This is a genomic window from Methylomonas montana (genome assembly GCF_030490285.1).
In the GTDB taxonomy this organism is placed as follows: domain Bacteria; phylum Pseudomonadota; class Gammaproteobacteria; order Methylococcales; family Methylomonadaceae; genus Methylomonas; species Methylomonas montana.
This window is the reverse complement of the sequence record NZ_CP129884.1, coordinates 4,425,663-4,541,005: the sequence shown is the minus strand read 5'-3', so window position 1 is coordinate 4,541,005 and position 115,343 is coordinate 4,425,663. Positions and strand designations below refer to the sequence as shown.

Below are 115,343 nucleotides of genomic sequence, written 5' to 3'. Positions count from 1 at the left end.
CCAGCGAATCGGCCAGATCTGCAGCGTAAATCGCCGCGCCGGCATTCAACGCGACAATGTCGCGGGCCGGGCCGGGTTGGTTGTTCAATACCTCGCGGACGATCGCCAAGCTATCCGCCGCACAGGTAATCGACAGTGTTTCCAGACCGGCGCGCGGCAAGCCGAATTGCTCCGGCGTGACGGAATAAGTGGTGACTTCGCCGTTTTTCAGTTCGGCCACGTCGGTCGGCGCGGCGATGCTGATCTCGTCCAGACCATCCTGGGCATGCACCACCAGCACATGGCGGCTACCAAGTTTTTTCAACACTTCGGCGACCGGTATCAGCCATTGCTTATCGAACACGCCGATCAACTGATGCGGCGCATTCGCTGGATTGGACAGGGGGCCGATCAAATTGAACAACGTGCGCACACCCATTTCCTTGCGCGGACCGACAGTGTGGCGTACCGCGCTGTGGTGCTTGGCGGCGAATAAAAAGCCGACGCCGATCTCGTCGACGCATTGCGCCACCTGATCGGCCGGCAAATCCAGGTTGATGCCCGCCGCTTCCAATACATCGGCGCTGCCGCAACTGCTGGAGACCGAGCGATTGCCGTGTTTGGCGACCTTGCCGCCTGCCGCCGCGACCACAAAGGCAGCCGTGGTGGAAATATTGAAGGTATTGGCGCCGTCGCCGCCGGTGCCGCAGGTATCGATCACATGCTCACCTTGCACCGGCACATGCCGCACCAACTCGCGCAACACGCCAACCGCCGCGGCGATTTCCTCGATGGTTTCGCCCTTGCAACGCAGTGCAATCAAAAAGCCGGCGATTTGCGCATCGCTGAGCTCGCCGTTCATCATCGCGCGCATCACATCGCGCATCTCCTCGGCTGCGAGGTCTTGTTTATCCAGAAGTTTTTGCAGTGTGGCTTGGATTTGCATGGAGTTGATGGTGTTGTGTGGCATCAACATAGGCCGAGTTGCGCTTTAGAGTATCCCCTGACTGCAAATCATCACGGCCGGGTTTACGCGATCGCTTCCACCCGGTCTAGGTTTGGGTAAAAATCGAAAAGGTTTTTTGGCCGACATGATAACAAACCGCAGCCAAAACTCGCGCATCTCATCGATTTTTCAGCCAATCCAGTGCGCCCAGTCCCGCGCACAGCCCGGTGGCAAAGCAAGCGGTAAGCAGGTATCCACCCGTTGGGGCTTGCCAATCCAACATCTCGCCCGCGACAAAAGTACCCGGCAGCGCGGTAAGCATGAGGTTCCGGTCGAGATTCTCAAAGCACACTCCGCCGGCGGTGCTGATGGCTTCGGCAATGGGGCGAGTCGTTTGCACGGTGATCGGCAAGGACTTGATCGTCGCTGCCAGCATGGCTGGATCGGCAAATTGTTCTTTGCCGAGCACTTCGTACAGTAACGCTACTTTGATGGCGTTAAGGCCCACGCGGCTTTGCAAATGACTGGATATTGATCGCGAGCCGCGCGGCCGACTGACCTCAGCCAACACCCGCTTCATATCGCGACCCGGCGCCAGATCCAGGCTGAATGTAGCACTGCCATGAGCATTCAGATGCTGGCGTAGCCGGCCCGAAAACGCATAAACCAAACTACCCTCCACGCCATGCCCGCTAATCACCATTTCGCCTTGCCGCTGTTCGGTGCGCCCTTGGCTGTCGGTAAACGTCAGCGCCACTGCCTTGAGCGGCGTACCGGCAAACTTATCGCGTAAATGGGCGCTCCAGGCCACCTCGAAGCCGCAATTAGTGCTTTGCAAGGGCGTGATCTCAATGCCCTGAGCCTGTAGCCAAGGCACCCAGGCGCCGTCTGATCCCAGCTGTGGCCAGCTGGCACCGCCCAGCGCCAACACGGTCGCCTGCGGCTTGATCGAAATTTCGCCGTCCGGATTGATCAGTCTCAATGCCCCTTCTGTATCCCAGCCCAGCCAGCGATGACGAACATGTAGGCGCACACCGGCATTGCGGAGGCGATGCAGCCAAGCTCGAAGTAGTGGTGCGGCTTTCATTTGCGAGGGGAAAACTCGACCCGAACTGCCCACAAACGTCTCGACCCCTAATTCGTGCACCCAAGCGCGTAGTGCGTTAGGTGGAAGCTTGTCGAGCACTGCTTGCAATTGCGGCCGGCTATCGCCGTAACGTTCGCAAAAGGCTTCGTAAGTCTCGCTATGGGTAATATTTAACCCGCCCACCCCGGCTTGCAGAAATTTGCGGCCAATTGACGGCATCGCGTCATAAACATCAACCTGTATGCCGGCGTGACTAAGCGTTTCTGCAGCCATCAACCCAGCAGGTCCTCCACCGATGACTGCGACATGAGGAAAGGGGGAACTGGACATGGTCGTGGGCGAGCGAAGTGAAGACAGAGCTGCATTTTAACGTATATGCCAAGATTAAAAATCGAATAGAAATCCTTAAACCCAATGAAATCAACGCAATTGGCACGTCCAGGCTCCCAGCCTTCCGCATGCGAAAGCAAGTCGTACAGCGCCATGCTACCTCTTGCTATGAGAACAATTAATGTTTCGAGACAAGGCTAGCGACTTAAAACCGAATTTGGCAAATGGCATATCCGAGTCTTTCGCCCAAGTTTTGTGTTAATTTGCGTCTATCCGGCAACCACATTAGGGTCGCCAACCGAGACCATTATCGATAGGACCGCGCTTTATCATGAGTGAGAACGACATCTCTCCAGTCAAAAATTATTTGCTGAATTTACAAGATCGAATTTGCGCCGCTTTAGAAACGGAAGAACCCACGGCGCGCTTCGTCGAAGACGCTTGGGACCGCGCCGAAGGCGGCGGCGGGCGTTCTCGGGTATCGGCTAACGGCGAGGTGTTCGAGCAAGCTGGCGTCAATTTCTCGCATGTATTCGGCAGCCACTTACCGCCGTCGGCGACCGCCAAGCGCCCCGAACTCGCTACCCGCCAATTCGAAGCCATGGGAGTGTCCTTGGTGATTCATCCCCGCAACCCTTATGTACCGACCTCGCATGCCAATGTCCGGTTTTTTATCGCCAAAAAAGAGGGCGAACCGTCGATCTGGTGGTTTGGCGGCGGCTTCGATCTGACGCCGTTTTATCCTTTCCGGGAAGACGTATTGCATTGGCATCAAACCGCACGACTAGCCTGCCAACCTTTTGGCGACGACGTCTATGCCCGCTATAAAAAATGGTGCGACGAATATTTCTTTCTGAAACACCGCAACGAAACCCGAGGCGCCGGCGGCTTGTTTTTCGACGATTTGAACGAGCCGGATTTTGCCCAAGCCTTCGCCTTCATGCAAAGTGTCGGCGACCACTATATTCCGGCTTATTTACCCATCGTGCAGAAACGTAAAAACACAACTTACGGGGAACGGGAACGCAACTTTCAGTTGTATCGGCGCGGCCGTTATGTGGAGTTTAATCTGGTATACGATCGCGGCACCTTGTTCGGCCTGCAATCGGGCGGTAGAACCGAATCCATTTTAATGTCCATGCCTCCGGTCGCCCACTGGCAATACAATTGGCAACCCGAAGCCGACAGCCCGGAAGCCGAGTTATACGAAACCTATTTGAAACCGCAGAATTGGCTGGAGATTTAGAATTGTCGAAAGTTTTCTCGATACTGCTGGAATTGACCGAATTTTTCAGTTAATCAGTAGGTGATAACGCCCCATTGTTACCCTGAGACTGGCATGTCTTGACTAAATGGTATGCGCCAAATTCGACAAAAGTACAGAGCACTAACGACATTTGCTAATTGTTTACGCGTTAGCGACGTCGGAACAAGGTAAAATCAGCGCATTATCAGGTGGCTTAGCTTGGCAATCGACCACAGTTGGGCAGGCATCACCTTAAATTAGGAACCCATATTCGTGAAACCATGCTAACAAAACCGCACACCCTTAAAGATTCAAGCCATAGGTATGCCTGGTTTGCATTGGTGGCTTGTGTTGCTTATGCCGACACTGAGCGCGCATTCAGCGCCGAGTTACCAGCTCCCGCACTGGAAACCAGCGCCCCCTTAATCGATAGCTTTCCTGGCCCCGCCAATTTTATTCCGGCCGACCAGCCGATCGGCGCCATCTTACTCAGCAAACAACATCCCTTGCTGTTACGCGCCGACTTTAGCCGCGTCAGCGATTTTGTTAGCCAGATTTATCAAAATGCGAATTTTCAGCCAATCTGGTTTACCGCCAATCGTTCCGAAAAAAATCTGCACGACTTGATCGGCATGTTGAACAATGCGCCGAGCGATGCGCTAAATCAGGTCAATTACGATGTCGACCGCCTCAAGACATTTATTGATGGCCAAAGCCTGGACAACAACACGGCCGCTAGTTACGACGTGGCGTTGACGGTATCCCTGGTGCGTTATCTGCATGATTTGCGGCAGGGCCAAGTCGAGCCGCGCGACGTGCAATACCCGGTGCATATCGCTCCCAAACCGCCTCTAGACCTGGCCGGCTTGTTGAAACAACATCTGGCGTCGCAAACCTTGCCGGAACTGGTCGGACTATTTGAACCGAAAGCCAAGCAATATCGGCAACTCAAACAAATTTTGACCCGTTTGCGGGAACTCGGCAATCAAACCGGGCCGGACGATTTTAACCCCGGCAAACGGTTGCGGCCGGGCGATAAGCACCCGCAAATCGCATACTTGCGCCAGCGTCTGCGCGCCATGGGCTTGATCGAGGATAAAGCCAACGCCGACGCTAAAACTTACGACGGCGACTTGGTAGCCGCGGTGAAAAAAGTGCAGCAACAGCAAGGCTTAAAAGCCGACGGCGTGATAGGCCCGGCGACCGCCGCCTTATTCAACCCATCTTCCGACGAGAAAATCGCTCAGCTGGAACTGGCCATGGAACGGGCGCGCTGGATTCCCGATCCCATCGACGGCCCGATGATCGTGGTCAATATCCCGGCCTTCGAGCTGTGGGCGTTCAATTCGGTGGACGATACTAACCCGCTAAACATGAAAGTCATCGTCGGTAAGGCGCCGGATAAACAAACGCCGGTGTTATGGGAAGAAATGAAATATTTGGAATTCATGCCGTACTGGAATATTCCAACCACTATCTTTAAAAAGGAAATCTTGCCGAAAGCCGCCAACAATGAAGGCTATCTGGCCAGTCAAAACATCGAACTGGTTAAGCATCAAAACAGCGAAGAACAGGGCGGCGGCAGTTATTTGCGCGCTCGGCAACGACCGGGAAAGAAGAATCCATTGGGTCGGGTGAAATTCGTGTTTCCGAATACCGCCGACGTGTATTTACACGACACCCCTGGCCACGCCGCGTTTAATCGCCAGCGCCGCGATTTGAGCCATGGCTGCGTTCGGGTTTCGCAACCGGAACAACTCGCCCAATTCGTGCTGGGCGATCAGCAAGGTTGGGATAAAGAAACTATCAAACAGGCAATGTCCGCGCCTAAAACCCGCCATGTCACGCTAAAACGCGCGGTGCCGGTGCTGTTTTATTACGCAACCACGTTTGTTGATCACGGAAATCAGTTGCGTTTCTATCCCGATATCTACGGGCAGGACGAACAACTGAAAAAGGCTTTGAACAAACTACATGTATCGACGGTGGTAAGTTCAGCTGCGGATAACCAGTTAGTGGCGAGCAAATCCACGCCAATGACTGCCAATCCCTAACGCGAGAAAAGTATATCGACATAAAAAAGCGCCTGAAAAGGCGCTTTTTTATGGTGGAGAGTTTTACAAAGACCAGGTCCGAAAGGTGCCGGTATCCAGATGGATGAAATTGGATTCGGGATAATAACCCACCCCGCCACGGTGCATCGCTACCGCGGCACCGTGGATACGGCGCAGATCGAAACGTTCGATGCGAATATCCACCGCCCGGCCATACATGTGAAAGCTGTTATTGGCGACACCGGTATGTTCGGCATGGAGCTTGGCATTGGTCAAAGGCGAACGATAACCGCAGATCACATCAAACGGTTGGTTTAAACCCAACATTTGCTTCAAATCGTGTAATTGATCCAATAGCTCCGGATCGATCGGATGCACGTCGTCCGTGCGGTGATCGCGTAGCAAAAAGCTAATCTCATTCAATGCATCGCTCAGATAGCGGCCTTTCTCAAAATAGGTCAGATTCAACTTGTCGCCGGTGTGCGGATTTTGAAACGCCAAAGCCCGGTGACCGACCAAACGGCCGCGATCCGCTAAAAACATCGGCTCTTGAGCGGAGGTTAAAATCGGCTCTCTTTGATCGGGCTGAATGATCGAATGCACTCTGCCAACCTGGTGATCGCGGCTGGTATCGTTGGATGCGGTATAGACGCCCCGTTTTCTGCCGCTGTAAACATCCCGCACGCGGCTGTTGTGTTGCGCATGAGGGTCCGCATGGGCGGTGTGCAAACGCTCATGTTCGAAAGACGCATTTTTAGCCGCCAGCACTTTTTGCTGCTTACCCCCGGCACGATGGCTGACCGCGACCTTGCTGGTTTGCCGAGTAGCTTTGCTCATCTGGCTGGCGCTGTGTTTAGGCAAGCGCACGGCGCTTTTGGCCGACTGCGCCAACCGATGGTTTTTATCGGCTTTTACAGCCGCGCTCTTTGCAGCATGAACTACGCCGGGCATTGCTATAGACAACACAGCGCCAATAGCAAAACGGCTAAAAAAGCTGCGTCGAGACAGCTCTACCGCGTCATGCTCATTGCTTTGATTTTCTACATTATGTCTCAGCATCCATAATCTCCCAATTCAACATCATTCCGATAATTATTGATTCCTAAGGCTAAGCCCCCTAAAGGGCATTGTCTGATTATAGCACTCCATCATATAGAGGGGACTCCAAAGCTTTAAACGGCATTAAGTAAAAGTGCTGCCGATCGTCACATTAAAACATCGAGAAGCGGCAAGCCACCGGTTCGAATTGTTCATAGGCGCGAGAAAAAGACGCCACCTGAACTGGCAAACGCCGGAGTGGGGTAGGGAGTTTTTAGCGATAAATTCAATTCAGCTTGAGTGTCGCCGCTTGTGAATGCAGCCGAGTTTCGGTTAGGGAAGAGCGCTGATTAAAACGATTTTCTCGTTCCTGCGCAGATGGGCAGCCAAGAAAATCCAAAACTGGCATCCCCGTGTAGACGGGGATGCCGATTTGCTCAACGCTTCAAAAAATTCCTCAACATGTCATGTCCATGTTCGGTCAGAATCGATTCGGGGTGAAATTGCACGCCTTCGATATCCAGGGTTTTATGCCTTACGCCCATGATTTCGTCGATGTTGCCCGCCTCATCCTGGGTCCAGGCAGTAACTTCCAGGCAATCCGGCAAAGTCGCTTGCTCGATAACCAGAGAATGATAGCGTGTAGCCGTGAACGGGTTGTTCAGCCCCTTGAACACGCCGACGTCGCGGTGATAAACCAATGATGTCTTGCCGTGCATGATTTGCTTGGCGTGGATGATGTTACCGCCAAAAGCATAGCCTATGCTTTGGTGGCCCAGGCAAACGCCCAAGATCGGGTATTTACCGGCGTAGCGGTGGATGGTTTCCACGGAAATGCCGGCTTCCTTGGGTGTGCAGGGGCCGGGAGAAATGACGATTTTATCCGGACTCAAGGCTTCGATATCGTCGACCGTGACTTCATCGTTACGCACCACCAGCACCTCGGCGCCAAGTTCACCGAAATATTGCACCAGGTTGTAGGTAAACGAATCGTAGTTGTCGACCATCACCAGTCTGACGGCGCTCATGCTTTGCCTCCGAGGCCGGCTTCGGCCATGCTAACGGCGCGGAACACCGCCCGGCCTTTGTTCATTGTTTCATCCCATTCGTTGCGCGGCACCGAGTCGTAGACGATGCCGGCACCGGCCTGAATGTGCAAAGTTTGATCCTTGATTACGGCGGTGCGGATCGCGATAGCCGTATCCAGATTGCCGGACCAGGAGATATAGCCCACCGCCCCCGCATAAATGCCGCGTTTGACCGGCTCCAGTTCGTCGATGATTTCCATTGCCCGAATCTTCGGCGCGCCGCTGACGGTGCCGGCCGGGAAAGTCGCCGCCAGCACATCGAACGCATCTTTGCCGTCCTGCAACTCGCCGGTCACGTTGGAGACGATGTGCATCACATGCGAATAGCGCTCGACTATCATTTTGTCGGTGAGTTTGACGCTGCCGATTTTAGCCACTCGGCCGGTGTCGTTGCGGCCCAGATCGATCAACATTAAATGTTCGGCAATTTCCTTGGGGTCGGCCAGCAGTTCCTGTTCCAGTGCCAAGTCCTGTTCGTGAGTAGCGCCGCGCGGCCGGGTGCCGGCGATCGGTCTGACGGTGATTTCATTATCTTCCAGCCGCACCAGGATTTCCGGTGAGGAGCCGACGATGTGAAAATCCGCCAGATTCAAATAAAACATGTACGGCGACGGATTCAGGCAACGCAAGGCTCGATACAGATCCAGCGGCGAGGCGGCATAAGGTATCGACATGCGTTGCGATAACACCACTTGCATGCAGTCGCCGTCGGTGATGTATTGCTTGGCCTTGCGTACCGCATCTTCGTAGCCTTGCTGAGTGAAGCCGGAGACGAAATCGGTTTCGTGAACCTGCTTACTAGTCGGATGCACTTGTGGATTGGCTTGCATTTCCCGCAATTTCACTGCCAGCTCATTCAAACGGGCTGTCGCATTTTCATAAGCGCCAGGCTGAGCCGGATCGGCATGAGTCAGCAACAGCATCTTGCCGGACAGGTTATCGAACACCAGCAAGTCTTGCGACACCATCAACAGAATATCCGGAGCACCGATTGGGTCTGGTTTAACAGAGGCTTGCAGGCGCGGCTCGATGTAGCCAATGGTTTCGTAGCCAAAATAACCGACCAGACCGCCGTTGAAGCGCGGCAAGCCAGGGACGTTTGGCACATTGTATTGTTGACGAAATTCTTCGATCCACTCCAGCGGATGACCATGCTCAAACTGCTCGGTCTCGGCACCGTCTTTTTCAACCGTGATCGTATAGCCGCTGATTTTGACGCGGGTCTGACACGGCAAACCAATAATCGAATAACGTCCCCATTGCTCGCCGCCATGTACCGATTCGAACAAATAAGAATAGGGGCCGTCGGCCAGCTTTAAGTAGGTGCTGAGCGGCGTATCCAGGTCGGCCAGCACTTCGCGGCAGATCGGGATGCGGTTGTAGCCTTGTTGGGCGTATTCGAAAAATTCGGCGGGTGTCATCTTGTTATTTTGGGTTGCTGTCCAGGGAGCAGGCAAAACGCCGTTTTGCTTTAGGTTACGCGCTATAGCATCTGCTAAAAACGGCTGTGGATTATATCTTTTTTCGCCCGTTTCAGCTTCGTTATAAAATCTCGGTTTTTTGGGCAACAGGCGGACTCTGCATGAAATTGGTGACATTCATACACGAAGGACAAACTCAAATCGGCGCGGTGGTGGGCGATAGCGTGGCGGTTGCCACGCTTAACATCGCGCATGCCGACAGTATGCTGGATTTTTTGGCGAGCGGCCAAGCCGGATTAGAGGCGATGCAAAACCTGATCGCATCGGGAGCGCATCGGCTTGCGCTAAACGGTGTGAAATTACTGGCGCCGATTCCGCGGCCCGGCAAATTACTGGGCGTGGGGCTCAATTATGCTGATCACATCAGCGAAACCGGCCGGGAAAAACCCGAATATCCGACCTTTTTTACCAAGCAAAGCACCTGTGTGATTGCCGATGGCCAGGCGATTCAGGTGCCATCTATCTCCGAAAAAGTGGATTACGAAGGCGAGCTGGCGCTGGTCATCGGCAATCGTTGCAAAAATGTACCCGTTGAAAAAGCCCATGATGTAATCGCCGGTTACACGATTTGCAACGATGTGACGGTGCGCGACTGGCAACAGCGCACGCCGACTTGGACTTTGGGAAAATCCTTCGACACCCATGGTCCACTTGGGCCCTGGCTGGTCACGGCGGACGAAATTGTCGATCCGCATAATCTTGGTTTGAAAACCTGGGTAGACGAGGAGTTGCGGCAAAACGCCAATACTGGCGAGATGATTTTCAATTGTTATGACTTAATCGCCTATCTGTCTCAAGTGATGACCTTGGAGCCTGGCGATGTAATCAGCACCGGCACGCCGGCCGGCGTGGGCGTGAAAATGAAGCCGCGCGGCTATCTGAAAGCGGGGCAAACGGTGCGGATCGAGATCGAAGGTATTGGCACTTTGACTAATCCGGTGATAGCCGAGCCGGAAAATTTCGTGGTGGAGCCGAGCCGTTAAGGATGGATTAAGTCTCTCGGCGGTAAACTAAGCCCGACTCTAATTGAAGAGGGCAAACCGCCAAGAGGCAGCCATGAAAACCTTACAAGTCGCCATTATTTCTTTTGTTGCTTTAGCCCTGTCGGGGTGCGCGACAGGTTATTATCAGCGTGGCTACGCGGGTTACGGCAGCAGTTATTCCTCTCCGAGTAACTACCAAAGCTACGGTAGCAGTTATTACAGCCCCGGCACCAGCATCAGCTACGGGCGTTACTATGTGCAACCTAGCTATCGCTCCGAACATCATCATGACAGCCATCAAGATTGGCGCGCCCCTACTCCGCATTTCGATCGCCATGATGGCGGACGCAGTAGCTGGCAAAACCGGGATATGGGCCGCCGAGAATTTAGGCATGATAGTCATGCCGAACATGCGCCACGCCACGAATGGTCGCCATCGGAACAGCGGGAGCACGGTTTTGGTAGACATGGCGGCGACGGTGACCACCAACAACGCGGTGGCTGGAGCGGACGGCATAACAGACACGGCGAGTAGGTGTCGGTTGCCGGTCAGCTTTAAACGCTTACAGCTCGATCCGGATCCCCAATTCGATAACACGCTCGACGGGGATTTTAAAATACTCGATGGCGCTGCTGGAATTGTGGGTTAAAAAGCTAAACAAGGAGCGGCGCCATTTCGGCATTGGACTCTTGCGGCGGAAGGATAGTCTTTCGCTACCGATGAAAAACGATACGGTTTTTTGATCAATTTCCAGGCCTTCGTGACAGCAAAGTTGCAAGGCGCGGCGTACATCCTGTTCTTCCTGGAAACCAAAATACAGCTTCACCCGATAAAAATTGCCACTGTCGCCAAAGGAACGAATTTTAACGCGATGGGCCTCATCAACATAAGGTTCTTCTCGAGTAACGATGGTCAGCACGATGATTTTTTCATGCATTACATGATTGTGTTCCAGATTATGCAATAGAACTTGCGGCACACCATGGACGCTGCGTGCCATGTAAATCGCGGTACCTGGCACCGTCGCCAGTGGCTGGTTTTTCAGGCGTTCCTCCATTTCCTCGAACAACACCCGTTTTTCGTCCAAATACCGCGCCAACAACTCCTTGCCTTTGATCCAGGTAGTCATGATCAAAAACAGCACGGTACCCACCACTAGCGGCAACCAGCCGCCGTGAGGGATTTTCAGACTGTTGGAAGATAAAAATAGCAAATCGATAATCAGAAACGTCGACAGAAAGGTGATGCTGGTAGGCTTGTTCCATTGCCACAGCGCCTGGATCACGATAAAGGCCAGAATCGTATCGACGATCATGGTGCCGGTCACGGCAATACCATATGCGGAAGCCAAGGCCGATGACGACCTAAAGCTCAACACCAGAATAAATACCGACACCATCAGCAACCAGTTAACGGCCGGAACGTAGACCTGGCCCATTTCGTCGCCGGAGGTATGGCGAATATTCATTCTGGGACAATAGCCGAGCTGGATAGCTTGCCTAGTCACTGAAAATGCCCCGGAAATCACGGCTTGCGAGGCGATAACCGTGGCCAATGTCGACAAGATTAGCATCGGATACAAGGCCCAGTGTGGCGCCAGCAGATAGAATGGATTTTCGATCGCGCGGGGATTTCCTATCAGCAAAGCACCCTGGCCGAAATAATTCAGCAGCAAGGCCGGAAATACAAAGCCAAACCACGCCAGCCGGATCGGCTTTAACCCGAAATGCCCCATATCGGCATACAGCGCCTCCGCCCCGGTAATCGCCAGAACCACCGCCCCCATAATCAAAAAACCTTTCCAACCCAATTCGATCAATAAACTAACCGCGTAATAAGGGTTGACGGCCATCAACACGTCCGGATGATGGAAGATATTAACTAACCCCAGAATGCCCAGCGTGGCAAACCAAAAACACATGATGGGCGCGAACATTCTGCCGACTTTGCCGGTACCTTTGGTCTGGATAATGAATAATAAGCTGAGTACGGCAATGGTGATCGGCAAGACGTAATGGTCCAAGCGGGGCGCGACGATGCGTAAGCCCTCCACCGCACTCAATACCGAAATGGCCGGCGTAATCATGCTGTCGCCATAAAACAACGAGGCCCCAAGCAGACCGATAGTGATAATAAACAGTTTTCTTTGCGGATTATCCTTCGAGCCTTGCAAGGCTAATGCCATCAAAGCCATGATGCCGCCTTCGCCTTTGTTATCGGCGCGCATGATGAAAATGGCGTATTTGGTGGTGACTACCAAGGTGATGGCCCAAAAGATCAGCGATAGTACGCCCAACACATGGAGTGCATCGGTAGGCAGGCCGCCATGAAATACCTCTTTCACCGCATACAACGGGCTGGTGCCGATATCGCCGAATACCACGCCTATCGCACCTAGCGTTAATGATGTGCCTTGATCCTTGGTCTGGGACGATTGTTTTAAAGACATATGGGAAACGAAATCGGGAAGGAGGCGGAAGGGTGTGGAAATTATGCCACAGATTATGATTTCCCCCACAATGCTTATCGAGTGGGGTTTTTGATTTTTAAAACGTCTTAGTTAAGAACTCCCGACGATTTTGCAATGTCAGGATGGCTGACGCTGAGCAGTCTTATAATTTACAATGTCGGATTAAAATCGAACCGCGCATATTTTGGTATTCAACAGTTTCTATGTATTTATTCAAAACCCACGAAGATGCTTTGCCGAACAATAAGTTAGCGTCATTCATCGGTTCGGGGGGGGTGACCAAATCGGGTCGGCGCTCGCTTTGGCAGACGCTGTTGGGGGAAGAACAGCCCGCCAGCATGCTGAGACTGTTAACCGTCTTGGTATTTCTGCTGCATGTTTTGGGTTTGCAACAGTTGTTGAAACCCGAGGAAAAATTGACAGCGGCCCAACCATTGATAATGGAAGTGTCGATGATCGCTCTGTCGGCTCCCAAACCGGCTGCCGCTCCGCCACCGCCCGCGCCGCCTCCACCCGAGAAAAAACCGCCACCCAAGAAGCCGCAGCCTAAACCGGTGCCGAAGAAAGCGCCGCCCATCGTGCAGAAAGCGCCGGAATATGCGCCAATCGAGCCGGTCTCGGAGCAGCAACCGGCGCCGGTCACCAGCACGACGACCAGTACGCCGGTGACTACCACGACCACCAGTACCACGGCCACCAGCGCCGAGCAATTTACGGAAGCCAATTTTCGGGCCAATTATGCTCATAATCCCAAGCCGGAGTACCCGATGATTGCCAAAAGCCGCGGCTGGCAAGGTAAAGTGATGCTACGGGTACAGGTATCGGCGGAAGGGTTGAGCGATTCGGTGGCGGTGGAAACCAGTAGCGGCCACGAAATGCTGGACGAGTCGGCAGTTGAGGCCGTCAAAAAATGGAAATTCATTCCGGCCAAACGCGGCGAAACGCCAGTGGCCAGTTCGGTGATTGTGCCTATTATTTTTACTTTGCGTGAATAAAAATCGGAGAGATTAATGCCTTACCATATAGCCCCGGAAGCGGTTATCGACGCTACCCTTTACACACTGTTAGTTTTTTCGTTGATAACGTGGACTTTGATCTTCTTCAAAATATGGCAATTTGCTAAGAATAATTATTACAACAAGCAATACAATGCGGCCTTTTGGGATGCCACCGATCTGAAAGCCGCTGCACAACTGCCCGCCGAAACCGCGCGCGGCCCGAAAGCACGTATTGCCAACTGCGGATTTGCCTGGCTGGCGGAAATGTCTCATCCGGAAACCTGCGGTAGTCTTAAATTTCGCGGTTCTGTCCAAGATTTGCTGGAACAGGCCCTGCGCAAACAGACTCAAGAAGAACTGAACCGTATGGACAGCGGTTTGACGATGCTGGCCAGTATCGGCAGTACCGCGCCTTTCGTCGGTCTATTCGGTACCGTGCTAGGCATCATGCACGCGATGCACGACATCAGCGCCAGCGGCTCTGCCAGTTTGGACGTGGTTGCCGGCCCGATTGGCGATGCCTTGATTGCTACAGCCATCGGTATCGCCGTAGCAGTGCCGGCAGTACTGGCCTATAATTTTTTCCAGCGTCGCGCCAAGCACCATCGCGCCTCACTGGAGCATTTCGTTGACGGTTTTCTGCATATCGCCTTTGGCGATGCGTATGCCAATAGTGGCAAAAACAAGGAGTAATTGATGGGATTTAAAACAAACTCAGACGACGACGGGCCGGTTAGCGAGATTAACGTCACGCCGCTGGTGGATGTCATGTTGGTGCTGGTGATCATCTTGTTGGTTACCGCACCGCTGTTGACGCAGTCGGTCAACGTGGCCCTGCCAAAAACGGCCTCCACCACGCCGGATACCGAGAAACAGCCTATGCAGCTGGGTATCGATGCGCAAGGCGGCGTGACGCTAAATAAAAATGCGATTGCCGATTTAACGGCACTGGATTCCACGCTGAAGACCGAATTGGCAGCCAATCCAGAACTGATCATTCACATCTACGCCGACCAAGGCGTCAATTACGGCAAAGTTGCGGAAATAATGGCTACCGTGCAGCATGCCGGCATTTCCAAACTGGCTTTTGTGACACTGGAAAAATAGGCTTTTTCCGGCAGGACCTGGGCGCCCCAGCCTGGGTCCCGTTTAAGATATGCCGCCTTGATGCGGGGCTTGATTACCCCGACTTATTTTTCCCGACGTTTTTCTCGATATATTCGATCATCAGCCCGGCAATATCCTTACCGCTGGTTTTTTCGATACCTTCCAGGCCCGGCGAGGAATTGACTTCCATCACCAGCGGCCCGCGTTTCGAACGCAGCAAATCGACGCCGCAAACATTCAGCCCCATCACTTTCGCCGCACCTACCGCCGTCGCCCGCTCCTGAGGGGTGGGCCTGACCAGCGTGGCGCTGCCGCCGCGATGCAGATTGGATCGAAACTCGCCCTCGCGGCCTTGGCGCTTCATCGCCGCCACCACCTTGTCGCCGACCACGAAACAGCGGACATCGCTGCCATTGGCCTCCTGGATGAACTCCTGCACCATGATGTTGGCGTTCAACCCCATAAAAGCCTGAATCACGCTATGCGCGGCGTTATGGGTTTCCGCGAGTACCACGCCTATGCCCTGCGAGCCTTCCACCAATTTGATCACCAGCGGCGCACCGCCGACTTCGGCGATCAGATCTTCGATGTTATCGGGATTGTGGGCGAAAGCGGTAATCGGTAGATCGATGCCTTTGCGAGCCAATAATTGGCTGGACGCCAGCTTGTCGCGGGAACGGCTGATCGCCGCCGAGTTATTCAGCGTGAAGGTGTTCATCACCTCGAACTGCCGCAATACAGCGGTGCCATAAAAGGTGATCGATGCGCCGATGCGGGGAATGACCGCGTCGTAACCCAGCAGATTTTCGCCCATATAATGGATCGACGGCTTCATCGACGTGATATTCATGTAGCAGTGGGTCGGATCCAATACCCTGGCTTCATGCCCACGCGCGCTGGCGGCTTCCAGCAGACGTACGCTGGAATACAACGTGGCGTCGCGGGACAAGATCGCGATTTTCATCGGCGGGACGAACCGGTATTACAGATGGATGCCGTCAAAATCGTTGACCTGGACATGTTCGGCACCACTGTCTGGCGCTTGCTCGCGCACCAGCCAGCAGGTTGCGAAGCCGGCTTGACGGGCGGCGTCCAACTCTTCCTTTATGTCCGACAAGAACAGGATTTGTTCGGCCGGTAAGCCGAGTTCGGCGGCAATGCGTTGGTAAGATTCGCTTTCTCGTTTACCGCCTACGTGAGTATCGAAATAACCTGAAAATAGCGGGGTCAGATCGCCGAAATCGCTGTAGCCAAACAACAGCTTTTGCGCTTGCACCGACCCTGAGGAATAGACATACAACTTAAAGCCTTGGCTATGCCAGTTTTTCAAATTGCGTACCGCATCTTCATATACATGGCCGGTGAAATCGCCATTGCGATAGCCTTCCAGCCAGATCAGACCTTGCAGGGATTTGAGCGGTGTAATTTTCTGATCGGTATCGATCCAATGGATGAACTGAGCGATGACGGCATCGTCATCCAGTTCGCCACCCGCCACTTGACAGGCGTCCGCCAACAATTGCCGGATCTCGGCTTGCGCCTGCCGGCTTCTGACGAAATCCGGCAAGTGCGCACGGGCATACGGAAACAGCACATCCTTCACAAACGACAGCGACGAAGTGGTACCTTCGATATCGGTGACGATGGCTTTGATCATAAGGCCGCTCCCGGCGTCCCGTCTCCCGCGACATTACCACTTCCCTGTGGGTCAGCCGCCAGGTATTGGTCCAGCGTCGGAAAACTTTCGGCAATCGGATTGCCGGTAAACTCGGCCACCCAACCATCTTCTGTGGTGAACAGACGGATGCACTTAAACGCCGGGTTTTCACCCATGTCGAACCAATGCGTGGTATTGGCAGGCACGCTGATCAGATCGCCTTGCTCGCACAGCACCGCATAAACTTGATCGCCGACATGCAGGTAAAACAGGCCGCGGCCTTCCACGAAAAAGCGCACTTCGAAGTCGCTGTGGGTATGCTCGGATAAAAACTTCTGCCGCAAGGCATCTTTATTGGGATGGTCGGCGTTCAAGCTGATCACGTCTACCGACTGAAAACCGTATTGCTGTTTGAGCTTGTCTATCGAGCTTTGATAGGCTTTTAGTACAGCATCGGCATCGTCGCTCGCGGAGAACTCGCAATCGGCCTGCCAGCGTTCGAACTGTACGCCGATGTTTTGTAACTGGCCGGCGATGCTTTCGAAATCCCGGAATGTGTTGCCGTTTTGTGGTTGCTGGGCGGGGTAGAGGGTTAGTGCGCTCATAGTCGTGTTATTCCATGTAGGCGAATTTCAATATCGAATAAAAATTCCAGGGCTTCCAGATGCCGCAAGGCGTCGTCGACCGACGCGCCCCAAGTATAAAAACCATGGCCGGCGATAATATAGCCGTAAACGTGGCCATGCCGGTTCAGATAATTTTCCACTTTGTCCGCCAATCGAGGAATATCCTGATCGTTACCGAAAATAGGTATTGAGATCTGAGTTTCGTGGGTATCGATGCCGGGCAGGGCTTTCAGCAGTTCGTAATCGCGCAGCACGATCTCGTGTTTGAACAAACGTGCGGTCAACGTGGCATTGACCGAATGCGGATGCAGCACCGCCTGCACGTCCGGGAAACGTTGGTAAATCGAGGTATGCAGCAAGGTTTCCGCCGATGGCTGCTTACCGTCCAACGACCGGCCCTTGCTGTCGATCAGCATGATGTCGTCGGTTTGCAGCCGGCCTTTATGCCGGCCGGAGACAGTAATGGCAATATTGCCGTCGCTGAGTTTGGCGGAGAAATTGCCGCTGGTAGCGGGCACCCAGCCTTTGCTGTCGATGAAGCGGCCGGCGGCGATCAACTGATCTGCCTTGCGGAAAAATTCGTCGGTTTTCACAGTCATGGGATGCTTTGCGGATTGCAAAAAAAAGAAGAGAAAGAGTTGGCCTGTAAGCCGGGTTCTGTCGAGAACAGCCATTCATCTAGGCGATTAGTCACCCAATCGCTCAAGCAATCTACCCAGGCACCGCGCGGGCCACGCGTATGTGCCTCTATTTGATCTTGCTCCGGGTGGGGTTTACCCTGCCACACCTGTTACCAGTTGCGCGGTGCGCTCTTACCGCACCATTTCACCCTTACCGGCTTCGATACGAAGCAGGCGGTATATTTTCTGCGGCACTTTCCGTAGGCTCACGCCTCCCAGGCATTACCTGGCACCCTGCCCTATGGAGCCCGGACTTTCCTCCCTTTTATTTGCATAAAACGGCGACTGTTCGGCCAACTCTGCGGAGGATTATACAGGCAACGCCGGAAAATAGGTTTTTTTGCGCGCCGAGGTTACCGGGGTACAACAAAACAAGCAATCGCAACGTTACGGGGAGTAGATGCCTGGCATACCGATGCAGTGGTCGGCCAAATTGGTGGTTCGGTATTTCGGGGCTTGTGGCCTGGGCATTCCGGCTCTAGGTCAGAGTATGTCCGCAACGGGGGTTGGTGGATTAAGGAAAATAAATTATGGCCAAACCTAGTTTCAAAATGATGTGGCAAGCATTCCCTGACCACACGAGTTACCCAACCCTGCGTGATCTGCATACATTTATCGGTGGCAGTCTGGTTAAGAACATTGACGTGCCTGGTTTTGGGGTAAACGGCAATACATGTGCCGCCCGTATGTCCCGAGCCCTCAATTACGGTAATATGCCGATTTCGGCAAAACTGACTAAGTCCCTTAAAATTGAGACCATGATTGGTGCGGACGGAATGCCTTACATATTCCGCGTACGCGATATGAAAACTTACTTAGCCTCGGCATTAGGTGTAACCCCGATCAAAGTCTCAAAGGATTTCGACAAGGCATTTGCTGCTCAAAATGGTATCGTGTCATTCGATGTTACTGGCTGGAGTGATGCCAGCGGTCACGTCGCGCTTTGGGATGGTAGCGCCTTCAGAGAACCCCATGATGATTATCGAAACTTAAGGGATAACCCGTCAACGCCACAGATTGAAGCCACCACGATAGGATGACGCTATGGGCGCTTTAAAACATCGCACTGTCACGTCCCAAGTGTTTCTCTTGGTTGCGAAATGCCGTAAATCGATTGTTCGCTTCATATTATTTCAAACGGCAGCAATGGTGTTTTTATCAACTACGGCAATTTCCGCCGAAAAACCGACTTCCAGTGAAATTGCACAAGCTCGCAATTATGTGCTTGCGGCCTGCATTATGGATAGATATACAGGAACGCCGATTGCGACCGAAGCAGATGCCTGGGCCGCAGGGTTAGTGGAAAACGGCAGCTTGTCGGCCGAGGCTTATCCAGCATTGGCACTGCTCGCCAAATCTGCCCCCGCGCCAGGCATCACTCAAAATGGCATGCCAATGCGATTGCAGAGCTGTGTTGAATTTATCAACTCAAAGGAATTTGCCATTCGACTGAAAAGCAGTCTCCGCCGTTGATTAAATTAATTGGAGTCACTTTGGGTAAATTTCTATTAATTGCTTCGATTGTTTTTTCTGAAAACGCACTAAGCCAAAGTTTTGAACAGGACATCGTTTTAGCAGCAATCGATCAGACCCATCATAACGTTCGCTATGATGGGTCTTATTTTTCAATAGCCTATCCAAACGGTGATGTGCCCGCGAACGTTGGGGTTTGTAGCGATGTCGTTATTCGGTCATATCGTAAACTAGGCGTAGATCTTCAGGTTTTAGTCCACGAGGATATGGTCAAAAACTTTCGCGGGTATCCTTCAAAGAAGCTTTGGGGGCTAAGCTCGACTGATAGAAACATTGATCATCGTCGGGTTCCGAATCTACAGGTATTTTTCTCTCGGCACGGAAAAGCATTACCCGTGACCGATCAAGGCCAAGATTATGCTCCAGGGGATATCGTTACCTGGATGTTGCCGGGAAATTTGCCTCATATCGGGATTGTCACGGATAAAACCGCCCTCGGCACAGGACGTCCGCTTATCGTTCACAATATTGGTGCAGGTCCAAAACTGGAGGACATGATTTTTGCTTACAAAATAACGGGGCATTATCGCTACCAGCCCAAGAAATATCGCAATAAGCGTTAGGGCCGTCGGGCGGATAAGCGAAGCGTCATCCGCCGATAAAAGCCTTCAATTCTCCCTTTCGCCCACTTCGATCGAAGAGATTCCGTACGACGAAATACGAAAAAAGCATGAATGCTAGGTTGTTTAAAAAAGAATGGGCAGCCATTGCCGAGCCTTGCAAACAGCCCTAGCACCGTTTGATTGGGTAACCGTTGGCGACACTGGGCGAGAACCTGTTCGCCCAAATCGTCAAGGCCAACTCGAAACGGTATTCAGCGCTAATGTCACCTTGCTCCAGGAAATGCCAGACGATCCCAAAAATACTCTTCCGGTTGGCTCTTCGTGGTAAATTTCGATCTGTTTCTTAATCCTTGGAACCCGCCATGACTACCATCCGCCAAGACGATTTCATCCAAAGCATCGCCGATGCCTTGCAATACATTTCCTATTACCACCCGCAAGATTTCATTCAGGCCTTGCATGCGGCTTATCTCAAGGAGCAAAGCCCGGCCGCCAAGGATGCAATGGCGCAAATTCTGATCAACTCGCGGATGTGCGCCGAAGGCCGGCGACCGATTTGTCAGGATACCGGTATCGTCGTGGTGTTTTTAAAGATAGGCATGGACGTACGCTGGGACGCCAAGCTTGGCGTCAGCGAGATGGTCAACGAAGGCGTGCGCCGGGCCTATCTGCATCCTGACAACGTGCTTAGGGCATCCATCTTGTCCGACCCGGCAGGCAAGCGTATCAATACCAAGGACAACACCCCGGCGGTGGTGCATATGGAACTGGTGCCGGGCGACAAAGTGGACGTGGAAGTCGCCGCGAAAGGAGGCGGTTCGGAAGCCAAGTCCAAATTCGTCATGCTAAATCCCGCCGACAGCATCGTCGATTGGGTGATGAAAACCGTGCCGACCATGGGCGCCGGCTGGTGCCCACCCGGTATTTTGGGTATCGGCATCGGCGGTACCGCCGAGAAAGCCATGATCCTGGCTAAGCAGGCTTGCATGGGCTCTATCGACATTCAGGACTTGATCGCGCGCGGCCCCAGCAATGCGCTGGAAGAATTGCGGTTGGAGTTGTACGACAAGGTCAACGCCCTAGGCATCGGTGCGCAAGGCCTGGGCGGCTTGACCACGGTGCTGGATGTGAAAATCCTCGATTATCCGACTCACGCCGCCAACAAACCGGTGGCGATGATCCCCAACTGCGCCGCCACCCGTCATGCCCATTTTGTGTTGGACGGTTCCGGCCCAGCCATTTTGACGCCGCCCAAACTGTCCGACTGGCCGGAAATCACTCAATCCGCCAGCACAGCGCGACGGGTCAATATCGACGGCCTGACCAAGCAAGACGTTGTCGACTGGAAACCCGGCGAAACCTTGCTGCTCAGCGGCACGCTGCTGACCGGCCGCGACGCTGCTCACAAGCGTATCGTCGATCTATTGAACAAAGGCGAACCGTTGCCGAACGGTGTGGATTTAAAAGATAAATTTATCTACTACGTCGGCCCGGTCGATGCGGTGCGCGACGAAGTCGTCGGCCCGGCCGGCCCCACCACCGCCACCCGGATGGACAGTTTCACCGACACCGTGCTGGAAAAAACCGGCCTGTTGGGCATGATCGGTAAATCCGAACGCGGCCCAACAGCGATAGAAGCCATTGCCAAGCATAAAGCGGTGTATTTGATCGCAGTCGGCGGCGCGGCCTATTTAGTCTCCAAAGCCATTAAACAGGCCCGTATCGTCGCTTTTCCCGAACTGGGTATGGAAGCGATTCATGAATTCATCGTCGAGGATATGCCGGTGACGGTGGCTGTGGATAGCCGGGGCGAGTCGATACACAACACCGCACCAAAGTTATGGCAGGGGAAGATTGGGAAGATTCCGGTGGTGGTGGAATAAGTTACGCGTTTTGGATGCAATCCTTAGGTTGATGGCTAATTTGTATGGGCAGGATGCTCGGCAGGCTTGTTTTTTGATGTGTCATCATAGCAATACATCCTTCCGAATTGCCAACTAGACTCAAGCCATCATTATTTAACTCAGTTCCTGCATGCCTTTCGTCCCCGAGCTATTCATCGGTTTCTCATTCGGCGCGGCGGCGCTGCTGATCGCAGGAAATATCTTGCAAGGCGCGCCGCTTCGCAACCCTTCAAAATTGGCCGGTTTTTTGTTGATTATCGGTTTGGCGGGGATTCAAGTCCTGCATCTGGGCTGGTTGTTGAACCGTTTCGATCAGATGCATTCGGCAGTTTATCTGTTATTGCTGTACGGCATTGCCCCCAGCTTTTATTTCTATAGCCGGCAGTTGTTGATTGCCGAGGTGGGTTACCGCTGGACCGATGCGCTGCACGCCGCGCCCATGCTGTTGGGTCTGATTTTGCCTTACCAGCTGGCTTTACCGGGTGCGTTTTTGGTGGGCAGCGGCTATCTGGCGTGGCTGGCTAAGATCGTCTATGGCTTGCGCGAACAGCGGCAGCGCTTTCATCTGGAACTGCTGGCCTTGGGAACCTTGTTTGCGATTGCCGTCGGGGTATTGCTGCTGGGCTTTATCTGGCCGTTATTGAACGAAACAGACTTCATCGGCAGCTACAGCATGCTGATCGGGCTGGCATTTTTTGCGGTGACATTAACCTTGTTGCGATTCCCGAACATTACCGCCGACGTTTCGGAAGCCGTGCAGGCGGCCTATGCCGAATCGACACTGAAGAATATCGACAAAGCAGCGGTGCTCGCCAGGCTCGACGCCTTGATGCAAAAGGATAAGCTCTATACCTTGGAGACCCTGAATCTCGCGCTGTTGGCCGAACAGCTGTCATTGACTCAGCATCAGTTGTCCGAACTGATCAACACCGAATTTCAACAAGGTTTTTCCCGCTATATTCGTCAACAGCGTATCGAAGAAGCCAAAAAACTGCTATTGGCCGATCCTGACACCTCGGTGTTGGCTATCGGCTTATCGGTAGGTTTCAGCACCCAGTCCAATTTCTATGCGGCTTTTCGGGACATCGTCGGCGTGGCGCCTGGGCAATATCGAAAAATGCATAGTTCATCGCCGCTCTGATCGAATCCGGCTTCCACTTTTATCATTTTGTAATTTCTCAATAGCTTGAAATTTATGGCTTTTCATCGGTCACCATAAATTTCTATTCCTGTCCTATCAATTCGGAAGCCCATTGGTTTTACGCTGGTTAATCTGCTCCCGCCTCTCAACTTAAAGGAGCAAAACCATGAGTATCAGATTGAAAGACTCGCATCGGCTAGCCGCAATCTTGCCGGCAATCGCCAGCAAATATCCTCTTCCAGTAAGCCTTACTCAATGCGTGGGGAGGATGGTATGAATATCTTATTGACCGGTGCCACCGGTTTTATCGGTAGCGCGGTGTTGCGAGCCTTGCTGCGGCAAGGCCACCAAGTAAGCGCCTGTTGCCGGCATCCGGGACGTCTGATAGCCAGTCCCAACATCAAATACTTGCCTGTCGATTTCATGTCAACCAACAGCGTAGAACACTGGCTGCCGCATCTGCATGGCATCGACGCGATCGTCAATTGCGTGGGGATTATTGCGGAAAGCAAGGGGCAAAGCTTTGCCCAATTGCATAGTCAGGCGCCTATCGCCTTGTTCCAGGCCGGCGCGGAAATTGGCGTTAAAAAGATCGTGCAAATCTCGGCCTTGGGCGCGGACGAACAGGCCACTTCGGCCTACCACATCAGCAAAAAAGCTGCCGACGACGTGTTACGAAATTTGCCACTGGACTGGTTCGTGTTGCAGCCGTCGATAGTCTACGGCGACGGTGCGCAAAGCAGCGGCCTGTTTCATGCGTTGGCGGCGTTGCCGCTGCATCTGCTGCCGGATGGCGGCAGGCAATCGTTGCAACCCATCCATGTCGACGATGTCTCCTCGGCCGTTTGCCGCTGTCTTGAGCCGGCTGTCGGTGGGCAAAAAACCGTGGCCTTGGTCGGCCCGGAACCGATTGCCTACGCCGATTGGCTGCGAGGCCTTAGGTGTAGATTGGGCAAGCCGCCGGCAAAGGCATTATCCGTGCCTTACCGTTACAGCTTGATGGCGTCAGGCCTGGGCAAATGGCTGGGCGAGCCTATCTTGAACAAAGACAACATCGCCATGCTGAACCGGGGCAATAGCGCCGATTCAGGCCCGGTCACCGAATTATTGGGCCGGCAGCCGTTGAGCATTTCGTCGCAACTATTCGAAAAACCGGCCAGCCAGGCCGAGCGCTGGCATGCGGCTTTGTACTTTCTTAAGCCTTTGCTGTGGCTAAGCATCGCCCTGGTGTGGCTGTGGAGCGGCATCACCTCGCTGATTTTTTACCCGCATGAACTCAGCTATCAATTGCTGGCCGACACCGGCATCACCGGTCTTGGCGCGCCGCTGACACTGTATGGACTGGCGGCAATGGACATCATTCTGGGGCTGGCGACCTTGGCGCGATTTCGTCCAAGCCGTCTGATGCTTTGGCAGTTCTGGATCGTGCTGGCTTACAGCGTGGTGGTTGCCTTGCGCTTGCCAGAATTCGTGTTCCATCCATTCGGACCGCTGCTGAAAAATATCCCGTTTTTGATGTGTCTGCTGATTTACAGACAGCTGGAAGGAGAAAAGCCATGATGTATTTAACCCTGAAATTGATCCATATCCTCAGTGCCATCGTCCTGTTCGGACTGGGTTCCGGCACGGTGTTTTACAAAGTCATGGCCGATAAAAGCGGTAACCATGCGGCGATTGCAGTCACCAGCAAGCATGTGGTGCTGGCCGACTGGTGGTTTACCACGCCGACTGTCATCATCCAGCCGCTGACCGGTATCCTGTTGGCCGATCAATTATCAGCCTCGTTCGGCGACGGCTGGTTGTGGTGGACGCTGGTGCTGTATCTGGTCACCGGCTTATGCTGGTTGCCGGTAGTGATCTTGCAAATCCGCATGCGCGACATCGCCGCCGAGTCACTGGCCCAAGGCCAACCCTTGCCTTATCTTTACCGCTATTATTCCAGGATCTGGTTATGGCTGGGCGTGCCGGCTTTTTTCGGCATGATAGGCATCACCACGCTAATGGTATTTCACAACTCACTCTGGAGCTAAGCCATGTCTATTTCACTAATGGAACGAGTATTGGGCGATGACTGGCATAAGCTGCCCAGCGTCATTCAACGGCATTATCAAATCAGCAGTGGGCAACAAAGCCACCTGCAAGGCACGATGGAGATTGCTTATCCCAGCTATCTATTGCCGATGATCTGGCTGATCCATCTGTTCGGCGGCCTGGTGCTCTGGCGCGGCCAAGCGGTGCCTGTTCAGGTGGACAAATGGGCTGCGCCTGGCGAAGTATTGCACTGGCAACGCACCATGACTTACCCGGACGGCAAGATCGATTACTTCCGCTCGCAAATGCATTATTCGGCAGCACATAAATTGATCGAAACGATAGGCTTCGGCTTTGGCCTGCGGTTGAGGGTGGATGTCTTGAACGGTGATTTGCTATACCGCAGCAACGGACATTTTTTGCGGTGCGGAACCTTCCAATTAAACATTCCCGACTGGCTTTTGTTGGGTTCGGCAAGTATCAGCGAGCATGCCGTGTCGGCGGACGAATTTTATCTGGATTTCACGATCGAGCATCCGCTATTAGGCGTCACATATTATTACCGGGGAAACTTTCGTTACTGTTGAGGGATAGGCGATCCCCCGGTTTTTGGCTTGCTGCTATCCGTGGCAGGCGAGCCGTGCGGTCTAATTTTCGAGAGACTGAATTTCCACTTCGGTCAAACCGCGCACGCCGATTTGTTTCGCAGCGCCGCGGGACAGATCGATCAATCGGTCGTCGTAAAACGGGCCTCTATCGTTGACTAGCACATCGATAGAGCGTCCGTTGCGCAGATTGGTGACACGGACTTTTGAGGGTATCGGCAAGGTCTTATGCGCCGCCGAAAAACCTTTCGGATTGAACCGGCTGCCGCTGGCGGTACGATTTCCGGACTCGGCGCCGTACCAGGAAGCCAGGCCGATTTCACGGTAGCCGCCGGCCGAAGCCAAGGGATAATAGGTTTTGCCTTTCACTTTATACGGTTTGTTGTACGCTGCCTTACCCTCATAAGAGGGTAATTCGGCCTGTTCGTCGCTGGGCGGCAGTGGCGGTTCCGAGGCGCAGCCGCTGAGCAGGCTAATAAAGATAATCAGAAGGCCAAGAGCCGAACGCAGGTTTGCCGGGTTTTTTCGATACATACGATATTCCTGTGGTGATGCGGTTTTAAGCGGGGTTCGGTCCGGTTTTTGCCGAACTCGCTGGCAATAGTCCGACGCCAAGCTTAACGATTCATTAAAAAATCACTGTAGCAGTTTACCTCTATTCGTCATCTCGCCAAACGATTCGCGCTTACCCCTGGCGCGGCCGCATTCATCCCGTCAAAATCGGCTAGCCCGAGCACGATTGGTTATAATGCCGACACATTAGGAATATATAAAAAGGCAGGGATAGCGATTTCTTTGTTTAGCGTAAGCAAACAGCACTTGAGGGGAAGACGAATGGCGGAACAACATAAAATCCTGATTGTCGGCGGTGGCGCCGCCGGTCTGGAATTGGCGACAGAATTGGGGCATAAGCTCGGTAAAAGCGGCCAAGCGGAAATCACGCTGCTGGATGCCACCTCCACCCATATCTGGAAGCCGCTGCTGCACGAAGTGGCATCCGGCACCTTGGCCGAGGCCGAGGAAATCGAATATTTGGCCCAGGCTCATAGTAATCACTTCCGTTTCTTGTTCGGCAAAATGGAAGGTTTGAATCGGGCAAACCAGGAAGTCATCGTCAGCTCGATTACCAACAAGAAGGGCGAAGAGATCATTCCGCAACGCCGCTTTAAGTACGATACCTTGGTGATGGCGGTCGGCAGCGTCAGCAACACCTTCGGCATCAAGGGCGTTGATAAATATTGCCGCTTTATCGATACCACCAAGGAAGCCTTCCGTTTTCAAAAACAGCTGGTGGAGACTTATTACATTCAGTCCTACGCCAACCAAAGCCGCCAGCGCGACAAGCCGCTGTCTATCGTGATCATCGGCGCCGGCGCCACCGGCGTGGAATTGTCCGCCGAGCTGCACGAAGTGACCAAGCTGCTGGCAACCTACGGTTTGGAAGGCTCGATCGACGTTAATATCACCATCATCGAAGCCGCCACCCAATTGTTGCCGGCCCTGCCGCCACGGCTGTCGCAAGCCACCCAAGACCAATTGATCAAACTCGGCATCCAATTAAAACTGGGTCGCAAGGTCACCGAAGTCACCGAAACCGAGGTGCATACCTACGACGGCGAAGTGTTCGACGCCGATCTGAAAGTCTGGGCGGCCGGCATCAAGGCACCGGACTGGATGAAAAATCTGGACGGTCTGGAATCCAACCATATCAACCAATTGGTGGTCGATCAGACCTTGCAAACCAGCGATCCGAACATATTTGCCATCGGCGACTGCGCCGCCTGCGAATGGGTCGGCCACGGCGGCAACGTGCCGCCGCGCGCCCAGTCCGCACACCAAATGGCCTCCACCGTTGCCAAAACCATCGTCAACCGCCTGAAAGGCAAGCCGGCTGTAGCGTTCGTGTATCGAGACTACGGTTCGCTGGTGTCGCTGGGTAAATTCAGCACCGTCGGTTCGTTAATGGGTAGCTTGATGGGCACCGTCAGCGTCGGCGGTTTTATCGCCTATGCCGTGTACTTGTCCTTGTACAAAATGCACCAGGTCGCCATTCACGGCTATTTCCGCACCGCGATGCTGACCTTATCCAATCTTTTCCGGCGCAGTACCCACGCCAAAATGAAAATGCACTAACCCACAACTCCACCGAGCGATACACATGTTAGAAATCGAATACGAATTCCGCGAAGAAGACCTGGTCCACTTTAATGAGGAAAGGCTGAAAAAAGATCCGGAAATGCAAAAAAAAATCCGCCAAAACCGCATCTTCGCGCCGGGCGTGATGATGGCCATCGGCCTGTTTTATTACGTGTATTACGCGGATATGACTACCACCGCCTATATCACCATCTTGGCGCTGGCCTGGTCGCTTGCCTCGCCGTTCATCATGAAGATGGATTTGCGCCGGCAGTTTTTTGATAAGTACACCGAAGCGGAAAAAAAGGCTTTATTCGGCATTCATTGGCTGAGCATCGAGCCGGAATTCCTGCAAGAACGCGCCCCCGGCGGCAAAAGCAAAACCCCCTGGAAAGACATGTTGCGGGTGGAAAAGCACAAAGAATACGTTTATATCTATGTGGATATCGATGCCGCAATCGTAATTCCGCGTGCGACGATTAAGAAGGGCGATTTGAAAGCGTTTGCTAAGCAGGCTGAGGGGATGATTGAGAGGGCGAGTTGAGTTTTACAGGCGGAAATTGGTGGCATGTCGTTCAACTCGCATATTTTGATGATATACAGAAACTTTTTAATTGCTTGTTGGGCATAATAGGGTTTGATCTTGGACGTTCGCTACTTTCTCGGTCTACGGCTATCTTTTATTGAGCAGCTTTACCTCACAAGTGCTGCGCCATTCATCGAGAAAATGCGAAAAATTGAAGCTGAGGAAGAACCTTTTATTTCTCCTTACAGCGAAGATACTGAGCCAGCATTTCTGTCAGAATGGCTAGAAGCTGAAGAGTCACTGCAAGTGATTGGTCTTACATGTATTTCAATGCTTTCAACCTCCTTCCATTTGTACTTGAAAACTTGGGAGCGCAGGCTTGGGATTCCTGTTAATGACTCATATAAATCAGCTTTTAAGAAGGGTTGGTTTAATGGTTACAAGGAGTATTTCAAGATGCAGTTCAATGTGATTTTTGAAAAGAGTCCATGTAATTTAAAACTGTTAGAAGAGCTAGTTCTAGCGCGTAATCGCATGCAACACCCAGAATCAATAACAATTCAAAGCTCATTTTACTCACCAGATGATCTAAATAAACTACCGAGTCCATTTTTCATGGATGATCGTGATCGCGAACTCCTTTCTGAAATGGAAGAAGGGGAGCGGAGTTGGCTATTGCTTGCGTCAATTCATGTTACTGAAGAGAAGCTCAGGGCAGCTATTTGTGAGGTCTCGCACTTTGCGGAATGGCTTGAGCAAACAGATCACCGATTCGTTTATTAGGCCAGCTAAACAAATTCCCAACGATGTGCTTATTACCTTATCTGTTAAAAAATTAAAAGAGGAATTGAAAACGATGAGTTTTATTTCGCAATTTAACAAAATACAGAAAATTGGATTTTTCCTGACCATATCGTCAATTCTTTCAATTATTTTGCTTCATTTCCCATTCGGTGGGTATGCAGATAATACTTATTACGAAGAAAATAAGTTCAGATATAAATGTCCAAGAATTGAAGATGTAGAGAATGAGCAGAAGTTATCTGGAAAAAAATTTACGAATGAGGAAATGTTAAAAAAATTAGAATATTGTTATGAAGGCCGATATAAAACGTTACCTTTCTCTAAGTGGCGTAGCAATGAACCGATATTTGAATGGTTTGGCTCTACTATTCATACATTGTCCGCTTTAATTTTTGCTTTATTTATTGGTTCTTTATCCATTGTAGTTTTTAAGGACAAAGCAAATACAAATAACGGTAACTTATAGCTCGTAGTCATGTAGGGTGGGCACGGTTTTTGTGCCCACGCGGTCCAAAGGCTTTTGTGTTTGGTGTCGCTAACGCGACGACTGATTTTAATGTCGGGTCTCGGCCCGACAGCCGAGATACTTTCTTTTGCGTCGCCAAAAGAAAGTATCCAAAGAAAAGGCGACCCGGATGCTGCTTAAATCACTCGGCACATCCATGTGCCTCGCCCTTCGGGTGCAAAGCATGCAAATCGGCTATCCTGCCGATTTGTCCATTCAAAAGCTCCGGTGCTCGGGCGCAGCATACGGGAACAAAACCACCCCGATTACACTTCGCTAATCGGGGCTACGAAAATGGCTCGTCAATAGCCCGTAGGTCCGATTAGCGAAGCGTAATCGGACGCATGTATAAACTCATAGTCCCGAAATTGTAAAAATCCATGCCCAATTACCGACGCGCATTTATTCCTGGTGGCACATGGTTTTTTACGGTGAATTTACTGGAACGTAAAAATAACGACTTGCTGATTCGGGAAGTGGATTTATTACGCCAAACCGTAAGCTCGGTAAGGGAACGGTATCCGTTTAAGCCCGTAGGTGCCCCTCAGGCATGTTTTCGAGATTTCATTATCTCCTGAAAAACACGGTTGGATAATACAAGGTCCGATTAGCGAAGCGTAATCGGATGCATGTATAAATTCATAATCCCGAAATTGTAAAAATCCATGCCAAATTACCGACGCGCATTTATTCCCGGTGGCACATGGTTTTTTACGGTGAATTTGCTGGAACGTAAAAATAACGATTTGCTGATTCGAGAAATCAATTTATTACGCGAAACCGTACGCGCGGTAAGGGAACGGTATCCGTTCAAGATCGACGCTTGGGTGGTGCTGCCGGAACACTTGCATGCGGTTTGGACATTGCCGCCGGGCGATGCGGATTTCAGCAAACGCTGGCGGTTGATTAAAAGCGGATTTTCGCGGGTGTTACCCAAAACAGAGTATCGGTCGGATGCACGAAAAGCTGCGAATGAACGCGGAATATGGCAACGACATTTTTGGGAGCATTCGATAAGGGATGAAACAGACTTTGAACGTCATGTGGATTATGTGCATGTTAATCCGGTTAAACATGGCTTGGTCTCCCGAGTTATAGACTGGCCTTATTCCAGTTTTCATCGGTATGTTGAAAAGGGAGTTTATCCGGAAAATTGGGCTGGGGATTTGGATTTGACGGTGGTTGGAGATGATTGACAGTCGCTGACATGCGTCCGATTACGCTACGCTAATCGGACCTACCGACCTACCAATCTATATAAGTTGTAATTCCGGGACGGTTTTCTCCCCTCCGGCGCGCAGGGAAAATGCGGCATCGGGGTGGCCTTTTCTTTGGGTACTTTCTTTTGGCCAAACACAAATTCGCCTGGAGCGAACTTGAACAGCCAATAGGCTGGCCCGCAGGGCGAAAACCATGGATGGTTTTCGTAGCGAAAGTATCTCGGCTGTCGGGCCGAGACCCGATGCTAAAATAACTGTCGCGACAGCGACACAAAACTAAACAGTAAAACAAATCAGACCATGACCAATACCCCCGACATCCTAAAAACCATCCTCGCCAAAAAAGCCGAAGAAGTGGCGCGCCGGAAAAACAATGCACCGATCTCGATGCTGGAAGAGCTGGCCGGTACCGCGCAAGGGCCGCGCGGCTTTTATTCAGCGTTGCGCAGCAAGGCCGATCAGAAAAAGCCGGCCATCATCGCCGAAATCAAGAAAGCCTCGCCTAGTCAGGGCGTGATTCGCGAGAACTTTAAACCGGTGGAAATCGCCGTCGATTACGCCTTCAACGGCGCGACTTGCTTGTCGGTACTAACCGACAAGGATTTTTTCCAGGGTTCGGAAGCCAATCTGCAAATGGTGCGGCAAAATTGCCCGTTGCCGGCGATTCGCAAGGATTTCATGATCGATCCCTATCAAATCCACGAGTCGCGGGCCTTGGGTGCCGATTGCGTGTTATTGATCGTCGCGGCGTTGGACGATGCGATGTTGAAAGAACTGGCCGATACCGCCACCGGCTTGGGCATGGACGTGCTGGTCGAAGTGCACGATGCCGCCGAACTGGAGCGGGCCTTGCAGCTGAACACCAACATGATCGGCATCAACAACCGCAACCTGCGCACGTTTGATGTGTCGCTGCAAACCACGCTGGATCTGAAAAACACCATTCCGGCCGACAAATTGATCGTCACCGAAAGCGGCATTCACACCCCGGCCGATGTCAAATTGATGCAGGATAACGGCATCTATACTTTCCTGGTTGGCGAGGCCTTTATGCGCGCCGAATCGCCGGGACAAAAAATGCGCGAATTGTTTTTTTAAGCGGATCGAGCCGGACGTGAGCGGCGGCTCGATCCGTCGCGCTACGATGCGGGAAAGGTTTATTTACGCAGCGCTATCACGCCGGTCGCCAGCGCGATTTCTCTTAGGAAACACAGCAAACCGCCGATCAAGGCCAGCATGGCCGCGATAAACAATAGCGATACCGTGTCCGACAGATCGATCGTAAATTCGACGCCGACGAACATCGCGACGATGGATACGCAGATCAGCAATGCACAAGTGGTGCACATGCTGATCGCCCAGTGGGTCCAATGCGCGCGCCGCGCCAGTGTCTGCATCTCCGGGTAATGCGCGTCGGCATCGGCGCCGCTGAGTTTGCTCAGTAAACGGAACCGGTCCACGGTGCGTCCCAGGCGATTGGTTAATACTCCCAAAATTCCGGCCACGCCAGTCAGTAAAAATACCGGCGCGACCGCTTGTTGAATCACATGAGCAACGGTGGGTATATTGGCTATCGTATCCATCATGGCAGTCCGCATCAGTGAAAAGGCAAATGATAACCGGGGAAACGGCCGGGAGTGAAATTGGTAAACGGCGAATTTGCCGTAAGTCGAAGAATTGGAAAATGCGGTTTGTATTTTGCCCGCATCGGGTTAAATTGAAGCATCCGGCAAATCCGGTTGACACTTTCACGGAGCATCGTGTGTTTTTCGCACAACAGATTAAATCATCTACGATAGTGCTAATTCTGGCCTGCCTGCTTGATCAAGCGGCGCTGGCGGCGCCGATTTCGCCGTTATACCGGCCGGCGCCGGCACTGACTGGCCACGATTTGGCAGTGATCGTCAACGACGCCGATCCGTTGAGCAGGCAGATTACGGAGTATTACAGCCAACAGCGGCGGATCCCGGCCGAACAAATTATTCATCTGCGCTTTTCGCCGAACCAGGCCGTTTTATCGAAACGGGAGTTCGAGCAGCTGAAACAGCAGGTTGACCAGCAAACCCCGGCGCATGTGCAAGCGTTTGCGTTGACTTGGTTGCAACCGTTTCGAGTGGATTGCATGTCGATTACCACCGCTTTTGCCGCAGGTTTCGATCCGGCCTTCTGCTCCAAAGGCTGCCAGACTACCCGTAACAGTCCGTATTTTGCTTCGGAAACCGACAAACCGTTTAAAGCCCACGGCTGGCGACCGACTATGGCGTTGGCCGGCAAAACCTTCGAGGAAGCCAAAAAACTGATCGATACCGGCGTGGCTGCCGACTATTCGCATCCGCAAGGCGCCGCCTATCTATTAAAAACATCCGACCAGGCTCGCAGTTCCAGAGCGGCGTTGTTCCCGAAAGTAGCCGAAGCGCTGAAAAACTTCTGGCCGGTCAACTATCTGGAACAAGACTATATTGCCGGCCGCCAGGACGTGATGTTTTATTTCACCGGCTTGACCAAGGTGCCGCACCTTACGGAAAACCGCTATTTGCCGGGCGCGATTGCCGATCATCTCACCTCGGCTGGCGGCGTGATGTCGGGTAGCGACCAGATGAATATCACGGAATGGTTGAATGCCGGCGCCACCGCCAGCTACGGCGCGGTGGTGGAGCCTTGTAATTACCCTGCCAAATTTCCGAATCCGGGCGTGTTAATGTATTTCTATCTGCGCGGCAGCAGCCTGATAGAGGCGTATTGGAAAAGCGTCGCCCAACCCGGCCAGGGTATTTTCGTCGGCGAGCCATTGGCCAAGCCGTTTGCTTATCAGCCACGCCAAACGCCTTAGGCTGGCGGCGCATAGGATGTTTTAGCGTTCTTCATTAGCGCCGCTTTGCCATATTGGTTGGGAAACGGGGAGCCGCGAATTTTAGCAGCGTGCTTATTTAAACGCCTCGCCCCATTGCCCCAGATAAAAGCGTTGTTCCAAAGCAGCCCGGCTGCGTTCGGCCTGTTCTGCGGCTTGAAAATCATCGGCCAGAATCGCCGCTTCTGCCTGATAACCGACCGCCATCATCGCCATTGGTGTGCAGTCTTCGGGGAGCTTGAATGTTTGCCTAGCCAAGTCGGCATCGAAACCGCCCATTTGATGCACGATTAAACCCAAGGCCGTTGCTTGCAAACACAGGCTCACGGATGCGGCGCCGGTATCGTACATGGCCCAACGATTGGCTTTGCCGTTGTGATTGAAGTTGCCCATCGCCACTGCCAGCAGCAAAACCGGCGCGTTTTTCGCCCATAGCCGGTTTTTTTCGGCAATGACCGCCAAACCGTTTTGCCAGGCGGCCGCGTCGCTGGCTTTATCGCAGACGATGTAGCGCCAGGGTTGATCGTTGAAACAGGACGGCGCCCAACGCGCGGCTTCCAGCAAGGCTGTCAGGTTGTCGCGGCTGACGGTTTTATCGGCATCGAAAGCCCGAGGACTCCAACGGCTGGCGATGAGCTCGTGAATTTTCACCGAAGTTTTAGCGGATTTTTGATGCATTAAGGCCACCGTGCGGGAAGAGTAAAAAATAGTATTCAAAAGCAGAATTAGCCGCTAATATGGTATCGAATCAAAACTATAATAATAAGCGGGAATCTTATCATGCCAAAAAAAATTCAATTGTGGTCGCTGATCTGCATCGGCTTGATAACGACTGCCGCGCAATCCGCCAAAATCCCCGCCGCTAATCAACTTTTTCAGGAAAGCATGGTAAGCAAAACGCTCAACGAGTATGACAATCCTGGGACGGCGCTGATCGTTAGTATCTTGATCGGTGCGGTTTACGGGTGGTACTGGTTGCGTAATCGGGCGTGATTCGCCGGTCCCGTTAGCGGCGCGACGCTTCTCTGTCCGTTTCGATAATCTTTGTAGGCCTTGGTCAGTCTGTGCTTTATAGCGCTTGGCAGTTGGTGCTAAAATCGCGCGTTTAATATCATCATTAGAATCATACGGCTAATCGGCGCAACCGTTGTTTTCAGCGGCCTAAGTCGGCACCCCGGCCGCTGGAATGAAACGCAGACAACAATGACCATGGATTATAAACAAACCCTGAACCTCCCCAAGACCGAGTTTGCAATGAAAGCCAATCTGGCGCAACGCGAACCGGAGATGCTGAAAAAATGGAACGAAAACCAGCTCTATCAAAAAATTCGCGAGGTTTGCGCCGGTCGCCCTAAATTTGTTTTGCACGACGGTCCTCCCTACGCCAATGGCGCGATTCATATCGGCCATGCGGTCAACAAGGTGTTGAAGGACATCATCGTCAAATCCAAAACCCTTAGCGGTTTCGATGCGCCTTACGTGCCGGGTTGGGATTGCCACGGTTTGCCTATCGAGCTGATGGTGGAAAAATCGGTCGGCAAAGCCGGCGTCAAAGTCACGCCCGCCGAGTTTCGCAAGGAATGCCGGGCTTACGCCAAAAAACAAGTCAACATTCAGAAAGAAGAATTTATCCGCTTGGGCGTTTTGGGCGATTGGGACAATCCGTACTTGACCATGGATTTTGCCTTTGAAGCCGACATCGTCCGCGCCTTGGGCAAAATCGCCGCCAAGGGCCATCTTAGCAAAGGTGCCAAACCGGTGCATTGGTGTACCGATTGCGGCTCGGCGCTCGCCGAGGCGGAAGTGGAATATGAAGACAAGCATTCGCCGGCTATCGACGTACGCTTTCAGGTGGTGGACGAACATGCGTTCATGGAAAAGTGCCATCATGCCGGCGACCGCGAAGGCAAAGGCCCGCTGTCGGTGGTGATCTGGACCACCACACCGTGGACGTTGCCGGCCAACCAGGCCGTAGCGCTGAACCCGGATCTGGAATACGCGGTCGTGCAATGCGAAATCGATGGCCAAACCGAACGCTTGGTGTTGGCGGAAGCGCTGTTGAAAGACGCCGTTTTACGTTACGGCATCGGTGAGCACCACATCGTCGGTTACTGCAAAGGCGCGGCGCTGGAAAACCAATGGCTGCAACATCCGTTTTACGACCGGCAAGTGCCTATCATCCTCGGCGACCACGTCACCACCGATGCCGGTACTGGTGCGGTTCATACCGCCCCCGGCCACGGTCAGGAAGACTATGTGGTGGGTATGAAATACGGTTTGCCGGTAGACAACCCGGTCGGCAACAACGGCGTATTCTTACCGAACACCGAACTGTTCGCCGGCCTGCATGTGTTTACCGCCAACGATAAGGTGCTGGACGTATTGCGCGAGCGCGGCAAATTGCTGCATCACCACGCGCTGCTGCACAGTTACCCGCATTGCTGGCGCCACAAAACCCCGATCATCTTCCGCGCCACCCCGCAATGGTTTATTGCGATGGAGAAAAACAAACTGCGCGAAACCGCCTTGAACGAAGTCAAACGTGTCGATTGGATTCCGGATTGGGGCCAAGCCCGTATCGAAGCGATGATCGAAAACCGCCCGGACTGGTGTATCTCAAGACAACGCACCTGGGGCGTACCGATCGCATTTTTCGTCCACAAGGAAAGCGGCGAACTGCATCCGCGTACCGGCGAATTGATAGAGCAGGTTGCCAAGCGCATCGAACAACAAGGCATAGACGCCTGGTTTGAATTGGATGCGGCGGAACTGATCGGTGCCGATGCCGAACACTACGAAAAAATGAGCGATACGCTGGACGTTTGGTTCGATTCCGGCGTCACTCATGCCGCCGTACTGGAGCGCCGCGAGCAATTGCGTTTCCCGGCCGATCTGTATCTGGAAGGTTCCGACCAACATCGCGGCTGGTTCCAGTCCTCGTTGCTGGCTTCGGTGGCGATGAACGATGTCGCCCCGTATAAAGAAGTGCTGACCCACGGCTTCACCGTCGATGCCGAGGGCAAGAAAATGTCCAAATCCAAAGGCAACGTGGTACTGCCGCAAACGGTGATGAAATCGCTGGGCGCGGACGTGTTGCGTTTGTGGGTGGCCGGCACTGATTATCGCGGCGAAATGTCGGTGTCCGACGAAATTCTGAAGCGCACGTCCGACGGCTACCGTCGCTTGCGGAATACCGCCCGCTTCCTGCTGTCCAATCTGGACGGCTTCGATCCGGCGCAACATCTGGTTGCCAAGGGCGATTTGCTGGCCTTGGATCGTTGGGCGGTCGATAAAGCCTGGCAGTTGCAGGAAGAAATCAAAACCGCTTACGGTGCTTATCAGTTCCAGAGCATTTACCAAAAGGTGCTGAATTTCTGCAGCATCGATCTGGGCGGCTTTTACCTGGACATCATCAAGGACCGTCAATACACCGCCAAGGAAGATTGCCTGGCGCGGCGTTCCGCACAAACCGCGATGTACCATGTCATCGAAGCGCTGACCCGCTGGCTGGCGCCTATCACCAGCTACACCGCCGATGAATTATGGCAATTCATTCCCGGTAAGCGTGGCGAGTCGATTTTTCTGGAAACCTGGTACGAAGGCTTGTTCCCACTAGATGCCGACGCGACGATCAACCGCGAAACCTGGGACAAAGTGATGGCGGTACGCACGGCAGTCTCCAAGGAATTGGAAACCTTGCGTAAAGACGGCGCAATCGGCGCATCCTTGAATGCGGAAGTGGAATTGTATTGCGACGAAGCTTACGGCGCGGAGCTGAACAAGCTGGCCAGCGAGCTGCATTTTGTGTTCATCACTTCCAACGCCGGCGTTGCCGATATGCAATTTTGCCCGGACGATGCGGTGGCTACCGAACTGGACGGCGTGAAACTGAAAGTGACTGTATCAGAGCATCCAAAATGCGTGCGCTGCTGGCATCAACGCTACGACATTGGCGAGCACCCGGAGCATCCGGAATTGTGCGGCCGTTGCGTGGAAAACGTCGCCGGCAATGGCGAGACCCGTCATTATGCTTAAGTGGTTGTGGATTTCCGCTGTGACGCTGGTGCTGGATCAGGCCAGCAAGCTGGCAGTGGACGGCTCTATGCAGCTATTTGAGTCGATTCCGCTGATCCCTTATTTCAACCTGACCTATGTGCATAACACCGGCGCGGCCTTTAGCTTTCTGGCCCAGGCCGGCGGCTGGCAGCGCTGGCTGTTCGCCGGCTTGGCGGTGGTGATGAGCGGTATCATCGCGGTCTGGCTGCATCGCTTACAAAAACACGAGACCTTGATGGCAGTGGCTTTGGCTTTAGTTTTAGGCGGCGCCATTGGCAATCTGATTGATCGCGTCGCTTACGGTTACGTGATCGACTTTCTGGATGTCTATTACCAAGACTGGCACTGGCCGGCGTTCAACATCGCCGATTCGGCGATTTGCATCGGCGTGGGATTAATGTTGCTGGAAAGTTTTGGGTTTGGGCGGAAAGCGGTAGATGTTTTGGAATAGGTTTCTGCGTTATTGCTTTAAAACTAAATCCCTGCTAAAGCCAAGATATTCCCCCTCTTTGAAAAAGACGACTGCATGGATGCAGGAGGTAGGGAAGCGTGTCCGTAGCGCATGCAAATCGGCAATCCTGCCCTCCTTCGGGCTATTCCCGCCGAAAGCTGGTGCTCGGCGTGGCATAGGGAATGGAGGAATCCATTCAGGTATTTGAAGAAATTAGCCTTGGTGCTGTAGCTGAAAGTTACTGATGTGCGGCTCTGTAGAATCAGGATGTTCTACTACGAATTGAGCAAACTCTGCGAACACGCCCGTAGTTGTTTCATCATCTGTTTCCCTAAAACGGGATTGCCGAACTTTATCGAACGGGCGGTCATTCTTTCACCAGGGCGCCTGTTGAAGATTCCGCCATTGGCGCCGGCCGCTCTCTGACGGGCCCAGCGCCAAAGCCAGCCAGTTGCGAATGCTAGAAGCGGTGGAGAGGGGACATATCCAGCGCCAACGGTGCTGCGGCGATACTGGGCATGAATCCAAATACCTTGCGCCCCAGGATGTTGCCGTTGGGAATTGCCAGAGTGAGCTGACGCGGCAAGAAACCGGCTAATCGACAGTATTGAGTGACTCTGTGAAAATCGGATGCCAGCATTAACATTTAATAAGGCGGGTCGACTAAATCTTCCAAAATCGGCAAATTTTCGGAATTGCGAAAACCACAGGGACAAAAATGAACTGGATTTTCAAGGTAAGCCATTAATTAGAGTCTGCTCAGAAAATATAACCCATTGATTAAGCGTAGTTATTGAGGAATTTTGGTATAATTGCTGCACGAAAAACATGCCATTAGCCTCAAAAACCGTGCAGCCATGATTCGAACCACGAGCTCAAAACAACTGACGATAGCTGAATTCGACTGGCCGTTCGAGACAGCCCTGGATAAACACAATCGCTGGGTAAAACTGAGTGAGTGCATCCCGTGGGACGAACTGGCGGAATGCTATTACCAAGGGATGAGGGCGGACCGGGGCCGGCCGTTGAAAGACGCGCGGCGCGTAATCGGCGCGGTGATCATCAAGCACAAACTGTGTTTGTCAGACGTGGAAACCGTCCAGCAAATCCAGGAAAACCCGTACCTGCAATACTTCGTCGGCTTGCCCGGCTACCAAGCGGCGGCGCCGTTTGCGCCGTCGTTATTGGTCGAAGTGCGCAAGCGCATGGGCGAAGCCGTGTTCGAAGGCTTTCACCGCGCCATCATCGAGGCGCACGAGGGGCAAAAGCCGACCCCGACCAAACTGGAAACGCCGCCGGCCGCGGCAACGCCCGCTGCGTCTGAGCCGAAGGCCGCGGCTAGCGTGACCGCGCCTGAAGCTGAGGTTCAGCCCGAGGCGGCCGAAGCGGCCTTGGATTTTGCCGATAAAGACGGTGTCCCATCGGCACCGGAGCCGGAAGCACCGGCCGCCCCGCGCGGCCAATTGATTCTGGATGCCACCGTGGTCGAACAAGCCATCCGCTTTCCCACCGATTTGAGCCTGTTGAACGAAGCGCGGGAATTAACGGAACGGATCATCGACACCCTGTGCAAGCGCCTGAAGGTCACGGACAAACCCAGGACTTATCGCCACAAAGCCCGCAGTGCGTATCTGGCCGTCGCCAAACAAAAGCGCCCCGGCCGGAAAGTGCTACGCCGAGGCATCAAGCAACAGTGGCAATATCTGCGCCGCAACCTGAGCCACATCGAACAACTCTTGGCGCCCATCCCTCAGGGTTCGCCGCTGCCGTTGCCGGGTTGGCTGCTGCATCGCTACTGGGTGATTCAGCATCTGTACCAGCAACAATGGGACATGTATCGAAACCAGACCCGCCGCTGCGACCGCCGCATCGTCAGTATCAGTCAACCCTATGTGCGGCCGATGGTGCGCGGCAAGTTGGACAAGCCGGTCGAATTCGGCGCCAAACTCAGCGTCAGCCTGAGCGGCGAAGGCCTAGCTCATGTCGATCACCTGCGATGGGATGCCTTTCACGAAGGACTGGATCTGGTCTCGCAAGTCGAAGCGTACTTGGCGCGCTACGGCCACTATCCGGAACGGGTGCTCGCCGATCCGATCTACGGCACGCGCGCCAACCGCGACTACCTGAAGCAACACGGTATCCGCTTTGCCGGCAAACCGCTCGGCCGCCCCAAACGCGAAACCGAGGCCAACCGGGAGCAACTCAAACACGACAAAGAACAGCGCCGGCAGGAATACCTGCAGCGCATCCCCATCGAAGGCAAATTCGACCAAGGTAAAAACGGCTATCGTCTCAACGACATCCGCGCCAAGCGCGCCAACACCTCGTTCGCCTGGTTCAACACCATCTTCTTGGTGATGAACCTGCTGGTCCTGCAAGGGATCTTTTTTGCCCTCGGTCAATGCCGCCTGGTCGGGTTACTGCAAATGATCGTGCGCGCCTGGAAACAAAAGATTTCGAATCTGCGCACCCATTCTAACTTGGCCGACCCGATTTGCTCGTCATTGCCACAGCTGATTTACTGAGCAGACTCTACCTAAATTTAAGTGCTCTTTTTGGATGGTCCAATCAACTAACTTGCAGTTTAAAATTTGAACCACTCGTCCAGCATCTGGTGAATATCATCAATCCCGGTTTTATTCAAAGCCGAAAACAGCTGCAACGTCACAACGATGCTGGAGCGGCTTAAATCCCTTTGCACTTGCAGTAGCGTGTTTTTCGCAGCGCCGAACTTCAATTTATCGGCCTTGGTCAGCAGAATATGCAAGGGCAGTTGGCGATGTTCGCACCACTCGACCATTTGCCAGTCAAAGTCGGTGAGCGGGTGGCGGATGTCCATGACCTGGACGATGCCGCACAGGGCTTGGCGGTCATGCAAGTAACTCTCCATCATTTGCCGCCAGTCTTTTTTGATCGCTTCCGGGACTTTGGCGTAACCGTAACCGGGTAAATCGACCAGTTTGCGCTGAGCGTCGATTTCAAAAAAGTTCAGTAATTGGGTGCGGCCGGGCGTTTTACTGACGCGAGCTAGGGCGTTTTGTTGCACCAGAGTATTGATCGCGCTGGATTTGCCGGCATTGGAGCGGCCGGCGAAGGCGATCTCCATACCTTGATCGGGCGGTGCGTCCTTGAGTTTGGGGGCGCTGTTGATGAACTTGGCCTGGTGGTAGATGGGATTCATCACAGTCTCGCTTAGTGTTTATAAATCGGTTAGAATCCGGCCATTATAGCGTCTGGCGGCTGACATCAGCTTGCTTTATGTCGATCAACCTTCCTGAACAGGGGCCCCATAATGATAAAAAAATTGCTGACTGTTTCCATCTCTTTGTTGTTGGCAACCGCCGCCGGTCAAGTAAATGCGCAGGGCAATGCCAGCGCCGGAAAAACCAAAGCCGCCAGTTGCGCGGGCTGCCACGGCGAAGACGGTAACAGCACCATGCCGGGCTTCCCCAAGCTGGCCGGGCAGCATCAAACCTATCTGATCAAGCAATTACAGGCGTTTAAAAGCGGTGCGCGATTGGCGCCGATGATGGCGCCGTTAGCGGCAGGTCTTGACGATCAAACCATTCAGGAAATTGCCAGTTATTATGCCGGCAATAAGATTTCCACCAATCCAGCGCCGAAGTTGCCGGCGAGCGATGACGATGATGCGCCCGCCAAAACCGCGGAACAGGAAAAAGCGGAATTGGACGCCTTAATCACGCAAGGCAGCGATTTATACCGTAACGGCAATCTGAGCCGCGAAGTATCGGCTTGCGTGGCTTGTCATGGCCCTTATGCGGAAGGCAACAAACCGGCCTCGTTCCCGTCCTTACATTCGCAGCATGCCGATTACTTGATCAAGAGTCTCACCGATTTCAAAACCGGTGCACGCAGCAATAACCGCGAAAACATGATGCACATGATCGCCACCAAAATGACCGACGAGGACATTAAGGCGGTTTCTTACTATATCTCGACCATGAAATAATCTGTGTCCGTCCGGCAGAGCCTCGGTTCTGCCGGAAGCCGACCTAGTCCTGGTTTCTCGCCAGGACTAATCTTCCCTCTTTGTTCGTGTCGCAGTGACCGGTAAGCTGACCCGGCTGAATTTGCTCTCCTTAAGTTCGGAATGTTCTAGTTTGTGGTTTTCAATGGACTGGATCTGTTCGATGTTTATTTCTCCGCCTAGTTTTTGACCATTATTGGTTTTCTGATGCTGTCCGCCAGTGATTACCTGTATCACAACATGCGACACCGCCAATCTGCTGGAGGTGTCGGTCGTGTGCCGTTTTCGCGCGCGGCGATGATAGGCGTGATATTTGTGTTGAAATACCGCGCCTAGACCATCAATTCCCGGTGTTTTATTCAGACCAGATTGCCGAAGCTGTCCTTGCTGGACGATTTGATGTACAAAGCCGTTGTGTTGGGCTTTGCCTTTTTCACGTTGGCGACTATATTGGTGACGCTTTGGGCAGCCGGGGGCTGGGGTGGTTATAGTCCTCCTACCTTTAAGGAATCCAAGGTATGCTTGTCTGGTTAAATGACGCGGTCGGCCGCATATGAGGCTGACTAAAGATTTGAGCGGCAAGCCGATGACTTGGCGGGAGCAGTGGCCAGCTTTTTTGTCATCTTGTTTACGTTTTGGGACGTGAACAGGTTTTTATCAGGATTACATTCTTACGGAGAACTTTGATGTTGAAACGAATCGCATTTTTAGGGTTGTTGTGCTTTTCCGCGCTGGTCAATGCGGAAGGCGGTTATGACGCAGTAACACCGGCGCAGCCGGTGCAAAATCCGGACAAGATCGAAGTGATCGAGTTTTTCTGGTACGGCTGCCCCCATTGCTACAGTCTGGAACCGGCCATGGTGGAATGGCTGAAAACCAAACCGGCGAATGTCGAATTCATCCGTCAGCCGGCAGTATTCAGCGATTTATGGGGCAAACATGCCAAGGCTTATTTTACCGCCGAAGCGCTGGGGGTTTTGGACAAGGTGCATGCCGATCTGTTCGACGCGATTCAAAACAAGAAACAGAAACTGGTCAGCGAAGACGAACTGGCCAAATTTTTTGCCGATCATGGCGTCAAGGATGAGGATTTCCGCAACGCTTATAACTCGTTTGGAGTCGACGCCAAACTGCGCCAAGCCGAGTCGACCGGACCGCGTTACGGCATCAGCGGCGTGCCCGCGCTGATCGTTAACGGCAAATACAAGGTCACCGGGCAATCAGCCAAATCCCAGGCCAATATGCTGACCGTAGTCAACCAGTTGATCGTTCAGGAAAGTCAAAAAAAATAGAAGCTTATCAGTCCGGACTGTTTCACAAGGAAGTGGGCGGTCAGCGCTTGATTATCGGCTCTATGTCACAAATTCAACGATAGTCTATAATCAAGCGGTTAAATATTTCTGAATCAGGACATGTTTCATGGTTTTTTTTAAAAACAAGGATGACGGTCCGGAGAGGTGGAAGGAAAAATACCTCAAGCTGTTGGATGACCAAGAACAATCGGAAAAGCAATATCACGCTAACGAAGAGTTGTTATGCAAGACCATTGTGCGTATTGCATTAGCTGTTCAAGGTTTAAACCGGCAACTCGATCCCTACCTCAACAGCATCCGCAATTTGTTGAAAGGCGGATTGCAAAACCAGCAGTTGCAAAAAGAGCTGACGGCATTTTCTAATGCGTTGATGGTGTTGGAAGAGTCTGCTTTAGCCGGACAGCTTGACGCTTCATTGTTGTTCGAATTCCTCGGCAGGCAATACCCGCACCTGCAAGCTCAGTTCGATGAGGTTAAGGGGAGATACGAAAACCGCCAATTCAATAGCAATCAAGGCTTGTTTGTTGCGCTGTTGGAACTGATAGATGGTATCAATCCGACAACAGCGACCTCTTTTGGGCTGGAGCTTGCCGATATTGACATCAAAGCGATTAATATCCAATTGATTCGCTTGCTGGACAACGCTGAGATTCCGCGAGTTTTTTCCGCGGAAGCTGAACAAATCAAAGGCCGCTTGCAAACCGGACAACCGTTAGGCGCTATTTTTGACGATACGATAGCCCTGCTGTTGGCGGTAAAAAAACATCTGGAATTGGAACAGCAGGAGATGGCGGCCTTTTTGTCGAAATTGACCGAGCAATTGACCGAATTGGGCATAAAGGCTACCGGCGTCAATACCGCTAACGAAAATACCCTAAAAAAGCGCAATTTGCTGGATCGCTCGGTTTCCGAGCAAATCCTGGAGTTGCAGGAAAAGTCCGAGAATGCCACTCAACTTGCGCCGTTGAAGCAAATCGTCAGCAGCCGTTTGACAACCATCACGCAGCAAATTCAAACCCATAATCTCCAAGAACAAGAAGAAAGGGACAAAGTACAGCGCGAAATGCAAGCCTTGACCGAAAAGCTGAAGAAGATGGAATCGGAGTCGACCGAGTTGCGTTCAAGGCTGGATCTGGCTCAACATCGCGCGACCCGCGACCCGCTGACCGGCTTGCCCAATCGGCTGGCGTTCGAGGAACGCTTGAACGTTGAAATGGCGCGTTGCAAACGCAACAAGACAGCATTGACGATGATGGTCTGGGATGTGGATCTTTTTAAGAAAATTAACGACACCTACGGACATAAATCGGGCGACAAGGCTCTGGTAATTATCGCCAAATTATTATCTACGTATTGTCGGGTAACCGATTTCGTGGCCCGGATTGGCGGCGAGGAATTTGTGATGTTGCTGCCCGATACCGAAGCCAAGGCTGCGCTGCTGGTGGCCGAAAAATTACGGAAAACCTTGGAAAAAAGCAGTTTCAACGCCAATGGCAATAACGTTTTTATCACTTTATCATGCGGAATCAGCCAGTTTGTGGATGGCGATAGTAATGAATCGCTCTTTGAGAGAGCAGACACCGGTCTGTATAAGGCCAAACAATCCGGCCGCAATCGTTGCTTCGTTGTTAATGGACGGTTAGCGTAAATGGTTTCTAGCTCTCCCTACTCTTCGCTGATCGATAACGAAAAGTTTTTATACAAACTGGTTATCCAGCTATTAATTTTTAGTCAGGGCAGTCACAAATTGCTGGAGCCGCATCTGCTGTCTATCGGCACAAAATTGCGCAATGGCGCCAACTTGCAGGATTTAAGTCACGAGCTGCAAGCCGTGTCGAAAACGCTTTTGCACATTTCCAAGCAAACCAAGCAGGATGTGGACGAAGCTGAAAGCGACACGACTGCGTTGCAAGACGACTATGTGATGGGACGTCTCGACGAGTTGCTGGCAGAAGTCGAGGTGCCGCTACGTTTTCATCAGCAAACTTCGATGTTGAAGCAGAAGCTTAGGGCTAATCACAGCGAGAAAGCGTATAAAAAAGTCATCGATTCGGCGATTACCCTATTGCTGAATATCAAAGATTACGGCGTATCTGAAAAAAAAGGCATTGATGTATTTTTGGAAGACTTGACCGAACAGTTGGACGAGATCGGACAGCAGGCGGAAATGGCCGGTCAAGCCAATCAACTTTCCATCGACAATCGCGATACGCTCAATACCGAAATTCATCGGCAAGTCGGTAATCTCAAAAGCTCGACACAGTCTGCGCAAGAGCTGAGTATCTTAAAGACTCACACCAGCGAACATCTCGACCGCTTGCTGGCGCAGTTGCTTGAGCATAAGCAGATGGAAGACGATCGGCAGCAAGAAGTCCAACGAAAAATAGATCTCATGACGCAAAAGCTGCAGGATCTGGAAACCGAAACCGAAAGTCTACGAACCAGGCTTAAGATTGAACACGACAAGGCCTTATGCGATCCGTTGACCGGTCTACCGAATCGTCTGGCCTATAACAGCCGGGCAGAAATGGAGCTGAGTCGCTGGAAGCGTTACCGGGCGCCATTGAGCTTAGTGATTTGGGACATTGATTATTTCAAACGCATCAACGATGACTACGGACATAAGGCCGGGGATAAGACATTGGCCTTGATCGGGCAATTGTTGCTGAATAATTGTCGGGAGACCGATTTCGCGGCGCGTTACGGCGGCGAAGAGTTTGTGATGCTGATGCCGAATACCCAAGAACATCAGGCCTTGGAAATGGCTGAAAACATCCGAAAAATGATCCAGAACTGCGGATTCAATTCTAACGGCGAAGATATCAATCTAACCTTAAGTTGCGGTATTAGTGAATTCAAGGAAGACGACCAGCTTGACGATGTTTTCGTGCGGGCCGACCAAGCGCTGTATCAATCCAAACAGCATGGACGCAATCAATGCACAATATATGTCGAGTAAGTTAAACGCCGGATTCGCTACGCCCGCATAAGTTCGGGCAGGGCAACCCTCTAACGTGGCAAGTTAGCCGGCAATGCTTGGTCGATACTAACCGAAAAGAAAAGGATACTGGTTCGATCTAAACGGTGCGTTGGCTGCCAGGCAACGGTCAAATATGCTGATGGCTTCATCGCAAGAGATAATTTCCTGCTGGCTATCCAAGATATAGTGCGCCAAATTCAAGATGCATTTCCAATGTCGACGATTGTCGATAAATTTAAAAGCCTGAAGGAGCAGTTCCTGGATTTTCTCATCGCGTTGCACCTCCGAAGCGATGAAATGTTCTAGGTAATTGAGTGCCTTTTCCAGATCGCTATAGCCGCCATAGTTGTGCAAGGCATTAAAATTAATCAGATTAATATTAAAAACTTCGTCATCTCGAATCGAAACGTATTTTGCTTCGGCCAAGGGCCCAACCAATAAATTGACCACATCGGCTTCGTAGGCTCGTTGGCAAGCATGCTGCTGGGTATCGGCAAGGTCGGTAAAACTTTCTACAACCGCAATAGGCAAATTTTGAATTAGATTGCCGTCCACGACTTTCGCAAAGAAGTCAGCATAACCGTTTAGCGGCCTCTTGACATGAATTTCGAAAAATACCGGAGGTAGTTGCTTTTGTTGGTTGCCCAGATGAATGGCCGCCGCATGGCCTGCTTCGTGAAAAGCCGTGCGCCAATCCAGTTCGCTTGAAGGCACGAATGTTGACGTTGCTGAGTAATAGTTTCGTTCCATAGAGACAACCTCATCCAAAAAAAGATGCGGCGCGAAGCCGCATTGAGGAAGGATATTAAAACTCTTTACCCTTTAGGAGAGGGAGCGCATATACAAGAGTTGCATATAGTTTACTGGGCAACACTGCATTTGAAAATGTGACAAATTGACGCGCCGCAAACTGTCGCTCAATATCGAAGGCATATTTTTCGCCGAAAAAACCGGGTGTTGCGGCGCAACACCCGTTAACGGAATGACTAAGCGTGCTGTTTCTGATCGCCGTTAGTCCAGAAAGGTAACGACAATATCAGTAAACCGGCCAGCCAACTCAAGAGTTGTTGATTATGTAGCGTGTAACTAAGTGCAAACGGCAGCCCGTCCGAAAAACCGGGATGCGCTTGAATGAAATCCCGGCCGTCCATAAAGGCCTTGGTTTCACCCAAGATCAGCGCAACAATGCTCAGGCTCAGACCATAAGCTATAACCTTATCTAAGCGGCCATGCAGCTTCCAACCGACCAATTGGTCAAACGCCAAAAGTCTGCCGTTCAATTTGTGTTGACTCAAATATTGGCAAGCTATCAAGCCGATTACCCCGAACGCCGGAATGGCGAATTGCTCAACCGGGAAACTCAAATAACGGCCATTCATGGTTAGGCCGTAAGTCTTATACAGCGCCAATAGAATAAACAGCAGGTAAGCGGTTCTTAAACCGGTGGCCAGGCCTCGACTTCCCGGTTGCTCGGCCAGCATTTGGTAGTTGCGGCGAATTAATAAGGTAGCTAAGCCGGCATTTGCCACAACCAACAGAGCGGTATAAAGCCTTTGCCACGAACTATAACTGGTGTACCAGAGGAAGTCCGCCAATGTCACCAGGCAAACGCTGAACACTTGGGCTAATGTCAAAAACGTCAACACCCGGACCAGTGACATAGGTGCAAGCTTTTTATAATAAGTAGCACTTATCAGCAGCCAGATTAGCGTTGCTATGGCGAAATGAATAGTCCAGTTAGGGTTTTCTGTAACCGGACCCGTTAATGGAAATACCGGTTGACGATCCGCCGAGAGCAAGCCCCAATTGGCGCCAACTACGCCTTCCAGTTTGCTTTTCCAAGGCTGGTTAAAAGCTTCGACGATGTTGTAATCGAAACCGTGGCGGTTAGCGACCTGGATCATGCCGCGGATGAACTTAGCTTCGTTGACCACGCCGGGCGTCGCCATACCGCGTTGCCGCCCGGCGCTTGGCCAGCCCGATTCGCCTATCAATATTGGTTTGCCAGGCGCGATGCCGCGAGCTTCGTCTTCTACCTGCTTGACGATTTTTTCCAGATGCTGCGAGGCGTTATCCACTGAAATCGGCTCGTCTTCCCAATACGGCAGAATGTGGATAGTGATGAAGTCTACTTCATTGAACAGCTTGGGATTTTTCATGTACATCGACCAGACGTCGGCATAAGAGACCGGTTGCTTCACCGCGCGTTTCACCTCGCGGATATAACCGATCAAGCGATCCACATCCATTTCCCCACGCAACAGCACTTCGTTGCCGACGATCACACGCTTCACCACGTCGGGATGGGCATTGGCCGATTTAATCAATGCATCGACTTCCTTGCGATTATCTTTAAGGCCATAACCCAGCCAGGCGCCTTGTATCATTTGCAAACCGTATTTGCGCGCCAAATCCGGGGTAGGCTCCAAGCCGCCTAAGCTGGAGTAAGTGCGTATGCTTTCGGTTTTGTCGGCTAGCAATTTCAGGTCTTCGTCGATATGTTCGGGTAACGGAAATATTTCTTCCAGGGGACTGAAGCCTTCCCGAAACGGCGCGAAAGACAGGCTCTTCAATTTTCCGGACGGTACATCGACGCCGGCTTCTTGTGGCTGGTTGATGAACCAGTCAAAACTGCCGTGGGCGATAAAAATCAAAATTAAACAAAGCAATAATCTGATGCTGGGCATAAGTGGGCTTGATGGTATGTTGCAAAAATGATGCGGATTGATTGGCAATAATCGCTCGTCATGGAATTATAAGGCATTACCCGGTTTGCAGAATCAGATCGTTCGTCGGCGGCGTAAACCCGGCCAAAATGGTCGATGCGTTTATTAAATAATTTCTGTACTTTACCCATGGGTTCTGGTTACAGTATCTGGCTTTTCTGATATTCGGAAGCCTTGTTGGGGCGTCCGTCAACTCGTCTGTTTTATGAGGTTTTGTATGCATAAAAAGGTTATCCCCATTCTGTGTGGCGCCATCTTGCTTCCGGCGTCGCAATGGGCTTTGGCGGCGGTAGACAAGCTACCGGCGACCAGCAGCGTCAAAATGGGTGCGGCAGAGGAAGTTTGTTCCGAATTTACCGATGCCAAGTGGCGTGATGCGCAAGTGATCGATGGAGTGGAAATACAAGAATCACGGATGTGTAACCCCGATAATCCTGCCGACATCGCCGCTTTCGTTAAGGGCACCAATAACATTTCCATGTCTACCTTAATGGAGACACAACTGGCTGCCGACGCCATCACCATGAGTAACGACATGGACGGCGACGGTGACCCCGACCACTATATTATTAAGCTGGAAATTGCCGAGCTGAACGGCCATTCGCCAGACATGAAGGATCCGACTACTACTTTCGATATCGCCCCCGGCATTCAACCGACATTTTGGGTGTATGCGCCGAAAACCCGCGATATGTCGACCTTGAGTTTATACGAGCCGGTCGCCAATCCTTTATTGCGCGCACCATCGCCGGTTATCCGGGTCGAACAAGGCGACATTATCTGGATCGTGTTGGAAAACAGCCATTACTTCCCGCATTCTATCCATTTGCACGGTATCGACCATCCTTATATGGATCATAGCGGCGAAGGTAACGACGGCGTCGGCCAGACCGGCCAGATGGACGTCTTGCCCGGCCAGAGTAAAACCTATGTGATCAAACCGCGCCAGCCCGGCACCATGTACTATCACTGCCACGTACAGCCGCACACTCACATACCGATGGGTTTGCAGGGCATTTTCGTGGTCGAGGAAAATCGTCCCAATAACTGGGTGCAAACCTTCAACGTCGGCGCCGGCCATGTGCGTCACCCATCGGTGGCCGTGAAGGAAAAATACGCGGCCGAGTACGATCTACACTATCAATCCGCGGACAAAGAGCTGCATGAAATGGCGCGTTCGGCCAACGACCCGCGCATCATCGCCCGGCGGATGAATCAGGAATACGACATCACCGATGCCGATCCGGATTATTTCATGCTCAACGGCCGCTCATTTCCTTATACCTTAAGGGAATCGCTGATCCTGATGGAAGAAAATAAAAAGGTCAAATTGCGGGTGTTGAACGGCCACGAAGAAGCATTTGCGCTGCATGTGCACGGCCATAAACCGATGGTTACTCATTACGACGGCGTCGATAACGGCCCATCCTCTTATATCAAGCGCGATGTGCACGGCATGGTGCCGGCGCAGCGTATTGATTTGGAACTGAGCGGGGTTGACGACGGTTTGAACAGCTTCGGCCAAGGCGTCTGGATGTTTCACGATCATGTCGAGAAATCCTTCACCACTAACGGTATCGGCGAAGGCGGCGACATCAGCTTGGTGGTTTACAAAGGCTTTGCCGACGAAAAAGGCATCCCAAAAGTGCACGGCATGAGCTTGGCGCCTTACTTCACCAAGGAATTCTGGCAAGGCAAATTTCCGGCCTGGCAGGATTACGACGCATGGAAAAGCCTAGGTCTGCCTGAAATCAGCAATAAAAAACAAGTGGCTTTCGTGCCGCCGCCCCCAGCGCCCAAAGCGGATGCGGCAGCACAAACTGCCGCCGAAAATCAGTCGTCATTTATCGGGCAATTGCTGCAAGGCCTGATCTTGGGTGGGTTGATCTACGCCGGCTTTGCCAATCGCCAGCGCATTCTGGCTTTATTTAAAAAGTAAGCGAACGCTATTTAGCGTTTAGCGACGCCGCTGTTGAGCAAGTCTCGACAGCGGCGTTTTACTGTCAGCCTATATAAAACTGCCGCATCATGCCCAAGTCTTCATGCTCGAGATTGTGGCAGTGATATAAAAACAGTCCTTTATAGTCCTGGAACGGCTTGACGATCTCGACTGTTTCGCCGGGCATCACCAATACCGTATCTTTCCAGCCGGAGTCGATAAAGCCGTCTTTCACGGTGCCGTAATCGGCGGGTTTAACCTGGTCGGTGTTTCTGGACAGAATCTGATATTGCTGGCCGTGCAGGTGGATGGGATGGGCCATTTCCATCATACCTCCGCCCATCCCCATGCCCCCCATTTGCTGGCCGCCGCTATCCGAACCGTGCTCACTATCACCGTGTCGCATGCCGCGCATCCCCATTCCAGCCATGTTATGTTCACCGGATTCGGAATTGTTTTTGCCGCCATGTTGCATGCCGCCCATCATGCCCATGCCCCCGCCGTGCTGGCCTTCCGAGCCATGGTCGTGAAAAATTTTGATTTTCTTGATCGAACCCAGCGCCACTTTCTCGAAATCCATCACCCGGTCCATCGCGAACGATTTGCCGTTCAGCAATGGCTTCATGTGTTGCATAGAAATTGCTATGGGTAGCGGATTGGCAGCATTATCGACATCGCGTTCCGTCAAGCGTTGGAACGGCACCAGTTTTTCCGGCAGTTTCGGCGATTCGCCGACTTTTTCGCTGACTTTAAATACCGCAATCGGAAATTTACCGCCTTGCGGCAGACGATTATGCATCATGCCCATGCCTTTGCCATCCTTGTGCATTTTGTCGTGCATGCCGGGCATCACGCCGGAATAGGGCAGACTGTATAACGTTAGTTGCGAGCCTACCGCACGACCGCTGAAATCCAGCCACAGATCGACCCGCTCGCCGGGTGCCAGCATGATATAAGGCCGGGTTTCCGGTTTGGCCAACAGGCCGGCGTCGGTGCCGATTGCAGTCAGCGGCGTGCCGTCCTCCCAGCCCAGTTTGTAAATCCTGGAATTAGAACCGTTTGCGGCCCGGAAACGATAAGCTCGCGACTTCACCGAGAATTCGGCATTGGGTTTACCGTTGACCAGGATGGTATCGCCCAGGAAACCCATGATCCGTTCCGGCATCATATGCAAATATTGCAACTGGTTTTGGTTGTCGAAACTGCGATCCTGTATCACCAAGGGTAAATCGTATTCGCCGCTCGGCAATTCCAATTTAGCTTCGTCGTTATCGCTGACGACGATCAACCCCGCCAGACCGCGATAAACTTGTTCGGCGGTCAAATTGTGCGAATGCGAATGGTAAAAGCTAGTGCCCGCCCGGTTCAGTACTTCGAATTCGTAGACAAACTGTTCTCCGGTATCGATCGAATACATCGGGTGGCCGTCGCTATGTTGCGGCACGTGCAGGCCATGCCAATGAATAATGGAGGGTTCGTTCAGTTTGTTATTGAAAAACACTCTAACTTTCTGCCCCTGCTGGAAATTCAGTACCGGCCCCAGGTAATTGCCGGGCAATTGCGTCAGCGTATTCGCCGGCCCCCTGCGCAGCGTGGCAAAGAATTTTTGCACTTGCGTGGCCGGCCCGCTGCTTAAAATGCCGACCTGAGCGGGCTGAGCAGTAAATTCGATTTCCACGTCCGGATTGAAACCCGGCGTCGCGCTACTCTTGATCTTGCCGGCGTCCGCCAGCAGCAAACTCGGAAATGCCGCGACTGCAGCGCCCAGCATGGAATGCTGCAAAAATTGACGTCTACTGCGATTGATATTATTGGACATGCGTTCCCCCTTCCTCTGATTGGCTTGGTCAATAAGCGCTTTATTATCGGCTCGACCATACTCCAATTGCCGGCGCCAAACAACTCTGCATCGCGGGCAACCATCCTACAATATGCCGGACAATCAGATTCGCTATTTGGGTGTTAGAATGCTCAGCCATTGAGGTTGAAAGGGCGTTGCCGGCCGTTAGGACGACATGTCCACACACAGTAGGCGATCAAAAATCTAAGTAAAGAGGAAATTATGCGTAACTGGAAACTGTTACCGGCGTTCATAGCAGCAACCCTGGTGGCGGCCATCGTTTTATACGTGGCGTTCTACTTCGTTTTTCTCGATTTTTTCGTGGATTTATGGTGGTTCCGCTCGCTGGAATTCGAAACTTATTTCTGGCTGAAGCTGTTATACCGATTTATTTTTTCCGGCGTGGTCACCGCATTTTTCTTTGCGGTTTTTCTGTTCCATTTCTGGATTGCCTCCCGCTATCTCGGCCTGAATCCGCCCGATGAAATTTTAATGGACGATAGCAAACGGCGGCGCTTTCACCGCTTTGCCGATGTGTTCATGACCGGCTCGGCCAGGGTCTACATTCCAATTTCCCTATTGCTGGCAATCATAATCGCCATTCCGTTTTATCTGCAATGGGACCAGGCGTTGCTGTTTTTCTTCGGCAGCGCTTCCGGTATCGTCGATCCGATTTACGGCAACGATGTCAGCTTTTACATGTTTTCGTATCCGATTTACATGCTGATACAGAAAGAGTTGCTGACCGCCGCCGCCGTGGTATTGCTGGCAACCGGCGTTCTGTATTGGCTGGAACATGTGTTTGTGCCCAATCAAAGCAAGGAATTTCCGCTGGGCGCGAAAATCCACTTGGCAGTGCTGTTTGTGTTTGTGATGCTGTTCGTGATCTGGGGTTTTTTACTGGACCGTTTTTCACTTCTGTACACGGGCAGCAACGAACCGGTATTTTTCGGCCCGGGCTTCGTCGAATTGCGTTACCACTTACCGCTAATCTGGTTGGCAGTATTTTTTTTCTCGGCCATTGCGCTGTCGGTAATTTTTTACGCGTTTTCGGAACGGCATCGCAGCATGATGCCAATTATCGTCGCGTCGTTAGGGTTTCTGGCGGTGTGGGGTTTAAAAAGCTCGCATACGCTTCCGGAACTGGTGGAAAAGTTTATCGTCAAGCCCAACTTTACTCGCACAGAGGGCGAATCGATACGGCATAACATCGACGCGACCATGGCGGCGTTCGATTTAAACAATATCAAAATCGTCGACTTTCCAGTCAATTTGGATGCCACCAAGGACATCGAAGCCTGGTCCACTAAAAAACATTTCGAAAATATTCCGGTATGGGACCGCGAGTTTTTGATCGACAGCTATATGCAATTGCAGGGCATCCGCCCCTATTACGGTTTTCCGACGGTCGACGAAGACCGTTATTTTATTAACGGACACCATCAACAGGTCAATCTGGCCGCGCGCGAAGTCAATATCGACAAACTGCCCAAGGAAGCGCAAAACTGGGAAAACACCCATTTACGTTATACCCACGGTTACGGTGCGGTCGTCTCCCCCGCCGCCCAGGATGCCGGGATACCGATCGTCTGGTATCTGCGCGATTTGAACATGACGTCCGATGTCGGTTTTTCGGTGAAATACCCGGACATTTATTACGGCCTGGAAAAATATCGTTATGCGATCGTACCCAATAATCTAGCCGTCAAGGATATTTCCAGTTCGACGCCTGGTGACTCGCTGGATTATCAGGGCAATTCCGGTATACCGATTCCGTCGCTGTTCAGAAAGATGCTGTTCGCGTTTTATCTGAAAGACGAAAAAATCTTCTTCTCGCCGAATATTTCCACGCAAAGCAAGGTCTTGCTGCGCCGCAATATCGACGAAAGGATTACCGCGCTGACGCCGTTCCTGCACTTGGATAAAGATCCGTATCTGGTCATTGATAAGGAGCGCTTCTATTGGGTGCAAGACGCATATACTTTGTCGAATTTTTATCCGGTCTCCAAACCGGCCGCTGACGATTATCTGGACGGCAAGCATAAGTTCAATTACATCCGCAACTCGGTGAAAATCGTAGTCGATGCCTATGACGGCAGCGTCGATTACTATATTTCCGATCCGAAAGACCCTATTATCAATGCCTATAACCGGGCGTATCCGGGCGTGTTCAAAACGCTGCGGGAGATGCCGGACGAACTGCTGCAACATCTGCGTTATCCGCGCGATTTGTACTATATGCAGATGAAAATTTACGCAAAATATCATCAAAACAGTCCGGAATTGTTTTATGAACAAGCGGAAACCTGGCAATTTGCCACGGTGGACGGACAACCGGTATCGCCATATTTCATTACCATGGATTTCGATCGCTGCAACGATCTGGAAGAGTTCGTGATGATCAACCCGATGACGCCGGTGCACAGGGACAATCTGAGCATGGTCGGGATAGCCGGTACTTTGGATGAAAATAGCTGCGACCACAGCTATAAGCCGGGTATCACCATTTTCAAATTTCCCAAAGCCGTGCAGGTTAACGGGCCATCGCAGGTTAATGCGCTGATCGACCAAAACCCGGAAATCGCCGCGCAATTCACGCTATGGAATCAGCAAGGATCGGAAGTCAAGAAAGGCCGGATGGTGATATTGACCATGGGCAATTCGATTTTGTATGTCCAGCCGATTTATATGCTGGCGACCAAAACCAAGATGCCGGAACTGGCGCGAGTGATTGTCTCGATAGGCAACCAAGTGGTAATGGAAAAAACCTTGCAAGCTGCTTTTACCCGCCTGAAGGATACGTTTATTACCGGCGCGAGCGGGCCGACATCCGGTATTTCAGCGGGCGAAAGCAAATAGCGCCCGCCGGGTTAAATTTAGCAGTTCAATGCAACAGCATGGAACACAAGTGGTCTTCCAGTTCCATGCGTTCCGCCAAGCGCTCTCCCAGCGCCGATAAATCCTGGGCCAGATTATCGGTTTTAAAATTGCGCCTGCCGTCGTCGTATGCATCGCTGAAGGACACAGCCGACGCAGTGATGCTGGAGAATGCCGGATAGATCCGTTCGGCGTAAGACAATACCGAGATCTGGTGCTGCTTCTCGACCAGCAAGTGTTCGTAGATGCCAAAGTGACCGAGCGAAATATAATCGATCAATAACTGGGAAAACTCAGACAACATCGGCCGGATATGGGCAGTGCTGGCGAACGGCTTCAGTTTGGCGATCTGGCAATACAGAGACCAAACTGCTGAACGTTCTTCTTGCAGCGCTTCCACGAGATGGTGTTTGTTTGACGTTTTGTCGGTAAATGTGGAATTCAATTCGGTCACGACGCGCTCCCCTTTGAAAATTGACGAGCCTTAAATTTATGTGAATTATTAAGAATATTCAACAATATATTAAAAAATAACGAATTTTTCGTGAAAAACGTGACCAGCATTACACCGTCAAACTTTATTTTCGTCGCCTTGGCCTGCGAGGCCAAACCGCTAATCCAGGCATGGCGACTAAAAAAACTGCCTAAAAAACAAGTTTTTACGATTTATCGCAACGCGGAAACGGTTGTCGTCGTCACAGGAATCGGCAAAATCGCGATGGCCGCGGCGGTGGCTTACACGATGGCACAATTTGCCGATGTGATGCAGCCCATCATGTTGAATCTCGGCATTGCCGGGCATCCCCACCAAGCCGTCGGCAGTTGTTTCCTGGCCGATAAAATCATCGATGCCGAAACGCAGCGACGCTTCTACCCGCAATTGCCTTTCGAACTTCCTTGCCGGACCTTACCGTTAAAAACCCTATCCAAGGCCGATATTGCTTACACCGGCGATAATTTATCCGATATGGAAGCCTCGGCTTTTTACGAAATAGCCGCCAAATTCAGTACCGGCGAATTGATTCAAAGCTTGAAAGTGGTATCGGACAACAAACAATCGTCGCTGGCAGACATCAACCAGGACCTGGTGGCGGGATGGATAACAGCGGAATTGACGACGATAGAAAAACTAGTGTCGGCGCTGACCAAATTGAGAGGAATACTGCCAGCGCCTAATACTGACCTGTATCAAACACTGCTGAATCGGATTCATTTCACTGCCAGCAATGCCGTCAAACTGCAAACTTTATTGAGCCGTTGGCATTTGTTAAAGCCGGATGCGGCAATTGATCTTGAATCGATTGGCGAGAAGAACGGAAAAGCGCTAATCGCCTGGCTGGAAGAACAACTGGAAACAGTGGAGTTCTATTTATGAGCCAATCTAGGCGGGAAAGCGGGACTTTGACGGGGACTAGCACTAGAAAAATTCGGGGTGCCCACGGCGGGCACCCCGACGCGGAAATTACAGCAGTTTTTTCAGGCCTTCAACGCCGGCTTTAGCTTTTGCCAAATGTTCTTTGGATTCTTGCAGGTTCGCTGCTTTAGCTGAAGCGATAGCGGCTTTCAGGTGCGATCTGACTTTTGAATTTTCTCTGGCAACTTTGTCGTTGGCATTGATTTCTTCGGAAATATCAGCCGCTTTTTTGATCAGGCTAGCAACTTCCGCGTCTTCCGCGCCGTTGTTAATCGCAGTCTCGGCAGTAGCAATACGCTCCAGAACCATATTGATTGCATCAAGAGGTTTGTAGGTAGTTCTGCCTGCTTCAGCAACTGCAGCAGTTGAGAAAGAACCCATGGCAGCAGCTAAAGAGAACGCGATAACAGCACTTTTTAAAATTTTCATGTATTGAACCTCACAGTTATTTTTATAAGAACATATAGCTGCTAACCCAACCGCTTTAACCACTACATGTTGGGCCGGGATAATAGCACAGTTCATCTGGTTTGATAGTTTGTTTATAGCGGTTTTTATGGTTTTTCGACCCCGGAAAAATAGCGTTGCGGCCTTATTCGACGCTGACTAGCAGCTTGTCCAGCCAGGCGGTGGGCAGCAGTCGTTTTAGCCAGGCAAACAAATGCGTGGGTACCGTCACCCGGTACCTGATCTTCGGCCGATTCGACTCCAATGCATGAGCCACTTTTTCGGCGACGGCGGTGGCGGGCAAGGTAAACGGTGCCGCCGGCCCTGGTTTTTGCAAACGGGCTTCCATGGCAAGGTAAGTATCCTTATGAAAGCTATGCTCGGCATCGATGTATTTTTGATACAAGGCGAAAGCGTTTTGCCGAAAGCGGCTTTCGATCGGCCCCGGCTCGATCAACACGATATGAATGCCGCTGCCACGCAGTTCCAGCCGCAAGGTATCGGCCAGACCTTCCAAGGCAAACTTGCTGGCGTTATAGGCGCCGCGAAACTTCATCGCCACGAAACCCAGCACCGAGCTGTTATAAATGATCCGGCCATGGCCTTGTTTACGCATCAGCGGCAGCAACAAATTGGTCAGTTCGTGGGTGCCGAACAAATTGGTTTCGAATTGATGGCGCAACACTTCGCGGCTCAGATCTTCCACCGCGCCAGGCTGGCCAAAAGCGCCGTTATTGAACAAGGCATCGATCTTGCCGTCGGTCAACGCGATCAGCTCGGCGACCGCTTGCTGAATACTATACGAATCAGCCAAATCCAGCCGCAGACATTCAAAGCCTTCGCCGCGCAGGCGTTCGACATCTTCTGCCTTGCGGGCCGAGCAAATCACCCGATGGCCGCGATCTTTTAAAAACCGCGCGGTGCTATAGCCGATGCCGGAAGAGCAACCGGTGACAAACACAGTTTTGCCGGCAATCATGGTTGGCTAAGTTCGGTTTCGTTTAACAAAAAAGTTTTGCCGCTGCTGCAATTGATCAGAAACGTCAATTGATCGGGTTTGCTTTTTGCTATCAGTTCGTCGGCCTCGACGCGCTGACATTCACCACTGGCCAAGGCTTTTTGCGCGGCCAGCCGCCGGAATTTTTCGACATCCGGCAAACGAGCCTCGAATGGTTTGACTTGTGCCGGCAATTTTTCCGGATCGTAAGGTGGGATGGCAAACGCGGAAAACTGCATGGGGTTTTGCTTGATCAGATTTTGGGTCAATTCGCTTTGCGCTTTGGCTTCTTGTTTAACTTTGGCGATCGCGTCAAGCTTGGCCTGTTGTTCTGCTTGCTCTTGCAAGCCATGTTGTTTTTTTGACTCGGCTTCCGCGGCTTTCTGGTTTTCCACCGCGTTCAGATCGACGCTGCCGCCGGTTTTGGTATTCATCTGCACGGCCTTATGGTCATCGGTGCAAGGGGAAGATTGGTAGTCGGTATGTCCGGACGCGTCGGTACATTTATAAACCCCGGCCCAGCTGTCAACGGACAGACATAGGGCAAAAACAAAGAATAGATTTTTCATTGTGTTCCTGTTGGTTAAACGCTACTGTAAAACTATTACCCAGCTAGCCCTTACTGTAAATAAGTTTTTTCCATTAGCCGATGTTCGTACTGCACAGCTCCAATAAAACCGAAAATCTGCTGGAGCATCTAGCGGCGGTCATCAGCTCATCGCCATTATCCTCGCCGTTCGCCGCGGAAATTTTCCTGATTCAGAGCCAAGGCATGGAGCGCTGGCTGTCCCAGCAACTGGCCAGCCGTTTTCAGGTCTGGGGACATTTCAGCTACTTGTTTCCGGCCAAATTTTTCGGCGAACTAGCCCAGAAACTGCATGCCGATCTGCACGACCCCAGCTTCGACCGGCATGTCATGCTTTGGCGTTTCGAAGCCTTGCTGCGCGATCTCGACGGCGAAGTGTATCAGGCTTTACGGCAATATCTAGCCGGCGAAAATGCCGACCTTAAACGTTATCAACTGGCCTTACAGCTGGCGCGAATTTTCGACCAATACCAAATGCTGCGCCCCGACTTGCTGACAGCCTGGCGGGAAAACCGTCTCGTTCATCATAGCGAAGCGGAACGCTGGCAAGCGGCGTTGTGGCGGCAAATCGCCGCCACTAGCGATAGCGGGCATCGCGGCGAACATTGGTTGCAAGTGATCGACAAACTACGCAACGCCCCGCCGGGCCAGTTTCAAGCGGACTTGCCGGAACGGGTGTCGGTTTTCGGCGTCAACAGCCTGCCGCCCTTGCTGCTGAGTTATCTACAAGCCTTGGCGCTGCATTGCGACGTGCATTTATATCTGCTCAATCCGGTGCAAGGCTATTGGGCTGACTTGCCCGGCAAACGTTTGCTGGCGCAACTGCAAGAATTCGACGGCCATCCCTTGCTGGTCAGGTTAGGGCAACAAGGCCGCGAGTTTCAGCAGATGTTGCTGGAACAAGTAGAATTTGCCTTCGAACCCAGCAGTTTCGAGGCCAGCGACAGCGACAGCAATCTCCAGCAATTGCAAAACGATATTCTAGCCAACCAGACGCCGCAACTGGCCTTGCAAGCGGATGGCTCCATCGGCATCCACGCCTGCCATTCCCGGCTCCGCGAAGTGCAGGTGTTGAAAAATCAATTGCTGGAGGCCTTGGAAAACCACGTCGACCTGGAATTGCGCGACATCGTGGTAATGGCACCGGACATCCAGCTCTACGCGCCGTTCATCAGCGCGGTATTCGACGATATCCAGCATGCGATCGCCGACCGCAGCCTGAAAGTCAGCAACGCGGCGTTAGACGCTTTCATCCGGTTTTTACAACTGTCGCAAAGCCGCTTCGGCTGGCAGACGGTGTTGGATTTGCTGGAACAACCGTTGGTCCATGCCGGTTTCGGCTTGGACGAAAACAATCTGGAATTGATTCGTTACTGGCTGCAAGACACCCATGTGCGCTGGGGCAAATCCGCCGCCGACAAGCAAGCCCAAGGCTTGCCGCCCTTGCAGCAAAACACCTGGCAGGCCAGTTTGCAGCGCCTGTTTATGGGGTACGCGGTGGCCGGCGACGAGGTTTTCGTGGACGGCGTACTGCCGTATCCGGACATAGAAGGCTCTGCCGCTCAGGCTTTGGGAGGCCTAAATAGCTTTCTGCAACTGTGTTTTCGGGCAGGGGATGAATTGAAATCGGCAAAAACCCTGGCCGATTGGCAGCCGTGTTTACGAGCGTATGCGGATACCCTATTGGCCGGCGCCGACCCGGTCGAACGCCAGCCGCTCAACGAATTGCTCGCCGAGTTGGCCGATTTTGCAGACATTCATCATCAGCCCTTGAGTCTGGCGGTGATCATCGCCTGGCTGGAAGGCCGGATGGACGAAACCAAATCCGGCAACGGTTTCTTGCGCGGCCAATTGACGTTTTGCTCGATGTTGCCGATGCGTTCCATCCCTTGCCAGGTGATCGCCTTGCTGGGCATGAACGACGGTGAGTTTCCGAAAATAGAGCGGCATCCCACCTTTGATCTGCTGGCCCAACACCCGCGTTTGGGCGACCGCTCGCGCCGCGCCGACGACCGCTACCAGTTTCTGGAAATCCTGTTGTCGGCGCGCCGGCAGTTGATCGTCACATACATCGGCCAGTCCTTGCGCGACAACAGCGAGATTCCGCCCTCGCCCATCGTCAGCGAATTGTTGGATGTGTTGCGCGACAGTTACGGCCTGGACAAGCTGACGATTCATCATCCGCTGCACCCCTTCAGCCCGCGCTATTTTCGCGGCGACGACCCGGGCTTGTTCAGCTACGCCCGGCACGATCTGGAAACCGCCCAACGTATTCGCGCCGAAAAGCAGCCGCCCGCTCCCTGGTGGCAAGGCGAACTGGATGCCGAGCCCGAGGAATTGATCGAAATCGGCGAGTTGCTGAGTTTTTACCACCATCCGCAGCGCTTTTTTCTACGCCAGCAATTGGGCGTGCAACTGCCCAGGCTGGAAGTCGATGCCGAGGAACGCGAGCCGTTTGCATTGAACTCGCTGGACGATTATCAAATAGCTCAGCAATGGCTGGACGCGAAACTACATGGCCGGCCGTTTACGCTAGAGAAGCTGCAAGCCCAAGGCCGCTGGCCGGCCGCCGCGCCGGGCGAAATCGCCTGGCGGCAGCACGAACCGGCGATAGCCCAATTCGCCGAGCTAATAAGCGATAAGAATCTCGGCGAAGCGCTGCCGGCCGTGGCCATCGACTTCAATCTGGGCGGCTATCGACTGGTCGGCAAGCTGAGTAATCAATATCAAAACGGTAGCTTGATCTACCGATTTAGCACGTTAAAGGGACGCGATTTTGTTGGCGCCTGGCTGCAACACTTGATCGTTAATCAAATCCGCCCGCAAGCGACTTATTTGCTTAGCGCCGATGCTGACTTATTGTTTTCGCCCGGCCCGCAGCCGGAACAATTGCGGCTGTTATTGGAGATTTTCATGCAAGGAAGGCGCCGGCCGGATGCTTTTTTCAGCGAAGCCGCCTTTTGCTATCTACAGCAGAAAAATCCCGACTATGCATTGTCTGCGGTCATTAAGCAAACGCTGGACAGCATCGAGAAAGGCTACGAACCGGAAATTGCGCATCTATTCGCTTATCGCGATTTAACCGAGATTTTTAACGAAGACTTTGCCGCGCAATGCCGGCAATTGCTGCAACCGGTTTGGAGGGCGGCGCATGGCGAGTAAAGCCTTCGATGCGATAACCAGCGAACTGGAAACCGGCATCAATCTGATCGAGGCCAGCGCCGGCACCGGCAAGACTTACACCATCGCGATGCTGGTGTTGCGCTTCGTCGTCGAGCAGCAGCTGGACATCAAACAATTACTGGTGGTGACTTTCACCAAAGCCGCCAGCGAGGAATTGAAGGAAAGGATACGCGACCGGCTGGCCGAGGCCCGCCAAGTACTACTAAAAAACCAACCCAAAGCCGATCCGGCCATCCACAATTGGCTGGCCGGTCTGGAACTGGATAGCGACAGCATCCGCCAACGCCTGGATCTGGCGCTGTTGGACATCGATCAAGCGGCGATCTTCACGATCCATGGTTTCTGTCAGCGGGTGCTGGCCGAGCATGCCCTGGAAAGCGGGCAATTGTTCGATTGCAAGTTGAGCGGCGACATCGCCGATCTGAAACTGCATTGCGCCGACGACTTCTGGCGCCGGCAAATCTATAGTCGGCCGGCCTGGCAGGTTACCTTGCTGACCCGAGCCTATCCGACGCCGGACGCGTTGCTCGCCAGTATCAACGGCGTGGCCCTGCAACAAAACACTTATCCGGACGACGACGATGTCGATGCCGGCCTGGCGCGATTGCCGGGGCTGATTGCCGCCGCCGAGAGCAGCCTGCCTGCGGTGTTGATTACCCTCGAAACGGCTTTTGCCGATGGTCTGTTCACCGCCAGTTTCGTCCGGGACTTTCCGGCGCTGGCCGATGCATTACGAACCTGGCTGGCCGATCAGAGTGCCGATCTGCCGGAGATGGACTGGCTGAGCGAGACCGGTTTATTGGCCGGCTTGAACGGCGTCAAATTCAGGACCAGCAAGACCAAGCCCTTGCCCAGCGCGGAACAGAAGCAGATTTATCTCGACAGTCTGGCGATAGATTGCGGCCCGTTCGAAACCTTGGCCACCGCGCTAAGTCATTTACAGGTAACGTTTCGCAACGCCTTGCTAAGCAGTTTGCGCACCGAGCTGGATAAACGTCTGCAACAAAACAACGTGCTGTCCTTCGACGACCTGATCACTCGCTTGGCCGCGGCCCTGCGCGGCGATAACGGTCCGCTGTTGATCAGCGAATTGCGGCAGCGCTTCCGGGCAGCGTTGATCGACGAGTTTCAGGACACCGACGTCAACCAATGGCGAATTTTCTCCGGCATCTTCGCCGATGCCAGCCAGTATCTGTATCTGATCGGCGATCCGAAACAAGCCATCTACAAATTTCGCGGCGCCGACATTTTTTCCTACTTCGCCGCGCAGAGCCAGGCCCAACAACATTACACCTTGCTGCATAACTGGCGTTCGCATCCGCAATTGGTGGCCGGCGTCAATCGGTTGTTCCAGCGCGCCCAACCGTTTTTGTTCGACCGGCTGGATTTCACGCCGGTGCAAGCCGGGCGTAGCATCGCCGACGGCCGCATCGGCGATGCTGCACCGCTGGTGTTGTGGCAGCTGGATAAAAATTCGGGCAATCAGGAATATTGGACCGCACGCCAAGGCAGCTCCAAAGAAGTCGGCGACCTGATCCGCAGTGCCGTGATCAGCGAGATTTTGCAATTGCTCAGCAGTGGCAAAATCACCGAAAAAGGGCAGGCCGAGCGGACTTTACAGCCCAGGGATATTGCGATACTGGTTAGAAGCAATAGCGCCGCCGCCGATTATCAGAAAGCTTTGCTGGAAGCGGGCATTCCGGCGGTGTTGAACAGCAAGCAATCGGTATTCGCCTCGCCGCAGGCGTTTGAACTGTATTGCGTGTTGCAGGCGGTAGCGCAACCCGGCCAGATCGGCGCATTGAAACAGGCGCTAACCGTAGGCTGGTTTGATCTGGACGGCCAGCAATTGTACCGGCTCGGCCAGGACGAAGCGGCGCTGGACGGCTGGTTGAACCGGTTTCAGGATTATCTGCAATGCTGGCAGCGCCAGGGCCTGTTGGCGATGATGCAGCAACTATTGCGCAGGGAACGAGTGGAAGTGCATTTGTCCGTGCTGCCGCAAGCCGAACGCGCCTTGACCAACATCCATCATCTTATCGAGCGCTTGCAACAGGCGGCAATAGACGAACATCTGGCGATCAATAAATCGCTGGACTGGCTGCGGCGGGCGATTCAGCAGTCCGGCCAAGTCAGTGGCGACGAACAACAATTGCGGCTGGAAAGCGACGAGGACGCGGTGAAAATCGTCACGTTGCATAGCGCCAAAGGCTTGGAATATCCGCTAGTGTTCTGCCCGGACCTGTGGCGGCGCAGCGACCGCTTGAAAAACGAGCGACGTTTGGTGCAATGCCACGAGAGCGGCGAAATGATCGCCGACCTGGGTTCCGAGAAGTTTATCGAACACCGCGAACAAGCCTTGCACGAAGAACTGGCCGAGGATTTACGCTTGTTTTACGTGGCGGTCACCCGCGCCAAATACCGCTGCTATCTGAACTGGGCCGACGTGCGCACCAAGGACAAGGCCAACAACTCGGCGTTTGCTTACTTGTTTGAGTTCGCCGACGATGATTTCGCTAGCCAACAGCTCAAACTAAAAGCCTTGGCGACCGAAGCTCCGCAGAGATTCGAATATCGGCTGTTACCGGCAGAAACAGAAGCCGGCGGCCGCTATCAAGCCGCTAGTGACGATAGACCGCTGGCCTGCCGGTCGCGTCGCCGCAGCCTGCATAGCGTCTGGCAAATGAGCAGCTACACCGCGCTGGCGGCATTGACCTTGGAAGACGCGCCGGAGCTGCCGGCCGACAAAGCCGAGGAAGCCGCCGATACGGCTCTCATCGACGATGGCTTACCGCGCGGCGCGCATACCGGCAACGTCATCCACAGCTTGCTGGAGACTGTCGATTTCAAAATGCTGGCCGTCGGCGCCGACATCAGTCGGCAACGCGATCAAGCCTGCTTACGTTATGGCTTGCGCTTGGAGCAGCCGCAACGATTGAATCGATTATTGCTCGATACGGTTTCGACGCCGCTGGCTGCCGATCCGGATTTTTGCCTGAAAAACCTGCCCGCCGCCGGTATCGTCAAGGAAATGCCGTTTTATCTGGCCATGCCCGATGTGGTGGACACCCTGCAAATTAACCGCATGCTGGCCGCCAGCCCCGCCTACCAGCCATTGACCGCCAAACAAATGAGCGGTTATCTGACCGGCTTCATCGATCTGGTCTGCGAATATCAGGGCAAATTTTATGTGATGGACTACAAAACCAACGCGCTGGCCGACTATAGCCATCCCAGCCTGCTGCAAGCGATGCGCGAACATAATTACGGCTTGCAGTATTGGCTGTACAGCGTGGTGCTGGACGCTTATCTGCAACAGCGCTTGGCAGGGTATCGCTATGCCGAGCATTTTGGCGGGGTGAAGTATTTGTTTGTCCGGGGAATGCGGGGAGATGTTTCAGGTAGCGGGGTGTATACGGATTTGCCGGATGAAGAAATGCTTCGGGAATTGGCGGGAGTGTTTTTTCAGTAGTCGTCCAGTGTTGGGAATGTGAATCCTCTATCAGCGGGATAAAGATATTGCGAAAACTTATTTATATGTCGGTTCCAGAGGCTACAGCGCTGGTTCCGCAAGGCGCATAAAACTGATCGGGATTATCAGTTGTGGGAAGAAGGTAGTCATCCGCAGATGATCGATAGTCCCGAGGTCTTGCGGCAGAAATTGGATTACATTCACCTGAATCCGGTCAAACGCGGTTATGTTGATTTACCGGAACATTGGCGTTATTCGAGTGCCCGGAATTATGCGGGGCAGGAAGGATTATTGCCGGTCTATCGGGATTGGTTTTAGCTGACCGCAGCGCGGCTGGTTTGCATTCCCACGCGGCGCGCGGGAATGAGATAATTAACGGGCACCGTTAGGCATCCCATTGAATGAAGGGTTAGGCGGCATTTAGGTACTCCAGAACTTGTGATTCTGAGCAAAGCCTAAGGCGTTGCCCGTTGAAAGATTCGAACAAGGAAAGATGTGCTGCATGGCCGCTTGAGCCCTGACGAGAGGAATAGTTTTCTGCCCACTGAACGAGTTCGCGTAGGCCTGCCTCGGACTGCTCGCGGCCCATATGTGCTTTGCTTTCTAAACCGCGCAACGCCAACCTCTGCTGGCAAACAACCCAAGGCAACTCAAGCCAAATAAGTGTGCTGGCCGAGGGCAAAAACTGTTGTGCCAAGTTTCCATAGACACCTTCAACAATCCAGTTTTTCGTCGCGCTCGCGGTGTCAATGATGCGCGAAACTTCCGCTGGATCACGCATTTCATTGAACCCACCAGGAAGCCAAAATATGTCGTCCAGGTGCACCATTGGCGTGGCCTTTTTCTCGGCGAGGCGCTTTGCCAACCAAGTTTTACCGCTCCCACTATTTCCGATAATGACTGTTCGCATATGTCGCCCAACGTAAAGCTAACCGAGCGCGGCCCGGAAAGCTTAATAATAAAAACCGCATTGCAACCGCGCTCCGGTTGATCGCCATGTTAGGGATCACTATACGCCCCCTGATATAGATCGTGAACGAACGTTGCGCCAAGCGATGCTAGACATGCGAGCATACCTAGCGATAGCTCGAATGCAAAATTTCGGTTGCTGTGGGAACTTGCCCAGATACGTACCGCACCAGTTTGGCTGATACCCTTAAGGAAGTCGCGATGCGGCTCCAAAAAAGGACCGTAGGATGTGCTGAACGAAGTGAAGCGCATCGATCGCGAACGATGCGCCTCCTTACTTCGGCAGCATCATAATGATCTAGCTGATTGAATTTCAATTCCCCGGTGGGTTTTCTCCCGTATGCCGCGCCGAGCACCGGAGCTTTTGAACGGCTCAGCCCGCAAGGGGCGCCGCAGGGATGCGGCGCGTTGCATGCAGGGGCTGGGAAGCCCCTTCAGGCAACCCCGTTCAAAAGTGAGGAGCGCAGGGAATAAGCGGCATCCGGGTGGCGTTTCTTTTGGTGACTTTTCTTTGGCCAAACAAAGAAAAGTTACTCGGCTGTCGGGCCGAGACCCGACATTAAAACCAGCCGTCGCATCAGCGACACAAAAACCAACCTTACCCAGCATCAGACCGATTAACAGCCACCCTCTGATACCCACTCTTAATCGCCAACGCCAATTCATGTACTGCCATCGCATAATGCGTGCTCTGGTTATAGCGGGTGATCACATAAAAATTGGGATGCCCAAGCAAGTATTCGTCATTGCTTTGATGCCTGAGCAATAACAAGCGTAGCGGATAATCGCAATTGCATGGAACGGCAGGTTCGATACCGGCTTGGGTTAGGGTGCTGAGAGGGTAAGCATGGTCTGCGCCGGGTTCCAGGCTGTCTATGCCGCTATAACTGCCGCGCGTTGCCGAGACGATCGGCTGGCCTTGTTGCCAGCCGTGTTGCGCAAAATAATTCGCCACGCTGCCGATGGCATCTTCCGGATTCCACAGATCGCGGCGGCCGTCGCCGTTAAAATCCACCGCCCATTGTAAAAAGCTGCTGGGCATGAACTGGCCCAAACCCATCGCGCCCGCAAATGAGCCGACCGGCTTGCCGGGATCGAGACCTTCAGTGCGGCTCATCACCAGAAAGTTTTCCAGTTCACTGCGGAAATACTCGCCACGCCGCTGGTAATCGAATCCCAAAGTGGTCAGCGCATCGATGATTTTATGGTTGCCAACGAAGCTGCCGAAGGTGGTTTCTACGGCCATGATGCCTAGAATGTATTCGGCCGGCACCCCGTATTGCCGGCTGGCCCGTTGCAGAGAGGGCTGATATTTTCGCCAGAAACTCACCCCGGCGTCGATATGGCGGTCGTCCAGAAACTGCGCGCGGTAGCGGGTCCAACCGCCTTTGCTGGGCTTGCCTTTTAGGCCCTGGTCGGATTTGGCCAGATAATCCAGCGTCCACTGCTTGCGTTTAGCAACGGAAAACAAGCCTTGCAGATACTCGCGGCTGAAGCCGTGCTTCTGTACCATCTGCTCGATGAACTGATTCAGAGCCGGATAGCCGGCGTAATCGCCGCTCACGATCGAAGCATGATAGCCGCCGACGCTGGCGAACGGCCGCAGGTCGGGATTAGCGGTGCGCGACTGGCTGGGAGCGGTTTGTTGCGTGGGATTTTTGGCCCAATTGCTGGGGTTGCGCTCGGCCGGCGGTTGCGTGGCGCAACCGCTCAGCAGGGCGATGAATAGGGACAGTTTGACGAAGTGTCTGGAACTAGGTTTTTGCAAGCGAACGGTTACCTCGGCGTGTTATACAGATTGGTGCCCTCGTCAGGATCGTCGGTCAATTTCATTTCGGAGTTGTCGAACTGAGCGTTCTCGGCGCCAAGTTTGATCATCAACCGGACTTCGTTACGAGAATCGGCAGATTGTAGCGCATCATCGTAACTGATTTTGCCGGCCACATACAGATCGTAAAGCGCCTGATCGAAAGTCTGCATGCCGTGCTCACGGGAGTTTTTCATCAACTCTTTCAGCTTATGCACTTCGCCCTTGCGGATCAAATCCCCTACCAGGGGAGTATTCAGCAGAATTTCGATGGCGGGATAGCGGCCCTTGCCGTCGGCGCGCTTGATCAGCTGTTGCGCGACGATGCCGCGCAGGTTTAACGATAAATCCATGAACAACTGGCCGTGCATCTCGTCCGGGAAGAAATGCAGAATCCTGTCCAAGGCCTGGTTGGCGTTATTGGCATGCAAGGTGCAAACGCACAGATGGCCGGTTTCGGCAAAGGTAATGGCGTGCTGCATGGTTTCCCGGCTTCTAACCTCACCGATCAGAATCACGTCCGGCGCTTGCCGCAGGGTGTTTTTCAGCGCGACTTCGAACGACTCGGTGTCCAGTCCGACTTCACGCTGGGTGATGATGCAACCCTTGTGCGGATGCATGAACTCGATCGGGTCTTCGATGGAGATGATATGGCCGCTACTGTTTTCGTTGCGGTGGCGGATCAACGCAGCCAGCGAGGTCGATTTACCGGTGCCGGTCGCACCGACAAAGATGACTAGGCCGCGTTTTTGCATGATCAGTTCTTTCAATACCGGCGGCAAGTGCAGATCTTCAGACGTGGGAATAGTGGTTTCGATGCGTCTCAGCACCATGCCGGCCGCATCGCGCTGGGTGAACGCGCTGACCCGGAACCGGCCCAGCTCATGGACGCTCAAGGCAAACTGACATTCCTTGGTATTCTCAAATTCGTCGCGTTGCCGTTGCGACATGATGCTATTCACCAGAGCCAAGGTCTGCTCCTCGGTCAGTAGCGTTTTCGAGACCTCGACGATTCTGCCATCGATTTTAAAGGAAGGCGGCCGGCCGGCGGTAATGAACAGGTCGGATGCTTTCTTTTCAACCATCAGGGCCAGTAGGGCTTTAAAGTCCATGATGCCTCCTTAATTAACGGAACATATCTTTGTTGACAGCTCTGGTCATCGCGGCTTTAGCGGTGATCTGGCCTCTATCGACCAATTCCTTCAGGTTTTGATCCAGGGTCTGCATACCGTCCTTGCGGCCGGTTTGGATAGCCGAATACATTTGCGCGACCTTGGCTTCGCGGATCAAGTTGCGAATCGCCGGGGTGCCGACCATGATTTCGTGCGCGGCGATCCGGCCACCGCCGACTTTTTTCAAAAGCGTTTGCGAGATAACCGCTTGCAGGGACTCGGACAGCATAGCCCGAATCATGTCTTTTTCGGCGGCCGGAAACACGTCGATGATCCGGTCTATGGTTTTCGCGGCCGAGGTGGTGTGCAGGGTGCCGAACACCAAGTGACCGGTTTCTGCGGCGGTCAGGGCCAACCGGATAGTTTCCAGGTCACGCATCTCGCCGACCAGAATGATGTCAGGATCTTCCCGCAAAGCCGAGCGCAAGGCTTCGTTGAAGCCCAGCGTGTCTCTATGCACTTCACGCTGGTTGATCAGGCATTTTTGGCTTTCGTGTACAAACTCGATGGGATCTTCGACGGTGAGAATATGGGCGTAATCATTGTTGTTGATATGATTCACCATCGCCGCCAGTGTGGTCGATTTACCGGAACCGGTCGGGCCGGTGACCAGAATCAGTCCGCGCGGTTTTGTGCAAAGTTCCGCAAAAAACTTGGGGGCGTTCAGGTCTTCCAGCGTCAGCACTTTCGAGGGAATGGTCCTGAACACCGCGCCGGCGCCTCTATCCTGATTGAAAGCGTTCACCCGGAAACGGGCCACGCCGGGCAAGGCGAAGGAAAAGTCGGTTTCCAGAAATTCCTCGTAATCACGGCGCTGCTTGTCGTTCATGATGTCGTAAATCAGCGCGTGGACTTCCTTGTGATTCAAGGCCGGGATATTAATGCGGCGGATGTCGCCATCCACCCGAATCATCGGTGGCAGGCCGGCGGAAAGATGCAAGTCTGAGGCTTTGTTTTTGACGGAAAAGGTCAACAGTTCGGCAATATCCATGGTTTATGTCCCAGCGATAAAAGGAATGATCGTCGGCAAGGATAGTACACAAATTAAAACAGGCGGGCTTAATCGGCGCGCCGCATTGTTGTGGCTCCTTACCGTGCAGATAGCGGGCGCTACTAATGGTGTGGGCTGCTGCGTTCGGCGCAACGGATGCACAGATTGGCGTAAGGCAATACGGCCAGGCGTTCTTTTTTAATCGGCTCGCCGCAGCCCAGGCAGATGCCGTAGGTGCCGGCGTCGATTCGCGAGATGGCTTGCTTGATTTTCTCGACTTCATCGCGGGCGGCATTGCCCAGCGCATCCAATACTTCGTCGTTTTCGGTTTCGGTTGCTTGTTCGGAAAAGTCCTGAGTCAGCGGGTTGTCGGTGTGTTTGACGTCGTCGGTGATTTTCCCCAGCCTATCGTCCAATTCTTCCAGCATATTCAATAACTGGTCGCGAACTTCTTCATACTCTTTCATGACAATCTCCGCAGCGGGGCTGCATGGGTCTGTTTAACGGGCCACATCGGACCGGGTGTCTAATCTTTAGGTTTATACAATGAAGCCGATGGCAGGCGCAACCAAGCTGATCTATACTCGAACCCATTCACATTTTTTGTCTTTTGCACAATGGACCTTGCTCTCGATCATTTACTAGCCGCCGCCAATCAAATCATTCTCGGTAAACAACAACAAATTCGGCTGGCGGTGTGTTGCTTGCTGGCCAAAGGCCATTTGCTGATCGAGGATATTCCCGGTGTCGGCAAAACTACTTTGTCGCATACGCTGGCGCGCTTGTTTGGCCTGGAGTATCAGCGGATTCAATTTACCAGCGATATTCTGCCGGCCGACATCGTCGGTTCCACGGTGTTCGATGCCCACCAACAAGTGTTCAGCTTCCATCCTGGGCCGGTTTTTAAACAAATGATTCTGGCAGACGAAATCAATCGAGCCACACCCAAAGCGCAAAGCGCCCTATTGGAAGCGATGGAAGAGCGCCAGGTTACCGTTGAAGGCCGTACTTATCCATTGCCGCAACCGTTTTTTGTGATCGCCACCCAAAATCCCGCTCATCAAATTGGCACCTTTCCATTGCCGGAGTCGCAAGTTGACCGGTTTTTGATGCGCATCGAGCTGGGTTACCCCAGTCCTTTGGCCGAGCGCGAGTTGTTAAGCGGCCAGCCTCGGCATGTCTTGATCGAGAATCTGCCGGTGGCTTTACAGCCCGCACAATTGGCCAGCCTGCAACAGGCCGCCGCCGAGGTGTACGTGTCGCCGGCCTTACTGGATTATCTGCAAGCCATCCTGGCCTATAGTCGGCAGTCCGCCGATTATGCCAGCGGCCTGTCGCCGCGTGCCGGTCTGGGCCTGCTGGCTGCCGCCAAGGCTTGGGCCTTTATCGACAAACGCCAGGCAGTGTTGCCGGAAGACCTGCAAGCGGTTTTGCCGGCAGTAGCCGGACATCGCTTGAATGTCGGCGCCAGCGATTCGGCGGTGATCGTTGCGCCCATACTTGAACACGTGCCCGTCCTTTGAGCGAAACGGCTTTATCGTTAACCCAGCGTTTTAAACTGTCGCGCTTTATTCGCGGCGAGGCGCCAGCCGCCGGGCCTGTCACCTTGAATCAGCGCCGGGTGTTCATTTTGCCGACTCGGCGCGGTCTGTTTTTTGTGCTGTTGATTTTACTGCTGTTGCTGATTGGTTTTGTCTACAACAACAATCTGGCTTATTTACTGGGTTTTTTGTTGGCTAGTATTTTTTTCGTGACTATCCTGCACAGCTTCAAATCGTTGGCTGGTTTAGTGGTGCAGCCCGGTCGTCAGCAAGCGGTGTTTGCCGGCCAAGCCGGCCCATTTAATTTTCAGATAGCCAATCCTAGTTCGCAGCCGCGCTTTGCCTTGGCATTGGCGTTACAAACTGAACTGTCGTTAAGCTTGGCTGCCGAGCAAAGCCAAACTGTGACGCTGTATCAAGTCACGCAACGCCGTGGTTGGCAACTGCCGGACACGCTGACTATTTCCAGCGCTTATCCCTTGGGTTTGTTTCGCGCTTGGGCGCCGTTGCGATTCGATAGCCCGTTGCTGGTATATCCCAAACCGGCCAGCCAACTATTGCCGTTTCCGGAAAGTGACGGCGGACAGGGCAAACAGGGTCAAAACCGCCGGAATGGAGACGAATTTTACGGTTTAAGAGCTTACCAGCAGGGCGATGCGATCCGGCAAATTCATTGGAAAGCCTTTGCCAAAGGCCAGGGCGTGCATAGCAAGCAATACAGCGGCGCCAGCACTAGCGAATTGTGGCTGGATTTTCAGTCCGCGCCCGGCCATCAGTTGGAAGAGCGTCTGAGTCAGTTATGCCGTTGGGTGGTGGATGCCGAGCAGGCCGGATTGCGTTACGGCCTAATCCTGCCGAGCCAGCGCCTGCCGCCGAATAACGGTGCCGGGCATTATCGGCAATGTCTGCAAGCCCTGGCGCTGTTTTGAACATGTCCAATCCGCTTTCCGTACGCTTGCTGTTGTTTCTGCTCGGATCGATAGGATTGATCACGCTACCGCATGCCTGGCATATTCCGCCCTTGTTGTTCGGCTTTTTCATGCTGATGCTGATCTGGCGTTTGCTTGGGATTTGGCAGCCAAAATACTTACCGAACCGTATTGGGGTGTTTGTGTTAATGCTGAGCGGCATCGGCCTGTTGTACACACAACAACATGCCGTGTTCGGCCGCGATGCCGGCACCGGTTTGTTCGTGGTGGCGCTGGGCTTGAAGCTGCTGGAAATTCACGGCAAGCGTGATGTGTATGTGATCGTTTATTTGGCGTTCATCGTTGCCGCCACCCAGTTTCTTTACGAAGAAAGCATTTTAATGGCGCTTTACATTCTACTGGTCTGCGGGGTGCTGTTAGCGACCTTGATTACCCAGAACAGCCAGGCGCCCCAAACTCTGGCGGCATTGAAGACCTCGGCGACGATTATCCTGCAAAGCCTGCCGCTGGCCTTAGTGTTATTCGTGTTGTTTCCGCGCTTGGAAGCGCCGCGCTGGAGCTGGCTGGACGATGAGAACCACGCTAAGAGCGGTCTCAGCAACACCTTGGAACCCGGTGCCATCGCCGAATTGAGCCTGTCGCCGGAGCTGGTGTTCAGGGTCAAGTTCGACGGCGACTTGCCGCCGCCATCGCAACTGTATTGGCGGGGGCCGGTCTATGCCAATACTGACGGTGTGCGCTGGAAGGCGCCGCCGGATTTGGGCCGGGAAAACAACCCGGACCAACCGGTTTTCGAAGGCCAGGCTTACGACTACACGCTGATGATGGAGCCGCAAAGACAGCGCTGGGTGTTTGCGCTGGATATGTCCACTCAGTTTCCAACGGGCTTGCGCCGCAATGGTCTGTATCAGCTGATCACCAACAAAAATCCCGGCGACCGGGCTGAGTATCGAATTTCTTCCTCACCCGCTTACAATACCGGCGACATCAGCAAGACAGAACGGCGGGAAAGCTTGCAACTACCCGACAAGCCCTCGGAAAAAACCCTGGAACTGGTCAAGCAATTACAAGGCAATCAAACCAAGCCGGAAGCGTTCATCGGCAATCTGTTGCAATATTTCCGGCAGGAAAATTTTCATTACACCTTAAGCCCTGAGCCCATGCCGGACCGCCCCATCGAGACTTTTCTGTTCGAGCGCCGCGCCGGTTTTTGCAGTCACTACGCGACGGCGTTTGTCTATTTGCTGCGAGTGGCGGAAATACCGGCGCGAGTGGTGGGCGGCTATCAAGGCGGGCAGCTTAACCATCTCGGCGGCTTTCTGGAGATCAGACAAGCCAATGCCCATGCCTGGGCGGAAGCCTGGCTGGAAGGGCGTGGCTGGGTCCGATTCGACCCGACCGCCGCCATTGCCCCGGAACGAGTCGAGCAGGGCGTCAACGTGGACTTGCAGATCGCCAGCGGCGCGGTCAATTTCAGCCGGGTGCAACTCGATGCCGAAACTTTGTCCTGGCTGCAACGCAGCCGGCAACTCTGGCAAAGTATTGATTACAACTGGCAGCGCTGGATTATTAACTACGATACGGTCAATCAGCGCGCGTTTTTGCAGAGCCTGGGCATCGATAATTTTGTCAAGCTAGGCTATTGCTTACTGGCAAGCATCGGTTTGATCGGTGGCTTATTGGCCTGGCGTTTGTTACGGCCCGGCCGCCGGCGTAGCGATCCGGCACTGCGGCTGTACCGGCAGTTTTGTCGTAAGCTGAGCAAGGCCGGTATTGACATTGCTGTGGGCGACGGCCCCAACACCTTGGCGGAACGCGCCAAAAGCCTGCGCCCGGATTTGGCGGAGCAGATCGAACGGATTACCGCTATTTTTGTGCGTTTGCGCTATGAATCCCTCGCCCAAGCAAACGATTTGCAGGCCTTAAAAACCCTGATCGCCGGCCTGCGCGTTTAAAAGCTACGGGCTATCAATGTAAATCCGGCACCTCGGCACCCGGTTTTTGCGGAGCTTTCTGGGCTTGTTCGGTTTTTTGCTGTTGCAACTGTTTATTGCCTTCGCCGAACATCACCGCGCCGGCCATGAAAATAGCGCCGGCAATGGCCATGACAGGCAAGCGGCCGGGTTTGTCCATCCACAGCAGTATCCACTTGGGCTTGATCAGACCGACGATCAATATAACCACCGCCAATATCATCACGTTAAAACTGTAGTAGATCAAAGTATTCATGAATCGGAACCCTGTTTCCAGCAAGTTAAAGAGACATACATTATTATTAGCGACGTGACCGTTGGCAATAAACAATTCATATTCACCATTTAGGAGGCGCTATGGGCGGCTTTGGTTTATTCGTAACAGTGTTGTTGGTGTTCGCCATTTTGATGGTGTTCATGAGCGTCAAGTCCGTGCCGCAAGGCATGGAATACACCGTCGAGCGTTTTGGTAAATACACCAATACGTTGACTCCGGGCCTTAACATCATCATGCCGATCATCGATCGCATCGGCCGCAAGCTGAATATGATGGAGCAAGTGCTGGATGTGCCTTCGCAGGAGGTGATTACCAAAGACAATGCCATGGTCCGGGTCGACGGCGTGGTGTTTTACCAGATCATGGATGCCGCCAAGGCCGCTTATGAGATTACTTACCTGGATATGGCGATCATCAATCTGGTGATGACCAATATCCGCACCGTGATGGGATCGATGGACCTGGACGAACTGTTATCGCGCCGTGACGAGATCAATGCCCGCCTGTTGAACGTGGTCGACGAGGCGACCTCACCGTGGGGGATTAAAGTTACCCGGATCGAAATCAAGGACATCGCGCCGCCCAAAGATTTGGTCGACTCCATGGCCCGGCAAATGAAAGCCGAACGGGAAAAGCGCGCGCAGATTCTGGAAGCCGAAGGCTTGCGCCAAGCGGAAATTTTGAAAGCCGAAGGCTTGAAACAAGGCGCGATTCTGGATGCCGAAGGCAGGAAGGAAGCCGCGTTTCGCGATGCGGAAGCCCGCGAACGGCTGGCAGAAGCCGAAGCCAGAGCGACGCAGATGGTCTCCGAAGCGATCGCCAAAGGCGATGTGCAGGCCATCAACTACTTCGTTGCCCAAAAATATATCGAGTCTCTGAAAGAAGTGGCCTCGGCCAACAACAGTAAGCTGATCTTCATGCCGCTGGAAGCTTCCAGCGTGATCGGCGCGCTGGGCGGTATCGGCGAACTGGCTAAAGAAGCGCTGGGCAAAAAGGGATAAGCCATGGCGGAACAAGATGTGCTGTTTTGGTATTGGTGGGTGCTGGCGGTCGGCTTTTTGGCTTTGGAAATCGTCGTAACCGGCTTCTTTTTCCTGTGGCTGGCGGTATCGGCGTTTATCGTCGGCGCGGTAGTCTTGTTAATCCCGGTCACGCCGTTCAATGTGCAACTGCTGTTGTTTTCCTTGCTGGCGGTATTATCGGTATTGGGTTGGCGTAAATATGCCCGCACCCGCGCAGTCGAGGCCACCGATCATCCCTTATTGAACAAGCGCGGCGCGCAATACATCGGCCGGACTTTTAATCTAATTGCACCTATCGAAAACGGCCAGGGCAAGATCAAGGTTGACGACACGTTCTGGAAAGTACATGGCGAGGATAGTCCAATGGGGGCGAAAGTTAAGGTGGTAGCGATAAAGGGGACGGTGTTTGAGGTGGAGGTTTGCCGGTGATTGTGCATTTGGCTAGGTTTGAACTTTTAGCTTGGTGCATTCTGGGGTTGATGGTCTTAATGCCTGAATTATGCTTTCGTTTTTTCTAGGACACTTACCAAATACTGAGTTATGAATACAACAAGCAATATTTAAGTTGTCGCGATTTTGATTATTTCAATGATTCAGCACTACTTGGAAAAGTATACGAGAATAATACTAATGAATTGTAGAAAATACCGCCTTAGTCGCAATAACGTTACGCCTATCTTCTGTGCCGAGCACCGGAGCTTTCAGTAGCCTTCGGCGACGGCGTGGAGTGCTTTCAGGCAGGAGGGCCAGATTTAATTAGAGTCTGCTCAGTAAATCAGCTGTGGCAATGACGAGCAAATCGGGTCGGCCAAGTTAGAATGGGTGCGCAGATTCCAAATCTTTTGTTTCCAGGCGCGCACGATCATTTGCAGTAACCCGACCAGGCGGCATTGACCGAGGGCAAAAAAGATCCCTTGCAGGACCAGCAGGTTCATCACCAAGAAGATGGTGTTGAACCAGGCGAACGAGGTGTTGGCGCGCTTGGCGCGGATGTCGTTGAGACGATAGCCGTTTTTACCTTGGTCGAATTTGCCTTCGATGGGGATGCGCTGCAGGTATTCCTGCCGGCGCTGTTCTTTGTCGTGTTTGAGTTGCTCCCGGTTGGCCTCGGTTTCGCGTTTGGGGCGGCCGAGCGGTTTGCCGGCAAAGCGGATACCGTGTTGCTTCAGGTAGTCGCGGTTGGCGCGCGTGCCGTAGATCGGATCGGCGAGCACCCGTTCCGGATAGTGGCCGTAGCGCGCCAAGTACGCTTCGACTTGCGAGACCAGATCCAGTCCTTCGTGAAAGGCATCCCATCGCAGGTGATCGACATGAGCTAGGCCTTCGCCGCTCAGGCTGACGCTGAGTTTGGCGCCGAATTCGACCGGCTTGTCCAACTTGCCGCGCACCATCGGCCGCACATAGGGTTGACTGATACTGACGATGCGGCGGTCGCAGCGGCGGGTCTGGTTTCGATACATGTCCCATTGTTGCTGGTACAGATGCTGAATCACCCAGTAGCGATGCAGCAGCCAACCCGGCAACGGCAGCGGCGAACCCTGAGGGATGGGCGCCAAGAGTTGTTCGATGTGGCTCAGGTTGCGGCGCAGATATTGCCACTGTTGCTTGATGCCTCGGCGTAGCACTTTCCGGCCGGGGCGCTTTTGTTTGGCGACGGCCAGATACGCACTGCGGGCTTTGTGGCGATAAGTCCTGGGTTTGTCCGTGACCTTCAGGCGCTTGCACAGGGTGTCGATGATCCGTTCCGTTAATTCCCGCGCTTCGTTCAACAGGCTCAAATCGGTGGGAAAGCGGATGGCTTGTTCGACCACGGTGGCATCCAGAATCAATTGGCCGCGCGGGGCGGCCGGTGCTTCCGGCTCCGGTGCCGATGGGACACCGTCTTTATCGGCAAAATCCAAGGCCGCTTCGGCCGCCTCGGGCTGAACCTCAGCTTCAGGCGCGGTCACGCTAGCCGCGGCCTTCGGCTCAGACGCAGCGGGCGTTGCCGCGGCCGGCGGCGTTTCCAGTTTGGTCGGGGTCGGCTTTTGCCCCTCGTGCGCCTCGATGATGGCGCGGTGAAAGCCTTCGAACACGGCTTCGCCCATGCGCTTGCGCACTTCGACCAATAACGACGGCGCAAACGGCGCCGCCGCTTGGTAGCCGGGCAAGCCGACGAAGTATTGCAGGTACGGGTTTTCCTGGATTTGCTGGACGGTTTCCACGTCTGACAAACACAGTTTGTGCTTGATGATCACCGCGCCGATTACGCGCCGCGCGTCTTTCAACGGCCGGCCCCGGTCCGCCCTCATCCCTTGGTAATAGCATTCCGCCAGTTCGTCCCACGGGATGCACTCACTCAGTTTTACCCAGCGATTGTGTTTATCCAGGGCTGTCTCGAACGGCCAGTCGAATTCAGCTATCGTCAGTTGTTTTGAGCTCGTGGTTCGAATCATGGCTGCACGGTTTTTGAGGCTAATGGCATGTTTTTCGTGCAGCAATTATACCAAAATTCCTCAATAACTACGCTTAATCAATGGGTTATATTTTCTGAGCAGACTCTAATTAAGCCGTCGTAATAGCGACACCATTTTATATGGCAAATATGCCAAAGCGCTCGGACTGTCCGGTATACTGCTCGCCATTTTAAATTCCGACCAACTATGCAGCCCTACCTAGATCTCCTCGCCGACATTATGGCCAACGGTATCGACAAACGTGACCGGACTGGCACCGGTACCCGCTCGGTATTCGGCAGGCAGATACGTTACGATTTGGCCGCCGGTTTTCCGTTGCTGACCACCAAAAAACTGCATTTCAAATCCATCGCTTACGAATTGCTGTGGTTCTTGCGTGGCGATACCAATATTAAATATCTGAACGATCATGGTGTGACGATTTGGGACGAGTGGGCGACGGCGGAAGGCGAGCTGGGGCCGGTGTACGGCGCGCAATGGCGTAATTGGCGAGGCCCGGACAGTACGAGTTACGATCAGATACAGATATTGATCGACGGCTTGCGAAATAAACCTGATTCACGCCGGCATATCGTCAGCGGCTGGAATGTGGCCTTCCTGCCGGACGAAACCATAGGGCCGCGCGAGAACGCCGCCGCCGGGCGAATGGCTCTGCCGCCTTGTCATGTGTTGTATCAGTTTTATGTCGCCAATGGCAAACTGTCCTGCATGATGACTCAGCGCAGTGCCGATTGCTTTCTGGGCGTGCCGTACAATCAGACCAGTGTAGCTTTGCTGACGCATATGCTGGCCCAGCAATGCGAATTGGAAATGGGCGAGTTGATCATGTCGTTCGGCGATGTGCATATCTACCGCAATCATTTCGAACAAGTCGAATTGCAATTGAGCCGCCAGCCGCTGGCGCCGCCGCAGTTACGGTTCAAGCGCCGGCCGGATTCCATTTTTGACTACGATTTTAGCGACTTCGAGTTGGTCGATTATCAGGCGCACCGGCATATTGCCGGCAAGGTTTCGGTTTAACCGATGGGTCCTCTCCCGTCGGGAGAGGACATTTCGTCAGGCTCGAAGATGAGCCGGCGGATTACTCCGCCCAAGAATAGTTGATAGTCTAGGGATTATTTATTGCCTGCTTTGATGTGCCCGACCGCTTCCTCGGCGGCTTTGGTGGCGACATCGGCATGACCTTGTTTGCCATGTTCAATGGCGCTTTCCAAGGATTTTACACCGGCATCGAGATGGGTTTTAGCCTCGCCTTTGGCGACTTCGGCGCCTTTTTTGGCATGGGTTAACGCCGCTTCCGCATGTTCCACCAAAACCGGACTATGGCCGGCTTTGCCATGGGTAACGGCTTGGTTAGCGTGTTCAAGTGCCGCAGCGGCATGTTCTTCGGCAAATACGCCGGCGCTGGCGAATAGCAATGCACTGATAGTAAGAGCTGTAATTTTTTTCATAAATCCCCCGAATTAAAGTTATTGTGTTTTTGCACCAATTCCTGGTGCTAGCTAATGACCTGATGCGCGGCTAATTGGTTCAGATTTAAATTTTTTGAGAAGAATATTTCGCCGAAGAACAGTGTCTGGAGCTCGCCGTGTTTGATTGAGCAGCATTAGCGGCGATGAGACTTTGCCGAAGCGAAACTTAATGACTAACTTGGCTAGCCGGCGCCGTCATGGAAAAACGGCTTCGATACACTGATCCTATAGAGTATGAATAACGAAAAACGCCTGATTATCTTCGAGCGGCTGGCTGCCGCCACGCCAGATCCGACTACTGAGTTGAATTACAGCACGCCGTTCGAATTGCTGGTCGCGGTAGTGTTGTCCGCGCAAGCGACCGATAAGGGCGTCAACAAGGCGACTGCTAAATTGTTTCCGGTAGCCAATACGCCGCAAGCAATACTGGCCTTGGGAGAGGATGGCTTGAAGGCGCACATCAAAACTATCGGCTTATTCAATAGCAAGGCGGCAAATGTCATAAAACTCTGCCAGACTTTGCTCGAAAAGCACGGCGGCGAAGTACCGCGCGAGCGGGCGGCACTGGAAGCACTGGCTGGCGTGGGCCGCAAGACCGCGAATGTGATTTTGAATACCGCATTCGATCAGCCGACCATCGCCGTCGATACCCATATTTTTCGGGTTGCCAACCGTATTGGTTTGGCGCCGGGCAAGAATGTATTGGAAGTGGAGCGAAAGCTGGACAAAACCGTGCCCAAACAATACAAAAAGGACGCGCATCATTTGCTGATTCTGCATGGCCGCTATATCTGCGTGGCCAGAAAGCCGCGTTGTGGTGCGTGTTGCATCGCCGATGTCTGCGAATTTAAGGAAAAGAATTTAGCCTGAATATGCAATAATCAGGACTGAACTAGAGCGACTACCTTGGGTCGTAAGCCGAGCTCACTGCATTGGTTTTCATAATTAAAAAAACACACGAGAGGATAAGCAACATGAAAAAATTCAATAAATCTCCGTTGGCCGCCGCGATGGGCAGCGCTATTTTGTCCGGCATGGCTGTCAATGTCCAAGCCGATACCAATCCGTTTGTGCTATCCGAATTGTCCAGCGGCTATATGCAAGTCGCCGATAATCATTCGAACGGCAAAATCAGCCAAGGCGCCTGCGGTTCCAATGCGATGGACGCCAATGGCGTTAAGAAGGGCGAAGCCAAGAAAGCCGACGCCAAGAAAACCGAAGGTTCCTGCGGCGAAGGCATGTGCGGCGGCATGATGAGCGGCGGCAAAATGAAAAAAGGCATGGAAAGTTCTTGCGGCGCGATGATGAAAGGCAAGGAAGGTGCCTGCGGCATGGGCATGATGGGTGGAATGGGCGGTATGGAACACGGCAATGCCGATCAGCCTAAAAAAGCCGAAGAAGGCAGTTGTGGTGCGATGATGGGTGGCGATAAAAAAGCCGGCGAACACAGCTGTGGCGCGATGATGAAAGGCGAAGAAGGCAGTTGCGGCAGCAAAGTCGACGCCGACAAAGCCGCCGGTCATTAACCCTGTTATCAATACCCGATTAGACCGAACTATGGATTTTCAGGCTTTACAGCAGCTCGTCGTCGATTACGGCTATCTGGCGCTTTTTATTGGCACTTACCTGGAAGGTGAAACTATTCTGGTTATCGCCGGCTTTTTGGCTCACAGCGGTTACTTGGAATTGCAATGGGTAATGGTGACTGCGTTTCTCGGGACATTTGCCGGTGATCAGACTTTTTTCTATTTGGGCCGTTGGAAAGGCATCGCCTTCCTCGAGAAACGACCGCTCTGGCATAGTAAAACCGACAAGGTATTCGAGATGCTGCACAAGCATCAGATACCGGTGATACTTGGGTTCCGTTTCCTTTACGGCGTGCGTAACGTCACGCCGTTCGTGATCGGTGCCAGCAAGATCCATCCCTTGAAGTTTTTTGCTTTGAACTTTCTCGGTGCGGCGATTTGGGCGATAGCGGTCGCTTATCTGGGGTATGAGTTCGGCGATCTGGCCGAAACGTTTTTGGGTAAGATTAAGGAATACGAAACCTATATTCTGGTGGTCTTGATTGTCATCGGTTTGGCGCTGTTTTGGCGGTCTACGCATAAGCCGGAAACGCCGGAGGAATAAGTCATGGACAGTGTTCTCAATCTTGTTCACGGTGCCGGCTTGGGTTTGCGGCGTTCGTTCCTGAACGAGATTGTCGAACAGCCCCCCGGCAACGTCGGTTTTTACGAAGTGGCGCCTGAAAACTGGATGACCATCGGCGGTAAGTTCGGCAAACAGTTTCGGGCGATGACCGAACGTTTCGATTTCGTTTGTCACGGCTTGTCCTTATCGATAGGCAGCAGCGATCCGCTCGACGAGCAATTCGTGCGCGATTTAAAAACCTTCATGCACGAACACGGCATCAAGTTTTACAGCGAACATCTCAGTTATTGCAGCCACGGCGGGCATTTGTACGATCTGATGCCGATGCCGTTTACCGAAGAGGCTGCCCAACATGTCGCTGCCCGCATCCGCCGGGTGCAGGACATCCTGGAGCAGCGCATGGCTATCGAAAATATTTCCTATTATGCCGCGCCGGGCCAGGAAATGACCGAGATCGATTTTTTCAACACAGTGGTGGCAGAAGCCGACTGCGATGTGCTGATCGACATCAACAACATCTATGTCAACAGCGTCAATCATGGTTACGATGCCGAAGCTTTTCTGCGGGCCATGCCTGCCGAGCGCGTCGCTTATGCGCATATCGCCGGCCACTACGTCGAAGCCGAGGATTTTCTGGTCGATACCCATGGCGCACCGGTGATCGATCCGGTCTGGACGCTATTGGGCAAGGCTTATGAATTGTTCGGTGTGTTCCCGACCCTGTTGGAACGGGATTTCAACATTCCGCCGCTGGCCGAATTATTAAAAGAAGTGGGCACCATCCAAGCTATTCAGCAGCATTATTCGGCCGACCGCCAGCAACGGGTGGCTTGATGGCCGTCGATTTCAAAACCACGCAGAGCCGGTTTGCCGCTTATATCCGCGATCCGGATAGCAATCCGCCGCCCGTCGATGTCGAGTCGCGGCGCATGGCGATGTACCGCGAGTTGTTTTTTAATAATATCGACAGTTTTATTGCCAGCAACTTCCCGGTGTTGCGGACTATTCTCAGCGATGGGCAATGGCTGGAGTTGACCCAGGATTTTTACGCTCGGCATCGCTGCGACACCCCGTATTTCTCGGAAATTGCCGAAGAGTTTTTAGCGTATTTGCAAAACGAACGCAGCAATCCGGACGATTATCCGTTTCTGCTGGAATTGGCGCATTACGAGTGGGTGGAAATGGCCTTGTCGATCGCCAAGGAGGCACCGGCTTTAGGCGACGGCGATTTTCTGGAAAAGCTGTTGCGGCAGCGCATCGCCCTGTCGCCCTTGGCTTGGCCTTTGCTGTACCGATATCCGGTACAAGCGATAGGCCCTGGTTTTTTACCGCTGGAGGCGCCGGAACAGCCTACTTGTCTGATCGTTTATCGCGATGAGCTGGATCAGGTGCATTTTCTTAAAACCACCGGATTGACCATACGCTTGCTGCAAATCTTGCAGGATCAAGGCGCCATGAGCGGCGAAGCGTGCCTGCAAGCAGTGGCCGCCGAGTTCCCGCAAATTGATCTGCAAGCCTTGATGACTAACGGCTTTACTATCCTGCGGGAATTGGCCGAAAAAGGCATTCTTATTCCGGCTACCGACGCTTGAAGCTGTGCACCCAAACCAGGCCGTCTTCGTTCCATTCCATGCCGCTGTGCATTTTCAGAATTAAATCCTTATACATCGCCAGACTTGGATAACCTTCGGCGCGGGCGTCCGCATCGCTAATATCGCCCAAGCGTTGGCGTTCCACATCGGTCACCTCGAACTCCACCTGTTCCAGCATAAAGATTTCGCCCGGATAGGCATACAATCCGTCGCGGCGTTGCTGAGTTTTCTGGCCAGCCAGCGCCGCCGCCACCAATTTGGGATGTGTCAGCAGGCGGTCGATGCTGCAGTTTTTTTCGGGGTAGTGATTCATAAATGCTAATGTCCTTGCAAGACTGGCTAAAATAGCTCGGCACTTTAAAAGTCTTGGATACGCAAAGCAAGCGCCATTCGTCAATTGGCTACAAACAGGTCTGCCATTGAGCCGCTTAAGTTTTCAGCTTCTGTTTTAAGGCGATTGATGCGTAGGTCACACGAACGGCCGCAAAACTTATGACCGGCAGCCAAACTCGTTCATAATTGCGCTTTTTTATCGGTGGAGACTGCAAATATGCGTTATTTACACACCATGGTGCGCGTGAAAAATCTGGAGGAGTCGCTGGATTTTTATTGCAACAAATTGGGCTTGAGCGAAGTAAGGCGGATGGACAGCGAGGCCGGCCGTTTTACGCTGGTTTATCTGGCCGCTCCCGGCGACAGACTAGGCGCGGTCGAGACCGACGCGCCGTTGCTGGAGCTGACCTATAACTGGGATACCGAGGATTATGCCGGCGGCCGCAATTTCGGCCATTTGGCTTTTGAAGTGGATGATATTTACGCGGTTTGCGAAAATTTGATGAAACAAGGCGTGACCATTAACCGGCCGCCGCGTGACGGCTGGATGGCGTTTATCCGTTCGCCGGATCAAATATCGATAGAACTGCTGCAAAAAGGTGATGCGCTGGAGCCGCAGGAGCCTTGGGTTTCGATGACCAACACCGGCGTTTGGTAAGACCGTTGAGTTTGTTGCCGCTCAGCCTTTATATCCATTTTCCGTGGTGTATACAGAAATGTCCGTATTGCGACTTTAATTCTCACGCGGTTAAAAACCCGATACCGGAAGACGCTTATATCGACGCCTTATTGACAGACTTAAGGGCGGACTTGGGCTTGCTGGGCGTTCCGCGACCGATCAACAGCATTTTCATGGGCGGCGGTACGCCCAGCCTGTTTTCGCCAGCCGCGCTGAATCGCTTGTTGCTGGGCATTAAACAGTTGGCACCGTTGGCTGCCGATTGTGAAATAACCCTGGAAGCCAATCCCGGCACTTTTGAAAGCGCGAAATTTCATGAGTTTCGGGCACTGGGGATCAATCGGCTATCGATAGGTATTCAGAGTTTCCAGGATAGGCATTTGCAAAAATTAGGACGGGTACATTCGGCCGGCGAAGCGTTAGCAGCGGTGGAGATTGCCGTCACGGCCGGTTTCGATAATTTCAATCTGGATTTGATGTTCGGCTTGCCGGATCAGAGCGAAATCGAGGCGATCAGCGATGTACAAACCGCCATCGGCTTGGCGCCGACCCATATTTCCTTTTACCAGTTAACCTTAGAACCCAACACTTATTTTCATAAGTTTCCGCCGAAACTGCCGGAAGACGATTTGATTTTCGGCGCGCAAAAGCATTGCCAGCAAATATTGGCGGATCACGGCTACCAGCAGTACGAAGTGTCGGCTTATGCAAAGCCAGGCAGGCAATGCCGGCACAATCTCAATTACTGGCAGTTTGGGGATTATTTAGGGATAGGCGCAGGCGCGCATGGCAAGATCAGCCGAGCGTTGCCCCACGATATTATCCGCACCGTTAAACCGAGAAGCCCGGAACACTATCTGCGCCAACCCGATCGTTCCCATTCGGAAGCCATTAGCGTCGAACAATTGCCTTTGGAGTACGTGATGAACCAATTGCGTTTAAAAACCGGTTTTAGCCTGGAGGACTACCTGGCGGTTACCGGTCTGGCAGCGGACAGCTTGCAGCCGGGTTTATCGGTGTGTCTGGAACAAGGCCTACTGCACCGGGAAGGATTGGCTTACATGTGCTCTGAAAAAGGCTGGGACTTTTTGGATGTGGTCCTAGAAAAATTCGTCGATTAAATGCGCACGGGTATAATTAGCGCTATTTTATATTTGTAATATTCCAGCATGTTCGATTATCAGAAACAGTTTATCCAATACGCCTTGGATTGCGGTGTACTCAAGTTCGGCGAATTCCAATTAAAGTCGGGACGGATCAGTCCTTATTTTTTCAATACCGGTTTGTTCGACAGCGGCGCCAAACTCGATAAGCTCGGGCAATTTTATGCGCAGGCCTTAATCAACGCCGGCGTCGAGGTTGATGTGTTGTACGGCCCTGCCTACAAAGGCATCCCTTTGGTCAGTACCACTTCGATTGCTTATTCCCGCTTGCAGCGCGATATTCCGTTTGCCTTCAATCGCAAGGAGGCCAAGGATCATGGCGAGGGTGGCGTACTGGTGGGCGCGCCGTTGCAAGGCAAGGTCTGGATTCTGGACGATGTGATTACCGCCGGCACGTCGGTGCGGGAATCGGTCGACATCATTCGCGCGGCCGGCGCGACGGTGGCCGGCGTGGTGATTGCGTTGGACCGTCAGGAAAAAGGCCCCAACCAATTATCGGCGGTACAAGATGTATCGGCCCAGTTCGGTATTCCGGTGATTGCAATTATCGGTTTGACCGACATTATTGAATTTATTGCCCAAGATAGTACCTGCACCGACAAGTTGGCGATCATTCAGGACTATCGTCGGCATTACGGCATTTGAGTAGCTATGCGAGCCTTGGGCTTTTGCTTATGAATTATTGGTCTACACTTAGCCGTTACTATTTGCCCCTTATATTGAGTACAGTTAGCACAAAGGCGAGCCATGAGAAATCTGGAATTTAAAGAACAGTTGCACGAATACACGCATTGGCGCGAACAACTGATTCAGGGTATCGAAATGTATCGGGACTGGCGCGGTCGTTATCGTTTTAACGACCCGCAGAGTACCGATACCTTGCTCAATATTCTGCAAGGCTTGCACAACGACCGCGTCACGCTGGCATTTGTTGCCGAGTTTTCCAGAGGCAAAACCGAGCTGATCAACTCTTTATTTTTCGCGGAAACCGGCGTGCGCTTGTTGCCGTCCTCTCCGGGGCGGACCACGATGTCGCCGACCGAATTATTCTGGGACGAACAAGGCGGCAGCTATATTCGTCTGCTCAATATCGAAAGCCGCTTGGAAGATATTTCCTTGATGGATTACAAGCGTAATCCTGATCGTTGGACCCAAATCGAACTGAACTGCGATTCGCCAACACAAATGCAGGAAGCGTTTAAGGAGCTGATTGCCACCAAGCGGGTGTCCAAGGAGATGGCCGATAAACTGGGGCTATGGAACGAGCGCGAGGCCGCCGAGCAAGGCATCATCAACCCGGAAACCGTCGAAGTGCCCTGTTGGCGGCACGCGATGATCAGTTTTCCGCACCCCTTGTTGAAAGAGGGGCTCTGCATTCTGGACACGCCGGGTCTGAACGCATTGGGTACAGAGCCTGAGCTGACCTTGAGCATGTTGCCCAGCGCCCAGGCGATTATTTTCGTATTGGCCGCCGACACCGGCGTGACCAAGAGCGATCTGGAAATGTGGAAAAGTCACGTCTGTAGTTCCAGAGGCAATCGCCGCCAAGGTTTAGCGGTGGTGATGAATAAAATCGACTCGATGTGGGACGATTTGGCCGGGGAAACCGGTTATGAAGCCGCTATTCAAAAGCAGATCGAAACCTCGGCGATGATTCTGAATCTGAATAAAGAGGTGATTTTCCCGGTTTCCGCCAAACAAGCGCTGTTGGCCAAAGTCAAAGGCGACAATGAGTTACTGCATAAAAGTCGCTTGAAACTGCTGGAAAACTACTTGTCGGATGACATTCTCGATCAGCGTCGCGACATTCTTAAGGGCGTAGTCGATAAGGAAATCGGTTTTCTCGCCACCGAATCGGTCAAACTGATGGCATCCAAGATCAGTAATGCCCAAAAGCAGCTTGATGAGTTTAAACAAGTCGATTTTCAAAATCACGAATTGACCGGCAAATTGATGGCCGAAACCCGCGACCGTCAAAATGCTTACATGGCCAATATCGAAAACTTCCAGGCTAGCCGCAAAGTGTTTGCGGTGCAGGCGAAAATGTTGATTGACTCGTTTGCCAAGGAAAAAATCGACGAGATCATTACTCGCACCAAGGAAGACATGAGTAAGAGTCTGACCACTTACGGCATGAAACAAAATATGCGTAAGTTATTCGACGAACTGCGTGATCTGCTGCAAGATTCGGTGGATATGACTGAGGAAACCCGGCGCCTGATCAAAGCCATTCATAAAAAATTTCAGGACGAATACGGCTTTAAGGAAATCGAGCCGCAACTGTTTTCGATCAAGCAACATCAGTTTGAATTAGAACAGATTTTTGAGGAAGGCGAGGCGTTTCGTAATAGCGCCAAGACCACGATGACCGAACAAAGTATTGTGGTGAACAAGCTTTACAGCACCTTGATCGCCAAGGCTAGAAACATCTTGCAACAGGCGCAAAAGGACGCTGTGACCTGGAGTAACAGTGTGTTGACGCCGTTAATGCACCAAATCAAGGATCACAAAAAGCAAATTGAAAGCCGCTTGATCATGCTCAGGAAAATCAACGAATCCAAGGGTAATGTCAACGAAAGCATCGCGCAGTTGGAAGCGGAACTGGGGCCGTTGCAAAAGCAGTATCAAGAGTTGCTGACTATCGTCAAGGCCATGCATTTGGAGGTTAAAGCCGATTAACTCGGCTTTGCCCGTCCTGGCAACAACGCTGATTGAGCCGCTTTAAGCTAAGTCAGCGTTGGATAAGGCAAGCAAACTGTAAAAGTGTTGCCAATCGAATAGGGGGCCGGGATCGGTTTTCCGCTCAGGCGCGACCTCACTGTGCCCTGCGATGCGCTGGCTGGACAGCATAGGATAATTTGCCAGCAGCACCTTAACCACATTAGCCAGCTGACGATACTGAGTCTCAGTGTAAGCTAACGTGACCGCGCCTTCCAGCTCAATGCCAATCGAAAAATCATTGCAGCGCTCTCTTCCTTGGTATCTGGAAACACCGGCATGCCACGCTCGGCGATTGAATGGCACATATTGCCTGATACTACCGTCGCGGCGAATCAGCAAATGCGCCGATACCTTAAGCTGGTAAATTTCCTGGAAATAGGGGTGGGCGCTAGGATCAAGACGATTGCAAAACAACTGATCGATATAGGCGCCGTCGAACCGTTCCGGCGGCAAGCTAATGCAATGAATCACCAGTAGCGAAATATCGTCCACGTCGGGCCTGTCGTCGCAGTTCGGCGAAGCAACCTGACAGGCGCTGCTAAGGTAATGGTCGCGAATGATCATAGATTTAAACTCAGTAGGTAGCTGGGTATTCTATAAGCTTTACCCGTTTTGCCTAAGTTTTTCCATTAACGTGCCAGCTTTTATCTAACGTCGCTGACAAGCGTTAGTTTGATCATCGTTCGGTTGCCGCCGCTTGCGGTTTATAATAAAAGTCTTTTAATCGTCCGACTCCATCACGCTCATGCAACCAAGCTCCGCAGAAATCGCGCGTTATCTCTCCGAAGACATCGGTACTGGCGATATTACCGCTAACATTATTCCCATTGGGACGCTGGCCAGGGCCAATATGCTGACTCGCGACCCCATGGTTTTGTGCGGGCAAGCCTGGTTCGATGCGGTGTTTAAGCAGCTAAGTCCCGAAATTGTGATCGAATGGTTGTGTGATGAGGGCGATAGTGTGGCGGCCGGCACGTTGCTATGCCGGCTTAATGGCCCGGCGCGCGCCTTGTTGACTGGCGAGCGTACTGCGTTGAATCTGCTGCAAACCTTATCCGCGACTGCCACTATTGCCCGCCACTATGCCGATGCGGTGGCCGGTACCGGCTGCAAGGTGTTGGACACCCGTAAGACCATACCCGGTCTGCGTTTAGCGCAAAAATATGCGGTGAAATGCGGCGGTTGTTTTAATCACCGTATCGGTTTGTTCGACGCGATTTTGATCAAGGAAAACCACATTATCGCCGCTGGCTCTATCGCCGAAGCGGTCAGATTGGCCAGGCACTGTGGTGATGTGCCGGTAGAGGTGGAAGTCGAAAACCTTGACGAATTTTCACAGGCGTTAGCCGCGCAACCGAATCGGATTATGCTGGATAATTTTTCGTTAACGGATATGCGGGCTGCGGTCGCGGTCAATCGCGGTAGGGTCGAGCTGGAAGCCTCCGGTAACATTACCTTGGATAATATCCGCTCGGTCGCCGAAACGGGTGTGGATTATATATCCATCGGCGCCTTGACTAAAAATCTGACGGCCGTCGACCTGTCGATGCGCATCGAAATGCGTATCGACTGATCTCATCTGCAGGCGCTTAGTTAACTGCGTTCAGGTTTTCGTTTTCGTAAAGCCGCAATTTTTTCCAGTTGGCAAATTTGCTGTCGTCGAACGGTGCGTCGTGATCGATAGCGTGTTCGTAGCAACTGCGGAACAAGCGCGCGGTTCTAAACGCATGTAATTCGTCGTCAGCAGTCACAGTATCGACATTACCGACTTGGAAGGTTTTATTACGGGATTTGCCGTCTTTTACCCAAAACACCGTATAGCAGAGATAGCTTTTATCTTTGCGGTGATCGAACTTAATCGTTCGGGACACCCCGGTCACACCGGTCGTGGTTTTGTTTTTCGGCGGTTTCAGGAAGCGGGTCTTGCTGCCTTTCAGCACGACCAACATCTGATCGCGCCAGGTAATGGCGGCTTTCAGCGACTTGGTTTTGCTGCCCCATAATTTATGAGAAAAATAACGGCTGCTTTCTTTGCCGCGTCTAACGATGCGAACTTGAAAACCGAAGGTGTCGGGCTCTGTGATGTGTTTTACTTTTGCCATATGTCGTTACCAGAAAATTCACATGATGTCTGCATGGTGAATTTAAAAAGCGCGAAATACGCAGACCGCCTGTTAATTGTGTAAGCCATGGCTTACAAATTAGCGCGAATTTCGTCGTCTTGCAAGCGGAATTTACGGGGATTATTAGGCGATTACCCACTAATTTAGTGTAGAATAAGAATCAGCCTTTTCGCGGAGGCGCTAACACCCTCTTAACCTTTTGTTTTATAAATAATTTTGGAGAAAAATCGATGAGCGTTTTAGTTGGTAAGCAAGCCCCTGATTTTACAGTTCCTGCAGTATTGGGTGACGGTCAGATAGTTGATTCTTACAGTTTTTCCGAAGCGACTAGTGGCAAATATGCGGTACTTTTCTTCTATCCATTGGATTTCACCTTCGTTTGTCCAAGCGAATTGATCGCATTGGATCACCGTATCGACGAATTCAAAAGCCGCGGCGTGGAAGTGGTCGGCGTGTCTATCGACTCGCATTTCACTCACAATGCCTGGCGTAACACCCCGGTTAACCAAGGCGGTATCGGCCCTGTTCGTTACACCCTGGCAGCCGACCTGAAACACACCATCGCTCAAGACTATGATGTTGAGTCAGCGGGCGGCGTTGCTTTCCGTGGCAGCTTTTTGATCGATAAAGCCGGTGTCGTTCGTCACCAAGTGGTTAACGATCTGCCGTTGGGCCGTAACTTCGACGAAATGCTGCGTATGGTGGATGCACTGCAATTCCACGAAGAGCATGGCGAAGTTTGCCCTGCCGGCTGGAACAAAGGCGACGCCGGTATGAACGCCAACCCACAAGGTGTGGCCGAATATCTGAGCAAAAATGCTGACAAACTGTAAGCATTAACCGTCTTTGGAAAAAAGGCGTATTGCTTAGGCAATACGCCTTTTTTTTGCCTGGCTGCTTGGCATCCGCTGTCGCGGCGCTACTCATCTTGCTAAGCCGTGGCGAGCGATGAAATCGCGCCTTAACTGCCCCATCAAGGTTCCCTTGCCCTCAAAACACACTGCTTTAATCGAATGAGTTCGATTGTCGGCATTTTGCTGGCGGCTGGCGCCAGTCGGCGCTTCGGTGCGAACAAACTCACCCAAACCTTGCGGGATGGCGATTTGGTCGCGGTGCGTGCCTGCCGCAATCTTTTGGCCGGAACCGATAAGGTGGTGGCCGTGGTGCGTCCCAATTACGGCACGAAGGTGCGCAGGTGACAAATATCAACAAACCATTATGGGATGTGGTGACGATGATGCCCGCTTGCCTTATCGACCGATGAATTAAGCCGCCAGTCGCATCGGTAAGTGCACACTGCTTAGGCCTATTTACTTGCCGGATAGCCTCCGAGTAAGATGCCGACCGATACTCGCGCCAGATTGACGATCCGGCGCGAATGCTTTGTACCCACCGATGCAGGGAGAACCGCCCGATGACCACACTCACCATCAACGGCAAGCGCCGTAAAATCGACTTGCCGGCCGACACGCCGCTGCTCTGGGTCTTGCGCGATCATTTGGGCCTGACCGGCGCCAAATTCGGTTGCGGCATTGCCTTGTGCGGTGCCTGCACGGTGCATGTCGATGGCGAAGCGACCCGCGCCTGCGTCACGCCGATTTCGGCCGTCGTCGGTAAACAAATCGTCACGATCGAAGCCATCGACCAGGATGCAACCGGGAAGCAGATTCAAGAAGCCTGGTTAGCGCTGGCCGTGCCGCAATGCGGCTATTGCCAGCCTGGGCAAGTGATGGCCGCCACGGCCTTGCTCAAACAAAAATCCCATCCTACCGATGCCGATATCGACAAAGCCATGAGCGGCAATATTTGCCGTTGCGGCACCTACCCACGGATACGCGCAGCCATCAAGCAAGTCGCCGAGTCAACGGAGCTGAAGCCATGAACCAGTCGCCGGAGCAACTCACTAGCGTGGATAATCGTCACGCCGACGACGGCTTGTACATCGCCAACATCAGCCGCCGTGACTTTCTCAAGGATCTGGCTTTAGCCGGATTCGTACTGGCGGCCGGATTTCCGGCCCTGGTCATGGCCGACGAAACCGCCTCGCCCGCCGATCCGCAAAAATACGGTGCCGACGGCATGCCACACGGCTGGGTGGATAATCCCTTGGTGTTCGTCGCGATAGCGGCCGACGGCGCGGTGACCATCGTTTGCCACCGCTCGGAAATGGGCCAGGGCGTGCGCACCAGTCTGCCGATGGTGGTGGCCGATGAGATGGAAGCCGATTGGGCGCGGGTACAGGTGCAGCAAGCGCCCGGCGACGAAGTGCGTTACGGCAATCAAGATACCGACGGCTCGCGCAGCATGCGCCATTTTTTCCTGCCGATGCGCCGGGTCGGTGCGGCGGCCCGGCAAATGCTGGAAACGGCTGCCGCCGCGCGCTGGCGGGTAGCGGTCGAGGAGGTGCGCGCCGAGCAACATCATGTCGTCCATCCCGCCAGCGGCAGAACGCTGAGCTACGGCGAATTGGCCAAGGCTGCGGCGAAGTTGCCGGTGCCCGCCCGCGACAGCCTGCGCCTGAAAAAAACCGCCGATTTTCGCTATATCGGCAAAGGCCGGCAAGGCGTCTACGACGGCGAAGCTATCGTCTCGGGCCGCGCCCAGTACGGCATTGACACCCGCCTAAAAGACATGTTGTACGCAGTGGTGGCCCGTCCGCCGGTATTCGGCGGTAAGCTGGCGAGTTACGATGCCGGCGAAGCGCTAAAAGTGCCGGGCGTGCTTAAGGTCGTCGAGCTGCCGAGCAGTCCGCCGCCCGCTGCCTTTAATCCGCTCGGCGGCGTCGCGGTGATTGCCCGCAACACTTGGGCCGCCATTCAGGGACGCAGAGCACTGAAGATAGAATGGGATAACGGGCCGCACGCCGGTTACGATTCCAGCGCCTATAAACTGGAACTGGAAAAGGCCGCGCGCGCGCCCGGTAAGGTGGTCCGCAACCAAGGCGACGTCGATACCGCGCTGCAAACCGCCGCTAAACGGGTGGAAGCCGAATATTATTTGCCGCATCTGGCGCAATCGCCGATGGAACCGCCGGCAGCGACTGCGCGTATTGTGAAAGGGCATTGCGAAGTGTGGGCTTGCACCCAGGCGCCGCAACTGTCTCGCGACAGCGTGGCCAAATGGTTGAAACTGCCCGAGGATAAGGTGACGGTGCACGTCACGCTGCTGGGTGGCGGCTTCGGGCGTAAATCCAAACCGGACTACGTCGTCGAAGCGGCATTGTTGTCGCAGGCGATGAACGGCAAGCCGGTCAAACTGACCTGGACCCGCGAGGACGATTTGCGTCACAGTTATTTTCATACGGTGTCCGTCGAACGCCTGGAAGCGGGACTCGACGCCCAGGGCCAGCCGCAAGCCTGGCTGCATCGGACCGTTGCGCCCAGCATTTCCTCGACCTTCGGTCCCGACAGCAAACACCAAATGCCGGTCGAGTTGGGGATGGGCGTCATCAATATACCGTTCGCCATCCCCCATCTGCGTATCGAAAATCCGGAAGCCGAAGCCCATACCCGTATCGGCTGGTTCCGTTCGGTATCCAATATCCCGCATGCCTTCGCCGTGCAATCTTTCGTCGCCGAACTGGCCGCAGCGGCCGGACGCGATCCCAAGGACTACCTGCTGGAGCTGATCGGTCCGCCGCGCCGCATCGATCCGCGCAGCTTGGGAGATAGTTGGAATCACGGCGAATCGCCGGAGCTGTATCCGGTCGACACCGGCCGCTTGCGGCGCGTGACCGAAACTGCCGCCCGCGAGGCCGGCTGGGGCCGCGAACTCAGCAAGGGCCGTGGCCTGGGCATCGCCGCGCATTACAGTTTCGTCACCTATATTGCGGTGGTGGTGGAAGTGGTTATCGACGAAGCCGGCAAGCTCAGCGTGCCGCGCATCGACATTGCGGTGGATTGCGGTCCGCAGGTTAATCCGGAACGGATCCGTTCGCAGTTGGAGGGAGCTTGCATTATGGGGCTCAGCCTGGCGACGCTAGGCGAAATCAGCTTTAAGGCCGGCGCAGTCGAGCAGGACAACTTTCACGCTTATCTGTTAACGCGCATGGACGATGCGCCGCGCGAAATTCGGGTGCACTTACTACCGGCCGCCGATTTCGACACACCCTTGGGTGGCGTCGGCGAGCCGGGCGTGCCGCCGATTGCCCCGGCCTTATGCAATGCGATTTTCGCTGCGACCGGTCAGCGCATCCGCCAACTGCCGATTCGCGACCAGTTGCGGAAGGATTGAGCCTGGCGATTGGTAAGCGGTTAATGTCGAAGTATTAACGGCTGCGATCCAATTTGCGATAGCCTATAGCTTCGCTGAGGTGAGGAATTTCGATATTTTTGGAATCGGCCAGATCGGCGATGGTGCGCGCGAGTTTCAGAATCCGGTGGTAAGCCCGATGCGACAGGCCGAATTTTTCCATGGCCTGTTCCAATAGTTGATGACCAGCTTCCGACAAGGTGCAAAAAGCTTTGACCTCGGCGGCGGTCAGCGCGGCATTGGTTTTGCCGTGGCGCTGGTAAGCGATTTCTCTGGCCGCTACTACGCGTTGGCGGATGGTCTCGCTACGTTCCTCGCCGCCGGCAGAGCCTTTACGCAACACTTCCAGCGCGACGCGCGGTACTTCCAAATGCATGTCTATCCTGTCCAGCAAGGGCCCGGACACTCTGGCGCGGTAACGGGCGACTTGTTCGGAGGTACAGCGGCAGCGGCCGGAGGCGTCCCCCAAATAGCCGCACGGGCAGGGATTCATCGCCGCGATCAACTGAAAGCTGGCCGGAAAATCGGCTTGGCGGTTGGCGCGAGAAATGGTGATATGGCCGGTTTCTAACGGTTCGCGCAGCACTTCCAGCACTTTTCTGTCGAATTCAGGCAATTCATCGAGGAACAGGGCGCCGTGATGCGACAAGGAGATTTCGCCCGGTTTGGGATTGCTGCCACCGCCGACCAGCGCCGCCGCCGAAGCGGTATGGTGCGGTGCCCGGTAAGGCGGCTGCCGCCAACGACTGACATCCAGGCCGTGGTCACTGATCGAGGCCAGTGCGGCGGTTTCCTGGGCTTGCTGTTCGCTAAGCTCCGGCAAAATAGTCGGCAAACGCGCCGCCAACATCGATTTGCCGGTACCCGGCGGCCCGAGCATCAATAAATTATGTTTGCCGGCCGCGGCGATTTCCATCGCTCGTTTGACATGAAACTGACCGTGCACGTCGGCGAAGTCCACGGTGAAGACCGCTTGTTCAAAGCCGACGTTAATCGACGGCGGCGGGATACGTTGTTGGCCGCTTAAATGGGCGCAGACTTCCAACAGGTTTCGGGCCGGCAACAATTGCGCATCCTTGATTAAAGCCGCCTCCGGCGCGCAACCAACTGGCAGAATCAGTTGCCTGTGAGCATTTCGGCAATGAATCGCCACCGGCAGCGCGCCGGGAATCGGCCGCAGCTCACCACCTAGCGACAGCTCGCCTATGCATTCGTACTCGTGCAAGGCATCCTTGGGAATTTGCCCGGAGGCGGCGAGGATGCCTAGCGCAATGGCCAGGTCGAAGCGGCCGCCTTCCTTGGGCAGGTCGGCGGGGGCCAGATTGATGGTAATGCGCTGGAACGGGAACTCGAAGTGCGAATTGATGATCGCCCCACGCACTCTATCCTTGCTTTCCTTCACCGCCGTCTCGGGCAAACCGACGATATTGAGCGCCGGCAAGCCATTGCTGACATGCACTTCCACCGTCACTTGCGGGGCGTCTATGCCGGAACGGCCTCGGCTGTAAACGACGGCCAGCGACATGGCGGTTTAGTCTTTTAAAATCCGCTGTTCCAGTTCGGCGACGCGTTTTTCCAGTTCTTCCAGGCGGGCGCGGGTTTTCGCCAATACCGCTTTTTGCACTTCAAATTCTTCGCGGCTGACCAGGTCCAGCTTGGACAGCCCGCTTTGCAACAAGGCGTGCACGTTTTTTTCGACGTCGTCTTTCAGATTATGCAAGCCCGGCGGAATGGCGTTGGCGATACGGTCGGCGAGGTTGTCAATGGCTTTGGGATCGAACATGATGATTACTCTTGGTCTATGAATGGATTGGGTACGGGTAGATGATCGCGGCATATCTTATCAGTATCCTCGCGATCTAAAGGTTGTTCGGTCAGGCCGCATTGATAGTGATGCTGTTCGACCGAAAAATAACGGCAGGAACGGCATAAACCAAAGCTCTTGGACTGATTGACTTTTTGCAACACGCCCAGCGTGGTTTGCAAAGCCTGACCGATGGTATCGAATTCCTGGCGGCTGACCTTGGTTTCCGCCTGCTTGAATAAATCCAGCGGCTTTAGTTCATCTATCAGGCGTATGCCGGCTTCGGTCAGACTCAGATGCACTACCCGGCCGTCCAGGCTGTCGGTGGTTTTATCCAGATAATGCTTGCGCTCCAGAATCTGGATGGTCTGCGACACGGTGCCCTTGGTCAAGCCCAGATATTCCGCGACCGCGGCATGGGTGTTGCTGTATTTATTGCACTTGGCCAGATATTCCAGCACTTGGCCATGCACCGGCTGTAGACCGATCGTGGCATATTTTTTTCGCTCTTCCGAACGCAATAAGGCGCTGATCCGCTCGATCAGCTTGAATGTTTCTAATTCCTGCATCAGCGCGATTCTAACACAGGCCGGCCGCCTGACATGAATGGAGCGGCCGGTACTGGCATAGAAATCGGCTGGACTTAGCCCAAGCTGTCCATATGGTCGCCCCAACTGAGATTGTCTCTGACGAAGTAACGGTACTGCGCCGGCGCTTGCTTTTGCAGGTTCAACACGTATAGCGTACGTCCGATACCGCGCCGCCGATAACCACCCTTTTCCTTGTCCACAACCTGATCGCGCCAGGCACCGAAGTTGATATAAGTAAGGTTTTTATACGAACCGCTGGGCGGATAATCCATATCGGCTTCCGCTTCGATCGGTATGTGGGTGTGGCCCTCGCCATGCAAATGAAAGCCTTTTGCCAGAAAAGCGTCTTGAAAGGTCGGAAAGCTTTGCAGGTTTTTAAAACTGGCGCCGTCCTCGCTGTAAACCGAGATCGGCAGCAGTTTTTCCAGCATGTCGGCCAATAACAAAATGCCGCGCACCAATTGCAATTGAATGCGGAACATATTGAAAGGGCCGGTCAGCATCAACCAAACCCTGGCGACTCTCAAACCAAGGCGCCTGGCCGTCGGCGAGCTTTCCAGTACAAAATCGTCTTTCAACCATTCGTATAAGGCTTTGTATAGCTCAGTTTCGATGATGTCGCGCACGATCTCGGTAGACTTGTTACGCGTTTCCTCCAAGATCCGGCTGACGGCGGCCGACGTCGGTCGATAGAGATCCAATTCGGCCAAAATACGCCGGATGCGGGTCAAATCCGGTTTGGGTTGAGTTTGGCTTTCGTATTGATCTAGTGCCACATAGCTACGATAGATAAAGGTCGACAACGCGCCGGCCGCGACGGTGTCGCCGAAGCAGGGCGCGGTGAATGGCTGGTAATTCAGCTGTTGCCAGGCCTTGGCGCGCCAGCCGTCCTTGGTGGTCCAGCCTGCTTGGCCGTTGCCGGCGGCGAAACTGAGGCAATTGTCGCGATCCCGCCATTGGCCGTGGGTGATAAACACCCGTAGCCCGGCGTCTCCCCAATAAAACGGCAACCAGGGCACGCTATCGGGCGCGGCAAAATGCTGGTCGTTGTCGAAGTACATCCGCCCTACCCACTTTCGATAAGCCGGCGGCAGTTCTGCGATGTTCTGTCCCAGGCATTGCTCGTAAAAAGTCTTCAACACCTCGGGAACAGCGAAAATCTCCTTGTCATGGTTGCCCAGCAAGGTCAGTATTTCCACCGCTACACCTTCGCCGCGCAACGCCTTGGCGGTTTGCTGCAGAAGATAGAAAAATCCCGCGGGCTTGTTCTCGCTAGGCGCTCGGGTGTGTATGTCAACGATCTTGGTCATGATCCGGGTTAAACAGGGCGCGAACTCGGGATGATGGCGCTGCCAGGGATACACCTGGCTTTTGGCCCATTCCGCGCTACGGATCATATCCACCACGTCACCATCCAAAATAAAGACTAGTTCGTCGATCTTTTGCATCTCGCAGGCCCTGACGATGTCATCGAAGAAGGTCGGCCAAACCGTTTTCTCCGGGCTTTGATCGCCGGCACTGTCGTCGGTGAAATGCACGTCGCTGATGCAGACGCACAAGCGGTTTTGCGGTATCGGATCGCCACGCTCCGGTTGCAGAGTATCCAGCGTCAGTTGTAAATCTTCTTGGGTACTGGCCATGATTGCGCTCCTCAATTCCGGTGTTTTTGCAAAAATTCCACGAAGCGCGGAAAGATGTCCTGGGCGGCGTTTTTGCCCATGATCACATCGGCATGGCCGTAATCGGGGAACAGATGCAGTTCATGGCGGCCCGGCACGATTTGCTCCAGGCGTTGGTGACAGACGATATTGGAGTTGCGGAACAAAGCATTGTCCTGGCCGGCGACGAATAGACACGGGGTGTCGATCTCGGCGGCATGCTGGAAATAATTGTCCGGCAAGCTGCGGTAACGCGGCTCGTTGGGCAGATATTTGACGGCGGTATTGTTGGCATTGACCATTTTCAACACGTGTCGGTAATAATTGACGCTGCAACCGCCGAACAAGTCGCCGCAGCGGCGGTGAGTCACATCGTGCAGGTTTTCGTGTTTGTACAACACCGGAAAACCCCAACCCCACATGAAACTCAGCATATGGCACTCGGGCGAATCGCATTCGCGATGGAAGGCTGAAATCGCCATCGCCAATAATTTGCCTGCGCCCAGCCCCGGTTCGCGCCGCCAGTAGGGGTTCAGATAATCCACGCCTAAAATATAATCGGCGGCCAACGGCCCCAGATACAGCTTGATCTTGGCCGGCAGCGGCACACAAGGCGTCAGCGCCACACCGTTGGCAATCAGGCTGCGCACGCCGGTCACCGCCTTGCCGAACAGGCCCATGGTAAATGCCAGTGCCCCAAAGCAATGACTGATGACATGGATGCGGGCGGAAGGCCCGACTGCCGCGCGCACGGTGGCGATGGCCGCCGGCATGTCGTAGAGCGCCAGATCGTCGACATTGTAATTGTGCCGATGCAGATTATAGGAATAACGGTTGCTGATCCGGCCATCGAGCGTCCAGACGTCGCTGAAACCGTGATCCAGCAAATAGCTGGTCAGGTTGTAATGTTCCGGCATGATGAACATATCGCTGGCGGCGGTCAGGCCCGGCACCAGAACTACTACATCGTCGCAGACCGCGCGCTTGAAGCGCAACAAGCTCAGGCCCAGTCGGTCGGTGGTGGTGAACGGGTGGGTACTGATCTCGGCGTCCTTGACGCCCTCGGTGGTAAACAACGGAATTTCTCGTTCGAAACCGCCCATCTTCGGCGTCAGCGACGGTTTGTAGACTTCCCACAACGCGCCCAAAAAGAAGCCGCCGAAGCGTTCCACCGCGTGCAGGCGGTCTTTTAAAGTCTCGCCGCTGGCGCGTATGGTGGTTAGCTGCTTGGCAAAATCCATTATCTCGATATACAGCAGGCCGGTGGCGTAGACCTTGGCTTTGGCTTCTTTATCGGCTTCCACATGACCCTTGAACAAATTGGTGAACAAGGTGGTGGTGTCGGCCCACAAATCCGGACCGACATTGTTTTGAATCTGCTTGCGGCCGCTCAAGGTCAAGGCCTGGCCGTTGGCGTCGGTAAAAAACAGTCGATAGAGCATTTGTTTGCGGTCGGCGTCGGCGCTATCGACGAATAGATTGAACACGCCTTTATCCACCGTGCGACGGCCGCCGATCAAGTCGCCCTCCACATAGCCTATCGCCGCCGATTGGTGGGCGTCGGACTCCAAAAAAGTATCCAGATCGTCGCTTTGGATGGTCAGATGAAACATGAAGTAATGGTTATCTTCCTTGCCTTGCTTATAACCGTCTTCGAAAGCGGTTTGGCCCAGACTGAGATAGCCTTTCATTTCTTCGGTAAATTCGAACGAGGTTTTGTTGGTATTTGTCATGTCAGTATTCCTGTGAATTAGGTTTACACGCCCAGGCTGGCATCGGGCTTGATGCCGGTGATGCCTTCCGCAATCCATTCGGCCGTCGCGGAGATCGTCGCAATTGGATTGGCGCCAACTGCGCTCGGCAAGATAGAACCGTCCACCACATACAAGCCTTGGTAACCGAAAGCTTGGCCGCGTTGCTCGGGATGGCCACTGACCACGCCTTTGTCCGGCGAGTCGGCCAGGATGCAGCCGCCCAGAGGATGCACAGTCACGTTATGGCGAATTGGTAATTCCCAGGTCGGCAGCGGAAAAAACCAGTCGGATTTGACAAACTTTTTGAAGCGTTCGCCAGCGGCGAGGATGGCTTGATACAAGCTCATGCTGGTATCTTGCGGCCAATCCAAATCGATGCGGCCGTCCGCATTCAAGCTCAGCGTACCGTCGCCGTGATCCAGGCCCATGCACAGCAGCACCGCGGTTTTGGATGACAGATCGTCTTTTAAAATTTCGTGCAAGGAAAAACCCAAGGAACCGTTCCATACCCCGCTGCTCAAATATTTTTTCAGCCATGCGATCAAGGCTTTCAGCGCGCGGATCAGTTTGCGCAAGGTGCTGGTCGGGAAAGCGCCTTCGATATACCAGGCCAGCGAAGCCGGATAGGAAGCGTCTTCCAGCACGAAAGCCTGTTGTCGATTAAAGCGGTCGAACAGGTTGTAATCGGTATATTGGGTAATCACCGGGCCGTAGTTGGGATCGGCCGGTTTTTTGCCTTCCACCGCAAACGATAGAAAATCGCCGTTACCGGAGAACCAGCGGCCCAATTGCTCGCTGAGTTTGGGCAGGCTGCGATGCACGTCGCGGCAGCGCAGCAACAACTCGTTGCTGCCGAATGTGCCCGCCGAAACCACTACCCGGCGGGTTTTCAGGCTTTCCAGTTGGCCCGATGCGAAGTTTTGAAATTCGATCCGATAACCGAATTCGCCGCTGGCCGAGCTGTCGTCGTCGCCGTGTTGGTTGAGCGGGACGATTTTTTCGGCTTGGCAGTCGGTGAGCACCTGGCCGCCGTGTTGGTGTTCGCCGGCATGGATGTAATTCAGATCGAGGGTGTTTTTGGAATGGGTGTTGCAACCGACGTCGCATTCGCCACAGTAGGTGCAGGAGGTTTGCGTGGCGCCGTAGCGGTTTTTCTCCTGCAAACCAATCGCTAACGGCGCATCTTGGCCTTTATAGCTGTAGTCGTTGCCGAAGAATACGCAGATGTCGGCCAGCGTGCTGTTGCGGTTTTCGCTGGCGGCAAATTCCTGAAACAGTTCGGTACGGACGATTTGTCGGCGTTCGTCGTTTTGCCAGGACGGCACCGGGCGGGCGCCCAATACCTGTTTAGCGACTTGATAATAAGGTGCGAGGGTGGCTTTATCCAAACCGCTTGGCCAGCCCTGCTCGAACACCGCATCGGGCGGCTCCAGGAACACGTTGGCGTAGATCAAAGAGCCGCCGCCCAAACCAGCCGACACGATCGCGTCCATTTTCTGATAATTGCGGATGTCGAACAGGCCGCGCAGGTTTTTGTCGCGGATATGCCGCGGACGGTTGACGGCCTCGCCGCCTATGCTCCAGAAACTGTCAGCAATCTGCTTGGGCGAGCGGGCGAACGATGCCATCGGATAACGCCGGCCGCGCTCCAGCAATAGCACCTTATTGCCCCACTTCTGCGCCAATCGGCAAAAACTGATGGAACCGCCGAAGCCGCTACCGATGACGATCGCCTCGTAATCGAAGATCTGATCAGCCATTTACACCTCCTCAAAAAAGACATTTTATTATTATTGGTTCATTGATCCGTTCTTGGAAAGCTAACGAAATGTTACGCCGTCAGGCTAACATAATCGCTAAAACCCTGTACGGAACAATGCCTTGCAGCGCAATCCGCCGACTGCGCCATCGCAGTATAGACCAGTTCCTGCATCACTTCGATGAATGGATTCCGTCTTGGCGGCCGGTCGGCTTTACCCGGTGGGTATGCGGTGGTTCACGGTCAGGCAAGCTATACTGACAGTCATTTTCAGCGATAGATGGGGAGCGTTATGCAAAAAATATCCGTCAAAAATCCGGTGGTGGAAATCGACGGCGACGAAATGACCCGCATCATCTGGCATTTCATTAAAGCTAAATTGATCCTGCCTTATCTGGATCTGCCAATCGATTATTACGATCTGAGTATCGAACATCGCGACGCCAGCGACGACCAAATCACCATAGACGCCGCCAACGCCATCAAAAAGCACGGTGTCGGCATCAAATGCGCGACCATCACCCCGGACGAAGCGCGGGTGGAAGAATTCAAATTGAAGAAGATGTACAAATCGCCGAACGGCACGATTCGTAACATCCTCGACGGCACCGTATTCCGCGAACCGATTATCTGTAAAAACGTGCCGCGGCTGGTGCCGAACTGGACCCAGCCGATCTGCATCGGCCGGCATGCGTTCGGCGACCAATACCGTGCCACCGACTTCGTCACCAAGGGCAAGGGGAAATTGAAGATCAGCTTTAGCCCGGACGACGGCGGCCCGGAGCAAAGCTTTGAGGTGTATCACTTCGAAGGCGACGGTGTGGCCCTGGCGATGTATAACACCGACGAGTCCATCGCCGGCTTCGCCCGCAGTTGTTTCAACGTGGCGCTGGATCGTGGCTGGCCGCTGTATTTGTCCACCAAAAACACCATCCTGAAAAAATACGACGGCCGCTTCAAAGACATCTTCGAAGCCATTTACCAAGCCGAATACAAAGACCTGTACCAAGCTAAAGGTATCGTCTACGAGCATAAGCTGATCGACGATATGGTCGCGTCTGCGTTGAAATGGAACGGCGCCTTCGTCTGGGCGTGCAAGAACTACGACGGCGACGTGCAATCCGACACCGTCGCCCAGGGCTTTGGTTCGCTGGGTTTGATGACTTCCACGCTGGTCACGCCGGACGGCAAAACCATGGAAGCAGAAGCCGCTCACGGCACCGTCACCCGCCATTACCGCATGCATCAACAAGGCAAGAAGACATCGACCAATCCGATTGCGTCGATCTTTGCCTGGACCCGTGGCCTGGCGTTTCGCGGCAAATTGGACGGCAACGTCGAGTTGATTCACTTCTGCGAAACCCTGGAAAAAGTCTGCGTCGATACCGTCGAATCGGGAAAAATGACCAAGGACTTGGCCCTGTGCATCTACGGCGACGATCTGAACGACTCGCACTATTTAACCACCGAGGATTTTTTGGAGGCCTTGCGGTTTAACCTGGAGCGCAGCTTGTCCGCTTGAAAAGCATCAGCCGCATCGGCACCATCGCCGATACCTCAAAGCCTTGCCGCCCGTAAAACCGCTGCGCATTCAGATTGTCGCCATCGGTTAGCAGGGTAATTCGTCGGCAGCCATGCTGTTGGGCAAATGCCAGCGCATGCTCCAGCAGCGCCGATCCAACGCCCGAACCGCGCACATCGCCGGCTACCACCATGTCTTCCAGCCAGGCCACTCGTTCGCCCAGCGCGGTGGAGACGGTATACAGCAGGCTGACCATGCCCAGAATTCGTCCTTCCCGGCGCGCCACAAAAATATGGCCGACGGCTGGGTCGACGACGATACGAGCCAAACCCCGGCTCTGAGCGGCGTCATCCGGCTGGAATTCCACTTCCTGACTGAACAACTCGTTTAATAACCGGCACAGCGCTGGAATGTCGGCCTCGCCGGCTAAATTGATTTCCATCTTGATCTCCTCATTCCGGCCAAATGCCGTGCGGACCAGTGTAAGCGGAAATTTGTCGCCGATAAAGCTGCCGATTCGGCGGCCTGTCCGTCACACTTAAGGCCCTGGCCGCGTCTGCTTGACAGGGACTTTTCGGGTATAATCCGCGTATTTTTTATCAATCAAGTGGCTCCCGACGTGTCGATTAGCAAAAACGATGTCTCTACTTTTCAGGGCCTGATTCTGACCTTACAGGAATACTGGTCGAATCAGGGTTGTGTGTTGTTGCAGCCTTTGGATCAGGAAGTGGGCGCCGGGACCTTTCACCCCGCGACGTTCTTGCGCGCCATCGGCCCGGAGCCATGGAACTCGGCGTATGTGCAGCCTTCGCGTCGCCCGACCGACGGCCGTTACGGCGAAAACCCCAACCGCTTGCAGCATTATTATCAGTTTCAGGTGGTGATGAAACCGTCGCCGGCCAATATTCAGGAATTGTATCTGGGTTCGTTGCGGCATCTCGGCCTGGATTTGCTGGAACACGATATTCGTTTCGTCGAGGATAACTGGGAATCGCCTACGCTGGGCGCCTGGGGATTAGGCTGGGAAGTCTGGCTGAATGGCATGGAAGTCACCCAGTTCACCTATTTCCAACAAGTCGGCGGTCTCGAATGCAAGCCGGTCACTGGCGAAATCACCTACGGTCTGGAACGGATCGCCATGTATCTGCAAGGCGTGGAGAGCGTGTACGACTTGGTCTGGACCCGCGGCCCGCAAGGCGTGGTCACTTACGGCGACGTGTTCCACCAAAACGAAGTGGAAATGTCGGAGTTTAACTTCGACCATGCCAATGTCGATTTCCTGTTCAATTGCTTCGACACCTACGAGCGCGAATGCCTGATGCTGCTGGAGAAAAACCTGCCGCTGCCGGCTTACGAGATGGTGTTGAAAGCCTCGCATTCTTTTAACCTGCTCGACGCCCGCCATGCCATCTCGGTCACCGAGCGTCAACGTTTCATCCTAAGGGTACGCAACATGGCCAAATCGGTCGCCGAAGCCTATTACAACCGCCGGGAAGCGCTGGGCTTTCCGATTCTCGCCAGACAGGGAGCGTAATCATGACTGCGACCAATCATTTATTGTTCGAACTGGGCTGTGAGGAATTGCCGCCGAAGTCGTTAAAAAAACTCAGCCAGGCTTTGCTGGACAACATGCTGGCCGGTTTGAAAGAAGCTGGCCTCAGTTATAACCAAGCCCGTGCCTACGCAACGCCTCGTCGTCTAGCGGTATTGATCGACGACTTGGAGACTTTTCAAGCCGACAAAGTCGTCGAAAAGCGCGGTCCGGCTTTGCAAGCCGCTTACGGACCTGACGGCACGCCGAGCAAGGCGGCACTGGGTTTTGCGTCCAGTTGCGGCGCCAGCTTCGAGCAATTGGAAAAGCTTGAAACCGACAAAGGCGCTTGGCTGATCTTCAAACAAGCTGTTAAAGGTCAAGCTACCGCCGAATTGATCCCGGACATCATCCGGAAAAGCCTGGGGAATTTGCCGATTGCCAAACGCATGCGCTGGGGCAATTTCGATAGCGAATTCGCCCGTCCGGTGCATTGGGCGGTGTTATTGTTTGGCCAGGAAGTCATAGAAACCGAAATCCTGGGCGTAGTTAGCGGCCGGAACAGCCGTGGTCATCGTTTTCATGCCCCCTTGGATTTACGCATCGGCGTTCCGCACGATTATCTGGAAACCTTGTTGCAAGAAGGCAAGGTGATCGCCGATTTCGAACAACGCATGACCCGGATCCGCGACGCCGCCAATCAGGCCGCCAGCAAAGTCGGCGGCGCTGCGTATATCGAAGAGGATTTGCTGGAAGAAGTCGCGGCGCTGAACGAGTGGCCGGTGCCGGTGGTCGGTAATTTCGACGCCCGCTTTTTGGAGTTACCCCAGGAAGTGTTGATTACCACGATGCAGGCCAATCAGAAATATTTCCCGGTGAAAAACGCCCAAGGCGGATTGTTGCCGCATTTCATCACCTTCGCCAATATCGAAAGCTCCAACCCGGCTTCGATTCAACACGGCAACGAGCGAGTGGTGTTGCCGCGCCTGTCCGACGCCGAATTTTTCTGGAAACAGGATAGAAAACAATCGCTGGCCGATCGCGTCGAAAGCCTTGGGACAATCGTATTTCAGAAAGACCTCGGCACCTTACTGGAGAAGACAGACCGGGTCGGCAAACTGGCGACATTGATCGCGGAGAAATTGGCTACCGATGTCACATTGGCGAAACGCGCGGCTTTGCTGGCGAAGACCGATTTAATGACCAACATGGTCGGCGAATTCGCCAACCTGCAAGGCACGATGGGCCGTTATTACGCGCTGGCCGATGGCGAAAATGCGGATGTAGCGCTGGCATTGGAAGAGCAGTATTACCCCAAACAATCGGGCGGCGCGACGCCCAGCGGCCAAATCGGCCGGATTCTGGCGCTGGCGGAAAAAATTGACACCTTGAGCGGAATTTTCAGCGCCGGCTTGATTCCGACCGGCGACCGAGACCCTTACGCATTGCGTCGGGCGACGCTAGGCATTTTACGGATTTTGATCGAAAACGGTATTGCGCTGGATGTCGTCGAGCTATTGGATGCCGCGCTGGATCAATTCAGCCATGCCTTCAACAAAGCCGAAACCCGGCAGCGAGTAATCGACTTTATTTTCGACCGCTTGAAAGGTTATTGTTTGGATCAAGGTTACAGTGCGGACGAATTCGAAGCGGTGTTAGCGGTGGGCCCGACCCGGCCGCTGGATTTCATGCTGCGGATTCGCGCCGTGCAGGCTTTCCGGCAATTGCCGGAAGCCGAAAGTCTGGCGGCCGCCAACAAGCGCATCATCAACATCCTGAAAAAATCGGATCAACCCATCGCGGACAGCATCGGCACATTAGTGGAAGCCGCCGAGAAGAATTTGCTGGTGGCAGCCGAGCAATCGGAAGCCGACATTCTACCGTTGTTGGCCGAACAGAATTATCCGCTGGCTTTGAGTCGTCTGGCGCAGTTGCGCGACACGGTCGATGCGTTTTTCGATAACGTGATGGTCAATACCGACGACGTAACATTGCGTAACAGCCGATTGGCTTTGCTGGCAATGTTGTCCAACCAATTCCTGAAAATCGCCGATATTTCCAAACTGCAAGCGTGACCGATCGCTACGTTATTCTGGACCGCGACGGCACGATTAATATCGATTCCGATGCCTTCATCAAGTCGCCGGAGGAATGGCTGCCGATCCCCGGCAGCCTGGAAGCCATCGCCTTGCTGAACCGGCATGGTTACAAAGTCGTGGTGATCAGCAATCAATCCGGCATCGCCAGAGGCTTGCTCGGATTGGCGGCGTTGGAAGCTATCCACGCCAAAATGCGCCAGTTGACGAAAGCCGCTGGCGGCGACATCGAGGCCATTTATTTTTGTCCGCACGGGCCGAACGACGCCTGCGCTTGCCGTAAGCCCAAGGATGGCCTGTTTCGGCGTTTTGCCGCCGATACCCAGACCGATTTGAGCCAGACCTATTCGGTCGGCGATTCCTTGCGCGACATCCAGGCGAGCGAATCGGCCGGCGCTAAAGCGATCCTGGTCAGAACCGGCAAGGGCGAAAAAACCTTGCTTAACCATCCCCAACTCAACGTTCCTATTTTCGATAATCTTTATGAAGCAGCCACGCACATCGTCTCGAAAAGCTGATTTCAGGGTTTACCTGGGCTCGACACTGTTATTTATTTACATTGTATTCTCGACGCTGATCGTCGGCGTGGCCATTTTGGGTGGTACTTTTCTACCGTTTAAAACACGCTACAAAATTGCCGATATCTGGATCGATTGCCTGTTGTTCATGCTGAAGCTGTGTTGCCGTTTGAGCTATAAAGTGGAAGGACTGGAAAATATTCCACGCGACCAGGCAGCCATTATTCTCAGCAAACATCAATCGGCTTGGGAAACGGTGGCATTGCGGCAGTTTATTTCGCCGCAAACCGCTGTGTTGAAAAAATCGCTGCTGCAAATCCCGTTCGGCGGTTGGGCATTGGCTACCTTAAAGCCGATTGCCATCGATCGGCAAAATCAAAAAGAAGCGCTAAAAATGCTGATCGATCAAGGTACCGAGCGTTTGCAGGAAGGCTTGTTTGTGGTGGTGTTTCCGGAAGGAACCCGAGTCGCGCCTGGCGCTCATAAAAAGTTTAATGCGGGTGGCGCGATGTTGGCGCAAAAATCGGGTTTCCCGGTGATTCCGTTAGCGCATAATGCCGGCGAATTTTGGCCGCGCAACAGTTTTTTGAAATATCCGGGCGTGATTAGGGTGAAGATCGGGCCGCCGATTAGCAGCATCGATAAAAAGTCGAAGGATATTAATGCCGAGGCCGAGATCTGGATTGCGCAAGCTATGGCCGAGATTGAGGCGGAGCGCGCTGAAAGGTAGCTTGAGCGATACTTAATCAGCGGACATAAAAAAGGCCCACTTTCGTGGGCCTTTTTTTAAAGCTTCAAGCTTAAAGAGCTACAGAAGTAGAGCTAGAAACTTTTTGTTTTGATGCATCTGGATCGTCCATGCAACCGCTCAAACCAACAATCATCAGGGTCATCGCTAAAAGAGATAATACTTTTTTCATAACATCCTCCAAATAAAAGTTTTTTTATATTTTTTCGTGTACTGAATCTAAACAGAAAATTAAGCACGGCGGGATTTAAACATGGCAAAGCCATGTAGCGCAAACGAAATCTGTTTGGAGGAGGGGTTTTAACGCATAAGGCCCACTCGCGTGGGCCTTACTCAGGAATGTAAAAGTCCTGCCAACGCTAGGATTAGTTAACCCCTGAACCTTGTTGGGCAGGAGAACCATAGCCTTTTGGTTTAGGGTTGCCTTGGTCTGGATCGTCCATGCAACCGCTCAAGCTCAGAATCATCATTACCATAGCCAAGACAGAAAATACTTTTTTCATAACATCCTCCGAATTAAAGGTTTTTTATTTTTGTGTGTACTCAAATTCAAGCACGTAAAATTTATAGCATGACAATTCGGCTCATGCAATACCCTATTTACTCACAAAACATCGATGTCTTTCGGTAGATTAATCTTCACTTCCTTGCCGACCCATTGCGCGCTGCCTATCGCCTGCCATTCTCCAGACAAGTTGCTGTTTCGTAGATCCTTTTCCCATACGAGCGGCGCCCTGATTTTTTTCATTTTGACGATAAACTGGGTGTCTTCCAGGGTCAGACCGGTCTTTTTTCCCCAGAACGCCGTCACCTTCATGATGAATTTTTTCAACCGGATCTCATCGATATTCGGCGTCACCGCAATGTTGGCCCACATCGAATGCACTCGTCCCCAATTAGGCGCCAACAGCCGGCCTTGACGGTCGACGAACGGTAGCCAATGTTCTTCGCCGTTGGCATCCAAATAGGTAATCGCCAGCAAATGGTCGTATCCCTCGAAATGATCGTGCAGGTACAGGGCATGCGGCGTGATGCCCAAAAAGGTATGCGACATCATCAGCAAGGCATTGCTCATATCCGCCAGCATGCTGGTTATTGGCGACTGGCGTGTGTCGACATGCAGTCGATATAGCAAGCCATAATGGAAACTGCTGTTGAATTGAAACAAGATCAGCACCAACAACACTTTACTGATTTTATGGACATGGCTGCGGGCTGGCAAAGCATGCTCCGCTTCGAAAATTCGTTCGTACAGACTTGGCGACAGGCTTTCGCTGGACGCAGGTAAACAGCTGGTATCGCAGACCAATCTGGAGCGAGAATCGGCGATGGTCCGGTAGCGCCTGCAAACCCATGAATAAATCAGCGGCATTTTCATCAGCCAACCAATTATTGCGGTATAGCGCATCGCGATTAGAATTTGCGCATAGGTATCGATACCCGCGTAGACGCGACCGTCATCGTCCAGCGCATAGAGATCGGTCAGTAATTGCTTTTCACCCAGCTCGGCTAAGGCCGGATAATCTATCGCAAAGACTTGCGCCGGCTTAAAATCGACGCGACGCAATATGTCGAAATGATTCAGCGTCAACACGGTGCGGTTACACAACGGACATTGTTGGTCGTAAAATACCCTCAATACCGGCTGCTTTGCCTTGAGGAAGCGACCAATCCGCTTATACCAAGCAAACGGTATCACCAAGGTATAGAAAATCAGCATGCCCATCCCAAAAGGATAAATGTTGAAGGACAACGTGATGCCAATATGTAGCGAAATACCGATCAGAAAAAACAACCACCTAAAGTGGCGGCGATAGTAAAAAAATAAAAAGCTGAATTGAAAAACGATGATGGTGTAGCCGATGAATTTCTGCAAAATCTCGATGTTCAACAGCCACGACATATCGATTGCAGAAATGTAATACGGAATCGATGACGGCAGCCAAGCTCCCAGACCGTTGCGCCAATGCTCGGCAAACATCTTGTGTATCGCCGAGTCGAAATACAGAAAACCCAGACAAATAATCACCGGCAAGTGATAAACCAGCGCCGACACTTCGGCAGCTTGGTACTGGGAATAATGCACGAAGGGGCTGAGCAGTTTTCTTCTGAGATTGTCGACCGAAAATGCTTTATCGATCGGCATGAAAATCAGGAAGAAGTTGGCGCCAATCATGAACAAATCAAAGCCGCCGTCGAAATCGCGCTGCATCGGCGTGAAATTGACGAACACCAGCCAAAACAGATAATTCGCAATACTGGCGGCCTGACAGCGATAACCGATGGCCAAACAAAATGCCACCACTGCCCACAAGCACAGAAAAAACGGGATCATCGGAAATTCGACATCCAGAAAAGGAATCGGGTCGAAAATCAGGTGATTGAAATAAATCAGGAAGAACACTTCCTGTAGCGTTACCAGTCCGAACAGTAACCTGAACAAGCCTACGCCGGTCGCCGGGACTTTTTTCGAATAAAGCGAATTGATTTTCAGAACTAACAGTTTGTACATATCGCGTCAGCAGGCCAAAAGGTCACGGATTATAAGGTATTTCAGTTAGGCCCGCTTTAGGCAAAAAAAAAGCGGCTACGGGATCTATCCGTAGCCGCTTTTTCCAGAAAAGCTTTGTAAGCGGGGGGTATAGCTTATTCTTCGTCTTTAGGCTCAGCAAAAACCCATTTTACGAAGAAGTAACCTGCAGCGATGATTACTACCGCTCCAATCATGCCCGACGGTTCTTTCAACATTTCTGTTAAATCTAAGATTGCTCCCATGGGTGCCTCCTACCTTTAGTTAGTTGTTATAAAATGTGCCATTTCGTTGGCGGTCGAAGTTCATATGTTACTTTAGCCACCTTCAAAGTCAAGCAATTCATGGCTAAACGATAAACATCGCACCGCAATTGCCATCTTGGTGGAATGTGAGTAGTATGCCATTTCAACCTGAATTTTTAGAACAATAAAAAATAGTTAAACAGCTACAAGGGGAATAGATATGATCGGTGGCGTAGTAATGATTTTGACGGCAATCTGGGTTTATCAAACCCTGATCAAAGCCAAGAAAGGTAATGTTTTGTTGTGGGTTGCGGGCTGCGCGATAGTATTTCTGGTGATTCAGGTACTGTTCTACAACATCAACATCATGATTATTGATGGTATAGACGGCAAAGACGTTGGCGGCGAGTATGATCGCGACCTGACCAGTGTCGGCGACAGAAAAACTCAGGAAGGCGCGGGCGGCTGGTTTATGCCGGTTTTCTTCGAATTGTTGCCGCCTTTCGCGGGCGTCTTCGCTGTTGCGTTGATTCGGACCCAGTTCATTCTGAAAGAAGCGCTGACACCGGCCAATCTGTTCAGCGGCATTAAAGAGATGTTCTCCAGCATTGTTAACAGCTTCAAAACTTCCAGCAACTAAACGTTCGGCAAATCTAAAGCCCAAGCCAATGTTTGGGCTTTAGGTCTTGCCGAGGCGTTTTGCTCAACCCCCGGTAACAGCCGATACGATACTGACTATCGTAAATATAAATAACGCGACCGCAACCAATCCCACGGCAATATAGGCAGGCAACGAGCCATGCTTGAAATCCTCTTCCCGGTTTTTATTGCTTTGCACGCCAATCGCGGCGGCAAAGACGCTTTTTACCACATGCAACAGACTGGGTTTAGACATGTTTTCCTCAAAATTTGGTTTGATAATAATGCGGCCTAGCTAGCCGTAAATTCACCCTTTCGACTATCAGGCAGCATGAACAGCACACAACGATTACACCAGTTACTATCGCAGCGAATCTTGTTTCTGGATGGGGCCATGGGCACCATGATACAGAGCTACAAGCTGGGCGAAAAGGATTATCGCGGCGCAAGATTCGCCGACTGGCCTGTGGATCTGAAAGGCAACAACGATTTATTATCGATTACTCAACCGGATGTGATCAAGGCGATTCACCGCGCCTATTTAGATGCCGGCTCCGATATTCTGGAAACCAATACCTTTAATTCCACCCGCATCGCGATGGCCGATTACCGGATGGAAGAGCTAGCTTACGAGATCAATGTCGCCTCGGCGCGGATCGCCAAACAGGCCGCCGAGGAAGTCAGCGCGCTGACGCCAGACAAACCACGCTTCGTCGCCGGCGTATTGGGTCCAACCAATCGCACCTCGTCGATGTCGCCGGACGTCAACGATCCCGGCTTCCGTAACATCTCTTTCGACGACTTGGTCGAAGCCTACAGCGAAGCGACTCAAGGCTTGATCGACGGCGGCGCCGACATCATTCTGATAGAAACGGTATTCGATACCTTGAATGCCAAGGCGGCGATTTTCGCGGTCGAGCAAACCTTCGACAAACTGGGCTACAAACTGCCGGTGATGATCTCCGGCACGATTACCGACGCCTCCGGCCGCACTTTATCCGGCCAGACCGCCGCCGCATTCTGGTATTCTCTGAAACATGTCGAGCCCATTTCGATAGGCTTCAACTGTGCATTGGGCGCCCAGGAACTGCGCCAGTACATCGAAGAACTGTCCAACATCGCCGACACCTATGTATCCGCCCACCCGAACGCCGGCTTGCCCAACGAATTCGGCGAATACGACGAAACGCCGGAACAAATGGCCGCCGAGTTGGCCGACTGGGCTGCCAGCGGTTATTTGAATATCATCGGCGGTTGCTGCGGCACTTCGCCGGACACCATCCGTGCCATCGTCAGCGCCGTTAGCCAACATCCGCCGCGCAAGATTCCGGAACTGGAAAAACGCTGCCATCTGGCCGGCCTGGAACCGATGAGCATCGGCCCGGAAACCTTGTTCGTCAACGTCGGCGAACGTACCAATGTCACCGGCTCGGCGGTCTTCAAAAAAATGATCGTCGAAGAGCGCTACGAAGAAGCCTTGGACGTCGCCAAGCAACAGGTCGAAAACGGCGCGCAGATCATCGACATCAACATGGACGAAGGCATGCTGGATTCGAAAGCGGCGATGGTGCGCTTTCTGAATCTGCTCGCCGCCGAGCCGGACATCGCCAAGGTGCCGATCATGCTCGACTCGTCGAAATGGGAGATTCTGGAAGCCGGTCTGAAATGCATCCAGGGCAAGGGCGTCGTCAACTCGATTTCCATCAAAGAAGGTGAGGAAGCGTTTATCAAGCACGCCAAGCTGGTGCGCCGTTACGGCGCTGCGGTGATCGTGATGGCGTTCGACGAACAAGGTCAGGCCGACACGATGGCGCGCAAGGTGGAAATCTGCGCCCGCGCTTACAAGATTTTGACCGAACAAATCGGCTTCCCGCCGGAAGACATCATCTTCGATCCGAACATTTTTGCGGTCGCCACCGGTATCGAAGAGCACAACAACTATGGCGTCGATTTCATCGAAGCCACCCGCATCATCAAGCAGACATTGCCGCATGCCTTGATTTCCGGCGGCGTCTCCAACGTCTCGTTCTCGTTCCGTGGCAACAACCCGGTACGCGAAGCCATCCATGCGGTATTTTTGTATCACGCGGTGCAGGCCGGCATGGACATGGGCATCGTCAACGCCGGTCAATTGGCGATTTACGCCGATATTCCGGAAGAATTGCGTAACGCTGTCGAAGACGTGATCCTGAACCGCACCCCGGAAGGCACCGAAAAACTGCTGGAAATTGCCGAAAAATATCGCGGTAGCGGCCAGGCAGCCAAGGTGGAAACACTGGAATGGCGGGAATGGCCGGTCACTAAACGCTTGGAATATGCGCTGGTGAAAGGCATCGCCGATTACATCGAAGAAGACACCGAGCTGGCACGGCAGGAAGCCGAGAAACCGTTACACGTCATCGAAGGGCCGTTGATGGACGGCATGAACGTGGTCGGCGATTTGTTCGGCGAAGGCAAGATGTTTTTGCCGC

General features: G+C 53.1%; 106 protein-coding genes, 1 other RNA gene and 1 pseudogene (2 of these 108 cut by a window edge). 63 read left to right on the top strand and 45 right to left on the bottom strand.

The features are described 5' to 3' along the window. Together trpD and QZJ86_RS21005 are read right to left on the bottom strand one after the other, a co-directional pair. A protein-coding gene (gene trpD, locus QZJ86_RS21010) for an anthranilate phosphoribosyltransferase (RefSeq protein ID WP_301939051.1) crosses the window boundary here: on the bottom strand, positions 1-925 show its 5' portion. It extends 92 nt beyond the left edge of the window; the window shows 925 of its 1,017 coding nt (coding positions 1-925); the start codon lies at positions 923-925; its stop codon lies beyond the left edge, outside the window. Positions 926-1,103: 178 nt separating this feature from the next. Then, positions 1,104-2,342 carry a TIGR03862 family flavoprotein gene (locus QZJ86_RS21005; protein WP_301935536.1) on the bottom strand — a complete coding sequence of 413 codons (1,239 nt, stop codon included), beginning with the start codon at positions 2,340-2,342 and terminating at the stop codon, positions 1,104-1,106. Between the two features lie 331 nt (positions 2,343-2,673). On the opposite strand from QZJ86_RS21005, the gene hemF reads away from it, so the two are divergent. Then, complete coding sequence (gene hemF, locus QZJ86_RS21000) at positions 2,674-3,588, top strand: oxygen-dependent coproporphyrinogen oxidase (protein ID WP_301935535.1); 915 nt, start codon at positions 2,674-2,676, stop codon at positions 3,586-3,588. A 281-nt stretch (positions 3,589-3,869) separates the two neighbouring features. Continuing rightward, a complete protein-coding gene (locus QZJ86_RS20995; RefSeq protein WP_301935534.1) occupies positions 3,870-5,642 on the top strand; it encodes a L,D-transpeptidase family protein in 1,773 nt (590 codons plus the stop codon). 63 nt (positions 5,643-5,705) lie between these two features. On the opposite strand, the gene QZJ86_RS20990 is transcribed toward QZJ86_RS20995, so the two are convergent. The 3 genes from QZJ86_RS20990 to trpE form a co-directional block, all read right to left on the bottom strand. Further along, on the bottom strand, positions 5,706-6,701 hold the full coding sequence (locus tag QZJ86_RS20990) for a YcbK family protein (protein ID WP_301935533.1): 996 nt from the start codon (positions 6,699-6,701) through the stop codon (positions 5,706-5,708). 416 nt (positions 6,702-7,117) lie between these two features. Further along, positions 7,118-7,708 (bottom strand): anthranilate synthase component II, encoded by a 591-nt coding sequence (locus QZJ86_RS20985; protein WP_301935532.1) that lies wholly within the window; start codon positions 7,706-7,708, stop codon positions 7,118-7,120. Beyond that, entirely contained in the window at positions 7,705-9,189 is a 1,485-nt protein-coding gene (gene trpE, locus QZJ86_RS20980) for an anthranilate synthase component I (protein ID WP_301935531.1), read from the bottom strand. Before trpE ends, QZJ86_RS20985 begins: the two co-directional genes overlap by 4 nt. A gap of 161 nt (positions 9,190-9,350) precedes the next feature. Here trpE and QZJ86_RS20975 point away from each other — a divergent pair, with 161 nt between their 5' ends. Beyond that, positions 9,351-10,232: a fumarylacetoacetate hydrolase family protein gene (locus QZJ86_RS20975; protein ID WP_301935530.1), complete on the top strand. Its 882-nt coding sequence runs from the start codon at positions 9,351-9,353 to the stop codon at positions 10,230-10,232. Positions 10,233-10,305: 73 nt separating this feature from the next. Next, the gene (locus QZJ86_RS20970; protein ID WP_301935529.1) at positions 10,306-10,767 is read left to right on the top strand and encodes a hypothetical protein; all 462 of its coding nucleotides are present in this window, start codon (positions 10,306-10,308) and stop codon (positions 10,765-10,767) included. Positions 10,768-10,795: 28 nt separating this feature from the next. Here the strand turns inward: QZJ86_RS20970 and QZJ86_RS20965 are convergent, their stop codons facing one another. Next, positions 10,796-12,682, bottom strand: coding sequence for a potassium transporter Kup (locus QZJ86_RS20965; RefSeq protein WP_301935528.1), 1,887 nt, complete (start codon positions 12,680-12,682; stop codon positions 10,796-10,798). A gap of 224 nt (positions 12,683-12,906) precedes the next feature. Between QZJ86_RS20965 and QZJ86_RS20960 the strand changes: the two genes are divergently transcribed. The 3 genes from QZJ86_RS20960 to QZJ86_RS20950 are packed head-to-tail and all read left to right on the top strand — an operon-like array spanning position 12,907 to position 14,808. Then, positions 12,907-13,698 carry an energy transducer TonB gene (locus QZJ86_RS20960; protein WP_301935527.1) on the top strand — a complete coding sequence of 264 codons (792 nt, stop codon included), beginning with the start codon at positions 12,907-12,909 and terminating at the stop codon, positions 13,696-13,698. Between the two features lie 15 nt (positions 13,699-13,713). Next, complete coding sequence (locus QZJ86_RS20955; RefSeq protein ID WP_301935526.1) at positions 13,714-14,394, top strand: MotA/TolQ/ExbB proton channel family protein; 681 nt, start codon at positions 13,714-13,716, stop codon at positions 14,392-14,394. Positions 14,395-14,397: 3 nt separating this feature from the next. Next, entirely contained in the window at positions 14,398-14,808 is a 411-nt protein-coding gene (locus QZJ86_RS20950) for an ExbD/TolR family protein (RefSeq protein WP_301935525.1), read from the top strand. A gap of 73 nt (positions 14,809-14,881) precedes the next feature. Here the strand turns inward: QZJ86_RS20950 and rimK are convergent, their stop codons facing one another. The 5 genes from rimK to rnpB form a co-directional block, all read right to left on the bottom strand. Further along, positions 14,882-15,772, bottom strand: coding sequence for a 30S ribosomal protein S6--L-glutamate ligase (gene rimK, locus QZJ86_RS20945; protein WP_301935524.1), 891 nt, complete (start codon positions 15,770-15,772; stop codon positions 14,882-14,884). An 18-nt stretch (positions 15,773-15,790) separates the two neighbouring features. Then, complete coding sequence (gene mtnC, locus QZJ86_RS20940; protein ID WP_301935523.1) at positions 15,791-16,465, bottom strand: acireductone synthase; 675 nt, start codon at positions 16,463-16,465, stop codon at positions 15,791-15,793. Beyond that, positions 16,462-17,070, bottom strand: a complete 609-nt coding sequence (locus QZJ86_RS20935) for a 1,2-dihydroxy-3-keto-5-methylthiopentene dioxygenase (protein ID WP_301935522.1) — start codon at positions 17,068-17,070, stop codon at positions 16,462-16,464. The genes mtnC and QZJ86_RS20935 overlap by 4 nt, the downstream gene beginning before the upstream one ends. Then, a complete protein-coding gene (locus QZJ86_RS20930) occupies positions 17,067-17,690 on the bottom strand; it encodes a methylthioribulose 1-phosphate dehydratase (RefSeq protein WP_301935521.1) in 624 nt (207 codons plus the stop codon). Before QZJ86_RS20930 ends, QZJ86_RS20935 begins: the two co-directional genes overlap by 4 nt. A gap of 31 nt (positions 17,691-17,721) precedes the next feature. Then, positions 17,722-18,072, bottom strand: an RNA gene (gene rnpB, locus QZJ86_RS20925) — RNase P RNA component class A. 229 nt (positions 18,073-18,301) lie between these two features. Between rnpB and QZJ86_RS20920 the strand changes: the two genes are divergently transcribed. The 8 genes from QZJ86_RS20920 to QZJ86_RS20885 all read left to right on the top strand — a co-directional run bounded on the left by QZJ86_RS20920 (position 18,302) and on the right by QZJ86_RS20885 (position 25,530). Beyond that, positions 18,302-18,811, top strand: a complete 510-nt coding sequence (locus QZJ86_RS20920) for a type VI secretion system amidase effector protein Tae4 (protein WP_301935520.1) — start codon at positions 18,302-18,304, stop codon at positions 18,809-18,811. A 4-nt stretch (positions 18,812-18,815) separates the two neighbouring features. Next, on the top strand, positions 18,816-19,244 hold the full coding sequence (locus QZJ86_RS20915; protein ID WP_301935519.1) for a hypothetical protein: 429 nt from the start codon (positions 18,816-18,818) through the stop codon (positions 19,242-19,244). After that, the gene (locus QZJ86_RS20910; protein WP_301935518.1) at positions 19,241-19,867 is read left to right on the top strand and encodes a DUF1287 domain-containing protein; all 627 of its coding nucleotides are present in this window, start codon (positions 19,241-19,243) and stop codon (positions 19,865-19,867) included. Before QZJ86_RS20915 ends, QZJ86_RS20910 begins: the two co-directional genes overlap by 4 nt. A gap of 362 nt (positions 19,868-20,229) precedes the next feature. Then, positions 20,230-21,750 (top strand): fumarate hydratase, encoded by a 1,521-nt coding sequence (locus QZJ86_RS20905; RefSeq protein WP_301935517.1) that lies wholly within the window; start codon positions 20,230-20,232, stop codon positions 21,748-21,750. 151 nt (positions 21,751-21,901) lie between these two features. Further along, positions 21,902-22,912 (top strand): AraC family transcriptional regulator, encoded by a 1,011-nt coding sequence (locus QZJ86_RS20900; protein WP_301935516.1) that lies wholly within the window; start codon positions 21,902-21,904, stop codon positions 22,910-22,912. Positions 22,913-23,185: 273 nt separating this feature from the next. Then, positions 23,186-24,472 carry an SDR family oxidoreductase gene (locus tag QZJ86_RS20895; RefSeq protein ID WP_301935515.1) on the top strand — a complete coding sequence of 429 codons (1,287 nt, stop codon included), beginning with the start codon at positions 23,186-23,188 and terminating at the stop codon, positions 24,470-24,472. Continuing rightward, positions 24,469-24,942, top strand: coding sequence for a DUF2269 family protein (locus QZJ86_RS20890; protein ID WP_301935514.1), 474 nt, complete (start codon positions 24,469-24,471; stop codon positions 24,940-24,942). Before QZJ86_RS20895 ends, QZJ86_RS20890 begins: the two co-directional genes overlap by 4 nt. A 3-nt stretch (positions 24,943-24,945) precedes the next feature. Beyond that, the gene (locus QZJ86_RS20885) at positions 24,946-25,530 is read left to right on the top strand and encodes a DUF4166 domain-containing protein (protein WP_301935513.1); all 585 of its coding nucleotides are present in this window, start codon (positions 24,946-24,948) and stop codon (positions 25,528-25,530) included. Between the two features lie 60 nt (positions 25,531-25,590). Here the strand turns inward: QZJ86_RS20885 and QZJ86_RS20880 are convergent, their stop codons facing one another. Beyond that, on the bottom strand, positions 25,591-26,082 hold the full coding sequence (locus tag QZJ86_RS20880) for a septal ring lytic transglycosylase RlpA family protein (protein ID WP_301935512.1): 492 nt from the start codon (positions 26,080-26,082) through the stop codon (positions 25,591-25,593). A gap of 300 nt (positions 26,083-26,382) precedes the next feature. Between QZJ86_RS20880 and QZJ86_RS20875 the strand changes: the two genes are divergently transcribed. The 6 genes from QZJ86_RS20875 to trpC all read left to right on the top strand — a co-directional run bounded on the left by QZJ86_RS20875 (position 26,383) and on the right by trpC (position 31,837). Continuing rightward, on the top strand, positions 26,383-27,681 hold the full coding sequence (locus QZJ86_RS20875; RefSeq protein ID WP_301935511.1) for an NAD(P)/FAD-dependent oxidoreductase: 1,299 nt from the start codon (positions 26,383-26,385) through the stop codon (positions 27,679-27,681). A gap of 25 nt (positions 27,682-27,706) precedes the next feature. Then, entirely contained in the window at positions 27,707-28,228 is a 522-nt protein-coding gene (locus tag QZJ86_RS20870) for a YcxB family protein (protein ID WP_301935510.1), read from the top strand. Positions 28,229-28,327: 99 nt separating this feature from the next. Continuing rightward, positions 28,328-28,993, top strand: coding sequence for a hypothetical protein (locus tag QZJ86_RS20865; RefSeq protein ID WP_301935509.1), 666 nt, complete (start codon positions 28,328-28,330; stop codon positions 28,991-28,993). Beyond that, on the top strand, positions 28,962-29,480 hold the full coding sequence (locus QZJ86_RS20860; RefSeq protein ID WP_301935508.1) for a hypothetical protein: 519 nt from the start codon (positions 28,962-28,964) through the stop codon (positions 29,478-29,480). Before QZJ86_RS20865 ends, QZJ86_RS20860 begins: the two co-directional genes overlap by 32 nt. Before the next feature lie 704 nt (positions 29,481-30,184). Beyond that, a complete protein-coding gene (locus QZJ86_RS20855; protein ID WP_301935507.1) occupies positions 30,185-30,715 on the top strand; it encodes an REP-associated tyrosine transposase in 531 nt (176 codons plus the stop codon). A 324-nt stretch (positions 30,716-31,039) separates the two neighbouring features. Next, positions 31,040-31,837, top strand: coding sequence for an indole-3-glycerol phosphate synthase TrpC (trpC, locus tag QZJ86_RS20850; protein ID WP_301935506.1), 798 nt, complete (start codon positions 31,040-31,042; stop codon positions 31,835-31,837). Positions 31,838-31,896: 59 nt separating this feature from the next. On the opposite strand, the gene QZJ86_RS20845 is transcribed toward trpC, so the two are convergent. Beyond that, positions 31,897-32,325, bottom strand: coding sequence for a DUF2721 domain-containing protein (locus tag QZJ86_RS20845; RefSeq protein ID WP_301935505.1), 429 nt, complete (start codon positions 32,323-32,325; stop codon positions 31,897-31,899). Positions 32,326-32,501: 176 nt separating this feature from the next. On the opposite strand from QZJ86_RS20845, the gene QZJ86_RS20840 reads away from it, so the two are divergent. After that, positions 32,502-33,569: a TIGR03790 family protein gene (locus tag QZJ86_RS20840; protein WP_301935504.1), complete on the top strand. Its 1,068-nt coding sequence runs from the start codon at positions 32,502-32,504 to the stop codon at positions 33,567-33,569. A 93-nt stretch (positions 33,570-33,662) separates the two neighbouring features. Here the strand turns inward: QZJ86_RS20840 and QZJ86_RS20835 are convergent, their stop codons facing one another. After that, complete coding sequence (locus QZJ86_RS20835; RefSeq protein ID WP_301935503.1) at positions 33,663-34,265, bottom strand: nitroreductase family protein; 603 nt, start codon at positions 34,263-34,265, stop codon at positions 33,663-33,665. Between the two features lie 102 nt (positions 34,266-34,367). Between QZJ86_RS20835 and QZJ86_RS20830 the strand changes: the two genes are divergently transcribed. The 3 genes from QZJ86_RS20830 to lspA all read left to right on the top strand — a co-directional run bounded on the left by QZJ86_RS20830 (position 34,368) and on the right by lspA (position 38,094). Then, on the top strand, positions 34,368-34,580 hold the full coding sequence (locus tag QZJ86_RS20830; RefSeq protein WP_301935502.1) for a hypothetical protein: 213 nt from the start codon (positions 34,368-34,370) through the stop codon (positions 34,578-34,580). A gap of 210 nt (positions 34,581-34,790) precedes the next feature. Next, entirely contained in the window at positions 34,791-37,622 is a 2,832-nt protein-coding gene (gene ileS, locus QZJ86_RS20825; RefSeq protein ID WP_301935501.1) for an isoleucine--tRNA ligase, read from the top strand. Then, positions 37,615-38,094 (top strand): signal peptidase II, encoded by a 480-nt coding sequence (gene lspA / locus QZJ86_RS20820; RefSeq protein WP_301935500.1) that lies wholly within the window; start codon positions 37,615-37,617, stop codon positions 38,092-38,094. The genes ileS and lspA overlap by 8 nt, the downstream gene beginning before the upstream one ends. Before the next feature lie 460 nt (positions 38,095-38,554). Here the strand turns inward: lspA and QZJ86_RS20815 are convergent, their stop codons facing one another. Continuing rightward, positions 38,555-38,734: a hypothetical protein gene (locus tag QZJ86_RS20815; protein ID WP_301935499.1), complete on the bottom strand. Its 180-nt coding sequence runs from the start codon at positions 38,732-38,734 to the stop codon at positions 38,555-38,557. A 217-nt stretch (positions 38,735-38,951) separates the two neighbouring features. Between QZJ86_RS20815 and QZJ86_RS20810 the strand changes: the two genes are divergently transcribed. Further along, a complete protein-coding gene (locus QZJ86_RS20810) occupies positions 38,952-40,619 on the top strand; it encodes an IS5 family transposase (protein WP_301935498.1) in 1,668 nt (555 codons plus the stop codon). A 59-nt stretch (positions 40,620-40,678) separates the two neighbouring features. Here QZJ86_RS20810 and yihA read toward each other — a convergent pair whose 3' ends face one another. Further along, complete coding sequence (yihA, locus tag QZJ86_RS20805) at positions 40,679-41,275, bottom strand: ribosome biogenesis GTP-binding protein YihA/YsxC (RefSeq protein WP_301935497.1); 597 nt, start codon at positions 41,273-41,275, stop codon at positions 40,679-40,681. Between the two features lie 111 nt (positions 41,276-41,386). Between yihA and QZJ86_RS20800 the strand changes: the two genes are divergently transcribed. From QZJ86_RS20800 to QZJ86_RS20785, 4 genes are all read left to right on the top strand, one after another. Continuing rightward, positions 41,387-42,064 carry a c-type cytochrome gene (locus QZJ86_RS20800; RefSeq protein WP_301935496.1) on the top strand — a complete coding sequence of 226 codons (678 nt, stop codon included), beginning with the start codon at positions 41,387-41,389 and terminating at the stop codon, positions 42,062-42,064. Positions 42,065-42,768: 704 nt separating this feature from the next. After that, positions 42,769-43,374, top strand: coding sequence for a thiol:disulfide interchange protein DsbA/DsbL (locus QZJ86_RS20795; RefSeq protein ID WP_301935495.1), 606 nt, complete (start codon positions 42,769-42,771; stop codon positions 43,372-43,374). A 127-nt stretch (positions 43,375-43,501) separates the two neighbouring features. Further along, a complete protein-coding gene (locus QZJ86_RS20790; RefSeq protein WP_301935494.1) occupies positions 43,502-45,043 on the top strand; it encodes a GGDEF domain-containing protein in 1,542 nt (513 codons plus the stop codon). Then, positions 45,044-46,354: a GGDEF domain-containing protein gene (locus QZJ86_RS20785; protein WP_301935493.1), complete on the top strand. Its 1,311-nt coding sequence runs from the start codon at positions 45,044-45,046 to the stop codon at positions 46,352-46,354. 87 nt (positions 46,355-46,441) lie between these two features. Here the strand turns inward: QZJ86_RS20785 and QZJ86_RS20780 are convergent, their stop codons facing one another. Further along, entirely contained in the window at positions 46,442-47,125 is a 684-nt protein-coding gene (locus QZJ86_RS20780) for a hypothetical protein (RefSeq protein WP_301935492.1), read from the bottom strand. Between the two features lie 236 nt (positions 47,126-47,361). Then, positions 47,362-49,062 (bottom strand): glycoside hydrolase family 17 protein, encoded by a 1,701-nt coding sequence (locus QZJ86_RS20775; protein WP_301935491.1) that lies wholly within the window; start codon positions 49,060-49,062, stop codon positions 47,362-47,364. A gap of 256 nt (positions 49,063-49,318) precedes the next feature. Between QZJ86_RS20775 and QZJ86_RS20770 the strand changes: the two genes are divergently transcribed. Then, positions 49,319-51,040, top strand: a complete 1,722-nt coding sequence (locus QZJ86_RS20770; RefSeq protein WP_301935490.1) for a multicopper oxidase domain-containing protein — start codon at positions 49,319-49,321, stop codon at positions 51,038-51,040. 64 nt (positions 51,041-51,104) lie between these two features. Here QZJ86_RS20770 and QZJ86_RS20765 read toward each other — a convergent pair whose 3' ends face one another. Continuing rightward, a complete protein-coding gene (locus tag QZJ86_RS20765; RefSeq protein WP_301935489.1) occupies positions 51,105-52,859 on the bottom strand; it encodes a multicopper oxidase family protein in 1,755 nt (584 codons plus the stop codon). A gap of 243 nt (positions 52,860-53,102) precedes the next feature. Here QZJ86_RS20765 and QZJ86_RS20760 point away from each other — a divergent pair, with 243 nt between their 5' ends. Beyond that, complete coding sequence (locus QZJ86_RS20760; protein WP_301935488.1) at positions 53,103-55,739, top strand: UPF0182 family protein; 2,637 nt, start codon at positions 53,103-53,105, stop codon at positions 55,737-55,739. Between the two features lie 25 nt (positions 55,740-55,764). Here QZJ86_RS20760 and QZJ86_RS20755 read toward each other — a convergent pair whose 3' ends face one another. Beyond that, positions 55,765-56,211, bottom strand: coding sequence for an Rsd/AlgQ family anti-sigma factor (locus tag QZJ86_RS20755; protein WP_301935487.1), 447 nt, complete (start codon positions 56,209-56,211; stop codon positions 55,765-55,767). A 90-nt stretch (positions 56,212-56,301) separates the two neighbouring features. Here QZJ86_RS20755 and QZJ86_RS20750 point away from each other — a divergent pair, with 90 nt between their 5' ends. Beyond that, on the top strand, positions 56,302-57,132 hold the full coding sequence (locus tag QZJ86_RS20750; RefSeq protein WP_301935486.1) for a 5'-methylthioadenosine/S-adenosylhomocysteine nucleosidase family protein: 831 nt from the start codon (positions 56,302-56,304) through the stop codon (positions 57,130-57,132). 87 nt (positions 57,133-57,219) lie between these two features. Here QZJ86_RS20750 and QZJ86_RS20745 read toward each other — a convergent pair whose 3' ends face one another. The 3 genes from QZJ86_RS20745 to QZJ86_RS20735 form a co-directional block, all read right to left on the bottom strand. Continuing rightward, positions 57,220-57,600 carry a hypothetical protein gene (locus tag QZJ86_RS20745; protein ID WP_301935485.1) on the bottom strand — a complete coding sequence of 127 codons (381 nt, stop codon included), beginning with the start codon at positions 57,598-57,600 and terminating at the stop codon, positions 57,220-57,222. 163 nt (positions 57,601-57,763) lie between these two features. Next, positions 57,764-58,597 (bottom strand): SDR family oxidoreductase, encoded by an 834-nt coding sequence (locus QZJ86_RS20740; protein WP_301935484.1) that lies wholly within the window; start codon positions 58,595-58,597, stop codon positions 57,764-57,766. Then, positions 58,594-59,184 (bottom strand): DUF4124 domain-containing protein, encoded by a 591-nt coding sequence (locus QZJ86_RS20735; protein ID WP_301935483.1) that lies wholly within the window; start codon positions 59,182-59,184, stop codon positions 58,594-58,596. Before QZJ86_RS20735 ends, QZJ86_RS20740 begins: the two co-directional genes overlap by 4 nt. An 80-nt stretch (positions 59,185-59,264) precedes the next feature. On the opposite strand from QZJ86_RS20735, the gene recC reads away from it, so the two are divergent. The 3 genes and pseudogenes from recC to QZJ86_RS20720 all read left to right on the top strand — a co-directional run. After that, positions 59,265-62,363 carry an exodeoxyribonuclease V subunit gamma gene (recC, locus tag QZJ86_RS20730; protein ID WP_301935482.1) on the top strand — a complete coding sequence of 1,033 codons (3,099 nt, stop codon included), beginning with the start codon at positions 59,265-59,267 and terminating at the stop codon, positions 62,361-62,363. Then, positions 62,353-65,856: an exodeoxyribonuclease V subunit beta gene (gene recB, locus QZJ86_RS20725; RefSeq protein ID WP_301935481.1), complete on the top strand. Its 3,504-nt coding sequence runs from the start codon at positions 62,353-62,355 to the stop codon at positions 65,854-65,856. The genes recC and recB overlap by 11 nt, the downstream gene beginning before the upstream one ends. An 87-nt stretch (positions 65,857-65,943) precedes the next feature. Beyond that, positions 65,944-66,174 (top strand): annotated as a pseudogene (locus tag QZJ86_RS20720) (REP-associated tyrosine transposase); the annotation flags it as partial. A 91-nt stretch (positions 66,175-66,265) separates the two neighbouring features. Here QZJ86_RS20720 and QZJ86_RS20715 read toward each other — a convergent pair. From QZJ86_RS20715 to QZJ86_RS20695, 5 genes are all read right to left on the bottom strand, one after another. After that, positions 66,266-66,766, bottom strand: coding sequence for a P-loop NTPase family protein (locus QZJ86_RS20715; RefSeq protein WP_301935480.1), 501 nt, complete (start codon positions 66,764-66,766; stop codon positions 66,266-66,268). Between the two features lie 657 nt (positions 66,767-67,423). After that, positions 67,424-68,593: a lytic murein transglycosylase B gene (gene mltB, locus QZJ86_RS20710; RefSeq protein WP_301935479.1), complete on the bottom strand. Its 1,170-nt coding sequence runs from the start codon at positions 68,591-68,593 to the stop codon at positions 67,424-67,426. Between the two features lie 8 nt (positions 68,594-68,601). Then, positions 68,602-69,744: a PilT/PilU family type 4a pilus ATPase gene (locus QZJ86_RS20705; RefSeq protein ID WP_301935478.1), complete on the bottom strand. Its 1,143-nt coding sequence runs from the start codon at positions 69,742-69,744 to the stop codon at positions 68,602-68,604. Between the two features lie 13 nt (positions 69,745-69,757). After that, on the bottom strand, positions 69,758-70,795 hold the full coding sequence (locus QZJ86_RS20700; RefSeq protein WP_301935477.1) for a type IV pilus twitching motility protein PilT: 1,038 nt from the start codon (positions 70,793-70,795) through the stop codon (positions 69,758-69,760). 122 nt (positions 70,796-70,917) lie between these two features. Further along, on the bottom strand, positions 70,918-71,262 hold the full coding sequence (locus QZJ86_RS20695) for a TraR/DksA family transcriptional regulator (RefSeq protein ID WP_301935476.1): 345 nt from the start codon (positions 71,260-71,262) through the stop codon (positions 70,918-70,920). Between the two features lie 150 nt (positions 71,263-71,412). Between QZJ86_RS20695 and QZJ86_RS20690 the strand changes: the two genes are divergently transcribed. The 3 genes from QZJ86_RS20690 to QZJ86_RS20680 are packed head-to-tail and all read left to right on the top strand — an operon-like array spanning position 71,413 to position 75,220. Further along, the gene (locus QZJ86_RS20690) at positions 71,413-72,318 is read left to right on the top strand and encodes an AAA family ATPase (RefSeq protein ID WP_301935475.1); all 906 of its coding nucleotides are present in this window, start codon (positions 71,413-71,415) and stop codon (positions 72,316-72,318) included. After that, positions 72,315-73,265, top strand: coding sequence for a DUF58 domain-containing protein (locus tag QZJ86_RS20685; RefSeq protein ID WP_301935474.1), 951 nt, complete (start codon positions 72,315-72,317; stop codon positions 73,263-73,265). The genes QZJ86_RS20690 and QZJ86_RS20685 overlap by 4 nt, the downstream gene beginning before the upstream one ends. Positions 73,266-73,267: 2 nt before the next feature. After that, entirely contained in the window at positions 73,268-75,220 is a 1,953-nt protein-coding gene (locus QZJ86_RS20680; protein WP_301935473.1) for a transglutaminase TgpA family protein, read from the top strand. A gap of 13 nt (positions 75,221-75,233) precedes the next feature. On the opposite strand, the gene QZJ86_RS20675 is transcribed toward QZJ86_RS20680, so the two are convergent. Continuing rightward, on the bottom strand, positions 75,234-75,494 hold the full coding sequence (locus tag QZJ86_RS20675; RefSeq protein WP_301935472.1) for a hypothetical protein: 261 nt from the start codon (positions 75,492-75,494) through the stop codon (positions 75,234-75,236). A gap of 101 nt (positions 75,495-75,595) precedes the next feature. On the opposite strand from QZJ86_RS20675, the gene QZJ86_RS20670 reads away from it, so the two are divergent. Both QZJ86_RS20670 and QZJ86_RS20665 read left to right on the top strand, forming a co-directional pair. Beyond that, positions 75,596-76,516 carry an SPFH domain-containing protein gene (locus QZJ86_RS20670; protein ID WP_301935471.1) on the top strand — a complete coding sequence of 307 codons (921 nt, stop codon included), beginning with the start codon at positions 75,596-75,598 and terminating at the stop codon, positions 76,514-76,516. A gap of 3 nt (positions 76,517-76,519) precedes the next feature. Further along, entirely contained in the window at positions 76,520-76,966 is a 447-nt protein-coding gene (locus QZJ86_RS20665) for an NfeD family protein (RefSeq protein ID WP_301935470.1), read from the top strand. 338 nt (positions 76,967-77,304) lie between these two features. Here the strand turns inward: QZJ86_RS20665 and QZJ86_RS20660 are convergent, their stop codons facing one another. Further along, entirely contained in the window at positions 77,305-78,972 is a 1,668-nt protein-coding gene (locus QZJ86_RS20660; protein WP_301935396.1) for an IS5 family transposase, read from the bottom strand. Positions 78,973-79,179: 207 nt separating this feature from the next. Here QZJ86_RS20660 and QZJ86_RS20655 point away from each other — a divergent pair, with 207 nt between their 5' ends. Beyond that, positions 79,180-80,013 (top strand): thymidylate synthase, encoded by an 834-nt coding sequence (locus QZJ86_RS20655; RefSeq protein ID WP_301935469.1) that lies wholly within the window; start codon positions 79,180-79,182, stop codon positions 80,011-80,013. Between the two features lie 95 nt (positions 80,014-80,108). Here the strand turns inward: QZJ86_RS20655 and smbP are convergent, their stop codons facing one another. After that, the gene (gene smbP / locus QZJ86_RS20650; RefSeq protein WP_301935468.1) at positions 80,109-80,444 is read right to left on the bottom strand and encodes a small metal-binding protein SmbP; all 336 of its coding nucleotides are present in this window, start codon (positions 80,442-80,444) and stop codon (positions 80,109-80,111) included. Between the two features lie 255 nt (positions 80,445-80,699). Here smbP and nth point away from each other — a divergent pair, with 255 nt between their 5' ends. The 5 genes from nth (at position 80,700) to QZJ86_RS20625 (ending at position 84,208) form a co-directional block, all read left to right on the top strand. Further along, entirely contained in the window at positions 80,700-81,335 is a 636-nt protein-coding gene (nth, locus tag QZJ86_RS20645; protein WP_301935467.1) for an endonuclease III, read from the top strand. Between the two features lie 104 nt (positions 81,336-81,439). Further along, positions 81,440-81,991 carry a hypothetical protein gene (locus tag QZJ86_RS20640; protein ID WP_301935466.1) on the top strand — a complete coding sequence of 184 codons (552 nt, stop codon included), beginning with the start codon at positions 81,440-81,442 and terminating at the stop codon, positions 81,989-81,991. A gap of 31 nt (positions 81,992-82,022) precedes the next feature. Then, on the top strand, positions 82,023-82,595 hold the full coding sequence (locus tag QZJ86_RS20635; protein ID WP_301935465.1) for a DedA family protein: 573 nt from the start codon (positions 82,023-82,025) through the stop codon (positions 82,593-82,595). A 3-nt stretch (positions 82,596-82,598) separates the two neighbouring features. Next, on the top strand, positions 82,599-83,450 hold the full coding sequence (locus QZJ86_RS20630) for an HvfB family MNIO-type RiPP peptide maturase (RefSeq protein ID WP_301935464.1): 852 nt from the start codon (positions 82,599-82,601) through the stop codon (positions 83,448-83,450). Then, positions 83,450-84,208 carry an HvfC family RiPP maturation protein gene (locus tag QZJ86_RS20625; protein ID WP_301935463.1) on the top strand — a complete coding sequence of 253 codons (759 nt, stop codon included), beginning with the start codon at positions 83,450-83,452 and terminating at the stop codon, positions 84,206-84,208. Before QZJ86_RS20630 ends, QZJ86_RS20625 begins: the two co-directional genes overlap by 1 nt. On the opposite strand, the gene QZJ86_RS20620 is transcribed toward QZJ86_RS20625, so the two are convergent. After that, positions 84,195-84,521: an ASCH domain-containing protein gene (locus QZJ86_RS20620; RefSeq protein ID WP_301935462.1), complete on the bottom strand. Its 327-nt coding sequence runs from the start codon at positions 84,519-84,521 to the stop codon at positions 84,195-84,197. The genes QZJ86_RS20625 and QZJ86_RS20620 overlap by 14 nt on opposite strands. 237 nt (positions 84,522-84,758) lie before the next feature. Between QZJ86_RS20620 and QZJ86_RS20615 the strand changes: the two genes are divergently transcribed. The 4 genes from QZJ86_RS20615 to QZJ86_RS20600 all read left to right on the top strand — a co-directional run bounded on the left by QZJ86_RS20615 (position 84,759) and on the right by QZJ86_RS20600 (position 89,062). Continuing rightward, positions 84,759-85,199: a VOC family protein gene (locus QZJ86_RS20615; protein ID WP_301935461.1), complete on the top strand. Its 441-nt coding sequence runs from the start codon at positions 84,759-84,761 to the stop codon at positions 85,197-85,199. Then, complete coding sequence (gene hemW, locus QZJ86_RS20610) at positions 85,166-86,341, top strand: radical SAM family heme chaperone HemW (RefSeq protein ID WP_301935460.1); 1,176 nt, start codon at positions 85,166-85,168, stop codon at positions 86,339-86,341. The genes QZJ86_RS20615 and hemW overlap by 34 nt, the downstream gene beginning before the upstream one ends. Positions 86,342-86,389: 48 nt before the next feature. Continuing rightward, entirely contained in the window at positions 86,390-87,028 is a 639-nt protein-coding gene (gene pyrE, locus QZJ86_RS20605) for an orotate phosphoribosyltransferase (RefSeq protein WP_301935459.1), read from the top strand. Between the two features lie 102 nt (positions 87,029-87,130). Further along, on the top strand, positions 87,131-89,062 hold the full coding sequence (locus QZJ86_RS20600; RefSeq protein WP_301935458.1) for a dynamin family protein: 1,932 nt from the start codon (positions 87,131-87,133) through the stop codon (positions 89,060-89,062). Between the two features lie 42 nt (positions 89,063-89,104). Here QZJ86_RS20600 and ampD read toward each other — a convergent pair whose 3' ends face one another. Continuing rightward, the gene (ampD, locus tag QZJ86_RS20595) at positions 89,105-89,668 is read right to left on the bottom strand and encodes a 1,6-anhydro-N-acetylmuramyl-L-alanine amidase AmpD (protein WP_301935457.1); all 564 of its coding nucleotides are present in this window, start codon (positions 89,666-89,668) and stop codon (positions 89,105-89,107) included. A gap of 181 nt (positions 89,669-89,849) precedes the next feature. Here ampD and nadC point away from each other — a divergent pair, with 181 nt between their 5' ends. Then, a complete protein-coding gene (nadC, locus tag QZJ86_RS20590; RefSeq protein ID WP_301935456.1) occupies positions 89,850-90,677 on the top strand; it encodes a carboxylating nicotinate-nucleotide diphosphorylase in 828 nt (275 codons plus the stop codon). Positions 90,678-90,693: 16 nt separating this feature from the next. On the opposite strand, the gene QZJ86_RS20585 is transcribed toward nadC, so the two are convergent. Then, positions 90,694-91,206 (bottom strand): hypothetical protein, encoded by a 513-nt coding sequence (locus QZJ86_RS20585; protein WP_301935455.1) that lies wholly within the window; start codon positions 91,204-91,206, stop codon positions 90,694-90,696. Between the two features lie 251 nt (positions 91,207-91,457). Here QZJ86_RS20585 and QZJ86_RS20580 point away from each other — a divergent pair, with 251 nt between their 5' ends. The 4 genes from QZJ86_RS20580 (at position 91,458) to QZJ86_RS20565 (ending at position 95,460) form a co-directional block, all read left to right on the top strand. Then, positions 91,458-92,060, top strand: a complete 603-nt coding sequence (locus tag QZJ86_RS20580; RefSeq protein ID WP_301935454.1) for a peroxiredoxin — start codon at positions 91,458-91,460, stop codon at positions 92,058-92,060. Between the two features lie 180 nt (positions 92,061-92,240). Further along, positions 92,241-92,426: an NTP transferase domain-containing protein gene (locus QZJ86_RS20575; RefSeq protein WP_301935453.1), complete on the top strand. Its 186-nt coding sequence runs from the start codon at positions 92,241-92,243 to the stop codon at positions 92,424-92,426. Positions 92,427-92,641: 215 nt separating this feature from the next. Next, positions 92,642-93,109, top strand: a complete 468-nt coding sequence (locus tag QZJ86_RS20570; RefSeq protein ID WP_301935452.1) for a (2Fe-2S)-binding protein — start codon at positions 92,642-92,644, stop codon at positions 93,107-93,109. Further along, positions 93,106-95,460 carry a xanthine dehydrogenase family protein molybdopterin-binding subunit gene (locus tag QZJ86_RS20565; protein WP_301935451.1) on the top strand — a complete coding sequence of 785 codons (2,355 nt, stop codon included), beginning with the start codon at positions 93,106-93,108 and terminating at the stop codon, positions 95,458-95,460. Before QZJ86_RS20570 ends, QZJ86_RS20565 begins: the two co-directional genes overlap by 4 nt. Positions 95,461-95,494: 34 nt before the next feature. Here QZJ86_RS20565 and QZJ86_RS20560 read toward each other — a convergent pair whose 3' ends face one another. The 6 genes from QZJ86_RS20560 to QZJ86_RS20535 all read right to left on the bottom strand — a co-directional run bounded on the left by QZJ86_RS20560 (position 95,495) and on the right by QZJ86_RS20535 (position 103,044). Further along, positions 95,495-97,003, bottom strand: a complete 1,509-nt coding sequence (locus QZJ86_RS20560) for a YifB family Mg chelatase-like AAA ATPase (protein ID WP_301935450.1) — start codon at positions 97,001-97,003, stop codon at positions 95,495-95,497. A 6-nt stretch (positions 97,004-97,009) separates the two neighbouring features. Then, positions 97,010-97,261 carry a ubiquinone biosynthesis accessory factor UbiK gene (gene ubiK, locus QZJ86_RS20555; protein WP_301935449.1) on the bottom strand — a complete coding sequence of 84 codons (252 nt, stop codon included), beginning with the start codon at positions 97,259-97,261 and terminating at the stop codon, positions 97,010-97,012. A gap of 5 nt (positions 97,262-97,266) precedes the next feature. Beyond that, positions 97,267-97,851 carry a MarR family winged helix-turn-helix transcriptional regulator gene (locus QZJ86_RS20550; RefSeq protein WP_301935448.1) on the bottom strand — a complete coding sequence of 195 codons (585 nt, stop codon included), beginning with the start codon at positions 97,849-97,851 and terminating at the stop codon, positions 97,267-97,269. Between the two features lie 74 nt (positions 97,852-97,925). Continuing rightward, positions 97,926-99,512 carry a hypothetical protein gene (locus tag QZJ86_RS20545; protein ID WP_301935447.1) on the bottom strand — a complete coding sequence of 529 codons (1,587 nt, stop codon included), beginning with the start codon at positions 99,510-99,512 and terminating at the stop codon, positions 97,926-97,928. 11 nt (positions 99,513-99,523) lie between these two features. Beyond that, positions 99,524-101,263 carry an alpha/beta hydrolase family protein gene (locus QZJ86_RS20540; protein ID WP_301935446.1) on the bottom strand — a complete coding sequence of 580 codons (1,740 nt, stop codon included), beginning with the start codon at positions 101,261-101,263 and terminating at the stop codon, positions 99,524-99,526. 23 nt (positions 101,264-101,286) lie between these two features. After that, entirely contained in the window at positions 101,287-103,044 is a 1,758-nt protein-coding gene (locus QZJ86_RS20535; protein WP_301935445.1) for a GMC oxidoreductase, read from the bottom strand. 291 nt (positions 103,045-103,335) lie between these two features. Here QZJ86_RS20535 and QZJ86_RS20530 point away from each other — a divergent pair, with 291 nt between their 5' ends. Next, positions 103,336-104,565 carry an NADP-dependent isocitrate dehydrogenase gene (locus QZJ86_RS20530; protein ID WP_301935444.1) on the top strand — a complete coding sequence of 410 codons (1,230 nt, stop codon included), beginning with the start codon at positions 103,336-103,338 and terminating at the stop codon, positions 104,563-104,565. On the opposite strand, the gene QZJ86_RS20525 is transcribed toward QZJ86_RS20530, so the two are convergent. Next, positions 104,537-105,007 (bottom strand): GNAT family N-acetyltransferase, encoded by a 471-nt coding sequence (locus QZJ86_RS20525; RefSeq protein WP_301935443.1) that lies wholly within the window; start codon positions 105,005-105,007, stop codon positions 104,537-104,539. The genes QZJ86_RS20530 and QZJ86_RS20525 overlap by 29 nt on opposite strands. A gap of 177 nt (positions 105,008-105,184) precedes the next feature. Between QZJ86_RS20525 and glyQ the strand changes: the two genes are divergently transcribed. From glyQ to QZJ86_RS20505, 4 genes are read left to right on the top strand one after another with little or no spacing between them, the layout of a single operon-like run. Further along, positions 105,185-106,099, top strand: a complete 915-nt coding sequence (gene glyQ, locus QZJ86_RS20520) for a glycine--tRNA ligase subunit alpha (RefSeq protein ID WP_301935442.1) — start codon at positions 105,185-105,187, stop codon at positions 106,097-106,099. Positions 106,100-106,101: 2 nt separating this feature from the next. Further along, positions 106,102-108,171: a glycine--tRNA ligase subunit beta gene (glyS, locus tag QZJ86_RS20515; RefSeq protein WP_301935441.1), complete on the top strand. Its 2,070-nt coding sequence runs from the start codon at positions 106,102-106,104 to the stop codon at positions 108,169-108,171. Beyond that, positions 108,168-108,710 (top strand): D-glycero-beta-D-manno-heptose 1,7-bisphosphate 7-phosphatase, encoded by a 543-nt coding sequence (gmhB, locus tag QZJ86_RS20510; RefSeq protein WP_301935440.1) that lies wholly within the window; start codon positions 108,168-108,170, stop codon positions 108,708-108,710. The genes glyS and gmhB overlap by 4 nt, the downstream gene beginning before the upstream one ends. Beyond that, positions 108,676-109,440, top strand: a complete 765-nt coding sequence (locus QZJ86_RS20505) for a lysophospholipid acyltransferase family protein (protein WP_301935439.1) — start codon at positions 108,676-108,678, stop codon at positions 109,438-109,440. Before gmhB ends, QZJ86_RS20505 begins: the two co-directional genes overlap by 35 nt. Positions 109,441-109,823: 383 nt before the next feature. On the opposite strand, the gene QZJ86_RS20500 is transcribed toward QZJ86_RS20505, so the two are convergent. The 3 genes from QZJ86_RS20500 to QZJ86_RS20490 form a co-directional block, all read right to left on the bottom strand. Next, complete coding sequence (locus QZJ86_RS20500; RefSeq protein WP_301935438.1) at positions 109,824-109,961, bottom strand: hypothetical protein; 138 nt, start codon at positions 109,959-109,961, stop codon at positions 109,824-109,826. Positions 109,962-110,062: 101 nt separating this feature from the next. Next, the gene (locus tag QZJ86_RS20495) at positions 110,063-111,970 is read right to left on the bottom strand and encodes a DCC1-like thiol-disulfide oxidoreductase family protein (protein WP_301935437.1); all 1,908 of its coding nucleotides are present in this window, start codon (positions 111,968-111,970) and stop codon (positions 110,063-110,065) included. A 134-nt stretch (positions 111,971-112,104) separates the two neighbouring features. Beyond that, positions 112,105-112,233, bottom strand: a complete 129-nt coding sequence (locus QZJ86_RS20490; RefSeq protein ID WP_255189959.1) for a hypothetical protein — start codon at positions 112,231-112,233, stop codon at positions 112,105-112,107. Between the two features lie 220 nt (positions 112,234-112,453). On the opposite strand from QZJ86_RS20490, the gene QZJ86_RS20485 reads away from it, so the two are divergent. After that, entirely contained in the window at positions 112,454-112,873 is a 420-nt protein-coding gene (locus QZJ86_RS20485) for a hypothetical protein (RefSeq protein ID WP_301935436.1), read from the top strand. Between the two features lie 63 nt (positions 112,874-112,936). On the opposite strand, the gene QZJ86_RS20480 is transcribed toward QZJ86_RS20485, so the two are convergent. Continuing rightward, positions 112,937-113,128, bottom strand: a complete 192-nt coding sequence (locus tag QZJ86_RS20480; protein ID WP_301935435.1) for a DUF2970 domain-containing protein — start codon at positions 113,126-113,128, stop codon at positions 112,937-112,939. A gap of 75 nt (positions 113,129-113,203) precedes the next feature. Here QZJ86_RS20480 and metH point away from each other — a divergent pair, with 75 nt between their 5' ends. Beyond that, positions 113,204-115,343, top strand: the 5' portion of a protein-coding gene (gene metH, locus QZJ86_RS20475; protein WP_301935434.1) for a methionine synthase. The gene runs 1,535 nt beyond the window's last position; only the first 2,140 of its 3,675 coding nucleotides appear in the window; the start codon lies at positions 113,204-113,206; its stop codon lies off the right edge, out of view.

Excerpts from the sequence above, each read along its gene's own strand:
- QZJ86_RS20655 (WP_301935469.1), top strand. The coding sequence starts at position 79,180 with ATGCAGCCCTACCTAGATCTCCTCGCCGACATTATGGCCAACGGTATC.
- QZJ86_RS20895 (WP_301935515.1), top strand. The coding sequence starts at position 23,186 with ATGAATATCTTATTGACCGGTGCCACCGGTTTTATCGGTAGCGCGGTG.
- QZJ86_RS20580 (WP_301935454.1), top strand. The coding sequence starts at position 91,458 with ATGAGCGTTTTAGTTGGTAAGCAAGCCCCTGATTTTACAGTTCCTGCA.
- QZJ86_RS20900 (WP_301935516.1), top strand. The coding sequence starts at position 21,902 with ATGCCTTTCGTCCCCGAGCTATTCATCGGTTTCTCATTCGGCGCGGCG.
- QZJ86_RS20660 (WP_301935396.1), bottom strand. The coding sequence starts at position 78,972 with ATGATTCGAACCACGAGCTCAAAACAACTGACGATAGCTGAATTCGAC.
- QZJ86_RS20920 (WP_301935520.1), top strand. The coding sequence starts at position 18,302 with ATGGCCAAACCTAGTTTCAAAATGATGTGGCAAGCATTCCCTGACCAC.
- QZJ86_RS20870 (WP_301935510.1), top strand. The coding sequence starts at position 27,707 with ATGTTAGAAATCGAATACGAATTCCGCGAAGAAGACCTGGTCCACTTT.
- QZJ86_RS20490 (WP_255189959.1), bottom strand. The coding sequence starts at position 112,233 with ATGGGAGCAATCTTAGATTTAACAGAAATGTTGAAAGAACCGTCGGGC.
- QZJ86_RS20535 (WP_301935445.1), bottom strand. The coding sequence starts at position 103,044 with ATGGCTGATCAGATCTTCGATTACGAGGCGATCGTCATCGGTAGCGGC.
- QZJ86_RS20845 (WP_301935505.1), bottom strand. The coding sequence starts at position 32,325 with ATGATGGATACGATAGCCAATATACCCACCGTTGCTCATGTGATTCAA.
- QZJ86_RS20505 (WP_301935439.1), top strand. The coding sequence starts at position 108,676 with ATGAAGCAGCCACGCACATCGTCTCGAAAAGCTGATTTCAGGGTTTAC.
- nth (WP_301935467.1), top strand. The coding sequence starts at position 80,700 with ATGAATAACGAAAAACGCCTGATTATCTTCGAGCGGCTGGCTGCCGCC.
- QZJ86_RS20975 (WP_301935530.1), top strand. The coding sequence starts at position 9,351 with ATGAAATTGGTGACATTCATACACGAAGGACAAACTCAAATCGGCGCG.
- rimK (WP_301935524.1), bottom strand. The coding sequence starts at position 15,772 with ATGAAAATCGCGATCTTGTCCCGCGACGCCACGTTGTATTCCAGCGTA.
- QZJ86_RS20810 (WP_301935498.1), top strand. The coding sequence starts at position 38,952 with ATGATTCGAACCACGAGCTCAAAACAACTGACGATAGCTGAATTCGAC.
- QZJ86_RS20830 (WP_301935502.1), top strand. The coding sequence starts at position 34,368 with ATGCCAAAAAAAATTCAATTGTGGTCGCTGATCTGCATCGGCTTGATA.
- QZJ86_RS20930 (WP_301935521.1), bottom strand. The coding sequence starts at position 17,690 with ATGACTGTGAAAACCGACGAATTTTTCCGCAAGGCAGATCAGTTGATC.
- lspA (WP_301935500.1), top strand. The coding sequence starts at position 37,615 with ATGCTTAAGTGGTTGTGGATTTCCGCTGTGACGCTGGTGCTGGATCAG.
- QZJ86_RS20990 (WP_301935533.1), bottom strand. The coding sequence starts at position 6,701 with ATGCTGAGACATAATGTAGAAAATCAAAGCAATGAGCATGACGCGGTA.
- QZJ86_RS20570 (WP_301935452.1), top strand. The coding sequence starts at position 92,642 with ATGACCACACTCACCATCAACGGCAAGCGCCGTAAAATCGACTTGCCG.
- QZJ86_RS20585 (WP_301935455.1), bottom strand. The coding sequence starts at position 91,206 with ATGGCAAAAGTAAAACACATCACAGAGCCCGACACCTTCGGTTTTCAA.
- QZJ86_RS20880 (WP_301935512.1), bottom strand. The coding sequence starts at position 26,082 with ATGTATCGAAAAAACCCGGCAAACCTGCGTTCGGCTCTTGGCCTTCTG.
- QZJ86_RS20780 (WP_301935492.1), bottom strand. The coding sequence starts at position 47,125 with ATGGAACGAAACTATTACTCAGCAACGTCAACATTCGTGCCTTCAAGC.
- QZJ86_RS20705 (WP_301935478.1), bottom strand. The coding sequence starts at position 69,744 with ATGGACTTTAAAGCCCTACTGGCCCTGATGGTTGAAAAGAAAGCATCC.
- QZJ86_RS20530 (WP_301935444.1), top strand. The coding sequence starts at position 103,336 with ATGCAAAAAATATCCGTCAAAAATCCGGTGGTGGAAATCGACGGCGAC.
- QZJ86_RS20790 (WP_301935494.1), top strand. The coding sequence starts at position 43,502 with ATGGTTTTTTTTAAAAACAAGGATGACGGTCCGGAGAGGTGGAAGGAA.
- QZJ86_RS20760 (WP_301935488.1), top strand. The coding sequence starts at position 53,103 with ATGCGTAACTGGAAACTGTTACCGGCGTTCATAGCAGCAACCCTGGTG.
- hemF (WP_301935535.1), top strand. The coding sequence starts at position 2,674 with ATGAGTGAGAACGACATCTCTCCAGTCAAAAATTATTTGCTGAATTTA.
- QZJ86_RS20690 (WP_301935475.1), top strand. The coding sequence starts at position 71,413 with ATGGACCTTGCTCTCGATCATTTACTAGCCGCCGCCAATCAAATCATT.
- recB (WP_301935481.1), top strand. The coding sequence starts at position 62,353 with ATGGCGAGTAAAGCCTTCGATGCGATAACCAGCGAACTGGAAACCGGC.
- QZJ86_RS20740 (WP_301935484.1), bottom strand. The coding sequence starts at position 58,597 with ATGATTGCCGGCAAAACTGTGTTTGTCACCGGTTGCTCTTCCGGCATC.
- ampD (WP_301935457.1), bottom strand. The coding sequence starts at position 89,668 with ATGATCATTCGCGACCATTACCTTAGCAGCGCCTGTCAGGTTGCTTCG.
- ileS (WP_301935501.1), top strand. The coding sequence starts at position 34,791 with ATGACCATGGATTATAAACAAACCCTGAACCTCCCCAAGACCGAGTTT.
- QZJ86_RS20485 (WP_301935436.1), top strand. The coding sequence starts at position 112,454 with ATGATCGGTGGCGTAGTAATGATTTTGACGGCAATCTGGGTTTATCAA.
- QZJ86_RS20640 (WP_301935466.1), top strand. The coding sequence starts at position 81,440 with ATGAAAAAATTCAATAAATCTCCGTTGGCCGCCGCGATGGGCAGCGCT.
- QZJ86_RS20765 (WP_301935489.1), bottom strand. The coding sequence starts at position 52,859 with ATGTCCAATAATATCAATCGCAGTAGACGTCAATTTTTGCAGCATTCC.
- QZJ86_RS20815 (WP_301935499.1), bottom strand. The coding sequence starts at position 38,734 with ATGCTGGCATCCGATTTTCACAGAGTCACTCAATACTGTCGATTAGCC.
- QZJ86_RS20675 (WP_301935472.1), bottom strand. The coding sequence starts at position 75,494 with ATGAATACTTTGATCTACTACAGTTTTAACGTGATGATATTGGCGGTG.
- QZJ86_RS20500 (WP_301935438.1), bottom strand. The coding sequence starts at position 109,961 with ATGAAAAAAGTATTTTCTGTCTTGGCTATGGTAATGATGATTCTGAGC.
- QZJ86_RS20935 (WP_301935522.1), bottom strand. The coding sequence starts at position 17,070 with ATGAGCGCACTAACCCTCTACCCCGCCCAGCAACCACAAAACGGCAAC.
- nadC (WP_301935456.1), top strand. The coding sequence starts at position 89,850 with ATGCAACCAAGCTCCGCAGAAATCGCGCGTTATCTCTCCGAAGACATC.
- QZJ86_RS20625 (WP_301935463.1), top strand. The coding sequence starts at position 83,450 with ATGGCCGTCGATTTCAAAACCACGCAGAGCCGGTTTGCCGCTTATATC.
- QZJ86_RS20670 (WP_301935471.1), top strand. The coding sequence starts at position 75,596 with ATGGGCGGCTTTGGTTTATTCGTAACAGTGTTGTTGGTGTTCGCCATT.
- QZJ86_RS20950 (WP_301935525.1), top strand. The coding sequence starts at position 14,398 with ATGGGATTTAAAACAAACTCAGACGACGACGGGCCGGTTAGCGAGATT.
- QZJ86_RS20540 (WP_301935446.1), bottom strand. The coding sequence starts at position 101,263 with ATGACAAATACCAACAAAACCTCGTTCGAATTTACCGAAGAAATGAAA.
- QZJ86_RS20915 (WP_301935519.1), top strand. The coding sequence starts at position 18,816 with ATGGGCGCTTTAAAACATCGCACTGTCACGTCCCAAGTGTTTCTCTTG.
- trpC (WP_301935506.1), top strand. The coding sequence starts at position 31,040 with ATGACCAATACCCCCGACATCCTAAAAACCATCCTCGCCAAAAAAGCC.
- QZJ86_RS20745 (WP_301935485.1), bottom strand. The coding sequence starts at position 57,600 with ATGAAAATTTTAAAAAGTGCTGTTATCGCGTTCTCTTTAGCTGCTGCC.
- QZJ86_RS20620 (WP_301935462.1), bottom strand. The coding sequence starts at position 84,521 with ATGAATCACTACCCCGAAAAAAACTGCAGCATCGACCGCCTGCTGACA.
- QZJ86_RS20795 (WP_301935495.1), top strand. The coding sequence starts at position 42,769 with ATGTTGAAACGAATCGCATTTTTAGGGTTGTTGTGCTTTTCCGCGCTG.
- QZJ86_RS20770 (WP_301935490.1), top strand. The coding sequence starts at position 49,319 with ATGCATAAAAAGGTTATCCCCATTCTGTGTGGCGCCATCTTGCTTCCG.
- QZJ86_RS20955 (WP_301935526.1), top strand. The coding sequence starts at position 13,714 with ATGCCTTACCATATAGCCCCGGAAGCGGTTATCGACGCTACCCTTTAC.
- QZJ86_RS20680 (WP_301935473.1), top strand. The coding sequence starts at position 73,268 with ATGTCCAATCCGCTTTCCGTACGCTTGCTGTTGTTTCTGCTCGGATCG.
- ubiK (WP_301935449.1), bottom strand. The coding sequence starts at position 97,261 with ATGTTCGATCCCAAAGCCATTGACAACCTCGCCGACCGTATCGCCAAC.
- QZJ86_RS20855 (WP_301935507.1), top strand. The coding sequence starts at position 30,185 with ATGCCAAATTACCGACGCGCATTTATTCCCGGTGGCACATGGTTTTTT.
- QZJ86_RS20785 (WP_301935493.1), top strand. The coding sequence starts at position 45,044 with ATGGTTTCTAGCTCTCCCTACTCTTCGCTGATCGATAACGAAAAGTTT.
- QZJ86_RS20970 (WP_301935529.1), top strand. The coding sequence starts at position 10,306 with ATGAAAACCTTACAAGTCGCCATTATTTCTTTTGTTGCTTTAGCCCTG.
- QZJ86_RS20550 (WP_301935448.1), bottom strand. The coding sequence starts at position 97,851 with ATGCAGGAATTAGAAACATTCAAGCTGATCGAGCGGATCAGCGCCTTA.
- glyS (WP_301935441.1), top strand. The coding sequence starts at position 106,102 with ATGACTGCGACCAATCATTTATTGTTCGAACTGGGCTGTGAGGAATTG.
- QZJ86_RS20525 (WP_301935443.1), bottom strand. The coding sequence starts at position 105,007 with ATGGAAATCAATTTAGCCGGCGAGGCCGACATTCCAGCGCTGTGCCGG.
- QZJ86_RS20715 (WP_301935480.1), bottom strand. The coding sequence starts at position 66,766 with ATGCGAACAGTCATTATCGGAAATAGTGGGAGCGGTAAAACTTGGTTG.
- QZJ86_RS20560 (WP_301935450.1), bottom strand. The coding sequence starts at position 97,003 with ATGTCGCTGGCCGTCGTTTACAGCCGAGGCCGTTCCGGCATAGACGCC.
- pyrE (WP_301935459.1), top strand. The coding sequence starts at position 86,390 with ATGTTCGATTATCAGAAACAGTTTATCCAATACGCCTTGGATTGCGGT.
- QZJ86_RS20700 (WP_301935477.1), bottom strand. The coding sequence starts at position 70,795 with ATGGATATTGCCGAACTGTTGACCTTTTCCGTCAAAAACAAAGCCTCA.
- QZJ86_RS20885 (WP_301935513.1), top strand. The coding sequence starts at position 24,946 with ATGTCTATTTCACTAATGGAACGAGTATTGGGCGATGACTGGCATAAG.
- QZJ86_RS20630 (WP_301935464.1), top strand. The coding sequence starts at position 82,599 with ATGGACAGTGTTCTCAATCTTGTTCACGGTGCCGGCTTGGGTTTGCGG.
- QZJ86_RS20480 (WP_301935435.1), bottom strand. The coding sequence starts at position 113,128 with ATGTCTAAACCCAGTCTGTTGCATGTGGTAAAAAGCGTCTTTGCCGCC.
- trpE (WP_301935531.1), bottom strand. The coding sequence starts at position 9,189 with ATGACACCCGCCGAATTTTTCGAATACGCCCAACAAGGCTACAACCGC.
- QZJ86_RS21005 (WP_301935536.1), bottom strand. The coding sequence starts at position 2,342 with ATGTCCAGTTCCCCCTTTCCTCATGTCGCAGTCATCGGTGGAGGACCT.
- QZJ86_RS20800 (WP_301935496.1), top strand. The coding sequence starts at position 41,387 with ATGATAAAAAAATTGCTGACTGTTTCCATCTCTTTGTTGTTGGCAACC.
- QZJ86_RS20775 (WP_301935491.1), bottom strand. The coding sequence starts at position 49,062 with ATGCCCAGCATCAGATTATTGCTTTGTTTAATTTTGATTTTTATCGCC.
- QZJ86_RS20695 (WP_301935476.1), bottom strand. The coding sequence starts at position 71,262 with ATGAAAGAGTATGAAGAAGTTCGCGACCAGTTATTGAATATGCTGGAA.
- QZJ86_RS20495 (WP_301935437.1), bottom strand. The coding sequence starts at position 111,970 with ATGTACAAACTGTTAGTTCTGAAAATCAATTCGCTTTATTCGAAAAAA.
- QZJ86_RS20890 (WP_301935514.1), top strand. The coding sequence starts at position 24,469 with ATGATGTATTTAACCCTGAAATTGATCCATATCCTCAGTGCCATCGTC.
- QZJ86_RS20835 (WP_301935503.1), bottom strand. The coding sequence starts at position 34,265 with ATGCATCAAAAATCCGCTAAAACTTCGGTGAAAATTCACGAGCTCATC.
- QZJ86_RS20875 (WP_301935511.1), top strand. The coding sequence starts at position 26,383 with ATGGCGGAACAACATAAAATCCTGATTGTCGGCGGTGGCGCCGCCGGT.
- QZJ86_RS20600 (WP_301935458.1), top strand. The coding sequence starts at position 87,131 with ATGAGAAATCTGGAATTTAAAGAACAGTTGCACGAATACACGCATTGG.
- QZJ86_RS20575 (WP_301935453.1), top strand. The coding sequence starts at position 92,241 with ATGAGTTCGATTGTCGGCATTTTGCTGGCGGCTGGCGCCAGTCGGCGC.
- QZJ86_RS20965 (WP_301935528.1), bottom strand. The coding sequence starts at position 12,682 with ATGTCTTTAAAACAATCGTCCCAGACCAAGGATCAAGGCACATCATTA.
- QZJ86_RS20985 (WP_301935532.1), bottom strand. The coding sequence starts at position 7,708 with ATGAGCGCCGTCAGACTGGTGATGGTCGACAACTACGATTCGTTTACC.
- yihA (WP_301935497.1), bottom strand. The coding sequence starts at position 41,275 with ATGAATCCCATCTACCACCAGGCCAAGTTCATCAACAGCGCCCCCAAA.
- mtnC (WP_301935523.1), bottom strand. The coding sequence starts at position 16,465 with ATGATCAAAGCCATCGTCACCGATATCGAAGGTACCACTTCGTCGCTG.
- QZJ86_RS20615 (WP_301935461.1), top strand. The coding sequence starts at position 84,759 with ATGCGTTATTTACACACCATGGTGCGCGTGAAAAATCTGGAGGAGTCG.
- QZJ86_RS20995 (WP_301935534.1), top strand. The coding sequence starts at position 3,870 with ATGCTAACAAAACCGCACACCCTTAAAGATTCAAGCCATAGGTATGCC.
- QZJ86_RS20635 (WP_301935465.1), top strand. The coding sequence starts at position 82,023 with ATGGATTTTCAGGCTTTACAGCAGCTCGTCGTCGATTACGGCTATCTG.
- QZJ86_RS20545 (WP_301935447.1), bottom strand. The coding sequence starts at position 99,512 with ATGGCCAGTACCCAAGAAGATTTACAACTGACGCTGGATACTCTGCAA.
- QZJ86_RS20565 (WP_301935451.1), top strand. The coding sequence starts at position 93,106 with ATGAACCAGTCGCCGGAGCAACTCACTAGCGTGGATAATCGTCACGCC.
- recC (WP_301935482.1), top strand. The coding sequence starts at position 59,265 with ATGTTCGTACTGCACAGCTCCAATAAAACCGAAAATCTGCTGGAGCAT.
- QZJ86_RS20960 (WP_301935527.1), top strand. The coding sequence starts at position 12,907 with ATGTATTTATTCAAAACCCACGAAGATGCTTTGCCGAACAATAAGTTA.
- QZJ86_RS20905 (WP_301935517.1), top strand. The coding sequence starts at position 20,230 with ATGACTACCATCCGCCAAGACGATTTCATCCAAAGCATCGCCGATGCC.
- QZJ86_RS20735 (WP_301935483.1), bottom strand. The coding sequence starts at position 59,184 with ATGAAAAATCTATTCTTTGTTTTTGCCCTATGTCTGTCCGTTGACAGC.
- smbP (WP_301935468.1), bottom strand. The coding sequence starts at position 80,444 with ATGAAAAAAATTACAGCTCTTACTATCAGTGCATTGCTATTCGCCAGC.
- QZJ86_RS20665 (WP_301935470.1), top strand. The coding sequence starts at position 76,520 with ATGGCGGAACAAGATGTGCTGTTTTGGTATTGGTGGGTGCTGGCGGTC.